We start from the raw sequence: 113,425 nt of genomic DNA, 5'->3' as shown, positions 1-113,425 counted from the left end.
CAACGCCGTCTAGGATATTCTTTGCCTCAATAGCGTTTACAGAATACGAAGAAGAAAATGCCGCTGCGACGTCTAAAGACATCGGAACCCGGCAGTTATAAAGATAACAAGCCGCTATAAGCAGATCGTGCTTCAGCAAGTCGGTCGATTTCAGTTCCTTTAGGGCCGCAAGGAATCGCTCGATTAACGAATTGTCTATAATGGTTTTTATGAAAAACTCAAAAATCGTCGGCTGCTCTTGAGAGTCCAAGTCACCAAGATCGCGGCGAAAGTCTCTGCGCGAAACATCTGTTGGGATCAAATTCTGAATCTCTTGTATATCACTATCCGCCAGTCCCGACACGTCAAGAATAGTGAATTCACTTTTGTTAAACTTGTGCGAGACGATATCAAAATAGTAGTCGCGTTCGGCGGCTATGATCTTCACCTTCCTGCAACGCGACAGGATGTTAATCGCATCTGTAGCGTCGGCAGCGTTATCGATGAAAATCAAAATATCGGCCGACTGATGATCGGCTTCGCGCGCGAGCAAGGTTGCTTTCTCCGGCGTGACTTCATCGATATATAACACTGGGCCGTCTTGCGTAACTGCCGTGGCAAGTTGCTTGAGAAGCGTTGACTTGCCAGTGACCGGCGACCCCAAAGCAAAACGTGCTTGTCCTCGTACACCGCATTTTTCGCAGCGGCGAAGTGCTGAGTTTTGTGAATACCTCCGCCGTAGACGTCATACCACGTTGGTTCGGCGCCCAGATAAAACTCGGACACGGATCTAACAACCACGGCCGAGAGATCCGGGACCGCGTATTCAGGGAATTTCGATAATATCTTAGATTTTACAAAACCCGGACGCTTTTTTTGCGGCACATTTGCGATATAAGTGAGAAGCTCGTCGGTATCGCAAACGATGACGTGGAAACCTAACGACTCGAAATATTCGATGGCCTCATCATCCTGTTTTCGAACGGTTATCCACGAATCGGCTTTGGACCTTCCGTTTGTGGCTTCAGTCGCCAATGATTGAAGAACGCCCGCGTCTTCGAGTCGGTATCCCCAATACAGAGTAGGCCACATCTGAATGCGACTCATATATCCGAACCATTTATCTTTATCGCGCTCAAAACTCGAAGCGATTTCGATGGGAGAAAAATCAAATTTTTTGTTTGGATGGATTACGCAACCGTGCAAGGCGATGTAGTCGATCGCACTCTTGCTAGGGGTGGCGGGGCCTCGCAAAAGAATATCGTTGACATAAAACTCATCACTTTGCGCGTATATTTGGAATATCAAATTATCAATGTTTGTCGTGAAAATAGATTTCATCGCGATTCGCTCTATGGCATTGTATTTTTTGTCGAAATCAAGGACCGTGAATCTGTCAATCAAATAATCTTGAAGCTCTTTCTTTTTCCCCTTCGCGATCATTTGGCAAATTTGAGAAAGAGTGAGAGAAGACTTATCGCGATTCAAAAACTCTTTCAGAAGCTCCAATTTCAGAGTATCGCCCACCGGGAGATTTCCTCGCACACCCTCGGCTAGAAGCGAAAATCCCGCACCCAGAAACAGGTTGATGCCGCTTTGAAGGGCATTTTTAAATAGAGCTTCGTTCGTAATTTGCATTTAACCCTCGTTGCCATCGGTGTGATTGTATGAGGTTCGCAGAGCTTAAAGTCTCCGTCTCATCAACATACTAACGCAAGTCTGAATCGTCATGAGATCAACGCAGAAGCGGGGTTGACAACCATAGCGCCGCGCTGCCGTGGTTCGGTCATTTAAACTCCAGCACGAATGTCCCTTCTTGGCCGAACAAAGCCTATCGCGAGCGGTTCCCCGGACATCCACGAAGGACCAAAAAAAACGCGCCCCGAAGGACGCGCTTTTCACCGAGAACGAACCGCTTCGCCCGCTCAGTCTTCGCGACGAAGATGCGGGAACAGAATCACATCGCGGATGCTCGGGCTGTCGGTCAGCAGCATGACCAGCCGGTCGATGCCGATGCCGCAGCCGCCCGTCGGCGGCATGCCGTATTCGAGCGCGCGGATATAGTCCGCGTCGAAGTACATGGCTTCCTCGTCGCCCGCGTCTTTCTGGTCAACCTGCTTCTGGAAGCGCGCGGCCTGATCTTCCGGATCGTTCAGCTCCGAGAAGCCGTTCGCGATCTCGCGGCCCGTGATGAACAACTCGAAGCGCTCCGTGATGCCCGGCACCGAATCCGACGCCCGCGCGAGCGGCGAGACCTCGATCGGATAGTCGACGATATACGTCGGCTCCCACAACTGCGATTCCGCGGTCTCTTCGAAGAGCGCCAACTGCAACGCGCCGATGCCTGCGTTCAGGAAGGCGGGCTGCGTCGTATCGACGCCGAACTTCTTCAGTTCCGCGCGCAGGAACACGGCGTCGGCAAGCTGCGCGTCGGTGTACTGCGGCGCGTACTTCTGAATCGCCTGATTGATGGTCAGGCGATGAAACGGCTTCGACAAATCCAGCTCGCGCCCCTGATATGTGATGGTCGCGGTGCCGAGCGCATCGACGGCGGCCTGACGGATCAGTTGTTCGGTGAAGTCCATCAGCCAGCGGTAATCCGTGTAGGCCGCGTAAAACTCCATCATCGTGAATTCTGGATTGTGGCGCGGCGAGACGCCTTCGTTCCGGAAATTACGATTGATCTCGAACACGCGCTCGAAGCCGCCGACGATTAGCCGCTTCAGATAAAGCTCCGGCGCGATGCGCAGGAACATCTGCATGTCGAGCGCGTTGTGGTGCGTGACGAAGGGCTTCGCCGCCGCGCCGCCCGGAATGGGATGCAGCATCGGCGTTTCGACTTCCATGAAGTTCGCTTGCGCCATGAAGTTGCGGATCGACGTGACGGCCTTCGTGCGCGCCATGAACGTCTTGCGCGACTCCGGCGTGACGATCAGATCGACGTAACGCTGGCGATAGCGCATTTCCTGATCGGCGAGGCCGTGGAACTTGTCCGGCAGCGGACGCAGCGCCTTCGACAAGAGCCGCAGTTCCGTGCAGCGCACCGACAGCTCGCCCTTGTTCGTGCGAAACAGCACGCCTTTCGCGGCGATGATGTCGCCCAGGTCCCACTTCTTGAATGCCTCGTAAACGTCCGCGCCGACATCGGCGGGCGTCACGAAGAACTGAATCTGACCGCTACCGTCCTGAACCGTCGCGAAGCTCGCTTTCCCCATCACGCGTTTGAGCATCATGCGGCCCGCGAGCGCGACGGGCAGGGGATTCGCTTCCAGCGTCTCCTTGTCGGTCTCGGCGTAGTCGCTTTGCAGCGCGGCCGCCTGGTGCGTCGGGCGGAAATCGTTCGGATAGGCGACGCCTTGCTCACGCAGCGAGCGCAGCTTGTCGCGGCGCTCGGCGATGATCTGGTTGTCTTCCAGTTCGGGAGCGGCGCTCGTCTGAGTCGGTTCGGTCATGATGATTCTTGGCTTGTGATGCTGCGGATGTGCGGCAAATGCGCGGCGGATGAAACGAAGGCGGCGCGACCGGTAGCCGCGCCGCTCGAAGACTTAAACGCCTTGTTTCAGGCTCGCGCTGATGAAGTCGTCGAGGTCGCCGTCGAGCACGGCGCGCGTGTTGCTCATTTCGACGTTGGTGCGCAGGTCCTTCACGCGGCTCTGGTCGAGCACGTAGGAGCGGATCTGATGGCCCCAGCCCACGTCCGTCTTGCTGGATTCGAGCTTGTCCTGCTCCGCCTGACGCTTGCGCATTTCGAATTCGTACAGACGCGCCTTCAGCATCTGCATGGCTTCGGCGCGGTTGCGGTGCTGCGAGCGGTCGTTCTGGCACTGCACGACGATGCCGGTCGGCGCGTGCGTGAGACGCACGGCGGAGTCCGTCTTGTTGATGTGCTGGCCGCCAGCGCCCGATGCGCGATACGTGTCCGTGCGGATATCGGCCGGATTGATCTCGATCTCGATCGAATCGTCGATTTCCGGATACACGAACACCGACGAGAACGACGTGTGCCGCCCGCCCGACGAATCGAACGGCGACTTGCGCACGAGCCGGTGAATGCCCGTTTCGGTGCGCAGATAGCCGTACGCGTACTCGCCTTCGACCTTGATCGTCGCGCTCTTGATGCCCGCGACGTCGCCTTCGGATTCTTCGAGCACTTCGGTCTTGAAGCCCTTGCGCTCGCAGTAGCGCAGGTACTGGCGCAGCAGCATGGACGCCCAGTCGCACGCCTCGGTGCCGCCCGCGCCCGCCTGAATGTCGATGAAGCAGTTGTTCGGATCGGCCGGGTTCGAGAACATCCGGCGGAATTCCATGTCTTCGACGCGGCTCTTCAGCGCCTGAGCGTCGGATTCGCAGGCGACGAGCGTGTCCTCGTCGCCTTCCTCGCGCGCCATCTCGAAGAGCTCTTCGGCGTCGCGCAGGTCGTTGTCGAGGGCGGAGAGCGTCGACACCACGCCGTCGAGCAGCTTCTTTTCACGACCGAGCGCCTGCGCGTTCTTCGAGTCGTTCCAGACGTTCGGGTCTTCGAGTTCCTTGTTGACTTCGGCTAGACGCGCTGACTTGGCGTCGTAGTCAAAGATACCCCCGTAGCTCGCCCGCGCGGCGGCGCAGGTCGGCCAGAAGGCTTTCGATCGCGTTGAGACGTTCTGCTTCCATTGTCGATCTTCGGCTTCGTAAAAAGGTCAAATTATAGCCGATCGACACGCTTTTCCCGCGCTGGCGGCGCACGCGGACGCACGCCGCTACACGCGAAGCGGGGCGCTTTGTCGTCCGCGCGCAGGCGCTTCGCGCAGGGCTCCGGTGTTCGTTGCCAGCGGGAACGCGGCCGTGGTCGCGCCGTATTGGCGCAGCCGGCGATCAGCGGATGTTGTGCCGGCGGATGCCGACCCCGCTTAAGCCGCGTGCTCGACGATCAGCTGCACGCGCGCCACGCCGTTCCACGAATCGCTGACGAGCCGGTACGCGACGGTCGCGCGCGGCGGCAGCGGATCGACGTGGTTGAACCAGATCGCGTTGAAACGCTGACGCCCGCGCATCAGTTGCAGCTTCAGGTGCTTGTCTTTCACGAGCGATTGCGACGCGACGTCGAACTCGCCCGAAAACGTCGGCGCCGGAAAGCCCTGTCCCCAGACGGCGGCGTCCAGCAGTTCGATGAATTGCGGCGTGAAGTACGCGTCCTCCAGCTCGCCATCCGTCTCGATGGTCCGCGAGAGCGCGTCGGCCGTCAGCCACTCGCGGCCGACCGCTTCGAACGCGTCGGTGAAGCGCGGGATGTCGGCGGTGGCGAGGGTCAGGCCGGCCGCCATCGCGTGGCCGCCGAACTTGTGGATGAGACCGGGCTCGCGCTTGCTGATGAGGTCGACCGCATCGCGCAGATGGAAGCCCGGAATCGAGCGGCCGGAGCCTTTCGAGAGCGTGCCGGCGTCATCGGCGTGCGCGAACGTGAACGACGGCCGGTGAAAGCGCTCCTTCAGCCGTCCCGCGACGATGCCGATCACGCCCTGATGCCAGCTCGCGTCATAGAGCGTGAGCGTCGCGCGCTCGCCGGCATCGAACGATTGCAGTTCGGCGAGCGCCTGCTGCTGCATGCCGGCTTCGATCTCGCGCCGCTCGCGGTTCATCGCGTCGAGTTGCTGCGCGAGTTCCCATGCGCGGCCGATGTCGTCGGTCGTCAAGCATTCGATGCCGAGCGACATGTCCGACAGCCGTCCCGCCGCGTTCAGGCGCGGCCCGAGCGCGAAGCCGAGATCGAAGCCGGACGCGGCGCGCGCGTCGCGGCCCGCCGCACGAAATAGCGCGGCGATGCCCGGCTGCATGCGGCCCGCGCGGATGCGCTTCAAACCCTGCGCGACGAGAATCCGGTTGTTGCAGTCGAGCTTCACGACGTCGGCCACGGTGCCGAGCGCGACGAGATCGAGCAAGCCGTCCAGACGCGGCTCCGGCGTGCGCTCGTACGCGCCGCGCCGGCGCAGTTCGGCACGCAGCGCGAGCAGCACGTAGAACATCACGCCGACGCCCGCGATGCATTTGCTCGGAAAGCCGCAGCCCGGCTGGTTCGGATTGACGATCGCGCGGGCGGCCGGCAGTTCGTCGCCGGGCAGGTGATGATCGGTCACGACGACGTCGATGCCGAGCGCGTTGGCCGCCGCGACGCCTTCGACGCTCGCGATGCCGTTATCGACCGTAATCAGCAAGTCGGGCGCGCCGAGCGGCGAGCGCGCGGCCAGTTCGACGATTTCCGGCGTCAGCCCGTAGCCGTATTCGAAGCGGTTCGGCACGAGATAGTCGATGGTCGCGCCGAACATGCGCAGGCCGCGCACGGCAACCGCGCAGGCGGTCGCGCCGTCGCAGTCGTAGTCCGCGACGACGAGCATGCGCTTGCCCGCCGCGAGCGCATCGGCGAGCACGGCGGCGGCGGCGTCGCAGCCCTTCAGGCCGACGGGCGCGTGCAGGCGCTTCAACTCGGTTTCGACTTCGTCCGGCGACGTGACGCCGCGCGCCGCGTAGAGCCGCGCGATCACGGGGTGCAGGCCGTGGCGCATCAGGGCTTCGGCATCGGCGGGGGACGAGGCGCGGGTAACGATTCGCGTCATGCGGGAAGAGCCTTTATTCGATGAGAAGCGCCGCGATCGGCCGGCGGCGCCAGAACTTGCGCAAGTCGCCGCGCGTGACCGATAGCGTGACCGAGCCGGTATCGCCGCATAGCGTGAGACGCAGGCGCTTGAGGGAACCGCTCGATAGCGCATCGAGCGCCGGCGCGAACCACGCGTCTTCGAGCGTCGTGAGCGCGGCGTTCCAGCGCGCCCAGTCCTGCTCGATGAACGGCGCCGAGAACGGGTCCAGTTCGACGAGCGTCGCGCCTTCGCCGCCGTCTTTCGCGAGCGCTGCGAACGACTCCGGCGGCATGGAAGGCTTCACGCCCGAAGCGAGCGCGAGGCCGCGCGTGGCGGCGGCATCGGACATCACGGCGGCGAACGGGCGCGTGACCGGGCGCATCGCGCCTTGTCCGTGCAGCCAGATCGAATTGATCGGCGGCAGTCCGCGCGACTCGCGCTCGACGTTCAGCGGATGTTCGAACCATGCCATCTGCACTTCGTTTTGCAGCTTCATCCACGGGCGCGAGCGTTCGCCGGTGCGGGCTTCGTGCGGCAGCCAGATTTCGATGTTGCGTCCCGCCGCGCGCAACGGCGACGCGCCCGCGAGCGCGCCGAGCGCATCGCCTGATACGTACCAGCGCAGCGGCGTGGGCGCCTGCACCGCAATGCCGAGGTCTTCGATGACCGGCCGGGCGGTGTCCAGCAGCGCGCGCGCTTCTTCGGTGCGCACGCCGAGCGTGGCCGGATCGATCAACACCAGATGATCGTGCGCGATGCGCACATGAACCGGCTCGATGCAGGCCCAAAGGGCGGCGTCGCCAGCCTCGGAGGCGCCGGGATCGCCGCCATCGGCTAAAAGCATGAAGGGCGCGAGCGGAGCGTCGTCGGCGTAGCGTTGACTGGCGTTCGGCGAAACGATGCCATAGCGTTGCGCGATCCAGCGCTCGTGCGGCAGCGTGCGCTGAAAGTCTTCGCCGATCACGCGTTCTTCGAGCGTGGCGCGGGCGAGCAGCGTGTCGAGCGCCGCGCTTTCCAGTCCGTGCAGCGCGGTTGCGGCGTCCGCCGCCGAGGGCAGGGCGAACGGCAGCAGAAGGTGAAGGTCGGGAACGGGCATGATGGTCGGCATTGTAGGCGAAAGCGGCAGGCGCCATCGGCGCAGGCGCGATGCGCCAAGCGCTGCGAGACCCGCGCTTGTTACGACGCCGACCTGAGGTGTGGCAAACTTTCGCAAATTTCGCGGCGCGCGGAGAATGGACCTGTCATGCGCCGCCATTACGGGGCGATTTACCGCGGCATTCGTCATGCCCCGTCGTACAGCAACGCAGCAACACCAGACACAAGGATTCGCTTGAAACTTCCGTACGAATGGCAGATCGGCTGGCGCTACACGCGCGCCAGCAAACGCACCACAGGCAACGGCTTCATCTCATTCATCGCGCTGGTGTCGATGGCGGGCATCGCGCTCGGCGTCGCCGCGCTGATCGTCGTGCTCTCGGTCATGAACGGCTTTCAGAAAGAAGTGCGCGACCGCATGCTCTCGGTGCTCGCGCACGTCGAAATCTTCTCGCCGACCGGCTCCATGCCCAACTGGCAACTGACCGCGCAGGAGGCCAAGCGCAATCCCGAAGTGATCGGCGCGGCGCCCTACGTCGAAGCGCAGGCGCTGCTCACGCGGCAAGGCGCGGTGAGCGGCGTCGCGCTGCGCGGCGTCGAGCCCACGCTGGAGCCGGAAGTGTCGGATATCGGCAAGGAAATGCGCGCGGGCAAGCTCGCGGACCTGGTTCCCGGCGAATTCGGCATCGTGCTCGGCGCCGATCTCGCGACCAACCTCGGCGTCATGACCGGCGACAAGATCACGCTCGTCGCGCCCGAAGGCACCATCACGCCTGCGGGCATGATGCCGCGCCTGAAGCAGTTCACGGTGGTCGGCGTCTTCGAATCCGGTCACTACGAATACGATTCGACGCTTGCGCTCATTTCGATCCGCGACGCGCAGGCGCTCTTTCGCCTGCCCGCGCCGACCGGCGTGCGCCTGCGTCTGAAAGACATGCAGCGCGCGCCCGAAGTCGCGCGGCAACTGTCGCACACGCTTTCCGGCGAACTCTATATCCGCGACTGGACGCAGCAGAACAAGACGTGGTTCTCCGCCGTGCAGATCGAGAAGCGCATGATGTTCATCATTCTCACGCTGATCATCGCGGTGGCGGCGTTCAATCTCGTGTCGTCGCTCGTCATGACCGTCACCGACAAGCAGGCCGACATCGCCATCCTGCGCACGCTCGGCGCGCAGCCCGGCTCGATCATGAAGATATTCGTGGTGCAGGGTGTGACCATCGGCTTTATCGGCACGGCGCTCGGCGTGTCGCTGGGCTGCCTGATCGCGTGGAGCATTCCGTGGCTCGTGCCGATGATCGAGCATGTGCTCGGCGTGCAGTTCCTGCCGCCTTCGGTGTATTTCATCAGCGAGCTGCCGTCCGAGCTCGTGCCGGGCGATGTCATGAAGATCGGCGTCATCGCGTTCTTGTTGTCGTCGCTCGCGACGCTCTATCCGAGCTGGCGCGGCGCGAAGGTTCGTCCGGCGGAGGCGCTGCGCTATGAGTGACCTGATTCCGGCAAACAATCTCGTGCTGCAGGCGTCGGCGATTTCGAAGACCTTCGTGCAGGGCGGCTCGAACGTGCAGGTGCTCGACAACGCGCAACTCGATGTCTATCGCGGCGAGAAGCTCGCGATCGTCGGCGCGTCGGGTTCCGGCAAGAGCACGCTCTTGCATGTGCTCGGCGGCCTCGACGAGCCGAGCGCGGGCAAGGTGTCGCTGCTCGGCAAGCCGTTCACCGAACTGAAGGAAAAAGAGCGCAACGAACTGCGCAACCGCGCGCTCGGCTTCGTGTACCAGTTTCATCATCTGCTGCCCGAATTCACCGCGCTCGATAACGTCGCGATGCCGCTGCGCATTCGCCGCATGAGCGAGGACGCCGCGCGCAAGGAAGCGATGGGCATGCTGGAGCGCGTCGGCATCGGGCATCGCGCGAAGCATCGGCCGGGCGCATTGTCGGGCGGCGAGCGGCAACGCGTCGCGATTGCGCGGGCACTGGTCACGCGCCCGGCGTGCGTGCTCGCCGACGAGCCGACCGGCAATCTCGACGGCAGCACCGCCGACACGGTTTTCAATCTGATGCTTGAGCTTTCGCAGACGCTGGAGACGAGCTTCGTGATCGTCACGCACGATCCCGATCTCGCCGCGCGCTGCGATCGCATCATGCGTCTGCGCGACGGCGTGCTGCACGAAGAGCCGCCGGTGCCGGTCTGAGCGCCGCGCCTCGGAGGACGCCATGTGGATCGACACGCACTGTCACCTCGATGCCTCCGAGTTCGATGCGGACCGCGACGCCGTGGCCCGCGCGGCGGTCGATGCGGCGGTGACGCGCATCGTCATTCCGGGCGTCGAGCGGTCGAACTTCGATACGGTGCGCGCGTTGGCGCATCGCATCGAAGGCGGCGCGTATGCGCTCGGCATCCATCCGCTTTTCACGCCGCGCGCCACCGACGACGATCTGCGCGTGCTGCGCGAACAAATCGCGGCGAGCATGGATGATCCGCGCTTCGTCGGCATCGGCGAGATCGGGCTGGATTACTTCGTGCCGACGCTCGACGACGCGCGCCAGCAGTTCTTCTACTACGAGCAACTGAAGCTCGCCCGCGAGTTCCGACTGCCGGTGATTTGCCACGTGCGCAAGTCGCAGGACAAGGTGCTGAAGGGCCTGCGCGTGCACGACATCCATTGCGGCATCGCGCATGCGTTCAACGGCAGCTTCCAGCAGGCGGAGGCGTTCATCGCGCAGGGCATGCGGCTCGGTTTCGGCGGCAATCTGACGTTCGAGCGGGCGCGCCAGATCAGACGGCTTGCGGCCGATCTTCCGCTCGATGCCATCGTGCTCGAAACCGATGCGCCCGACATTGCGCCCGCCTGGCGCTACAAGGGCCGCAATACGCCCGATCAGGTCGCGGGCATCGCGAAGGTGCTCGCGCAACTGCGCGGCATCGGCGAAGACGCGCTTTCACTAGGCACAACGGCTAACGCGCACGCCGGGCTGCCCCGGCTCGCGCTCGCGGCTTCATAATCGTTCACGGTTGCATTTGTTTCGGATCACTGATTTGTGATCCGGGCGGATGCGTTTTGCGTGACGATAGAAGAGAGCAGAGGCGTGCGGGCGGTGTTGCTGTGTTTTGCATTGGGCGTCGCGTGGTTGCAGCAACAGGCCGCGTTGCCGGGTGTCGGCGGCTGGGCGGCATGTATCGCGATTCTTGGCGTCGCGGCGTGCATCGGGTTGATCCGGCGCGGGCGAGGTCGCATCGTGGCTTTCGCGATTGCAGCCGCTGCGATCGGCTTCGCCTATGCCGCCGTGCGCGCGGAAATGCGCTTGCAGCAGCACTTGCCGGTCGAGTTCGAGCAGCGCGATATCGAGTTGACCGGCTTCGTGCGCGGTCTGCCGGAGCCGCAAGCGGAAGGCACGCGTTTTCTCTTCGAAGTGGAGTCGAACGGCGCGGGCTTGCGCGATTTTCCGCGCATCGTGAGGCTGCTTTGGGCGCCTGCTGTGCCGCCCGGGCTCGTCGCGGGTCAACGCTGGACGCTCACGGCGCGGCTCAAGCGCGCGAATGTCAACGCGAACTTCTCGTTGCGCGATGGAGAAGTGAGCTTGCTCGAACGCGGCATTCGCGCGACCGGCTCGGTGTCCGCCAGCCGCCCTGCGCGACGCCTTCGCGGCGATGCGATCGGACCGTGGCTCGCCATCGACCGATGGCGCGCGCGCATCCGGCAGCGCATCGAAACCGTGCTCGCGGATGCGCCGCATCGCGGGATCGTCGTCGCGCTGGCAGTGGGCGCGCAGGATGCCGTGAGCGATGCCGACTGGGCGATTCTGCGCGCGACCGGAACGAGCCATCTCGTTGCGATCTCCGGTTTGCATATCGGGTTCGTCGCGGGGCTTGCGGCGTTCATCTGTGGCTTCGTATGGAAGCGCATCCGCTTGCGCGGCGTGCCCGCGCCGCTCGTCGTGGCGGCGCCGAAAGTGGCGGCGCTCGGCGCGGCGTCGTTCGCGGCGTTGTATGCCGCGCTCGCCGGATTCAACGTGCCCGCGCAGCGCACCTTGTGGACGCTTTGCGTGTTCGCCGTCGCGTTCGTCGGCGGGCGGCGGCCGGCGGCGTCGCTCGTGCTCGCGTGGGCGCTCGCGTTGGTGCTGATCGTCGACCCGTGGGCGGTGACATCGCCGGGGTTCTGGCTCTCGTTCGTCGCGGTGGCGGCGATTTTGCATGCGATGGCGGCGTACGGCAGGCGCGCCAAGAAACCGCCGCCCGATGACACCGACGACTGGCTCGCGGGCATGGAGGCGCGTGATCCGGTGTTGCCGGATGAGTTCGCGTCGGGCCAAGCCGTCGCTGATGCGCCGCGGCGTAGGCGCTCATGGTCGCTGACAGGCGCATGCCGCCGCGCCGCCATGAAGCTGCGGCAGCACATGGCATCGAGCGCACGCGTCCAGTACGCCGTCACGCTCTCGCTCGCGCCGTTGACCGCCTACTGGTTCTCGCAGATCCCGCTCGTCGGCCCGCTCGCCAATGCGTTCGCCATTCCGTGGATCAGCTTCGTCGTGACGCCCGCGACACTCGTCGCGCTTATCCTTCCGGCACCGCTCGACGTACCGATGCTTCATCTAGCGCACGGCGCACTGTGCATCCTCTTCGACGCGCTCGAACGGTTAGCCGACGCAGGCCCCGCATGGTCGCTCTGGCGCTTGCCGCAGCCCGGCATGTTCGCGCTCGCCGCGTCGCTCGCGGGCGCGGCGTGGGCGCTCGCGCCGCGCGGCTGGCCGCTGCGCTTCGCCATGCCGCTCACGTGGCTGCCGCTTCTCGTACCCGCGTCGAGCGGCGTAGCAGAGGGCGCGTTTCGCGTGACCGCGCTCGACATCGGACAAGGCTCGGCGCTCGTCGTCGAGACAGCGCGCCACACGTTGCTCTTCGACGCCGGCCCGGGCCCCGAGTCGACGCACGCGGGCGAGCGCATCGTCGCGCCGTATCTCATCGCGACGGGCGTGCGTTCGCTGGATGCGCTCGTCATCAGCCATTCCGATTCGGATCACGCGGGCGGCGCGCCCGCGGTGCTGCAAGCGGTCGCGGTGCGGCAACTGCTCGCGTCGCTGCCCGCGAGCCATCCGCTCTGGTCCGATGCCGGAAAGCGCGGCGGCGACAGGCTGCGTTGCGTTGCCGGCCAGCACTGGACATGGGACCGCGTGGACTTTCGCGTGCTGTGGCCCGACCCCGGGCCTCTCACCGGCACGCCGAATCATCAGGCTTGCGTGCTGAAGGTGACGAATGCGGCAGGGCGGGCCGCGCTTTTCACGGCGGATATCGAAGCGGACGTCGAACGCACCCTGCTCGCGCGCGATCGCGCCGCGCTGCGCGCCGACGTCCTGATCGTGCCGCATCACGGCAGCCGCACGTCGTCGACCGAGCCTTTCCTCGATTCGGTCGGGCCGCTCGCCGCGGTATTTCAGGTAGGCTATCGCAACCGCTTTCACCATCCGAATCCCACGGTGTACGCGCGCTACCGGTTGCGCGACATCGCGCTCACGCGCAGCGACGAGGACGGCGCGGCGCGCATCGACATGGGTGAGGAGATCGTGCTCGATCGCTACCGGCAAACGCACGCGCGTTACTGGATGGGGCGCTGAAAACAATACGACAAGAACGAGGAGCCGCTTGAAGGACATCATCCATTTCTCGCATGCGAACGGCTTTCCGGCACCCACTTACCGCACCATGTTCGCCGAACTCGCGGACGACCACGAGATCCGCAGCATCGAACGATACGGCCACGATCCGCGCTTTCCGGTCACGCAGGGCTGGCCGCGTCTCGCGGATCAACTGATCGAGGACATGAGCCGCTACCGGCAAGACAAGCATCCGAAGGTGTGGCTCGTCGGACATTCGCTCGGCGGCTATCTTTCGCTGACGGCAGCGCAGAAGCGCCCGCAGTGGGTGAAGGGCGTGGTGATGCTGGATTCGCCGATCATCGCGGGATGGCGCAGCGGCCTGCTGCGCGCGACGCAATGGACCGGACTCGATGAACGCCTCTCGCCCGCGGCCGCGACGAAAAAGCGCCGCACGCACTGGGCGAGCCGCGACGAAGCATGGCGGCATTTCCGCGCGAAGCCCGCGTTCGTGCGCTGGGACGAGCGCATGCTGGCCGATTACATCGACTTCGGCATTCCGCAGACGCAGGCCGACGGCACGCGCGCGCTCTCGTTCGACCGGCACGTCGAATACCTGATCTATCGCACGCTGCCGCACACGCTCGGCGCGCGCTTCGCGCACGGCGCGCCGGTGCCGGTCGGTTTCGTCGCGGGCACGCATTCCACCGAAGTGCGGCAGGTCGGCCTGCGCATGACGCGACGCATCGCCGGCGAGCACTTCGAATGGATCGAAGGCAGCCATCTCTTTCCGATGGAGCGGCCCATCGAGACGGCACGCGCCATTCGGCGGCTGCTTCACGCGATGAGTTGATCGCCTTCGAAAGGGCGCGAGCGTGCAGGGAAGTGGTGCGCGGGAATAGCACCGGAAAAGCACCGAAAAGCGGATCGGCAAGCGTGATTCGGGCACGTCGGCCGCTGGGTCGCGGACTGCCTTTACGGTATAATCCGTTTTTCCCGCGAGCATCTAGCGATGACCAAATATGTATTCGTCACCGGCGGCGTAGTTTCTTCCCTCGGCAAGGGTATTGCCGCCGCCTCCCTCGCCGCGATCCTCGAATCGCGCGGTCTGAAAGTCACCCTCCTCAAGCTCGATCCCTACATCAACGTCGACCCCGGCACGATGTCCCCGTTTCAGCACGGCGAAGTGTTCGTGACGGAAGACGGCGCGGAGACGGACCTCGACCTCGGCCACTACGAGCGCTTCATCAGCACGAAGATGCGCAAGGCCAACAACTTCACCACGGGCCAGATTTACGAGTCGGTGATCCGCAAGGAACGCCGCGGCGAGTATCTCGGCAAGACGGTGCAGGTCATTCCGCACATCACCAACGAAATTCAGGCGTTCGTCGAGCGCGGCGCGGCCGCGGCCACGTGCGGCCAGCCGGATGTCGCGATCGTCGAGATCGGCGGCACGGTGGGCGACATCGAATCGCTGCCGTTCCTCGAAGCCGCGCGTCAGATGAGCCTGCGCATGGGTCGCCACAGCGCGTGCTTCGTGCACCTGACGCTCGTGCCGTTCATCGCCACCGCGGGTGAACTCAAGACGAAGCCCACGCAGCACAGCGTGCAGAAGCTGCGCGAAATCGGCATCTATCCGAATGTGCTCTTGTGCCGCGCGGATCGCCCGATTCCGGACGACGAGCGCCAGAAGATTTCGCTCTTCTCGAACGTGCATGAGGAAGCGGTCATTTCGGTGTGGGACGTGGACAGCATCTACAAGATTCCGCAGATGCTCAACGACCAGGGCCTCGACGAAATCGTCTGCAACGAACTGAAGCTCTCGCCGAAGCCCGCCGACCTGAAGATGTGGTCGGACCTCGTCGAGAAGCTCGAAAATCCGAAGCACGAAGTGACCATCGGCATGGTCGGCAAGTACGTGGAACTCACCGAGTCGTACAAGTCGCTGATCGAGGCGCTGCGTCACGCGGCCATTCATACGTCGACCAAGGTCAACATCGAATATATCGATTCCGAGCAGATCGAAGCCGAAGGCGCCGATGGCCTGAAGCACCTCGACGCCGTGCTCGTGCCGGGCGGTTTCGGACGTCGCGGCACCGAAGGCAAGATCAAGGCGATCCGCTATGCGCGCGAATCGAAGACGCCGTATCTCGGCATCTGCCTCGGCATGCAGCTCGCGGTCATCGAGTTCGCGCGCGACGTCGCCGGGCGCGCGGACGCGAACAGCACCGAGTTCGATTCCAGCACCACGAACCCGGTGGTCGCGCTCATCACCGAATGGTACGACCGCGCGGGACGCATCGAAAAGCGCAGCGAAGAGTCGGATCTCGGCGGCACCATGCGCCTAGGCTCGCAGAAGTGCCCGATCAAGCCCGGCACGATGGCCGAGCGCATCTACGGCACGGATGTGAACGAGCGTCATCGTCACCGTTATGAGGTCAATAACCGTTTCGTGCCCCAGCTCGAAGCGGGCGGCCTTATCATCAGCGCCCGTACGCCGAGCGAGGACCTGCCCGAGATGATGGAGTTGCCGCAGTCGATGCATCCGTGGTTCGTCGGCGTGCAGTTCCACCCCGAGTTCACCTCGACGCCGCGCGACGGGCATCCGCTCTTCAAGGCGTTCGTCGAAGCGGCGCGCGCGCACAGCATCGCGGCGGGCGGCGAGAAGACTGCGCCGGTCGCGGCAACGGCGGGAGCACAGGCATGAAGCTCTGTCACTTCGAAGCGGGACTCGACCAGCCGTTCTTCCTGATCGCGGGCACGTGCGTCGTCGAATCGGAGCAGATGACGATCGACGTCGCGGGCCAGCTCAAAGAAATCACGCAGAAGCTCGGCATCCCGTTCATCTACAAGTCCTCGTACGACAAGGCGAACCGCAGTTCGGGCAAGTCGTTTCGCGGCCTCGGCATGGACGAAGGATTGCGCATTCTCGGCGAAGTGAAGAAGCAACTCGGCGTGCCCGTTCTCACGGACGTTCACGCCGAGCATGAGATCGAAGCGGTCGCATCGGTCGTGGACGTGTTGCAGACGCCCGCGTTCCTGTGCCGTCAGACCGACTTCATCCACGCGTGCGCGCGTTCGGGCAAGCCCGTCAACATCAAGAAGGGCCAGTTCCTCGCGCCGCACGACATGAAGAACGTGATCGACAAGGCGCGCGACGCCGCGCGGGAGGCGGGGCTCTCGGAAGACCGCTTCATGGCGTGCGAGCGCGGCGTGTCCTTCGGCTATAACAATCTGGTGTCGGACATGCGGTCGCTCGCGATCATGCGTGAAACCAACGCGCCGGTCGTGTTCGACGCCACGCACTCGGTGCAGTTGCCGGGCGGGCAGGGCACGAGTTCGGGCGGCCAGCGCGAGTTCGTGCCGGTGCTGGCGCGCGCGGCGGTCGCCACGGGCGTCGCCGGGCTGTTCATGGAGACGCATCCTGATCCGGCCTGCGCGAAGTCGGACGGTCCGAACGCGGTGCCGCTCGCGCGCATGGAATCGCTGCTGACGACGCTCATCGCGCTGGATCGTGCGGTGAAGAGCGGACCGTTTCTCGAAAACGACTTCAACTAGAGCCCGCGCGCAGGCTTTTCAGGCCGCGTCACAGGGCGAACGAGCGCCGCAGTGAACCGGCCGCGCGCCGGAAGGTCTGAGCCAGGCCAACGAAGCGAGGCCAGCGCAGCAGAGCAGTAAAGCCAGCGCTGGCCGCTTCGATCGTGACTGACAGAATTCATCGTCAATTTGAGGAAACCATGAGTGCTATCGTAGATATCATCGGCCGCGAGATTCTCGATTCGCGAGGCAATCCGACCGTCGAATGCGACGTGTTGCTCGAATCGGGCACGATGGGCCGCGCCGCAGTGCCGTCGGGCGCATCCACGGGTTCGCGCGAGGCCATCGAACTTCGCGACGGCGAAGCCGGCCGCTACGGCGGCAAGGGCGTGCTGAAGGCAGTCGAACACATCAACACCGAGATCTCCGAAGCCATCATGGGCCTCGACGCCTCGGAACAGGCTTTCCTCGACAAGACGCTGCTGGAGCTCGACGGCACCGAGAACAAGTCGCGCCTCGGCGCGAACGCGCTGCTCGCCGTGTCGATGGCCGTCGCCAAGGCTGCCGCCGAGGAAGCCGGCTTGCCGCTGTATCGCTATTTCGGCGGCTCCGGCGCCATGCAACTCCCCGTGCCGATGATGAACATCGTCAACGGCGGCGCGCACGCGAACAACAGCCTGGACATTCAGGAATTCATGATCGTCCCGGTCAGCCAGCCGACGTTCCGCGAAGCGCTGCGTTGCGGCGCGGAAGTGTTCCACGCGCTGAAGAAAATCCTGTCGGATCGCGGCATGAGCACGGCAGTGGGCGACGAAGGCGGCTTCGCGCCGAACTTCGGCAGCAACGACGAGTGCCTGTCGACCATTCTGCAAGCCATCGAGAAAGCCGGCTACCGCGCGGGCGAAGACGTGCTGCTCGCGCTCGACTGCGCGGCGAGCGAGTTCTACCACGACGGCAAGTACCAGCTTGCGGGCGAGGGCCTGCAACTGTCGTCGGGCGAATTCACCGACTATCTCGCGACGCTCGCCGACAAGTTCCCGATCGTCTCCATCGAAGACGGCATGCACGAAAGCGACTGGGACGGCTGGAAGACGCTGACCGAGCGCCTCGGCAAGAAGGTGCAGCTCGTCGGCGACGATCTCTTCGTCACCAACACGCGCATTCTGAAGGATGGCATCGAGCGGGGCATCGCGAACTCGATCCTCATCAAGATCAACCAGATCGGCACGCTGACGGAAACCTTCGCCGCGATCGAAATGGCCAAGCGCGCGGGTTACACGGCGGTCATCTCGCACCGCTCGGGTGAGACGGAAGATTCGACCATCGCGGATATCGCGGTCGGTCTGAACGCCGGCCAGATCAAGACCGGTTCGCTGTCGCGCAGCGACCGCATCTCGAAGTACAACCAGTTGCTGCGTATCGAAGAAGACCTCGGCGATATCGCGAGCTATCCCGGCAAGTCGGCGTTTTATAACTTGCGCTAAAAGTCCTCGCTAAAGCTTTTGCCGCTTTAGTCGATAAGGACGTTGATCTTATCTTCTGCCCGCCGCCCCGGCCTCGTGTCGAACGAGACCGAAGGGCGGCGCTTATTTCGGCTACTTGAATGCGGCTCGTAACTGTCGTTCTGGTCTTGTTGCTGGCGCTGATCCAGTACCCGCTCTGGTGGGGACACGGCGGCTGGCTGCGCGTGCATGAATTGCAGCAGCAACTCGCGCAGCAGGCGGACAAGAACACGAACCTGAAGCTGCGCAACGAACGCGTGCAAGGCGAAGTGCAGGACCTGCAAAGCGGCACCGCCGCCGTGGAAGAGCGGGCGCGCTATGAAATGGGCATGGTGAAGGACAGCGAGGTGTTCGTGCAGTTCGTCGCGCCCAATTCGACTGCGCCTGTGAATTCGGCGAACGTGCCGGGCATGAACGGCTCGACGCGCGGACAGGTATCCGCCGCGCCGTTGCGCGTGGTGCCGAATCCGGTGTCGCGTTCGAAGCAGGAGTTGCGCGATCTGGATCGCAAGGCGCGCAAGGACAAGGCCGCCGAAGCGAAGAAAAAGCAGGGCGCGGGCGGGTGAAATAAAGCACTCAGCGGGCACCCAGCGGGCAAATAAAAATGGCGCAGTCGTGATCGACTGCGCCATTTTTTCGGTTCGCGCGAGCGGGTTACCACCACGTCCCGATGCCGACGCCCGTGCCCCAGTAAGGACCGCCCCAGCCGCCGCTCGAATACCCGCCGTACACGCTGATGGGCGGCGTGTAGTACCCGGACATCATCTTCGCGTTGTTGCCGGCAGTCGCGGCTTGCTGCGATTCGCTCAGCGCCTGCCTGTCGATCTCGTTGTAGCGCTGCATATGCTCTTCAGGCGTGAGCGTCTGCTGCGCCGTCGTCGGCGTACTAGGCAGACGGCTATAGATCGGCGACGGGCCCGGCGGATCCATCATGCAGCCGCTAACGAGCAGCGCGGCGGCGGCACACGACGAAAGTTTCAGCAATAGCGATGCGGTTTTCATTTGCGACCTCCAGCCGGTCGGACAACTCATCAAGCGTCAATCATAGCGCGCGGTGCGTGCTGCGAAACCCGCTCGCCGCGCGGTCGCTCCGGCCGGCCGGCGCGCGTCCGGCGCGCGCTGAGGCCCGCCGGACAAGGCATCGAACCGATCAGTGCCGCTGATCCGATGCCGGACTCACGCCCTGCGACAGCTCTTTTGCGACAAAAAGTTGCGCAACGTCGACCGGGTCGAACTCGTAGCGCTGATTGCAGAACTCGCAGTGCACCTCCACGCTGCCGCGTTCTTCGATCACGCTGTCCACCTCTTCGCGCCCGAGCATCTTCAGCATGCCGCCCACTTTCTCGCGCGAGCAGGTGCACTGGAAGCGCGCCGGCGCGGGCTCGAAGTGCTGCACGTTTTCCTGCCAGAAGAGCCGCCGGAACACGGTTTCTGGATCTTCCTTCAGCAGTTCCTCGTTCGACAGCGTGCTGCCGAGATGACAGACGCGCTGCCACGTATCGGCGTCGTGCTCGCCCGGATGCGGGACGATGCCGCCATCGCCCGGCAGCTTCTGCAACAGCATGCCGACGGCGCGGTCCGTATTCGCTGCGAGCCACAAGCGCGTGTCGAGCTGCTCGGAATGATGCATGTACTGTTCCAGCACCTCGGCCATCGACGCGAGCGGTCCGTGCTCGCCGGACAGCGGGACGATGCCCTGATACGGCTGCTGGCCGGGCTTCTTGTCGGACGGATCGAGCGTGATGACGCAGCGGCCGTGACCGTGGCGGTTGAGCAGTTCCGCGAGCGGCATGTCGTCGCGCAGCGTGCTTTCCGCGCCTTCTGCTAGCTTGGCCGTCGCGCGCAGCGTCAGCGCCGAACTGCATTGCACGACCAGCATCTTCACCGGACCGTCGCCGTAAATTTGCATGATGAGCGTGCCGTCGAACTTGAGGTTCGCCGAAAGCAGGGCGCACGCGGCCATCATCTCGCCGAGCACGTTGCGCACGGCCGTCGGGTACGCGCGGCGCGTGAGCACTTCCTGCCACGTATTGCGCAGCGAAACGATCTCGCCGCGCACCGGCGCCGCGTTGAACATGAATTTCTGCAACTGGTCGTTCACAACTCTTCCTTGGGTGTTGAGGCGGAACGTGCCGCTCTGCGTCTCGCGCAGCGCCGCCGTTCAGCCGATGCGCACGAGCTGCGCCTTATAGTATTCGCGCCGGTCGGCGTAACTTGCCGTAGCCGCGCGCATGCGGGCGATGTCCGCCTCGCCGATTTCGCGCACCGCCTTCGCGGGCGCGCCGAGAATCAGCGTGTTGTCGGGAAAAACCTTGCCTTCGGTGACGATCGCGCCCGCGCCAACCAGACAGTTGCGGCCGATTACCGCGCCATTCAAGACCACCGCCTGAATCCCGATCAGTGACCCTTCGCCGATGGTGCAGCCGTGCAGCATCGCCTGATGGCCGACGGTGACGTTCGCCGCAATCGTCAGCGGAAAGCCGGGGTCGGCGTGCAGCACCGCGCCTTCCTGCACATTGCTGCCGTGGCCGACGACGATCGGCTCGTTGTCGCCGCGCAGCGCCGCGCCGAACCACACGCTCGCGTTTTCTTCGAGCGTGACGCGGCCGATGATGGTCGCGGTATCCGCAAGGAACACGCTTTCGTGAATGGTGGGGGCGTCGTCGCCGAGTTTGTAGATCGCCACGGTGTCTCCTCTGGCTTGCGTCTTCGATGATTGGATGCCGGCCGCGCGACGCTAGAATGCGCGTCTTTGCTCGACGCTGCGCCTGCCGGCGCTATAGTTGCGCGGTGTTTTGCCCTGCCGGATCATCATTTTAGCCGGTTGCGGCATTTCGCCTCCGCGCCACCATTCTCGATTAGCCGCTGTCATGCCGAATCTCTCGCCGCCTACCGCTTTCCAGCCGGATGCCGACGCCTCCTGCGCCCGCCGCACGGCGCTCGCAATCCTGCGCGAGCGCGAGCCGATCGCGAAGGCGGAACGGGCGCGTGCGCTCTTCGAAGGCGCGCGCGCGGGCGCGTTATCGGTCGATCCGGCGCTCGCGCTCGTCGATCCCGGCGATCTGCCGGGACGCCCGGCGCGGCCGGAACTCGTCGAGCCGTCGTCGCTGAAGCGCCGCGGCATGCAATCGGAAGCGGGGCGCGCGGTGCTGCTGCATGCGCTCGCGCATATCGAATTCAACGCGATCAACCTCGCGCTCGACGCCGCGTGGCGCTTTCCGTCGATGCCCGCCGATTTCTACGTCGACTGGCTCAAGGTAGCCGCCGAGGAAGCGCATCACTTCTCGCTGCTGCGGGCGCGTCTCGCCGAATTCGGGCACGCTTACGGCGACTTCCCGGCGCACGACGGACTCTGGGAAATGGCCGAGCGCACGCGGGCCGACGTGCTCGCGCGCATGGCGCTCGTGCCGCGCACGCTGGAGGCGCGCGGGCTCGACGCGTCGCCGCCCATCCGCAAGCGGCTCGCGCAGGCGGGCGATCACGCGTCGGCAGCCATTCTCGACGTAATCCTGCGCGACGAGATCGGGCATGTGCTGATCGGCAATCGCTGGTTCCGCTTTCTCTGCGATCAGGCGGCGCTCGATCCGCACGCCACCTACGAACGGCTCGCCGAGCAGTATCACGCGCCGAAGCTGCGCGGCCCGTTCAACTTCGAAGCGCGCCGCGACGCCGGTTTCGATGAAGCCGAGCTCCGCGCGCTGGCCGGACTCGACGCATCGGCATAGCCGCTATAGTGAACGGTCATCCTTTTTCACGAATTTGCCGAGGCGGACCATGAAAGAATCGCGCTCCGAGTTCGTCGATGCGCGCGGCGTGCGCCTGCACGTGCGCCGCTGGGGCTCGCCCGACGCGCCCATGCTGTTCATGCTGCACGGCTGGATGGACGTCGCGGCGTCGTTCCAGTTCGTGGTCGACGCGCTCGCGGGCGACTGGCAAGTGCTCGCGCCCGATGCGCGCGGCTTCGGCCTGTCGGACTGGCCGGTCGCGCAAAAGGGCGGCGGACACTACTATTTTCCCGACTATCTCGCCGACCTCGACGCGCTTCTCGACCATTACGCGCCCACGGACCGAGTCGATCTGGTCGGCCACAGCATGGGCGCGAACGTCGCGCTGCTCTACGCGGGCGCGCGGCCGGCGCGCGTGCGGCGCGTGGTCGATCTCGAAGGCTTCGGACTGCCCGCGACGCGTCCTTCGCAGGCGGCGGGCGCGCTCACGCGATGGCTCGACGATCTGCGCGCGCCGCCCCCGCTGCGCCCCTATGCGAGCCTCGACGAAGTCGCCGACCGGCTGATTCGCACGAATCCGCGTCTCGCCCGGTCGCGCGCGCGTTTTCTCGCGCAGCACTGGTCGCGGCAGGAGGCAGACGGCGCGTTTCATCTGCTCGCGGACCCGGCACACAAGCTGCGTAGCCCTGTGTTGTATCGCCTCGACGAGGTGATGGCCGTCTGGTCGCGCGTGCAGGCGAAAGTGCTGCACGTAGAGGCGGAAGGGTCGCCGACGCTCGCGAGCTTCGCGGGCTCGATACCGATCGCCGAATTCAAGACGCGCTTCGCCGCGTTCCCCGACTGGCGCGAGGAGATCGTCGGCGATGCGGGGCACATGATTCATCACGACCAGCCCGAGCGCATCGCCGCGCTGATCGAGTCGTTCTGCGCGTGACGGCTGGGCCTTGGCTGGCCGCGGCGCGGTCATCGGGGTAAGCGTTGTTCCATGCCGTTCAAGTAAAATGACATTCCATGAAGCCGACCATTAACGCCGATCTGCATTGCCACTCCACCGTCTCGGACGGCCAGCTTTCGCCCGCCGAAGTCGCGGCGCGCGCGCATGCGGGCGGCGTCGAAATGTGGTCGCTGACCGACCACGATCAGCTGGGCGGACAGCGCGAGGCGCGCGAGGCGGCCGAGGCGCTCGGCATGCGCTATCTGCCGGGCGTCGAGATTTCGGTGACGTGGGCGTCGCGCACGGTGCATGTGGTCGGCATGAACGTCGATCCGGAGAATCAGGCGCTCGTCAACGGCCTCGCTTCGACGCGCAACGGACGCGCCGCGCGGGGCGTGGCCATCGGCGAGGCGCTCGCGGCGGTGGGCATTCCGAACGCGTACGAAGGCGCGCTGCGCTATACCGACGACCCGGACATGATCTCGCGCACGCATTTCGCGCGCTTTCTCGTCGACGAAGGCTACGCCGAGACGACCTCCGACGTGTTCGCGCGCTATCTCGGCGACGGCAAGCCGGGCTTCGTCGGCCATCGCTGGGCGAAGCTCGCGGATGCGATGCAGTGGATTCGCGACGCAGGCGGCGAGCCGATCATCGCGCATCCGGGCCGCTACGACTACACGCCGGTCCAGTTCGCCGCGCTGTTCGACGAGTTCATCGAGTTGGGCGGCAAGGCCATCGAAGTCGTGACCGGCAGTCATACGCCCGACCAGTACCGCGAGTACGCTGATGTCGCGCGCCGTTACGGCTTCGAGGCGTCGCGCGGTTCGGACTTTCACGGGCCGGGGGAAGGGCGCGTCGATCTGGGCCGGCTTCCGCCGCTGCCCGAGGACCTCACGCCCGTCTGGGCGCGCTGGCTGTAACGCTTCGGCGCGTGTGTTGCGCGCACGCGCACGGTCCTTGCCTCACGGCATCTATCGCACGCACGGTTTGGCCGAAGCGTCGCGCTCGCGCACTCACGCGCGAGGCCGACGCCTCCACGGGCAAGAACGACACAACAAGGCGTCCCCATGTCCCAATTCTTTCGCATTCATCCGGATAATCCGCAGCCGCGTCTGATCAATCAGGCGGTGCAAATCATCAAGGACGGCGGCATCGTCGCGCTGCCGACCGATTCGAGCTACGCGCTCGCCTGCCATCTGGACGACAAGACTGCCGTCGAGCGGCTGCGGCGCATTCGCGGCATCGACGACAAGCAGTTGCTGTCGCTGCTCGTGCGCGATCTGTCGGAGCTCGCCAACTTCGCGATGGTCGACAACCGGCAGTATCGGCTGATCAAATCGGTCACGCCGGGGCCGTACGTGTTCGTGCTGCAGGCGACGAAGGAAGTGCCGCGCAGGCTGTCGCATCCGTCGCGCAAGACCATCGGGCTGCGCGTGCCGGATCACGAGATCACGCTCGCGCTGCTCGGCTCGCTCGGCGAACCGCTGCTCGCCTCCACCCTGATCCTGCCGGGCGAGACCGAGCCGCTCAACGACGCCGAGGAAATCCGCGAGCGGCTGGAAAAGCAGATCGAGCTCGTGATCGATGCGGGCGCGTGCCCGGCCGAGCCCTCCACGGTGATCGACCTGACGGGCGGCGAGCCGGCGCTGGTGCGCGCGGGCCGGGGCAGTCTGGAGCCATTCGGCCTGACCGCGTGAGCGCGGCTTTCCGCCTGCGCCTTCGCCACGCAGGAACCGCCGCGCGCAAGCCGCGCCGCGCCTGCCGACGCCTGCCCGCTTGATACAATAGCGCCCTATGGATCCTTCCCTGATACAAACCATCGCGGTCTACGCGCTCCCAGTGATCTTCGCGATCACGCTGCACGAGGCCGCGCATGGCTACGCCGCGCGCCTGCTCGGCGACAACACGGCTTACGTGCTCGGCCGCGTTTCGATGAACCCGATGCGCCACATCGACCCGATCGGGACCATCGTCATTCCCATCGTGCTGTACTTCGTGACGAGCGGCGCGTTCATGTTCGGCTACGCGAAGCCGGTGCCCGTCGCGTTCGGCAATCTGCGCAATCCCCGCTGGGGCGGCCTGTGGGTCGCGGCGGCGGGTCCGGGCAGCAACTTCGTGCAGGCGCTCCTGTGGGGCGTGCTCGCGGTGCTGCTCGCGGCCTTTCATGTCGATGAACCGTTCTTCACGCGCATGGCGGCAGCCGGCGTCGGCGTGAATCTGGTGTTCGGCGTGCTCAATCTTTTTCCGCTGCTGCCGCTCGACGGCGGGCGCATTCTGTCGGCGCTCTTGCCGGTGCGCGCGTCGCTTGCATTTCAGAAGATCGAGCCGTACGGTTTCTGGATCGTGATGGCGCTCATCATGACCAACGCGCTGACCCGCTTCTGGCTCGGCCCGCTGGTGAACGTGGGCTACGCGGCGGTGTCGGCCATTCTGAATCCCTTCGCTTCACTCTTTCCCTAAGATCATGTTCCCTGACCGTATCTTCTCCGGCATGCGGCCCACCGGGTCGCTGCACCTCGGCCACTATCACGGCGTGCTGAAAAACTGGGTGCGGCTGCAGTCCGAATACCCTTGCTTCTTCGCGGTCGTGGACTGGCACGCGCTCACCACGCACTACGAGACGCCCGAGGTCATCGAGAAAAACGTCTGGGAAGTGCTGATCGACTGGCTCGCTTCCGGCATCGATCCGGCGCAGGCCACGCTCTTCATCCAGAGCCGCGTGCCTGAACACGCGGAGTTGTCGCTGCTGCTCGGCATGGGCACGCCGCTCGGCTGGCTCGAACGCGTGCCGACCTACAAGGAGCAGATCGAGAAGCTGAAGGAGAAGGACCTGTCCACTTACGGCTTTCTCGGCTATCCGGTGCTGATGGCGGCGGACATTCTGCTGTATCGCGCGTCGCTGGTGCCGGTCGGCGAAGACCAGGTGCCGCACGTCGAAATGACGCGCGAGATCGCGCGCCGCTTCAACTATCTCTACGGCAAGGAGCCGGACTTCGAAGAGAAGGCGCTCGAAGCGGCGAAGAAGCTCGGCGGCAAGCGCGCGAAGCTGTATCACGAACTGCGCGTCGCGTATCAGCAGGAAGGCGACGACGAGGCGCTCGAACAAGCTCGCGCGATGCTGCAGGAATCGCAGAGCCTGTCGATGAGCGACCGCGAACGCCTGTTCGGCTATCTCGAAGGCGCGCGCAAGCTGATTCTCGTCGAGCCGCAAGTGCTGCTGACCGAAGCGTCGCGCATGCCGGGTCTCGACGGGCAGAAGATGTCGAAGTCCTATGGCAACACAATCGGCCTGCGCGAAGACGCCGAGACCATCACGAAGAAAGTGCGCACCATGCCGACCGATCCGGCGCGCGTGCGCCGCACCGATCCGGGCGATCCGGACAAGTGCCCGGTGTGGCAACTCCATCAGGTCTACACCGACGAAGAGACGCACAAGTGGGTGCAGCAGGGCTGCCGCAGCGCGGGCATCGGTTGCCTGGACTGCAAGCAGCCGGTGATCGAAGGCATTCTGCGCGAGCAGCAGCCGATGCTCGAACGCGCGCAAAAGTACATGGACGATCCGTCGCTGCTGCGCGCGATCGTCGCCGATGGCTGCGACAAGGCGCGCAAGTTCGCGACGGAGACCATGCGCGACGTGCGCGAAGCCATGGGCCTGTCGTACAACTGATGGATGCCGGCACGCCGAGCGGCTGGGTCACGCGCTGGGCGCATCTCGTTGCGCCCGGCGCCGACGTGCTCGATGTCGCGTCGGGCAGCGGACGCCACGCGCGCTGGTTTGCCGGGCGCGGCCACACGGTGATCGCGGTCGATCGTGACGTCGAAGCGATTGCGTCCCTCTCCGCTTGCGAAGGCGTCACGACGCTCGCCGCCGATCTCGAAGGCGCGCCGTGGCCGCTTTCGGCCGATCGCCGGTTCGGCGCGGTCGTCGTCACGAACTATCTGCATCGGCCGCTGTTCGGTCACCTGATCGACTCGCTTGCGCCCGGCGGCGTGCTCATCTACGAGACGTTCGCGGCGGGCAACGAGCGCATCGGCAAGCCATCGAATCCCGCGTTTCTGCTCGCGCCCGGCGAATTGCTCGACGCGGTGCGCGGCCGGCTTCGCGTGATCGCGTACGAAGATGGTTACGTCGAACGTCCGCGTGCTGCCTATGTGCAGCGAATATGCGCGGTCCGCGAGTTACAGGCAACCGATAGCGTGCCATCCGGCGCAGAAAAACCGCTCACGGTTGGTAACACGTCTTCGGGTTCGCCTCGTTACGATTTGGCGGGCTAATCCGCTACAATCGCGTAATATCGCTTTTTGCGATTAAATTCACGATTAAATTCATAGAGTTTCATGACTAACGGAATGAACGGCGGAACTAACGGCGGAATGAACGGCGGAACCGGCGGCGGCCTCCGGATTCGCGGCAGCATCCCTGCCATCGTCACACCGATGCACGAGGACGGTAGTCTCGATCTGCCGGCGTTTCGTAAGCTGATCGACTGGCATGTCGAGCAGGGCTCGAACGGGCTCGTCGTCGTGGGCACGAGCGGCGAGTCGGCCACGTTGTCGGTCGAAGAGCACGTCCTGATGGTGCAGACGGCAGTCGAGCACGCGGCCAAGCGGTTCCCGATCATCGCGGGCGCGGGCGGCAATTCGACGGCGGAAGCCATCGAACTCTCGAAGCAGGCCAAGAAAGTCGGCGCGGATGCCACGCTGCAAGTCGTGCCGTACTACAACAAGCCGACGCAAGAAGGCATGTACCGGCACTTTCGCGCGATCGCGGAAGCCGTCGATCTCCCCGTGATTCTCTATAACGTGCCGGGCCGCACCGTTGCCGACATGAGCAACGAGACGATCCTGCGCCTGGCCGACGTGCCGGGCATCATCGGCGTGAAGGAAGCGACCGGCAACATCGATCGCGCCGCGCATCTCATCAAGCACGCGCCCGCCGATTTTGCCATTTTCAGCGGCGACGATCCCACGGCCATCGCGCTGATGCTGCTCGGCGGCCACGGCAACATTTCGGTGACGGCCAACGTCGCGCCGAAGCAGATGAGCGAACTGTGCCGCGCCGCGCTGGCAGGCGACGCGATCACCGCGCGCCGAATCCACCTGAGCCTTTTGGAACTGCACAAGCAACTGTTCTGCGAATCCAACCCGATTCCGGCGAAATGGGCGCTGCAAGCGCTCGGCCGCATGGAAGGCGGCATCCGCCTGCCGCTCACGCCGCTCGACGCGCGCTTTCACGACATCGTGCGTGGCGCGCTGCAAAGCGCCGGGCTGCTCTCTTGACCGAAGCGCGGCGGCGCACTCGCGATATCGACGACACATCGAAATCGACGGCGCCGCGCAATGTGATCGAAGCGATCGCGACCCGTCATCAACCGCCGCTCATCGGCCTCGCTTGCCCGCGTTCGCACGCGTGACCGACGTGAGGCCATGCGTAACAGCACGTCATCTGCAGCAAAGAAGGACCTCATGAAACATTCCACTCTTCTTACCCAAGCCAAACGCCTGAGCGTGCTGTCGCTTGGCGCCGGCGTCATCTTCGCGCTGGCGGGTTGCGACACGCTGAACGACTGGCTCGCGCCCGATCGCGTGAATTACAAGGCCGCTGAAACCGCGCCGTCGCTCAACGTGCCGTCCGATCTCAGCACGGCCGACATCAGCCAGCGTTACGCAGCGCCGCCGCCGATCAACACGCTCGGCGGCACCGCGCAGCGCAACGCGACGCCCGCGGGCAACCTGACGCTCGGCGTGCCGAATGCACAGGACCCCTACGGCATGCACGTCGAGAGCGACGGCGATCGCCGCTGGCTCGTCGTGGATGGCCGTTCGCCGGATCAGGTCTGGCCGCAGTTGCAGGAGTTCTGGACCGAGAACGGCTTCACGCTGAAGACCGATTCGCCGCAGACCGGCATCATGGCAACCGACTGGGCCGAGAATCGCGCGAACATTCCGAACGACTGGTTCCGCAACAGCGTCGGCAAGCTGCTCGATTTTGCGTACTCGTCAGGTACGCGCGACATGTTCCGCACGCAAGTGGATCGCGCGTCGGACGGCTCGACCGATATTTCCGTCACGCATAGCGCGATGGAAGAAGTGCTGACGGGGCAGGACAAGACGTCGTCGCGCTGGGAAACGCGTCCGCGCAATCCGGCGCTCGAAGCCGCGTTCCTCGCGAAGATGATGCAGAAGTTCGGCCTGACCGAAGATCAATCGAAGCAGTTGATCGCGCAGGCGCGTCCCGCCGGCGCGAAGGTCGCCGTCGAGCAGACGGCGGGCACCTCGACGCTGGACCTCGCCGAGCCGTTCGACCGCGCTTGGTTGCGCGTCGGCCTCGCGCTGGATCGCACGAACTTCACGGTCGACAATCGCGACCGCGAGAAGGGCATCTACTACGTGCACTATTCCGATTCGATGGCGGAACTGAAGAAGGAAGGTCTCCTCGGCAAGCTGTTCTCCAGCAATTCGCCGAAGCCCACGCGCCAGTTCCTCGTGAACGTTCGTCCGAAGGCGGACGCGCTCACGCAGGTCGCCGTCGTCGATGCGAACGGCCAGCCGGACAACTCGTCCGATGCGCAGCGCATCGTGTCGCTGCTTCACGCGCAACTCAACTAAGCCCGGGCGCGAACCGATTGTGAGATTCGCCAGTCTGGGTAGCGGCAGTGAAGGAAACGCGTTGCTCGTCGAGTCGACGAGCGGCACGACCACCACGCGCGTGCTGCTCGATTGCGGTTTTTCCGCGAAGGAAGTGGAGCGCCGGCTCGCGCGGCTCGGGTGCGCTGCGGCGCAACTCGATGCCATCGTCATCACGCACGAGCACACGGACCATATCGGCAGCGCGCTGACCCTGGCGCGCAAGTGGTCCATTCCGCTGTATATGAGTTGGGGCACCGCGCGGGCGGTCGGCGCGGATGAAGCGAAGGTCGATCTGCGCGTGCTGTGGGGCGACGAGAGCGTTGCCATCGGCGATGTCAGCCTGCTGCCGTACACCGTGCCGCACGACGCCCGCGAGCCGCTGCAATATGTCTTTTCGGATGGCGCGAGCCGTCTCGGTGTCCTGACTGATGTCGGCGTGGCGACGCCGCATATTACGAGCGTTCTGAGCGGTTGCGACGCGCTCGTGCTCGAATCCAACCATGATCTCGCGATGCTTGCCGCAAGCCGCTATCCGGCGTCGCTGAAGGCACGCATCGGCGGGACGCATGGACACCTGAATAACGATGCCGCCGCCGCGATTCTCGCATCGCTCGATCGTTCCAAGATGCGGCATCTGGTGGCCGCGCATCTGAGTCAGCAAAACAATCTGCCGCATCTCGCGCAAGCCGCGCTCGCGGCGGTGCTCGGCGCGTCGGCAGAGGATGTCGTGGTGGCATCGCAAGCGGATGGCTTCGACTGGTTGACGCTGTAGACCGCGAACCCGCGAGCACCAACAAAAAAACCGGCGTAAGCCGGTTTTTTTGTATGGGCCGCTTCAAGCGGCCCTGCCGGGCGTCATGCGCTGGCGTAAAGCCTGATGGCCTTACTGGCTTGCGCCCGAAGCCGGAGCAGCCGACGAAGCAGCAGCGTCCGAAGCAGCGCCAGCTGCCGAAGCTGCGTCGCTTGCAGCGGCCGATGCGCTCGATGCAGCAGCGTTTGCGTCCGAAGCGGCAGCAGCCGGAGCCGAAGCAGCCGACGAATCGCTTGCAGCGCTCGGAGCAGCCGTATCGCTAGACTTGTTGCATGCAGCCAGGGCAACAGCAGCCAACAGGGATGCTACGAGGAGGGATTTCTTCATGATCACGTCCTTTTATGGTTAAAGGTAAGCAACAGCGCAAAGTACCGGTAATGTGTGCTCCAACACCGACCTGGGCCGCTGTGGAGCCTCACAATTCTTTTTGTGTGAGACCTACACGGCTTGGCCGGAAATTATAGGCACTTTCGTAACGACCGTCGATAAATGCGGGGACGGTACGTTGTCTTTCTCATACAAACTTTCGTATTGCGGAACAGCAAAACCAGGGCCTTCGGTGAACCGCGCGACGCTTTCGCGCCAAGCGTTTCAGGCCGGCGGGTCCGTCTGAATCCAGCCCGCACGATACCACTCGTGCAGCAGGGATGTCATTGCCGAATCGTCTGTAAGTGTTACAAAGCGTTTCGCTTCCAGACGCCTTGTGTCGGCCAACTCCGGCAGCCACTTTTTAGCCTTTGCGGATAACGCGGCCGCTTCGCCATTAACGAAATACGAGTGCGTGTTGTAGAGCAAATTCGTCTTTCTATCTAGTCTGATCCCTGTCTTTTTCGCCCGCTCAACAAATTTTTGCTCATTAAGCGCGCGGGACGGCGGATCGAATACAACATTGGCTTTCGGCTCGCTCAGATAACTTCCGAGAAACTCCGCAACGTCCTTTTCATTCCAGGTGAGCTTCGCAAGGATCGCGCCAACGCGCTCGACGAGAAGCGCGGGTAATTCGCCGGGCTTCGCGACCGGCGGCTGCGCGGGATCGCGATAGCGCACATCGGCTTTGACCCCGTTCGCTTCATCTCCGGCGCGCTCTGCAAGGTGATAGAGAAACTGCGCGGTGAGCTCACGAGCGGATGGCGCGCGAAAGCCGATGGAGCACGTCATGCATTCGCCTTCGGCGATACCGTCGTGCGCGATATGCGGCGGCAAATACAGCATGTCGCCCGGCTCCAGCACCCATTCTTCTTCGGGCTCGAAGTGCTGTAAAACTTTCAACGGCAGACCGGGTTTTAGCGAGAGATCGCGCTGCGCGCCGATGCGCCAGCGCCGCTTGCCGTGCACTTGCAGCAGGAACACGTCGTAAGAGTCGAAGTGCGGGCCGACGCCGCCGCCGTCGGTGGCATAAGAGATCATGAGGTCGTCGAGACGCGCGTCGGGAATGAAGCGGAACCGGTTCATCAGCGCATGCGCGCGCTCGTCGTGCAGGTTCACGCCTTGCACGAGCAGTGTCCATTCGCGTTTCCTGACGGAAGGCAGTTCGTCCGGAGCGAACGGGCCGTGCTCGAGATTCCACGTATTGCGAAAATGCGTGATGAGGCGCGATTCCACGTCGTCGAGATCGGCGAGTTCGAACAGGTCGTCGCGCGGAACGGGCGCGGACATGCCGGGGATTGCCTGACGGATCAGCAGCGGCTTTTTCTGCCAGTAGCGCCGCATGAACTGTCGCGGCGTGCGGTTGCCCAACAACGGTGTGATCTCGTCGGGAAGCGGCGCGCCGGAGGGCTCGGAAAGGCTGGGAAGGGGTAAGGTGGGAACGTCTGAGGGCCGCTGGCGCATCGTATAATCGAGGCTTGTATCTTGGAGGATTCAATGAAAATTGCGAAAGACACTGTCGTTTCGGTCGCCTACAAGCTATCGGATGCGCAAGGCAATCTGATCGAGGAGAGCGACGAGCCGATGGTCTATCTGCACGGCGGCTATGATGGCACGTTCCCCAAGATCGAGGAAGCGCTGGACGGTCGCGAGCCCGGTTATGAAACGCTCATCCAGCTCGAGCCGCAGGATGCGTTCGGCGAATACGATCCCGAGCTCGTCAAGATCGAAGAGCGCAGCCGTTTTCCGGAACCGCTGGAAGTGGGCATGCAGTTCGAAGGCACGCCCGAAGACAGCGACGACGATCTCGACTCGCTCATCTATACGGTGACGGATGTTGCGGAAGACAAAGTGGTGCTCGACGGCAATCATCCGCTTGCCGGCATGGCGCTGCGCTTTGCGTTGTCGGTGCAGGAAGTTCGCACCGCGACGGAAGACGAGGTCAAGCATCAGCACGCGCATGGCGTAGACGGCCTCGAAGTGCTGGACGAAGACGAGGACGACGACGAGCCGCGCACGGACTCCGGCCCGACGCTGCACTGAGCGCATCCAGGTTTCCGGGCGTCGTCGCTAAGCGCAGCTTCGGCTGCGCTTTTTTATTGCGCGCTGCCATTGCCGGATACACCCGACGCGGGCACCGGGAGAATAGGCGGCAACGCTTGCGGCGGCGTCAGAATGGGCGGCAAGCCCGACGCCGGCTGCGTGAGCGAAGGCGGCGAGGGCAACTGCGCAGGCAGATCGTTGCGCGGCAGCGCGGGCGGTGTCGAAGCGGGCGCAGCGGGCATGTAATCGGAATATGAGCCGTAAGGCGCGCTCGACGGCGCGGACTGCGCGGGCGTCTCTGGTTTCGGCTCCGTCGCATCGTGCTTGCGGGAGTCCTGCGCGTTCCGCACATCGCGCACATCGCGTATATCGCGCACGCGCAACCGAAACGGCGGATGCCATCGCGGGTCGCTGACCACTTCCAGCCATTGCGACTGCGGTCGCTTCAGCGAAAGCGCGACGCGCGTCAGATTCGTTACGGTCAGCCCCTTGTCGTTACGAAGCGGCTGGTCGATATGAAAACCGTTCGGCTCTGACGCTTCGGTTCGATGAATGACGATCACCGGCCCGCGAAACGTCTCCGCCGCTTTCACGAGCGAGCGTTTCAGTTCGAGAAAGCCATCGCGCGGCTCGTTGGTGCGCGAAAAGCGCAGCCACGCGAAACGGTCGCGCCGTTCGTAACGCGCGAAGTCGGGATCGCCCTGCAATACGATGACGAGCGCCCGCAAGCCCGCGCGCCGCGCCGATTCGGCAGCGTGATCGAGCCAGAACGTCGTCGCGACGGTCCGATCCTCGAACTCGCCGTTGCGCCCGCCTGCCGTCAGATAATGGTTGTTCGGACTCGGCGCATTCAGGCCGATGAAGGCAATGCCTTCGGCCTGCCAGCGCACGTTTTCACGAAACGGCCGAAAGCGCGCAACCTCGCTTTCGCGTGTGAGCGTGAGCGGATTCTGTCCCAGCGAACTGGCATCCGCGAAGAAAAGCTGCCGAACAAAGTCGAGCCGCTCGACGGGATCGTACGCGCCGCCGTGCGTCAGGCCGCAATCGGCCCAGTCGTGCTGGCCGAGCAGGAGCACCACCGGCGTTCGCGATGCATCCAGCAGATCGCGCCGCGACTGATAGATGCTGTCGCGGCACGGTTCGGTCGCGCCTTTCACGTTGCCGTCGTAGACGATGAAGCCGACGCTGCGATCCCGCGCGATGGCATCGAGCATTTGACGCACAGGCGCTTCGTCGGCAGGGCGGGTGAGCGCGTCCGAGATGACCGCGAAGGTCAGCGGATCGCCATTTTGCGCGTGTGCCTGAGCGAATGCGCCCGCCAAGAGCGCCGTGACGAACGCGCCATTGCAAAGCCGAGCGGCCACGCGCAAAAGATGCGACGCGCCCGTGCCGGCGATGCGCTCAGTGCGACGCATCCGGCGCTTGATTCGCCAGTTCATGCAGTTCGTACAGCAAATCAAGCGCATCGCGCGGACGCAGGTCGTTCGGATCGAGCGCGCGCAGTTTGTCAAGCACCGGATGATCGGGCGCGGGTTGCGCGGCGGGTTCGCTATCCGGCTCGTCGTCGAAGGAGTAGGGCGGGCTCGCGAAGAGATCGAACTGCGCGGTCGGCTGCCCGATGGACTGCTGCTCCAGATGCACGAGATGCTTGCGCGCGGCGCGGATCACCGCCGACGGAACGCCCGCGAGTTGCGCGACCTGCAAGCCGTAGCTCTGGTTCGCCGGGCCTTCGTTGACCGCATGCAGGAACACGATGCCGTGATCGTGCTCGACCGCCGACAAGTGCACGTTCGCCGCCTGCGCGAACTCCGTCGGCAGTTGCGTCAATTCGAAATAATGCGTCGCGAATAGCGTATAGCAGTGGTTGTGCGACAGCAGATGCCGCGCGATGGCCCACGCGAGCGCGAGGCCGTCGAACGTCGAGGTGCCGCGGCCAATCTCGTCCATCAAGACGAGGCTGGACGAGGTGGCGTCGTTGAGAATGGCGGCGGCTTCGGTCATCTCGACCATGAACGTGGACCGGCCGCCCGCGAGATCGTCGGCCGCGCCGATGCGCGTGAAGATTCGGTCGAGCGCGCCGAAACGCGCGCGCCTGGCCGGCACGTAGCTGCCGACATACGCCATCAGCGCAATCAGCGCCGTCTGCCGCATGAACGTCGATTTACCGCCCATGTTGGGGCCGGTGATCAGCAACAGCTTGCGGTCGTCGTTCAGGCAGCAATCGTTCGCGATGAACTGCTCGACCTGCGCCTCGACGACCGGGTGCCGTCCTTGTTCGATATCGATGCCGGCGTTCGCCGCGAACTCCGGCGCGACCCAGTCGAGCGCGCGCGCACGCTCGGCGAACGCGCCGAGCAAGTCCAGTTCGGCGAGCGCGCTCGCGACGCGCTGACAATCTTCGAGAAACGGCAACAGGTTTTGCAGCAGCGCCTCATAAAGCGCGCGTTCGCGGGCCAGCGCGCGTTCCTGCGCCGACAGCGCCTTGTCCTCGAACGCCTTGAGCTCGGGCGTGATGTACCGCTCCGCGTTCTTGAGCGTCTGACGGCGGCGGTAATCGTCCGGCACCTTGTCGGTCTGGCCGCGCGTCACTTCGATATAGAAGCCATGCACGCGGTTGTATTCGACGCGCAGGTTGCCGATGCCCGTGCGCGCGCGCTCGCGGGCTTCGAGGTCGATCAGGAATTGATCGCAGTTCTCCGAAATATCGCGCAGTTCGTCGAGATCGGCGTCGTAGCCGCGCGCGATCACGCCGCCGTCGCGAATCAGCGCGGCCGGCTCGGGCGCGATGGCGCTCGAGAGTAGGTCGAGGCATTCGTGCGGCGGTTCGAGCGCCGCGCCGATGCGCGCGAGCGCCGCCGGCTGCGCGGGCAACGCGGCGACGAGCGTCTGAAGCTCGGGCAGCGCGGCGAACGTATCGCGCAGGCTCGACAGATCGCGCGGGCGCGCCGAGAGCAGCGCGAGCCGCCCCGTGATGCGCTCGATGTCCGAGATCTTGCGAAGCGCCGTGCGCAGCGCGTCGAGACCGCTCGCAGCCGGCGCGTCGAGCAGCGCGCCGATCGCATGCTGGCGAGCCTGCGCGACGGACGCATCGCGCGGCGGATGATGCAGCCAGTGACGCAACAGGCGGCTGCCCATGCTCGTGCAGCACGTGTCGAGCAGCGAGCAGAGCGTCGGCGATTCGGTGCCGCGCAGCGTTTCCGTCAGTTCGAGATTGCGGCGCGTCGCTGGGTCGAGTCCGATGTACTCCGATTCATGCTCGACCTTGAGGCTGCGCACATGGCGCAACTGCTGCCCTTGCGTCGCGGAGGCGTAGAGCAGAAGCGCGCCCGCCGCGCCGCACGCGCAGGTGAGCGTTTCGCCGCCGAAGCCGTCGAGGCTCGCGACGTTGAGTTGCTCGCGAAGGCGCTGCGTGCCGGAGCCGACATCGAAGTGCCAGGCGGGCACGCGCGTCGGCGCGGCGAGATTCGCGACGCCGAAGGTCGCCTGCATCTCGGTGACGGTATCGGCGATGAGCGTCTCCGACGGACGGATGCGTTCCAGCGCCGCTGCCACTTGCTCGGGCGCGACTTCCGCGAGCCGCAGCGCGCCGCTCGCCAGATTGAGCCACGCGAGGCCGACGCTCGTCACCACGCCGCGCCGGTTGTGCGCGGGGCAGAGCGCGAGCAGATAGACATCGCTCTTATCGGAAAGCAGGGCGGCGTCGGTGAGCGTGCCGGGTGTGACCACGCGCACGACCTTGCGCTCGACCGGTCCTTTCGACGTCGCCGGATCGCCGATCTGTTCGCAAATCGCAACCGATTCGCCGAGCTTCACGAGCTTCGCGAGATATTGCTCGCACGCGTGGTGCGGCACGCCCGCCATGCGGATCGGATTGCCACCGGACGCGCCGCGTTGCGTGAGCGTGAGATCGAGCAGGCGCGCGGCTTTCTCGGCATCGTCGAAGAAGAGCTCGTAGAAATCGCCCATGCGATAGAAGACGAGCGTGCCGGGATGCTCCGCCTTGATGCGCAGGTACTGCTGCATCATCGGCGTATGTTGCGCGAAGTCCGCCGGAAGCGCGGCGGCGGCCGGTGCGGAAGGAGAGTCGGGAGTTGCCGTGTGATTGCCCATCTTGCGTGCGGTAAGAGCCAACGGGCCGAACGCAACGCGCGCTCAGCCGCGATTCAGCCGATAGTGCAAGAGTTTAACCCGTCGTGATCAGACGACGGAGGCGGCCGAAAGGCGTAGGCCGCGCGACGGGAGACGCAAAAGCACGCGGGGCCACCCTGCGGCGGCCCCGGTGTCACAGGCAAAGCAGGCGCGATGCTTTAGGAGCGTCCCGCCAGAAAGCCGACGAGCAGCGCGAGACCCGCGACCGCGCCGAGCGTGTGCCACGGCTTGTCATGGACGAAGTCGTCGGCGTAGCCCGCTGCATCGCCGAGCTTGTCGGTGATGGCCGAGCTCGCGCCGTCCATCTGCGAGCGCGCGAACTTCAGCTTCGATTGCAGTTGCTTGCGCAGGCGGTCGGCGTCGATATCCTTCGCGCCCTGAAGCGAGCTTTCCAGATCGTCGAGCAGGCTGCGCAGCTGGTCGGTCGCCGAATCGACGACATCGCCCGCACCGCGCACGGCGCGCTGGCCGACATCGGCTGCGCCATTGATCTTGCTGTCGAGCGTCGAACGTGAAAAGAGTCCCATTTCATTGCTCCTTTATTTGACGTGCCGGAGAATGGCTGCGCGCGAGCTACGACATGATCCGGCCCGCGCGGCCTCTTGCGCTGATGCGCGTTCCTGCTGTTACGACTCAAACCGTGCGCCGTCGTTTCCTCCCTGGTCAGACGGCGACGCATGCAGCCGGATTCAACGGACAAGCAAGGTTCATTCCTCGACGAGCGCGCCGAGATCCACTTCCCGTTCGTTGCGCGTATGGCGGCGCATCGCAAGCGCCATCATCCCGCAGACGAAGACGCCGAACACGACGATGATCCATTGCACCGGCACCTTCTCGGTCAGGAGCAGCGCATACGCGCCGAGCATCGCGAGCACGGCGAGATTCTGGTTGAAATTCTGCACGGCGATCGAATGACCCGCCGAAAGCAGCGTCGCGCCGCGATGTTGCAGTATCGCGTTCATCGGCACGATGAAAAAGCCCGACAAGCCGCCGAGCGCGATCATCAGCGGATACGCCATCAGAATGTAGGCCGGCGCGAAGAACGGACCGACCTGCACGCCCGCGCCCGCCGGAAAGAGGTCCTTGTTGTAGAACGCCATCGCGATCGCCACCGCGCCGATCAGCACGCCGACCGGCAGCACTTTCAGCGACTGCCGCAGCGCGATCCACGCGGACGCCGCCGCCGCGCCGAGCGCGATGCCGACACCCGTGATGCCTTGCAGAACCGCCGCCTTCGAAAGCGACAAGCCGAGGTTCGCATCGGCCCACTTCAGCACGAGCAGTTGCAGCGTGACTGCCGCGCCCCACAGGAGCGTCGTGACCCAGAGCGCGATCTGCGCGAGCTTGTCGCTCCACAAGACCTTGAAGCAGCGCGAAAAGTCGTGCACGAGGCGCGTCGGCTGCGTCAGCAGATTCGGGTAACGCGCGCCGGTATCGGGGATGAACGCGTTGATGACGGCCGCCGATGCGTAAATCAGCATGACGGCGAACATCGCGGCGTGCGCGGCGCTCGTGACGAGCGGCACGTGCGCGTGCGACACCCACCGTTCGACGACCTGACTCACGAGCGCGCCGCCGATCACGGTACCGATGATGGTCGAGCCGACCGTCGCCGATTCGAGCCACGCGTTGGCCGCGATCAGCTTTTGCGGCGGCAGCAGCTCGGTGAGGATGCCGTACTTGGCCGGCGAGTACGCGGCCGCGCCAAGGCCGACGACGCCGTACGCGATCATCGGATGCACGCCCGCGATCATCAGCGCGCAGCCGCCTGCCTTCAGCGCGTTCGAGATGAACATGACGTGGCGCTTTTGCAGGGCATCGGCGAATGCGCCGACGAAAGGCGCGAGCACCACGTACGAAACGGTGAAGAAGATCTGCAAGAGCGGCGTGACCCACGGCGCGGAGCGCACGACGGCGAGCATCGCGATGGCGGCGATCAGAAGCGCGTTGTCCGCCAGCGACGAGACGAACTGCGCGGCGATGATCGTATAGAAGCCTTTTTTCATGGGTGCGGGCGACCGGGGCGCGTGGCGCCGTGAACGGAAACTGAAAGGGAAGGGGAGAAAGCGCGCCCCGCTGAACGCGAAGCAAAAGATTGCACTCTAGCGGAGCGCGACGTTCATTGCAGAGCACGCGGCGCGCCCGTCAGGCTAATGGAAACGGAGCGCGGCGGCGCGCGCTCCGGCAAAGCGATTGCTTCGCGCGTGTCGGCTTATTCGCCCGTCAGACGCGTGCGCGAATACATGTCGAGAATCTTGACCATCTGCGCGTACACCTTCGGGTTCGCGGCGACGATCTCGTTCTGGAACAGAAAGTCCGATTCGCCCGTGTAGTTGCCGACGAGCCCGCCCGCTTCGGTCACGATCAGGCTGCCCGCGGCGACGTCCCACGGATGAATGCCCTGCTCGAAGAAGCCGTCGAGGCGTCCGGCCGCGACGTTCGCGAGATCGAGCGCCGCCGCGCCCGGACGGCGCAGCCCCGCGCACGACATCGTCATTTCGCTGAACAGGCGCGTGTAGGCGTTCAGGCCCTGACCGTCGCGGAACGGAAAGCCCGTGCCGATGAGCGCGTCGGAGAGGCGGTCCAGCTTGCCGACGCGAATGCGCCGCTCGTTCAGATACGCGCCGCCGCCGCGCGAGGCGGTGAAGAGATCGTTGCGCGTCGGATCGTAGACGACGGCTTGCGTGACCGTGCCCTTGTGCGCGAGCGCGATCGAGACGCAGTAGTACTGGAAGCCGTGAATGAAGTTGGTGGTGCCGTCGAGCGGATCGATGATCCACTGATAGTCGGATTCGCGATCGTCCTGGCCGGACTCTTCCGCGAGAATCGAATGATCGGGATAGGCGTTGCGCAGCGTCTCGATGATGGCCGCTTCCGACGCCTTGTCGACTTCCGTCACGAAGTCGTTGTGCTGCTTCTTGCTGACGAGGAGGCGGTCCAGGTCCAGCGACGCGCGGTTGATGATCTGTCCGGCGCGGCGCGCGGCCTTGACAGCGATGTTGAGCATCGGATGCATGAGCGAAATCCTTTGACCGCCGCGCGTTGCACTCACGTGCGCGGGCGATGGGTTGCAAGATGGGTTGGCGACAACGACTAAGGTCGACGAAAGACGAATTGAATAAGAGCGGGGCGCCCGCAGACGTTCACGAAGCGCGAAGGGGCCATTTTACCCGAATGCGGCCGGGCGCAGCGAGGGCGGCCGAGCGGGTCAATCGGCGATAACATAGCGGGTTAGTCGCGCACTTATCCGCAAACATCTGCAACCCGTCTGCAACCCGTCTGCAACTCAGAGCACGAACCGCGCCTTGGAATCCAACGATCTCTCTCTCCCCGCCGGTGGCTTCACGTCCACGCGATTCATCCTCGTCGAGCCGAGTCATCCGGGCAATGTGGGCGCGGCGGCCCGCGCGCTCAAGACGATGGGCTTCGCGCGCCTCGTGCTGGTCGCGCCGCGCGTGGCCGACGTGAAGAACGACCCCGAAGCCATCGCGATGGCGAGCGGCGCGGACGACGTGCTCGCGTCCGCGCATGTCGTCGATACGCTCGCGGATGCGCTCGTCGGCGTGCACTGGTCCGTCGCGCTCACCGCCCGCACGCGCGAGTACGGTCCGCCGCACATGCCGCCGCGTGTCGTGGGCGAACGCGCGCGCGAACTCACGCATCACGGCGACATTGCGCTCGTCTTCGGCAACGAGCGCACCGGGCTTTCCAACGCGGATGTCGAGCGATGCAGCGCGCTCGCGCATATTCCGGCAAACCCCGCGTACAGCTCGCTCAATCTCGCGCAGGCGGTTCAGGTGCTGGCTTACGAACTGCGGCTCGCGTTTCATCAGGCCGCGCCCGTCGCGACGCCCGGCGAAACCGTGGTGCAGCTCGCACCGAGCGATGAAATCGAAGGCATGTACGCGCACCTCGAAGAGGCATTGGTCGCGTTATCGTTCCTCGATCCGGCCAATCCCAAGAAGCTGATGTCGCGCGTGCGGCGTCTTTTTGCGCGAGCCGGTCTCGAACGTGAGGAAGTGAACATTCTTCGAGGCATTGCAAAGCATATTCTTCTGCGTGGTAAGCCGTGAGCGCGACCGCGTTGTCATCGGGGGCTTCGGGCGCGTCCTGCAACGGCGGCGCGCTCGTCCTACAATCGGCACAAAACGGCTCGCCGTCATAAGCTTTGCGCGTTTTCAGCAAAGCAGAACGCGACACAGTGCGACCCGGCGCGATCCAGCGCCATCTTTCCCCCGACCGAGACCACCGCCATGTTCGACCGATTTCGCGAAGACATCGCCGCCATTCGTGAGCGCGATCCCGCCGCTCGCAGCGTCTTTGAAGTCGTCACGTGTTATCCGGGCCTGCATGCCATCGTCCTGCATCGTTTCGCGCACGGCTGCTGGAACCGCGGCTGGCGCTGGCTCGGGCGCTTCGTGTCGCAGATCGCGCGTTTCCTGACGGGCATCGAGATTCATCCGGGCGCGACGCTCGGGCGGCGCGTGTTTATCGATCACGGCATGGGCGTGGTGATCGGCGAGACGGCTATCGTCGGTGACGACTGCACGATCTATCAGGGCGTGACGCTCGGCGGCACATCGCTCTCGCGCGGCGCGAAGCGGCATCCGACGCTCGAGCAAGGCGTGATCGTCGGCGCGGGCGCGAAGGTGCTCGGCAGCTTCACCGTCGGTGCGCAGGCGAAGATCGGTTCTAACGCGGTCGTCGTGAAGCCGGTGCCGGCGGGTGGCACGGCGGTGGGCAATCCCGCGCGCGTGGTAATGCCGGCGGTCGCGAAGAAGCCCGATGCGCGCGAAAACGCGAGCGCCGCATTCTGCGCGTACGGCATCACGCCTAACGCGGACGATCCGGTGTCGCTCGCCATTCACGGCCTGATCGATCACGCATCGACGCAGGCGCAGCGTACCGACGAGATCGTCGCGGCGCTGGAGCGGCTCGGCGCGCGCGTCGAGGCGCTGCACGGCGTGGACGGCGCGGCGCTGCTCGACTTGAAGCGCCTCTCAAAAGTGATCGAAGGCGAGGCGCGCAGCGCCGAACGTCACTTATAGCGGCAACGCGCGCACGCCGCCGGCATCCAGACGTAAATAGCCGCCGCGCGGCGCGTCGATATCCAGTTCCCAATCGGGCAGCACCCAGCGCACGCCTTCCACTTCGTGATGCATCGCGGGACAGTGCGTATGGCCGTGAATCAGCGTATGCGTGCGGCTGCGGATAAAGAGCTCCGACACGGCCTTGCGCGTTACGTCGTATTTGGCCGATACGCCGTTCATGCGCGCGCCTTCGCTTTTGCTTCGCATGCGTTCGCCGATGGCGAGCCGCGCGCCGAGCGGCAGCGCGAGAAAAGCGCGTTGCGCGTAGGGGTTGCGCGCGAAGCGGCGAAAGTACTGATACGCGCGATCGGCGGTGCACAGCGCGTCGCCGTGCGCCAGCACGATGCGCGTGCCGAACGCGGTCATCGCGTACGGATCGGGCAGCAGCATGGCCCCGGCTTCGCGCATGAAGCGCTTGCCGAGCAGAAAGTCGCGATTGCCGTGCATCACATACAGCCCGATGCCGCGCTCCGAGAGCGTGTGCATGAGCGTCGTCATGCGCCGCGCGAAGCGTGCGCGCTGGTGGTCCACGGCGGGATCGAGCACGTCGTCGCCGACCCAGAACTCGAACAGGTCGCCAAGAATGAAAACGGAGTCCGCCTCGCTGGCCGTGACTTCGATGAAATGCTCGAACGCGGCGACCGTCTTCGGTATCGCCTCGCTCAAGTGCAGGTCCGAAATGAAAAACAGCGGACGCGCGACGTGCGCGCTGCCCGCTGCTTCGTGTTTCGATTCGCGACCGAAAGACTTCGTATCGATCATGCGATGAACGATCAGACCACCACGGCCTTCTCGATGATCACGTCATCGACCGGCACGTCCTGGTGGAAGCCCTTCGAGCCCGTCTTGACCTTCTTGATCTTCTCGACGACATCCAGACCTTCGACGACGCGGCCGAACACGGTGTAGCCCCAGCCTTGCGGCGTCGGCGACGAGTGGTTCAGGAAGTCGTTGTCCTTCACGTTGATGAAGAACTGCGCGGTGGCCGAGTGCGGATCGTTGGTGCGCGCCATCGCGACCGTGCCGGTGTCGTTCGTGAGGCCGTTGTTGGCTTCGTTCTGGATCGGCGCGTCGGTCGGCTTCTGCTTCATGCCCGGCTCGAAGCCGCCGCCCTGAATCATGAACCCGTCGATCACGCGATGGAACACCGTGTTGTCGTAGTGGCCTTTCTTCACGTAGTTGAGGAAGTTCTCAACGGTCTTCGGCGCCTTTTCGGCGTCGAGTTCGATCTTGATGACGCCGTGGTTCGTATGCAGTTCGACCATGTTCTTTCTCCGGTGTGTTGAATGAGCGCAATGCGCGGCGCGCGACCATCGCGCGCCGCCGCGAGTGTTCGTGTTACTGGGACACCACGGTGGCCGACTCGATGACGGTCGGCTTCTGCGGCACGTCCGCCATCGGCCCGCGCGTGGTGGTCGGGCTGCCTTCGATCTTCTTCACGACATCCATGCCCGAAACCACCTTGCCGAACACGGCGTAGCCGTTGCCGTCCGGGTTCGGATAGTCGAGGCCGGCATTATCGACCGTATTGATGAAGAACTGCGCCGTTGCCGAGTTCGGATCGCTCGTGCGAGCCATCGCGATGGTGCCGGTCGCGTTCTTCAGGCCGTTGCGGCTTTCGAGCGGAATCGGCGCGCGCGTGGGCTTCTCAGCAAAGCTCGTGCTATAGCCGCCGCCCTGAATCATGAAGCCGGGAATCACGCGATGAAAGATCGTGCCGCTGTATTGACCGGACTTCACGTAGGCAAGAAAATTCTCGACCGTCTTGGGCGCCTTCTCGGGATACAGCTCGACGCGGATGTCGCCTTGCGACGTCTTGAAGAGCACGTTCGGATGCGCGGCCTGCGCGCTCTGAGCAAAGGCGGGGGCTGTCGCGATCAGGGCGGCGCCGGACAGCGCCAACATCAGCAATTTCATGAAGGTCCAATCCTCGATTGATGGATGCAAAGCGTCGTGCAATCGCGCGGCGCAGGACGACAGCTTACCGCCTGCGCGCGCGGGTTCCTCTCGTTACGGCTGCCCGTCGGGCGCGACATAAGGCGACGTGGGCAGCGGGCCGCTCGGTCCGCCGAACGGCGAGTAGCTGTCGGGCGAGGGCATCGTGGTGAAGTCGGAGCCCGGCGCGGGCGTCCACAAATCCGATGCCGCGCGCGGCGCTGACGCCGCCTGCGCGCCGGAAGCCGCAGCCGCTCCACGCTTTCTCGGCGGCGGCGTGATGATGTTCTGTATGGCGGTCACGCGCTGGCGCGTCACCGGGCTCGTCGAGCCGAGGGACTGCGCGCGCTTGTACGATTCGCTCGCGAGCCGCAGATACAGATCGCCGAGATTGTCGTAGGCGAGGGCATAGCCGGGATTCGCTTTCACGGCCGTTTCAAGCGCGACGCGCGCATCTTCGTAGCGGCCTTTCTTCGCGTACAGCGCGGCGAGATTGTTGTACGGCTCGGGCAACTCGGGATACGCCTGCGTGAGCTCGGTGAACGCGGTGATGGCTTCGTCGTCGCGATTCAGACGGGCCAGCACCGTCGCGCGCTTGAACTTGGCCTGCACGTCGCGCGGATGCGTGGCCAGGCGTGCGTCTAGTTGCGTGAGCGCGGCGTTCCAGTCCTTGCCGGCGATGGCGGCGTCGATCTGCGGCGTATCGTCCGCGGTGGCCGTCGATACCTGCGCGAGCGCCGCGTTCGACCCGCCGAAGCACGCGGCGACGCCGAAGACGGCGACAGCGGCGGCGCGCGCGAGCGTCACGGCGAAGCGTGAGCAAAAACGGAAACGGAAGCGATCGGCCGCGGGCCGGCGAGAGAATTGCAGAGGCATGCGCGCGTGGGCGTGAGTCACTTGAATATGGGTCAAGGAAGGAGGCGGGAAGAAAGCGAAGATACCTAAGACAGCGGAGCGCGGGCTGCGAACGACCCGTGAAGCGACTGCCGGGCGACGCGCGAAACACCATGAACGGCGGGGCCGAAAGCGAAGCACGAAGCACGCGTTACATTGCCCGCCGCGCGGCCGCCTGGAGGTTTCATGGGCTCAAATCCGGGTGTTATACTCCGACCCATTCTAACAAAAGGTCCGGACGTTCCGCGCACGCGTCTTGCACACGACATACGCTCGTGCTCACGCGCTGCCGACATCGGACTGTCTTCGCCACTCGTGGCCGTCTCCGTCCTGGTCGCATGACCGTCGTGTTCGCGCTCGCGTGTGCGTCTGCTTCGCCCCGCAAGATCGAGCACGCCGTTTGCGACTCCACGCACGGTTGGTTCCGGCTCACGCACTGTCCTCTATGAATTCGCTGCGCATCTACAACACGCTCGCGCGTGACAAGCAACCCTTCACGCCGCTTCGCCCCGGCGAGGTACGCATGTACGTCTGCGGAATGACGGTCTATGACTATTGTCATATCGGTCATGCGCGCGTGATGGTGGTGTTCGATGTCGTGCAACGGTGGCTGCGCACGCTCGGCTACAAGGTCACGCACGTTCAGAACATCACGGACATCGACGACAAGATCATCCGTCGCGCGGTCGAGAACAACGAGCCGATCAAGTCGCTTACGCAGCGCTTCATCACGGCGATGCACGAAGACGCCGCCGCGCTCGGCGTCGCGCGCCCCGACATCGAGCCGCGCGCCACCGACTTCATCCCGCAGATGCTCGGCATGATCGATGCGTTGGAGGCCAACGGCTACGCGTATCACGCGAAGGACGGCGACGTGAACTACGCGGTGCGCAAGTTCGCGGGCTACGGCAAGCTCTCGGGCAAGTCGCTCGAAGACTTGCGCGCGGGCGAGCGCGTCGCGGCCAACGATGCCAAGGAAGATCCGCTCGACTTCGTGCTGTGGAAGCGCGCGAAGGACGGTGAACCCGCGGACTCGGGCTGGGACTCGAAGTGGGGACGCGGCCGTCCGGGCTGGCATATCGAATGTTCGGCCATGGCGTGCAAACTGCTCGGCGAACATTTCGACATTCACGGCGGCGGTCAGGACTTGCAGTTCCCGCACCACGAGAACGAGATCGCGCAAAGCGAAGGCGCGACCGGCCAGACCTTCGTGAACTACTGGATGCATAACGGCTTCGTGCAGATCGACAGCGAGAAGATGTCGAAGTCGCTCGGCAACTTCTTCACGATTCGCGAAGTGCTCGAAAAATTCGATGCCGAAGTGGTGCGCTTCTTTATTGCGCGGGCACACTATCGGTCGCCGCTGAACTACAGCGACGTGCATCTCGACGATGCAAGGAACGCACTGACGCGTCTATATACGGCGCTGAAGGATGTCGAGCCGGACAATCAGCAACTTGACTGGGACGAGGCGAACGCGCAGCGTTTCCAGTCTGCGATGAACGACGACTTCAACACGCCGGTGGCCGTGTCCGTGCTGTTCGATCTCGCAAGCGAAGTCAACCGCACGCGCGATGCCGCGCTCGCGCGCCAGCTGAAGGGCCTGGGCCAGGTGCTCGGTTTCTTCGGCCGCGAGCCGCGCGCCTTCCTGCAGCAAGCAGGCGGCACCGCTGCGGCAGAGGGCCTCTCGCCGCAAGAGATCGAAGCGAAGATCGCCGAGCGCATCGCCGCGAAGCAGGCGAAGAACTATGCCGAAGCAGACCGGATTCGCGCCCAGTTGCTCGAAGCCGGGATTGCGCTTGAAGACAAACCGGGTGGGTCGACCGAATGGCGTCGCGTTTGAGCGCGAACCTTCGAACCCTCTGATCGACTCGCCAGGCAGGAGGCAAGATGGCAACGGCCAGGAAGACGCCGGTCAAACGACCCGCGTCAGGAAGTGCTGCGTCGCCCGCAACGAAGCGGACGCGCGGTGCGCAATTGAACGCAAGCACGCAGACAGAGAGTGCCTCTACCGCAGCGCCGCGCAAGACCGCGCTCAAGCGGGCAACGAAGGACACGGCAGGCGCGCACGTGAACGGCGCGCGCCGCGTCAATGGCGACGATGTCTCCGCGCGCACGTCGAAGGCCGACATCGTGCCCGCGCCTGCGCCGCGCGCGAAGGGCAACGGCCGCGCATCCGCGAGCGATGCGGCGAACGCGCAGTCGCTCGTCGCGGACAAGGAGCCCGGCGAAGTCGTGCGCAAGTCGCGCGTGGTCACGGCCGATGCCGCCGTGCCCGCGCAAGTGGGCGGCCTCACGCGCGAGATCGAGCGTCCCGATTACTGGGACAAGGCCTGCGCCGATCTCATGAAGCGCGACCGCATTCTCAAGAAGCTGATCCCGAAGTTCGGACAGATGCATCTCGTCAATCTCGGCGATCCGTTCTCGACGCTCGCGCGTTCGGTTGCCGGACAGCAGATTTCGGTGAAGGCCGCGCAAGCCATCTGGGAGCGCGTGAAGACCGCGTGTCCGACCATCCTGCCGGCGGATTTCATCGCGCTCGGCGCGGAGAAGCTGCAAGCGTGCGGCCTCTCGAAGCGCAAGACCGAGTACATCCTGGATCTCGCGCAGCACTTCGTCTCGGGCGCGCTGCACGTGGATACGTGGGCGTCGATGGACGACGAAGCCGTGATCGCCGAGCTCACGCAGATTCGCGGCATCGGCCGATGGACGGCGGAGATGTTCCTCATCTTCAACCTGTCGCGCCCGAACGTGCTGCCGCTCGACGACCTTGGGCTCATTCAGGCGATCAGCGTGAATTACTTCAGCGGCGAGCCGGTCACGCGCAGTGAAGCGCGCGAGGTCGCGGCGAACTGGGAGCCGTGGCGAACCGTCGCGACGTGGTACATGTGGCGCAGCCTGAACCCGATTCCCGCAGACCACTGATTCGCAAGCGCATTTGCCGGGCTATCGTTGATTTATAATTGATAGTTCCCGCGCGTTTTTAACAGGGACGGAGGCGGTTAGAATAGACGCCCTTGCGCCCCTGCCCGTTGTTCAAGGACTCGAACACATGAAGACCACGTTTCTGGATTTCGAGCAGCCGATCGCTGAACTCGAAGCGAAGATCGAAGAACTCCGCTTCGTTCAGGACGATTCCGCTGTCGACATCTCGGAAGAAATCGAGCGGCTGTCGAAGAAGAGCCAGCAGCTCACCAAAGATTTGTACGCCAACCTGTCGCCGTGGCAGGTTTCGCAAATCGCGCGCCATCCGCAGCGTCCGTACACGCTCGACTACGTGAGCGAACTGTTCACCGACTTCCACGAACTGCATGGCGACCGCTCTTTCGCGGACGACCTCGCTATCGTCGGCGGCTTCGCGCGTTTCAACGGGCAGCCGTGCATGGTGATCGGCCATCAGAAGGGCCGCGACACGAAGGAGCGCGCGTTGCGCAACTTCGGCATGCCGCGTCCGGAAGGCTATCGCAAGGCCGAGCGGCTCATGCGCCTGGCCGAAAAGTTCAGCATGCCGATCTTCACGTTCGTCGATACGCCGGGAGCGTATCCGGGCATCGGCGCGGAAGAGCGCGGGCAGTCCGAAGCTATCGGCCGCAATCTGTTCGTCATGGCCGAGCTCAAGACGCCGATCATCACGACGATCATCGGCGAAGGCGGCTCGGGCGGCGCGCTAGCCATTGCCGTCGCGGACACGGTGATGATGCTGCAATTCTCCACGTACTCGGTCATCTCGCCGGAAGGCTGCGCGTCGATTTTGTGGAAGAGCGCGGCGAAGGCGCCCGAAGCGGCCGAGGCGCTCGGTTTGACCGCGCATCGGCTGAAGGCGCTCGGACTCATCGACAAGATCGTGAACGAGCCGCTCGGCGGCGCGCATCGCGACCCGAAGGGCATGGCCGCGCTCCTGCGCCGCGCGCTCGCGGATTCGCTGCGTCAGTTCCAGGGCATGAGCATGCAAGACTTGCGCGATCGCCGCTTCGACAAGATCATGGCCTACGGCAAGTTCAAGGAATCGCTGCCCGGCGCATGATCGCGCCGTCCTGACGCTTGCTTCTTCCTCTTCTTCCTTCTCTTCACGATTCTCGTGACATCCGACAGCGAAACCACGGCCGGCCGCCTCGTGCTCGAGGCGGTCCGCGCGGCAGTGGCCGATGCCGGACTGGCCGCTGATTCGCTGCTTGCCGTCGCATTGAGCGGCGGCCTCGATTCCACCGTTTTGCTCGATGCCGCCGTGCGCGTGTTCGGGGCGGCGCGCGTCGTCGCGTTCCATGTGCATCACGGGCTGAGCCCGAACGCCGATGCGTGGGCCGCGCACTGCCAGTCGTTCGCGGCATCGCTTGGCGTGCGTTACGCGGCGCGCCATGTCGACGTCATGCGCGCGGGCGGTGAGAGCCTCGAAGCGGCCGCGCGCGATGCGCGTTATCGCGCGCTCGACGAACTCTGCGACGGGCACGGCGCGGCGGCGCTCTTGATCGCGCATCACGCCGACGATCAGGCGGAGACCGTGCTGCTGCAATTGCTGCGCGGCGCGGGCGTCGCGGGTCTCGCCGCGATGGCGCCGCAGCGGCTCGACGGCGCGAACGTGCCGCGCCTGCGGCCGCTGTTGCGGCTCTTGCGGGCGCAACTGGAGCAGTACGCGCACGAGCGCGACTTAAGCTGGATCGACGACGAATCGAACGCCGATACCCGCTACGCGCGCAACGCGCTGCGCCACGACGTGCTGCCGGTGCTCGCCGTGCATTTCCCCGGCTTTCGCGATGCGCTCGCGCGCACGGCGTCGCATGCGGCATCGGCGCAGCGGCTGCTCGACGATCTGGCGCGTCTCGACATGGACACCGCGCAGAGCGACGAGGAGGGCGCGCTTGCACTCGACGCGCTGCTCGCGCTCGACGACGAACGCGCAGTCAACGTGCTGCGCTACTGGATGCGCACGCGCGACTTGCCGGCTGCATCGACGGCGCGCGTCGCGGATATGCTGCGCCAGCTTCGGCATGCGGCGAACGCGCGCGACGGTCATGCGTTGCGCGTCGATCATGCGGGGCGGTGTCTGCGCGTGTATCGCAATGCGCTCTTCTGGGAAACCGGCGACAGCGCCGATGCGCCCGACCTCGATCAGGGCGCGGCAGTGCCGAAGGCGCCGAGCGAATTGCACTGGCAGGGCGATGAAGTCTGGCGGCTGCCGCAGTGGCGCGGCTCGTTCGTGTTCGAGCCCGCCGCGTTGCCCGCTGTCGATGTCGTCGCCGAGGGCTTGTTGCGCGCGGCGCCCATCGTTGCGCGCTCGCGTGCCGGCGGCGAGCGCATGCGCCTTTTCGCCGATGCGCCGAGCCGCACGCTCAAGAACCTGTTCCAGGAGCGCGGCGTGCCGGCGTGGAAGCGCGACGTGCCGCTGCTTTTCATTCGCGATGCGCTTCTCTTCGTGCCGCTCGTCGGCGTGAATCGCGAAGTGGCGCCGGAGACGGCGAATGCGCCGTTGCGCCGCATCGTCTGGCGGCCGGATTTACTGCTCGCCTGACGCGCGCCATCAAGGCGTGCTGCAGGAAGCCGGTAAAATAGGGCGTGCCGCCGTCCAATCTTGAAATTTCGGCCTCGATCGGGTACCGTAACTCGTTTGCCCGCCACGCGCTTTGCGCGGCATCTCCGTTCAAAAGACGCGAATTTCGCCCGTGATGCGCCGCTTGCGCCCCCTTGCGCGCATAAGTCACTCTACGAGTGCGACTCCCCAGGCGGGCATGCGGCGGCACCCGCGTATCGTTGCCGGCTTTCCTTATCCCCGAAGCCGTCGAGCGCAACGCCATAGCAACACGAGCAGCACGCATCGAGCGCGTCAGCGCGGTTTTCCCTTCAGTTCAAAACGACAATGGCACTCATCGTACACAAATACGGCGGCACTTCGATGGGCTCGGTCGAGCGCATCAAGAACGTCGCCAAGCGCGTCGCCAAATGGCACAAGGCCGGCCACCGAATGGTCGTCGTGCCCTCGGCGATGTCCGGCGAAACCAACCGCCTGCTCGGTCTTGCAAAAGACATCACGGCGAATCCGGACCCGCGCGAACTCGACATGATTGCCTCCACGGGCGAGCAGGTGAGCGTCGGACTCCTCGCCATCGCGCTGCACGCCGAAGGCCTCGACGCCGTGAGCTATGCCGGCTGGCAGGTGCCCATCAAGACGGACAGCGCGTTCACGAAAGCGCGCATCAGCGAAATCGACGGCGAACGCGTGCTGAAAGATCTCGACGCGGGCAAGGTCGTGGTCATCACGGGCTTTCAGGGCGTCGATCCGGAAGGCCATATCGCCACGCTCGGGCGCGGCGGCTCGGACACGTCGGCGGTCGCGATCGCGGCGGCGCTGAAGGCCGACGAGTGCCTGATCTATACCGACGTCGATGGCGTCTACACGACCGACCCGCGCGTCGTCGAAGAGGCGCGCCGGCTGGATCGCGTGACCTTCGAGGAGATGCTGGAAATGGCGAGCCTGGGCTCGAAGGTCCTGCAGATCCGCTCGGTGGAATTCGCCGGCAAGTACCAGGTGAAGACGCGGGTGCTGTCCAGCCTGACCGATCCGCTCATGCCGCTCGAGGCCGAGATGCACTCGGGCACCCTGATTACTTTTGAAGAAGACGAGAACATGGAAAAGGCAGTTATCTCCGGCATCGCGTTCCAGCGCGACGAAGCGCGCATCGCGGTCATGGGCGTGCCCGACAAGCCGGGCGTCGCGTATCAGATTCTCGGTCCGGTGGCCGATGCGAACATCGACATCGACATGATCATTCAGAACCAGAGCGTGAACGGCAAGACCGACTTCACGTTCACGGTGGGCCGCGGCGACTATCAGCGCGCGCTGGAGATCCTGAACGGCCAGGTGAAAGGCCACGTGAACGCGGAAACCGTGCTGGGCGATCCGAAGGTGTCGAAGGTATCGGTCGTGGGCGTGGGCATGCGCTCGCACGTGGGTATTGCGAGCACGATGTTCCGCACGTTGTCGGAAGAGGGCATCAACATCCAGATGATCTCGACATCCGAAATCAAGATTTCCGTGCTGATCGACGAGAAGTACACCGAGCTCGCGGTCCGCGCGCTGCACAAGGCGTTCGAGCTGGATCGCGGCTGACCGGCCGGCCGGGCGGCTTCATACTCTTGGCACTGTTGCGGTTCGGCTGCCGGCGAGATTCGAATTTGATCGATTGGAAAAAATCGTCATGCGAATTTGACCGTTGCGGCTGAACAGGCTATTATCTCGATCTCGTTGCACTGCACTCCCGGTGCAACGAAAAGTTTGGGAGACGTGGCCGAGAGGTCGAAGGCACTCCCCTGCTAAGGGAGCATCTGGCTAAAAACTGGATCGAGGGTTCGAATCCCTCCGTCTCCGCCAGTGGTAGGAGAAAAGCCCCGCAAGTCGAAAGACTTGTGGGGCTTTTTGTTTGGCATGACGGTAGATGGATGCGTTCGCGAGGCAGTCTAGTTGCGCGATCGTCCGCCCCTGTGTCTGTCGGCGTTCTTAAGTGCGGTAATGCGGTGGTTCGCACCGTCTCTTCGCTCGTCCCGCAGTCGCTAAATCCAGGCTCACTCCTCCGATGCTGTCATTCTTTCATTTTAAGGCTATTCCTATAGCGACGGCCTAGCACGTGCGTTGCAATAACCCGCATTTCCATCTTTGCAAGCAATAAGGACAACAAAGGATGAGAGATGCATCTGGCCGCGAGGCGGCGCGCCTTGGCGACAAGACGAATCACGGCGGCGTAGTCATCGAAGCAGCAACCGATTTCAAGCATTCAGGCATTCCCGTTGCCCTCGATCAACACCTGACCGAGTGCCCGAAGTGCGGCGGCACCTTCTCTATCATCGCCACGGGCAAAATGACGCATAAGGGGCGACGTGTCGCGTATATAGGCGAGCCGATGCCTGGACCGGAGCGCAGCAGAACGGGCGCGGTTATCTGGTATCTGGAATTGAGCGATTAAGTCGCTGCGCAGCACCCCGTACTCGCAAAGGCCCGACGCTTCAAGTGCTGAAGCCGTTTTCCGGCTGCACTGCCGTTACGTTCCCAGATGGGCCGAAGGGCGAAATTGCTGGCCGGCTTGACCCCCAAGAATGGCAGCTATCGGTGCGCAGCCCAGACGGCGTCTCATCAGGCGAGATCGCTCCTTCTAAGCTCCTCGGATTGCTGCCGGCTCTTGCCCGCAGCGGACTGGTGTGGAGCCGGTTCGTGGGGTGCCATTGTCAAGCGCTGTTCGTGACTAAGGCACCGCGCGCTCATCACTCAGTAACTCGAGCGAATGTGTTTCCGCTCGAGCGAGTCAAAACAAGCCTGACTTCGCCGCAAGCCTCTCCTCGATATGCTTCGCGCGCGACGGCGACGACGGGTGCGAACTCAGCATGCTCGACTTCCCGCCATCCAGCGCCGCGAGCTTCTGGAACGCGGTGACGAGCCCCGCCGGGCTGTAGCCCTTCTTCTTCTGCATATCGAACGAATAATCGTCGGCGGCGCTTTCCTGCGACTGCGAGAACTGCGCGTTGACGAACTTCTCCGAGAGATCGCCGAGCTGCGATGCCGACAGGCTGCCGACCACGCCGCCCGCCGACGACGCCACCGAGCGCGCCGCCGACGTCGCGTAGGCCACCTGCATCGCCTTCTTCGTGTGGCCGAGCGCCACGTGGCCCATCTCATGGCCGACCACGCCGCGCACTTCGTCGTCGTTCATCATGTCCATCAGGCCGCTATAGACGCGCACGCAGCCGTTGGCCATCGCCCATGCATTGACATCTTTCGTGATGTACACCTTGTAGTTCACCGGCACGCCGTTGATGTTGTCGCCGAGCTGCTTCGCGATGCGGTTCAGGCGCTGCGTGTACGCGCTGGACGCCGGCGCGATCTTGCTTTGCGCATCCATCTCCGCGCACGACTTGTCGGAGAGCTGGCGCACGTCGGCGTCGCTGAGCGTGAAGGCTTGCGTGGCCATCTGGCCGGATTGCAGCAGCGTGTCCGGGCTCAGGTTGGCGACGTTGCCACAGGAAGCGAGCGCGAAGGCTGCGGATGCCGCGGAGGCTGCGAGTGCAATGCGAACGTGTTTCATGGTCTGCCTTATGAGTTGTTGTGGTCGATCCGCGATGATTCACGGATGGAGCGCAATGCTCACGGGCGAGCGCGTCGTAAGCTATCCGAAAATTCCTATTTTGCTGACGGTTCGATGACGAAACCCTGACGCATCGCGCTGAGTCATTCATCCGCGCGGCGGCATGCCGCGCGCACGCGCGCCGCAATCGATGCTACCGGCGACGCGTCCATCGCGATTCCCGGCGCGTCGGGCAGGGCTTCCGCGAGCAGCTGGGTGAGCATGCGGCCGGGCGGCATTTCGACGAACACGTTCGCGCCGCGCTCGGCGAGTGCGATCGTCGAATCGTGCCAGCGCACCGGATAACGCAGGTTGGTCGCGAGGTCTTCGCGGATCGCATCGGCACGCACGAGGGCGCGCGCGCCGCGATTGCCGACATACGCGATCCGCGGCGCGACGAAGCGCACCTTGTCGGCTGCTTCGGCGAGGCGGACGGCCGCGTCGTCGAGCAGCACGCAATGCGACGGCACGCTCACCGCAAGCCGCTCCGCCTTCCGCGCGCCGCGTGCGAGGGCGGCTTCGCGCACGGCGTCGAGCGCTTGATCGCTGCCCGATACGACGATTTGCCGCGGCGCATTGAGATTGCCGATGTAGGCATCGGCGCGCGCCTCCTCGCGAACCTTCTCGATGACGCTCGCGACCTCGCGTTCGTTCAGGCCGAGTATCGCGAGCATGCCGTAGCCGCGCGGATACGCGTCCTGCATCAGCGTGGCGCGCAGGCGCACGAGCCGCAGCGCGTCGTCGAACGCGATCGCGCCGCAGGCGACGGCCGCGCCATAAGCGCCCACGGACAAGCCCGCGACGGCGTGCGGTTCGATGCCTTCTTCGGCGAGCGCCCGCGTGGCCGCCACGCCCGCCACCGTCAGCGCGATCTGCACCGCGACGGTCGATGCGAGCGCATTCGCGTCATCGAGCGAGAGCACGTCTTCGGCGAGAATGGCCGACGCCTCCGCGAGCGTTCGCGCGATAGCCGGATGCGGCTTCTCGCCACCGAGGCGATGCAGGAAGCCCGCCGTCTGCGCGCCTTGTCCCGGGAAGAGATAGGCGATCACGGCACGGCCCACGGATCGGCGGCGAGGCGCGGGCCGTCCGCTTGACGGAGCAGCACACGGACGTTTTGCCGGGCGTATTCGGCGAGCGAGAACGCGGCGTCCGTCGTTTCGATTTGCACGTCGACGCGCGTACCGACGCAGCGCGCTTCGTGCGAGAGCGCATCCAAGAGATGCGACGCATCGGCGCGCGAGAGCGGCTCGGGCGCTCGCACGATCACGTCTAGATCGCTGGTGGGCGTGACCGTCGGCTGGGCGCTCGCCAGTTCGAAGCCCGTGCTTCCCGCCGGACCCCAGGCGAGGCCGGCAGCGTCGAAGATCGGCGCGACGGCGCGCAGCAGCGCGAAGGCCGGCATGTCCCTTCGCGATGCGGCGGGCTCGCGCAGCCGCAATGCTTCGGGCGTCAGCACGCACTCGATGTCACGCGCCTCGACCCACGTGCCGAATCGCTCGCTGCGCGCCGTCCCGCGTACGCCGACGGCGATGGCGCTACCGATGCGCGGCGCGCGTCGCACGACGACGAATGGCGCGCGCGCGAGCGATGCTTCGACCCACGCGGGAGCGTCGGCAAACGGCGGGGCTGCCGGGGACAATGCGAGCAAGTCGTGCGGGCGCGGTTCGGGCGGCAGGAGGGTCATCACGCGGTCAACGTCCTATTCGATTGTTGGGCGGCGTGGCAGGCCTAAGCGAGAGACGGGCTTGCGAGAGGTGCGGCTGTTGACCTGGGGGGAGCCGTTGGCGGCGCATCGTTGATCGCGTTCGAGGAGTTGGGCTGACCAGTCTGCGCACAATCGCGACATCGCGCGGTGCGGGCAAGGTGCTTCCATTGACGCGCAGAAAAGCATAGGTCCGAGCGATTGCTCCATCCGCACACGCGATGCAAACCCAGCGGCGCAGCGCGCGCGGGAAGTCCCGCGCCGTGCGTGAGCCGCGTATCGCACTCGATGCGCCGAAGGCGTCCCGTGCGTAGAGAAGCTGTCGCTCGGACGGCGCGAGCGTGCGGAACGCGCCGCGATTGCCGCACTGGAACGCATGGACGTGCCGAACGCGTGCAATGCACCACAAGCACCGACCGCGCCGAGAACGCCCAAAGAGCGGAACACGCCGAATGCGCCCAACGGTCAGAACGCATCAAACGCCCCAACTCCTGCGGCATCACCCCTCCCACTGCTCACGCATCCGCCGCCGCACTTCCACCGACGCCGCCCGCGTGCGCTTCGCGTCCGCCGACGTCAGCCGGTTCGACAAATCGCGCGGACCGCCACGCGCATCTACAACCGCCGCAGCCAGCGATGCCTTCACGCGCTCAATATCCGCCTGCGAAGGCGCATCGGCATTCACGCCTTCGATCAATTCGTGCAGCAACCCGAGCTTCGCATACGCGCTCATCTTGTACGACATCGGCAAGACGGTATCGCCGAGCGTATCGAGGCTCTCGACGCTGCGCCGCGTGACGCGCGCCGCCGCTTCCTTGCCCATGGCGTGCACCGCCGTGCCCGACGCATCGAGAGCGACGATCCGGTTCGCCTGATAGCCATGCGCGAGATACGCGCCCGACATCGCCGGCCCGACGATCAGCGCGATCACCGGATGCCCGGCGAGCCGCGCGCTTGCGTAGGCATCCACCGCGGCGGCGCACGCGAGATGGATGCCGAGCAACTCCTCGCGCCGTCCGTATGCCTGGCTCTTCACATCGACGATGGCGACGATGGGCCGCTTCGACTGGGCGTCGCGGTCGGCGTCGATCACCTCGCGCACCGCGCGGGCGAGCAGCCAGCCCTGTTCGAGCCCGACCACGTTGTCGGTCGCGCGCGGGAAGCGGTTGTGCGGGTCGGGCACCACGGCGATGAAGCGCGCCGCCGCGCCATCCAGTTCGCCGTCGCGCGCGCGGACCGGGCCACTCTCGGCTTCTGCAGGCGTCGACGTCAGCGCATCCAGCCAGCACGCGCCGCGCGAAGTCATGGCGTTGATCGTGCTCATCGTTGCGATCCTCCAGTGTGGTTCCACAGCGCGCGCAGCGTGTCGGGATCGATCGCGTCGGGATTCACGCGCCCAAGGCGTTCGATGAACCCGTCCACGTCCTCGCTGCGATGCCGCGCCGGCACCCCGCGCGCGAACGCAGCAAGCACCGCGTCGCGAACCTGCGCCGTATCGTCTTCGACGAGCGTATCCGCCAGGCCGACCGCCACGCGTTCCTCGCCGCCGATCATCGACCAGATGAGCCGGCGATCACCCGCGTCGAGTTCCTCGATGCCCGCTTCCTGCTCGATCACTTCCGGCCCGTTCATGCCGAGGCGCGCCTGCCGCGTCATCACGAGTTCCGTGCACAAGGCCGCAGCGAGCGACATGCCGCCGAAGCAGCCGACCATCCCGCCGATCACGCCGACCACCGGCGCATGCCGCCGCAGCGCGACGATAGCCGCCTGAATCTCCGCGATCGCCGCGAGGCCGAGGTTCGCCTCCTGCAAGCGCACGCCGCCCGTCTCGAAGAGGATGACCGGACGAATCGCGCGGCCCACTTCGAATTCGCCAAGCGCGAGTTCCAGCGCCGCCGCGATCTTCGCGCCCGACACTTCGCCGATGCTGCCGCCCTGAAACGCCGGCTCGATCGCCGCGATGACGGCAGGCTCGCCGCCGAGCGTGCCGCGCGCGATCACCGCGCCGTCGTCGGACTGGCAGACGATGTTCTGCATCGCGAGCCACGGCGATTCGAGCCGGTCGAACGGGCCGAGCAGTTCGCGGTACGTGCCCGCATCGAGCAAGGCCCGGGCGCGCTCGCGCGCCGTCATTTCGATGAAGCTGTGCCGTGCGAGAAACGTGTCGTGTGCGTTCATCGCGCCTCTCCGCTTTCCTGCGCGTCGCTGGCTTCGGCCGCTTCCGAAAGGCGCAGCATCACGACGCCGGGCGTCGCGCCGAAGTCGTTGAGCTCGAATTTCGCGGCGCCGTCGTAGCGTTGGAAAAAGCGGTCGAGCACGCTTTTCCAGACGTGCTCGTAGCCGTCGACGCTCGTGCGGATCACGACTTCCGCGTTGGCCGTCTGCGACGGCGTGAGCAGCACTTCGAGATCGCCCGATCCGACCACGCCCACGTGCGCGCGGCGCGTGACGGGCCGTTTGGCGGGATATTCGTATCGCATGTTTTCCATCTTCGTTCCTCTGGTTGCGTCTCAGGACGATTGCCCGAGGCTGTCGAGAAAGAGCGTGGCGGCGAGCAGGTCGGCCGCGCCGCCCGGCGATGCATTGAGCGCCAGCAAGTCACCGTCGAGCCGCGCGAGCGCCGCGCGTCCCGCTGCATGCGCCATTCCGCCGTGCTCGATCACGCGCCACGCGCCGTCTTTCGCGACGGCGAGCGCCTTCATGCCGCCGCGATGCAAGAGGCACGTATCGTCGAGCGAAGCCATGATGGCGACGAGCGCGTCGAGCCGCGCGTACGTGTCGGTGAGGCCGCGGCGGCGCGCATCGGCGAGCGCCGGCAAGCCGATTCGCAACGCATGCGGAAAGCCCTCGCGTGCTTCGCCGCGCGCGCCCGCGACGCGAAAGCGCGCCGTGACTCGCGCACCGTGGCTCGCCTGCGCCCACGCGGGCGCGAAGCGGTCGTCGTATCGCGCGATGCTCGCGGCGGATGCGCAGATCGCTTCGCTGTCGGCGGGCGCGTGCATCGCGGCGCCGGCGCATAGCAAGCCGACGATCCAGATCGCGCCGCGATGCGCGTTGCTGCCGCCGGTCGCGCGCAGCATCGCGGCTTCGCCTTCGCGGCCGATGCGCGCGAGCCGTTCGCGCAATGCCTGCGACGGCGGCACACCCGACGCGGCCCGCGCGATCGCCAGAAACGTCGGATGCAGCGCGCGCGCCGAGCGCAGCATCGTGTCGAGGTCGAGATCGCGATGCGCGCCGCTGCCGCGTTCGTCGACGAGCGCAGGCTTCGGCGTGAGACGCGCCTCGGCGATCAACGCATCGACGGCGAGCGCGGCGATCGCAGGCGCGGACGCGGCGCGCGCGCTCCGGCAAGCGTCATCGCGAAGAAGGGGAAGCGCGGCGTTCATCGCGCTCACCAGCTTCTGAAGCGCGCGGGCGGCGCATACAGACCGCCCGACCACGCGACGAGATCGTCGATGCTGCGCGCGGCGAGCAGCGAGCGTTTCGCGTCGCCGCGCCGCACGCCGAGGTCTTCCGGGAACGCGACGATGCCGCGTCGCCGGAGTTCGGCCGTCTTGTTCGCATCGGCGCGCATGCCGATCGGCGTCACGCCCGCGACGGCGGCGAGCGCCGCGCGCCGTTCGTCGATGCCTTCGGCCGCGTGCAGATACGCGATGCCTTCTTCGGTCACCACGTGCGTGACGTCGTCGCCGTAGATCATCACGGGCGCGATCGGCATGCGGCTTTTTTCTCCGACGGCAATCGCGTCCAGCGCATCCACGATGGTCGGTTCGCCGCCTTTCTTGTACGTCTCGGCGGTCTGCACGACGAGCTTGTGTCCCCGCGCGATGGCCGGATTCGGGCCGTCGTTCTTCAGCAGCTTGAGCCACGCTTCGCTCGAATGGCGGCGGCCGCGCGGATCGTGGCCCATGTTCGGCGCGCCGCCGAAGCCCGCGAGCCGCCCGAGCGTGACGGTCGACGAATTCGCGTCCGCGTCCATCTGCAAGGTCGAGCCGATGAACAGATCGACGCCGTACTGTCCGGCAAGCTGACAGAACACGCGATTCGAGCGCAGGCTGCCGTCGCGTCCGGTAAAGAACACGTCCGGGCGCGCCGCGATGTACTTCTCCATGCCCACTTCGCTGCCGAAGCAGTGCACGCTTTCGACCCAGCCGCTTTCGATGGCGGGAACGAGCGTCGGATGCGGATTGAGCGCCCAGTGCGTGCAGACCTTGCCCTTGAGCCCGAGCGATTCGCCGTACGTCGGCAGAAGCAGTTCGATCGCCGCCGTGTCGAAGCCGATGCCGTGGTTCAGCGACGCGACGCCGTAGCGTGCGTAGATGCCGCGAATCGTCATCATCGCCATGAGAATCTGCAGTTCGCCGATGTGCCGCGGATCGCGCGTGAAAAGCGGCTCGACGGCGAACGGCCGGTCCGCCTTCACGATCACATCGACCCACGAGCCGGGAATATCGACGCGCGGCAGTTCATCGACGATCTCGTTGACCTGCGCGATCACGATGCCATGCCGGAACGCCGCCGCTTCCACGATGGTCGGCGTGTCCTCGGTGTTCGCGCCGGTGTACAGATTGCCGTGGCGGTCCGCCTTTTCCGCGCAGACAAGCGCGACGTTCGGCGTCAGATCGATAAACATGCGCGCGTACAGTTCGATGTACGTATAAATCGCGCCGATTTCGAGCAGCCCGTCTTCCAGCAGTTGCGCGACGCGCAGGCTCTGCGGACCGGCATAGGCGAAATCGACCTTGCGCGCGATGCCCTGTTCGAAGAGCGTCAGATGCTCCGGCCGGCTGATGCTCGAAATCAGCAGATGCACGTCGTGCACGCGCTCGGGATCGAGCCGAGCAAAGGCGCGCGACAGAAAATCCGCCTGCTTCTGGTTGTTCCCTTCGAGCGCGACGCGGTCGCCCGTGACGATTAGCGCATGCAGCGCGTCCACGATGCGTTCGGTGTCGAGCACGGGACCGTCGAGCCACGGCTCGATCAGCTTGAGGCGGCGCGCTTTTTCCTGGGCGCGCGTGTTCCAGCTTCGGGATGGCGTGAGGGCATCGGCGGAAGGGGACGAATTCATCGGTCGGCCTGTCGGGAAGACGTTCGTGAGGATTGAGCGGCGGAAGAGCGCGCGCGGCGCTTGTTTTTCACCTCTTTCGATGCAGCGAGCGCCTGCGCATCGGCGAGAAAGCGGTGGATCAGCTCGCCCGTCGCGAGCAAGTGGCGTGCGACGAGCGTCTGCGCCGCTTCGATGTCGCGTGCGGCGAGCGCATCGAAGATCGCGCGGTGCTCGGCATCGGACGAATCCTTGTGGATCGGCAAGCCGAGTTTCAGGCGCAGATACCGCTCGCCGCGCCGGTGCATCTGGCCGATCAGTTCCATGAGATGCGGGCGATTCGCCGGCGCGTACAGGCTCGTATGGAACTGCTCGTTGCGCATGACATAGAGCGCGGGGTCCGGCTCGTTCTCGGCGGCTTCGAGCAGGCGTTTGCATTCCTCGAGCGTTTCCGGCGTGTGGTGCGCGATGGCGATGCCGATGGCGAGACTTTCGAGCGATGCGCGGATCTCGTAGATCTCGCGCGCTTCGTCCGCCGATTGCGGGCTGACGGCGGCGCCGCGATTCGGCTCGATCTTTACCCAGCCTTCGCTTTCCAGTTGCCGGAAGGCTTCGCGCACGGGTATCGCGCTCACCGAGAACTGCCGGGCGATCGCATCCTGACGCAGCGGCTCGCCGGGCGTGAGCGAGCCTTCGACGATGGCGGCGCGCAACGCATCCGCGATGAAGCGCGACGTGCTCTGGCGCGGCTCGAACTGCGCGTCGCGAAACGAAGCCGCTTGTGAAGAGAGATTTGTCGACATGGCTGCTAGGTGAAAGTGCGGAGTTGTCGCGTCCTGTTGTTCAAATATTATATATAAAACCGCACACGGAACCCCCGGTGCTTTCCCTAGACGCCGACACTCGAACCAATAACACGCGCGTCGAATTTCCCGTCAGTTGCCGACCCGCAGAGAAAGGAGAGACACGCCATGCCTAGCACGCTAGATCGACCGATCAGCGCCACGCGCGCCACGAGGACACCGCTCAACCGTTCGCAAATCACCGGCTTCTGGGGCGCATGGGCGGGCTGGACGCTCGACGGGATGGACTCGTTCATCTACGCGCTCGTGCTCGCGCCGGCGCTGACCGAACTGCTGCCGCGCTCCGGCTACGCCGCGACGCCCGCGAACGTCGGTCTCGCCGGATCGATTCTTTTCGCGCTGTTTCTGGTCGGGTGGGGACTGTCGTTCATCTGGGGGCCGCTCGCGGACCGCTTCGGGCGCACGAAGGTGCTCGCGGCGACCATCTTCACATTCGCCATCTTCACCGGGCTGGCTGCCACCGCGCACACGGTCTGGGCGCTCGGCATCTATCGCTTCTTCGCGGGCGTGGGCATAGGCGGGGAGTGGGCGCTGGCCGGGACGTACGTCGCGGAGGCGTGGCCGGAAGACCGCCGCAAAATGGGCGCGGGCTATCTGCAAACCGGCTACTACGCGGGCTTCTTCCTCGCGGCGGCGCTGAATTACACCATCGGCGCCGCGTTCGGCTGGCGCGCGATGTTTCTCGTCGGGTTGTTTCCGGTCGTCGTGTCGATTCTCGTGCTGACGCGCGTCAAGGAAACCGACAAGTGGGAGCGCGCCGAAGCCACGGCGGCGCCCGCGGTCAAGCATCAGAGTCCGCTGCGCGCCATTTTCTCGGCGCAGTATCGCAAGCGCACCATCGTCGCGGCCGTGCTGCTCACGGTGGCGATCATCGGGCTGTGGGCCGGCGCGGTGTATGAACCGTCGGCGGTCATCCAGCTCGCGACGCGCGCTGGCATGAGCAAGCCCGAAGCCGCGCGCATGGCGTCGATCGCGACGGGGCTCTTGTCCATCGGCACGATCATCGGCTGTCTCGCGCTGCCGCCGATGGCCGAGCGCATCGGCCGCCGCAAGACGCTCGCGGTGTACTTCGTCGGCATGGCGGCGTCCATCGCGCTGTCGTTCGGCTGGGCGTTCTATCTGAACAACGGGCTCGTGCCGTTCATCGCGCTTCTGTTCGTGCTCGGCTTCTTCGGCGGAAACTTCGCGCTCTTCAGCCTCTGGCTCCCCGAGCAGTTCGAAACCCGTGTGCGCGCGACGGCGTTCGCGTTCTGCACGTCGATCGGGCGTTTCTTCGGCGCGATCGTGAACTTCGGCATCGGCGCGATGGTGCTGAACATGAAGACGCTCGGCGTGCCGATCGCGCTCACGGGCATTGCGTTCCTGATCGGCCTCGCGGTCATTCCGTTCGCGCCGGAAACGAAGGGCCAGGAACTGCCCAACTGATTGGTATGACATGCGGTACTATCGCGGCGGCCCTGCTTGGGCCGCCGTTTGTTTTTAGCGAGGACGCCGGAAGCGGCAGGGCTTGGCTGCTCGTCAGGATCTCGCCCGGCAGAAGCGGCGACCGGCTGGTAACGAGAGGTTACGAACTCGAACAACTGTCTGGCAAATCGTTCGATATAGTCGATTCAACACAACAAACATCCCATCGAGGTGGGCTTCACATGAACAAGGTTTCGAAGGCTTCCGTGGCGTACGCGCTCGTGCTCGGCGGCTTGACGGTGTCGGGCGCGGCAATGGCGGGAGTGTCGGTGGGCGTGAACATCGGGGTGCCCGCGCCGGTCTACGTCGCGCCGGCGCCGGTGTATGCGCCGCCTCCGCCGCCCGTCGTGTACGCGCCGCCGCCGCCGGTCTATGCGCAGCCAGCCGTCGTGATCGGCTGGCACGGCGACCGGTACTGGGACGGCCGTCGCTACTGGGATCGCGACGACTGGTATCGGTATCACGGACACGGCCACGGCTATGGCCACGAGGAGCACGGTCACGGTGACCACGGGCGTCACGGCTGGCATTGAGCCGCGTATTCGCTCGATAGCTTCCTTCTCAGAAAGCCACCCGCACGAACGCGGGTGGCTTTTTGTTTTGCGGCTCCGGTGTAACTAAACGTAAGCTTTCCTCTTACTTAACGTCGAAAAGGCGCACGAACTTACAAACCGGAAATATACGGCTGAAAGCATTCCGTTATATTTCGTGGCAAGCCAACAACGAGAAAACGAGGATCAGAGCCATGAAACGTACGAGGCATTTGCTCGCCGCCGCGCTGAGCATCGCGGCATGGGCAGCGGGCAGTTCCGCGCAAGCGGCGGATGTGCACGTCGGCGTGAATATCGGCGTCCCTGCGCCGGTGTATGTCGCGCCGACGCCTGTCTACGCGCCGCCACCGCCGCCGGTCATCTACCAGCCCGCGCCGATGTACGCGCCGCCGGTAGTGATCGGCTGGCACGGCAACCGGTACTGGGACGGACGACGCTACTGGAGCCGCGGCGACTGGAATCGCTATCACGGCTACGGCCATGGTGGATACGAGCACAGACACGGCAACGGCCACGATCACGGCCATGGGAACGGCCACGGTCACGGCCACCGTTGATCTCGCTCGACCGCCGCCGAACGACAAAGGGGCCGTTCCGCGAAGGAACAGCCCCCTATTCGAAGCGATGCCGCGAAAGCGCTTACTCGCCGATGCCCGCCATGCCGCCGACGACCGCGTGGAAACCGGCATCGACATGCACGATTTCCGCGCTCACGCCGCCCGCCAGATCCGACAGCAGGAACGCGGCCACATTGCCGACCTGTTCGATCGTCACGTTGCGCTTGAGCGGCGCGTTGTCTTCCACGAAATCGAGAATCTTGCCGAAGCCCTTGATGCCGCTCGCCGCGAGCGTCTTGATGGGGCCGGCCGAGATGCCGTTCACGCGCACGCCCTTCTGGCCGAGCGATGCCGCGAGATAACGCACGCTCGCTTCCAGCGACGCCTTCGCGAGACCCATCGTGTTGTAGTTCGGAATCGCACGTTCCGCGCCGAGGTAGCTGAGCGTGAGCAGCGATGCGCTGTCCGAGAGCATGGAATGCGCGGCCTTGGCGAGCGCCGGGAAGCTGTACGCGGAGATGTCGTGCGCGATGCGGAAGTTCTCGCGCGTCATGCCTTCGAGGAAGTCGCCGGCAATCGCCTCGCGCGGCGCGAAGCCGATGGAATGCACGAGGCCGTCGAGCGTATCCCAGCGTTCCTTGAGCGAGGAGAAGAGCGCTTCGATGTCGGCGTCGCTGCTCACATCGCACGGGTAGATCATGTCACTGCCGAATTCGGTCGCAAATTCGGTGATGCGGTCCTTGAAGCGCTCGCCGACATACGTGAACGCCAGTTCCGCGCCCTCGCGCTTGCAGGCCTCCGCAATGCCGTAAGCGATCGAGCGGTTCGACAGCAAGCCGGTCAGCAGAATTCGTTTTCCAGCGAGAAAGCCCATGAATGCTCCTTGAATGTCAATGTCACGCGAGGCTCGCAAGGCGTCTCGATTGCGGGCCTTCGCGTCGGGTGCGGCGCGCATCGGTTCGGCGGGACGAAAGGGCATCGGGAGAGACGCCTTCCGTGCGCCAAACCGCATGGCGTTTTGATTGGGTAGAATTCTCTCACATCGCCAGAGCCGTCCGGCCGCTCGCTCGGGCCTTGCGTCTCGCGTTTCGTGAGCGCCGGGCCATTCACTCATCTCGCAAGGAGCCTATGACCGGGCTGTCGACGTCCCGCCTGCCGTTCGCATCACCGCCCGCGCGGGGCAAGCGCTTCGCGCTCATGCTTGCCGCGTGCATTGCCTTCATGGCAGGCAGTCCGGCGTTCGCCGCGCACGCCTACGCGCAGTACGGCGAGCCGAAGTATCCGCCGGACTTCAAGCACTTCGACTACGTGAATCCCGACGCGCCGCGCGACGGCACGCTGGTGCTCGCCAATCCGAGCCGCCTGACGAGCTTCGACAAGTTCAATCCGTTCACGCTGCGGGGCAATCCCGCGCCGGGCCTCGGGCTCATGTTCGAAAGCCTGACGACAGGAAGCTCGGACGAAGTGGCGAGCGCCTATTGCCTGCTCGCGGACAATATCGACGTGGCGCCGGACGGTCTTTCGACCACCTTCCACATCAACCCGAAAGCGCGCTTCAATAACGGCGATCCGGTCACGGCCGAGGACGTCAAGTTCTCCTTCGAGACGCTGAAGAGTCCGAAGGCCGCGCCGCAATTTTCGGTGTACTTCGGGCAGATTGCGCGCGCGGTCGTCGTCGATCGGCTGACGATCCGCTTCGAATACAAGGTGGCGACGCGCGAAATGCCGCTGCTCGCGGGCGGCATTCCAGTGTTCTCGCGCAAATGGGGCATGCGGCCCGACGGCACGCGCATTCCATTCGATCAGCTCGCGTTCGAAAAGCCGATTGCGAGCGGCGATTACCGGATCGATTCGTTCGACAACGGCCGCACGATCACCTACAAGCGCGATCCGCACTACTGGGGCGCGTCGCTGCCGGTACGCGTCGGCACGCACAACTTCGCGCGCATCGACTACAAGCTGTATTCGGACGCCACTGCGCGGCTCGAAGCGTTCAAGGCCGGCGAGTACGACGTGCTCGTCGAGAACGTCGCGCGAAGCTGGGTACGGCGCGATATCGGCAAGCGCTTCGACAGCGGCGAGCTCATCAAGCGCGAGTTTCCGCATCACAACGGCACCGGCATGCAGGGCTTCTTCATGAACCTGCGCCGGCCGCTTTTCAAGGACGTGCGCGTGCGGCAGGCGCTCGATCTCGCGCTCGACTTCGAGTGGCTCAACCGGCAACTGTTCTTCAACCAGTACAAGCGCACGGACAGCTTCTTCGTCAACACGGACTTGCAGGCGAAAGGCATGCCGAGCGAAGGCGAGCTCGCGATTCTCAATCCGCTGCGCAACGAGCTTGATCCCGCGGTCTTCGGCGAGATGCCGAAGCAGCCCGACACCGATCCGCCCGGCTCGCTGCGCGCGAATCTCATCAAGGCGCGCGAGTTGCTGGCGCAAGCCGGCTGGACGTATCGCGACGGCGCGCTGCGCAATGCGAAGGGCCAGCCGTTCGTGTTCGAGATACTCGACGACACGGGCGGCGGCGCGTCGATGGAGCCGGTCGCGGCCGCGTTCGGGCGCAACCTGCAGAAGCTCGGCATCACGATGAACTTTCGCACCGTCGATTACGCGCTGATCCAGAAGCGCCTCGATGCGTTCGACTTCGACATGACGAGCGTGCGCCTGCCCGACGTGCAGGTGCCCGGCACCGAGCAGGTGTCGCGCTTCGGTAGCAAGTACGCGGACGAGCAGGGCTCGGACAACCTCGCGGGCGTGAAGTCGCCGGCCATCGACGCGATTTTGCGCAAGGTCGTGTCCGCGCAGACGCGCGACCAGCTCGTGGACGCCACGCACGCGCTCGACCGCGTGCTGATGAACGGCTACTACGTGATCCCGCACTGGTACTCGGCGACGCATCGGGTCGCGTACCGCAACACGCTCGGCTATCCGTCGACGTTGCCGCTCTATTACGTCGCAGACGAATGGGTGCTTTCGACGTGGTGGCAGAAGCCCGCGGCGGTATCTAAATAAGGACGACGCGATGTGGAGCTACATCCTCAAACGCATTCTGTTGATGATCCCGACGCTCGTCGGCGTGCTCACGCTGACCTTCGTCGTGATCCAGTTCGTGCCGGGCGGTCCGGTGGAGCAGGCCGTTCACGACCTGCGGCGTGGCAACGCGGAAGGCGGCGCGGCGTTCGGCATGCGTTCCCACACCGGCGTCGATGCGCAGCAGATCGCGCAACTCAAGGCGCTCTATGGCTTCGACAAGCCGCCGCTCCAGCGTTATCTCCTGATGCTCGGCAAGTTCGCGCGCTTCGATCTCGGCGAGAGCTACTTCCGGCATCAGAGCGTCTGGTCGCTCATCGTGTCGAAGCTGCCAGTGTCGATCAGCATCGGCTTATGGACGTTCTTCATCACGTATCTGATATCGGTGCCGCTCGGCATCGCGAAGGCCGTGAAGAACGGCTCGAAGTTCGATGTCGCGACGAGTCTCATCGTCCTGATCGGCTTTGCTATTCCCGGCTTCGTGCTCGGCGTGCTGCTGCTCGTGCTGTTCGGCGGGGGAACGTTCTGGCAACTCTTCCCGTTGCGCAACCTGACTTCGGATAACTGGGCGACGCTCTCGCTCGGCGGCAAGATTCTGGATTATCTCTGGCACATTACGTTGCCCGTGGTGGCGTCGGTGGTCGGGAGCTTCGCCATCATCACGATGCTGACGAAGAACGCGTTTCTCGACGAGATCCGCAAGCAATACGTGCTCACCGCGCGCGCGAAGGGCCTGAGCGAGCGGCGCGTGCTGTGGAAGCACGTGTTCCGCAATGCGCTTTTGCCGCTGATCGTCGGCTTTCCGGCGGCGTTCATCGGCGCGTTCTTCACGGGCAGCTTGCTGATCGAGACGCTCTTTTCGCTCGACGGCCTCGGGCTGCTTTCGTACGAATCGGTCGTGCGGCGCGATTATCCCGTCGTGCTCGGCACGCTGTATCTCTTCACGCTGATCGGCCTCGCGACGAAGCTCATCTCCGACCTTTGCTACGTATGGGTCGATCCGCGCATTCAATTCGAGCAACTGGAGCGTTGACTTGAACCGAGCCGCATCGTCGCGCCGCGCCGCGACCGCAACAGACGGCCAGCCGCTGCGCCCGGAAGTCTCGATGACGCCCGGGCGGCGCGTGTGGCAGCGTTTCAAACGCAACCGGCTGGGGTACTGGAGCCTCGTCGTATTCGTCGCGGCGTTCGTCATCAGCCTCGCGGGGCCGCTGTGGTCGAACGACAAGCCGCTCGTCGTGCGCTATCAGGGGCAGTTCTACTTTCCGCTCGTGAAGAATTACGCGGAGACGACCTTCGGCGGCGACTTCCCGACGCCCGCGGATTATCTCGATCCGTTCGTGCGCGACCGCTTCAACGCGCCGGGCAACTTCGCGATCTATCCGCCGAATCACTATTACTACGACACGCTCAATTACTTTTCGAAGGGCTCGAACCCGGCGCCGCCGTCGCGCGAAAACTGGCTCGGCACGGACGACCGCGGCCGCGACGTGTTCGCGCGGCTTCTCTACGGCTTTCGCGTGTCGGTGCTGTTCGCGCTCGTGCTGACGGCCATCGGCACCGCGCTCGGCGTGGTCGCGGGCGCGGTGCAAGGCTATTTCGGCGGACGCATCGACATGACCGGGCAGCGGCTCATCGAAATCTGGAGCGCGTTGCCGGAGCTTTATCTGCTCATCATCTTCGCGTCGATCTTCGAGCCGAGCCTGATCCTGCTGATCGTGCTGCTGTCGCTATTCGGCTGGATCGGCCTGTCGGATTACGTGCGCGCGGAGTTTCTGCGCAACCGCACGCAGGACTACGTGCGCGCCGCCCGCGCGATGGGCTTGTCCAACTGGCAGATCATCTGGCGGCATGTGCTGCCCAATAGCCTGACGCCCGTCATCACGTTCCTGCCGTTTCGCATGAGCGGGGCGATTCTCGCGCTCACGAGTCTCGACTTTCTCGGGCTCGGCGTGCCGCCGCCGACGCCGTCGCTCGGCGAACTGCTCGCGCAGGGCAAGGCCAATCTCGACGCGTGGTGGATTTCGGTCTCGACCTTCGGCGTGCTCGTCGCGACGCTGCTTCTGCTCACCTTCATGGGCGACGCGCTGCGCAATGCGCTCGACACGCGCATCGCGGATGCGGTGAAGGCCGGAGGCGGTCAATGAGCGCGCCGCTCTTGTCGATCGACAATCTGCGCGTGCGTTTCGGCGACACGCTCGCCGTCGACGGCGTGAGTCTCGACGTCCGCGCGGGCGAACGCGTCGCGCTCGTCGGCGAGTCCGGCTCGGGCAAGAGCGTGACCGCGTTGTCGGTGCTGCGTCTCGTGCGCGACGCCGAGATGACGGGCGCCATCCGCTTCGCCGGTGAGGATCTGCTCGCGAAAAGCGAACGCGAGATGCGTGGCCTGCGCGGCTCGGACATCGCGATGATCTTTCAGGAGCCGATGACCGCGCTCAATCCGCTGTATACGGTCGGCGATCAGATCGGCGAGACGATTCAGCTTCACGACGGCGCGACCGCGCGACAGGCCCGCGAGCGCGCCATCGCGCTGCTGGCGCGCACGGGCATCACGGAACCGGAGCGGCGCGTCGACAGTTATCCGCATCAGCTTTCGGGCGGCCAGCGCCAGCGCGTGATGATCGCGATGGCGCTCGCGTGCCGCCCGCGTCTTCTGCTCGCCGACGAGCCGACGACCGCGCTCGACGTGACCATTCGCGCGCAGATCGTCGAACTGCTGCTGGAACTGCAACGCGACGAGGCCGAGAAGCGTGGCATGGCCGTGCTGCTCATCACGCATGATCTGAATCTTGTGCGGCGTTTCGCAGAGCGCGTGGCGGTGATGGAAAAGGGCGTTCTAGTCGAAAGCGGCGCGGTCGATACGATTTTCGAGTCGCCGCAGCACCCGTACACAGAGCGCCTGCTGAACAGCCGTCCGGAGCGGCGCGTGCTGCCGGTGCTGCCGATCGCGCCCGTGCTGCTCGATGCCAAAGACGTGCGCGTCGACTATCCGACGCGGCTCCCGGGCTTTCAGGGATGGTTCCGGCGCGGTCGCTTCCGGGCCGTCGACGACGTGACGCTCTCCGTGCGGCAGGGCGAAACGCTCGGCATCGTCGGGGAATCCGGCTCCGGGAAATCGACGCTCGCGATGGCGCTGCTCGGCTTGCAGCGCATCTCGCACGGAAGCGTGCAGTTTCAGGGCAGGGCGCTCGGCGATTTTCGCGGACGCGAAAAGACCGTGCTGCGCTCGAATCTGCAAGTCGTGTTTCAGGACCCGTTCAGCTCCCTTTCGCCACGCCAGACGGTGGAGCGCATCGTCGGCGAAGGGCTGGCGCTGCATCGCCCTGAATTGGATGCCGCCGCGCGCCGCGCCAAAGTGATTGCCGTGCTGCGCGAAGTCGGGCTGGACCGCACGGCGCTCACGCGTTATCCGCACGAGTTCTCGGGCGGGCAGCGGCAGCGCATCGCGATTGCGCGCGCGCTCGTGCTGGAACCGAGCATTCTCATTCTCGACGAACCGACGAGCGCGCTCGATGTCTCAATCCAGACTCAAGTTCTGGCGCTGCTTGCCGACATTCAGAAGAAGCACAACTTGGGATATGTGTTTATCAGCCACGACTTACAGGTGATCGGCGCGATGGCGCATCGCGTCGCGGTCATGCGAGATGGAAATGTCGTCGAGGCAGGTGAAGTAGAGAAGATTTTTGCGAATCCTTCCGACGAATACACACGAAAGCTACTGGCGGCAGCCCTGAATTCCTAAAATTTTTTCTTTTTCGTCAATTGCGTGTCCGTCTCAATTGTATTTTCCTATTTCTTTTGACAGTTAAATACTTTGTGGCTAGTATGCGTTCAAACTTTCACATATCTCACTGATTTTTCAGTCTTTAATTGTAAAACCTACCGACCGATGCAACCACTTACGTTGACTCAGACATGTGCGCGCGCTGCCGCGGGCATGTTGCTCGGCCTCCTGATGACCACCACTTCCGGCGCTTTCGCCGACGAAGTCAGCAGTAACAGCCAAAATGCCGGAAACGGCATCTCCACCGCTTCCAAAGCGACCGACACGGCCGCTATCGCCGCCACGGCGGACACAGCCAGCGCACCGCGCGGCGCGAAAGCGTTCTTCTCCGGCGTAGCGAGCAAGGCAGGCGACGTCGTCGTCGGCGCGCTCAACATGATCGGCGTGCGCTATCGCTGGGGCGGCGACACGCCGGATTCCGGCCTCGATTGCAGCGGCTTCGTGCGCTACGTGTTTCAGGACACGCTCGGCATGACGCTGCCGCGCCGCGCCGAAGAAATGAGCCGCGTGGGCGAGAAGGTCCGCGTGTCGGATCTGAAGCCGGGCGATCTCGTGTTCTTCAACACCATGCGCCGCTCGTTCTCGCACGTCGGCATTTATATCGGCGACAACAAGTTCGTGCATTCGCCGTCCACCGGCAGCACGATCCGCGTCGACGACATGGAAAACGGCTATTGGGAAAAGCGGTTCACGGGCGCGCGCCGCATCGAGAACGCGCAGTTCAACGACGGCACGGAATTGCGTCAGCGCGTGAGCGCGACCCTCGGCGGTTACTGATCGACTTATCGCAACATCGTTTCTCGCGCTCATCACAAAAAGCCTGCGTTCTCGCGAATGCAGGCTTTTTGCTTTGTGGCGTCGTCGGCAAGCAGGCTATTGATTCGATCGTAAAGCCTCATTGCACGCGTCTTCGAAAGCCGTTATAGTTTTCGAATGAACATTTCTCTGTTCCTCCTCTCGTCTTCTTCGGCTGGTGCGTTTCTACGCGCACTATCGCTACTAGCGCGCCTACCGCGCTGATCTGTCTCGCCTCCCGTCTGCTCGTTCAAGGTTTTCGACGCCAGCGGTGGCGCGAACACCCGGATTCCGTTTTGTCGTTCTATCTCGATATTCCCAACAATCGATAAATCTCCCCACAGGAGCCCAACATGGCAGCAGACAAGTTGATCATCTTCGATACGACCTTGCGTGACGGCGAGCAGTCCCCCGGCGCTTCGATGACGAAAGAGGAGAAGATCCGCATCGCGAAGCAGCTGGAGCGCATGAAGGTCGACGTGATCGAGGCCGGTTTTGCCGCCAGTTCCAACGGCGATTTCGACGCGATCCAGACGATCGCCTCGCTCGTGAAGGACAGCACGGTCTGCTCGCTTGCCCGCGCCAACGACAAGGACATCCAGCGCGCCGCCGACGCGTTGAAGCCGGCGAACCGCTTCCGCATTCACACGTTCATCGCCACGTCCGCGCTGCATATGGAAAAGAAGCTGCGCATGTCGCCGGAGCAGGTGTACGAACAGGCGCGGCTCGCGGTGCGCTTCGCGCGCAAGTTCACCGACGACGTCGAGTTCTCGCCGGAAGACGGCAGCCGCTCGGACATCGACTTTCTGTGCCGTGTGCTGGAAGCGGTGATCGACGAAGGCGCGCGCACGATCAACATCGCCGATACGGTCGGTTATGGCGTGCCCGAACTTTACGGCAACCTCGTGAAGACGCTGCGCGAGCGCATCCCGAACTCGGACAAGGCCATCTTCTCGGTTCACTGCCACGATGACCTTGGCATGGCGGTCGCGAACTCGCTCGCGGGCGTGCAGATCGGCGGCGCGCGTCAGGTGGAATGCACGATCAACGGCCTGGGTGAGCGCGCGGGCAATACGTCGCTCGAAGAAATCGTGATGGCGGTCAAGACGCGCAAGGATTACTTCGGGCTCGACCTGGGTATCGACACGACGCAGATCGTGCCGACCTCGAAGCTCGTCTCGCAGATCACCGGCTTCGTCGTGCAGCCGAACAAGGCGGTGGTCGGCGCGAACGCGTTCGCGCACGCGTCGGGCATCCACCAGGACGGCGTGCTGAAGGCGCGCGATACCTACGAAATCATGCGCGCCGAAGACGTGGGCTGGAGCGCGAACAAGATCGTGCTCGGCAAGCTGTCCGGCCGCAACGCGTTCAAGCAGCGCCTCGAAGAACTGGGCGTGCAGCTCGAATCGGAAGCGGAAGTGAACGCCGCGTTCGCGCGCTTCAAGGATCTCGCGGACCGCAAAGCCGAAATCTTCGACGAAGACATCATGCAGATCGTCTCGGAAGAATCGCCGGAAGCGCAGGCGAAGGAGCATTTCCGCTTCGTCTCGATGAAGCAGCACTCGGAGACCGGCGAGCAGCCGCAGGCACGCGTGGTCTTCGCCGTGGACGGCACCGAAATGACGGGCGAAGCACGCGGCAACGGCCCGGTCGACGCGACGCTGCACGCGATCGAGTCGAAGGTGGAAAGCGGCGCTGAGCTCGTGCTGTACTCGGTCAACGCGATCACGACCGGCACGCAGGCGCAGGGCGAAGTGACGGTGCGTCTGTCGAAGAGCGGGCGTATCGTGAACGGCGTCGGCACGGATCCGGATATCGTCGCGGCTTCGGCGAAGGCGTATATCGCCGCGCTCAACAAGCTGCATTCGAAGGTCGAAAAGCTCAATCCGCAGCTTTGATCGGCAAAGAGTCGCAAGAACGCGAAAGCCCTCCTCGGAGGGCTTTTTTGCGTGCGCCGCGTGTCAGAACAGGCTGCGCCGATCGGGATCGTGCAGCGGATCGGGCGATTTCTGCATCAGGCGCAGGACGCCCTCATCGTCGAAATAGAAGCTGTACATCAAGTACCAGAAGTTCGCCTCCATGTAGCGATACGTCCAGACTTCGCGCTTCATCAGCGGGTAATACGACGTTTCCACCGGCCGGCCGAAGTTCACGAGCACGTCTTTTTTGGTCCAGGTCCCGATTTGCGCCTTGTAGAACTCGTTCTCGTCGAGCACCTGCCGCACGTTGACGATCTTGCCGGAGGCGTCGATGTCCGCGGCGGTCGTGAATTCGCCGAGCGGCTGCGTCGGCCACATCAGCCGCTTGCCGCCGTTCGGCAGGTCGTAGACTTCGCGCGGCGGGCCGAGGCGGGCGATGATCGTCGAGGCATCCGCGCCTGCCTGATAGTTCTGCCACGGCTGCGCGCAACCGGCGAGCAGCAACGCCGTCCCGGCGCAGACGAGCGCGCCGCGCAGACGGTTGAGTGAGTGCAGCATTGAAGCCTCCACGTGCAGGTTCCTCGCGATGGCGAGGGTTTTTCTTCGCTTTGCTGGATTTTGACATGCGGCGCAAGAACCATGCGTCGCGCCGGCTTGCATCGCGCCCGCGCCGCAGCCTATGATCCGCGCTTTCATCTTCGGAAAGAGCGATGGCAAGCCTCAGTCTCATGAAGTCGCGCGCGCGGTGGCTGCGGATCGCGTTCACGTGCGTAGCCTTGACGTGCATAGCGAAGGCGAACGCCGCCGATCTTGCGCCCATCAAGCTCGCGATGATCGAAGGCATGTCCGGTCCGTTCGCCAACGCGGGCGCGGCGGTCGAGCGCAATCTGCGCTTCGGCGTCGAGCGGGTGAATGCGCGAGGCGGCGTGAAGCTGGCGGACGGCATGCATCCGCTCGAGCTCGTCGTGCTCGACGGCAAGGGCAGCAGCGAGGCGAGCCTCGTGCAGTTGCGCGCGGCCATCGACGAGAAGATCGGCTTCGTCATGCAAGGCAACAGTTCGGCGGTGGCGGCGGCGCTCGTCGCGGCCATCGACAAGCAGAACGAGCGCGAGCCGGACCACCGCGTGCTGTTCCTGAACTATTCCGCCGACGATCCCGCGCTCACCAACGACGCGTGCAGCTTCTGGCACTTCCGTTTCGATGCGCACGCCGGCATGCGCATGGACGCGCTCGCAGACGCGCTGCAACGCGACCGCGCCGTGAAGAAGGTCTATCTGCTGAATCAGGACTACAGCTTCGGCCACGACGTGAGCCGCGAGGCGCGGCGCGCGTTGCAGGAAAAGCGGCCCGACATTGCGATCACGGGCGACGAGTTTCATCCGATCGGGCGCGTGAAGGACTTCGCGCCGTATATCGCGAAGATTCGCGCGAGCGGCGCGGATGCCGTCATCACCGGGAACTGGGGCAACGACCTGACGCTGCTCGTGAAGGCGGCGCGGGAGCAGGGGCTCGGCGCGAAGTTCTACACTTTCTACGGCAACAGTCTCGGCGCGCCCGCCGCGCTCGGCGATGCCGGCGTGAAGCGCGTGATCGCGGTCGCCGACTGGCATCCGAACGCGGGCGGCGCGGCCTCCGACGCGTATTACCGCGCGTTCCGCGCCCGCTTTCCCGCCGCCTCCGACGATTACCTCGTGCTGCGCATGCCGCTCATGATCGACATGCTCGCCACCGCCATGACGCGCGCCGGCAGCGCGGACCCGCTCGCCGTGGCGCGCGCGCTCGAAGGCATGCAGTTCGACGGCGCCGGTTTTCATCCATCGACCATGCGCGCGTCGGATCATCAACTGATCCAGCCGCTCTACGTGATGGAGATGGACAAGGCCGGCACGCCAGGCGTGCGGTTCGACAACGAAGGTTCCGGCTACGGCTTTCGCACGCTGCTGTCGGTGCCCGCCGCCGACACCGCGCCTCCGACTACATGCAAAATGACGCGCCCGTCGCGTTGAGCGCATGGAGCCGTCCGCTCGGCGAAGCGCGGTGTGCTATACTCTGCGCTTCGTTTTTGGCTGGAAGCGGCGTTCTCAAGACGCGCAAACCTCGAAAACGAAGTGAATTGGGCGCGACTCGTCGAGTTGTCGAGTTGGGTCTGTCGACGCAAACCACGGCACGGCCTTTCTTCCGTGACCGCCTGTCTGTATCAAAGGAAAAGCAAATGTCCGTAGCAGAAATCAAGAAGTCCGACGTCGTCGCTGAATACGCGCGCGGCGCCAACGATACCGGCTCCCCCGAAGTGCAAGTCGCACTGCTCACGAGCCGCATCAACGAACTGACCATCCACTTCAAGGCCCACACGAAGGATCACCACAGCCGCCGCGGTCTGCTGCGCATGGTCAGCCGTCGTCGCAAGCTGCTCGACTACCTGAAGGGCAAGGATGCGGATCGTTACCGCTCGCTGATCGAAAAGCTGGGTCTGCGCAAGTAATTGGCCCCTGGCGTGGCTTCGCGGCCAGTGTTCTAACGAAGTGCCTGTGTCAGTTCGCTGATGCAGGCATTTTGTTTTTGCGCGATCCGCTCGCGAAGTGGTGCCGGATCGGTTTCATCGGCCGGCACTTCGTAGTTAGTCGTTCTCGGCAGTCATACGCTTTACCCGACACTCGGTCCAGCCTCGCGGCAGAGCTTTGTGTCATTCCAGCGCGGCCCCGCGGCCCGTTCGCGCGCCGCACTGGAATGGCATAACACACCTCTCACGCGCGGCCCGGGACCGTCCCGCCCAGCGCCGCAGAGACAGCTCACGCGCTCGACCGAAGGCGCGGCGCAATATAGAAGGAGTCGCAATGTTTAATAAGATCGTCAAAGAGTTCAAGTGGGGACAACACAACGTCCGCCTGGAAACGGGTGAAATCGCGCGTCAGGCAAGCGGCGCGGTGATCGTCGATGTCGAAGACACCGTGGTGCTCGCCACCGTCGTCGGCGCGAAGACGGCGAAGCCGGGCCAGGATTTCTTCCCGCTCACCGTCGACTATCTGGAAAAGACCTACGCCGCCGGCAAGATTCCGGGCGGCTTCTTCCGTCGCGAAGGCCGTCCGTCGGAAGGCGAGACGCTCATCTCGCGCCTGATCGACCGTCCGCTGCGTCCGCTCTTCCCGGAAGGCTTCTACAACGAAGTGCAGGTCGTGATTCACGTCCTGTCGCTGAATCCGGAAATCCCGGCGGATATCCCCGCGCTGATCGGCGCTTCCGCTGCGCTCGCCGTGTCCGGTCTGCCGTTCAACGGCCCGGTCGGCGCGGCCCGCGTCGCCTACATCAACAACGAGTACGTGCTGAACCCGACGCGCGCGCAGATGAAGGAATCGGCGCTCGATCTGGTCGTCGCGGGCACGGAGCGCGCGGTGCTGATGGTCGAATCCGAAGCGCAGCAGCTTTCGGAAGAAGTGATGCTCGGCGCGGTCGTGTTCGGCCACGAGCAGATGCAAGCCGCGATCGACGCGATCCACGAACTGGTCCGCGACGGCGGCAAGCCCGAGTGGGACTGGCAGCCGGCGCCGAAGAACGAGGCGCTGATCGCGCGCGTCACCGAAATCGCGAAGCCGGAACTCGAAGCCGCGTATCAGTTGCGCAACAAGCAGGCGCGCTCGACGAAGCTGAAGGAAGTCTATGCGGCGACGTCGGCGAAGCTCGCCGAGGAAGCGGCGGCATCGGGCACGGCGGCAGCGGATGCGGCCACCGTCGGCAACATTCTGTTCGATATCGAAGCGAAGATCGTCCGCTCGCAGATCCTGAACGGCGAGCCACGTATCGACGGCCGCGACACGCGCACGGTGCGCCCGATCGAAATCCGCACGGGCGTGTTGCCGCGTACCCACGGCTCGGCGCTCTTCACGCGCGGCGAGACGCAGGCGCTCGTGATCGCGACGCTCGGCACGAAGGGTGACGAGCAGAACATCGACGCGCTCGAAGGCGAATACCGCGAGCGCTTCATGCTCCACTACAACATGCCGCCGTTCGCCACGGGCGAAACCGGTCGCGTCGGTTCGCCGAAGCGCCGTGAAATCGGCCATGGGCGTCTCGCCAAGCGCGCGCTCGTCGCGTGCCTGCCGAGCGCCGACGAATTCGGCTACTCGATCCGCGTCGTGTCCGAAATCACGGAATCGAACGGTTCGTCGTCGATGGCTTCCGTCTGCGGCGGCTGTCTCGCGCTGATGGACGCCGGCGTGCCGATGAAGGCGCACGTCGCCGGCATCGCGATGGGCCTGATCCTCGAAGGCAACAAGTTCGCGGTTCTGACCGACATTCTCGGTGACGAGGACCACCTGGGCGACATGGACTTCAAGGTGGCCGGTACCGCGCAAGGCGTGACCGCGCTGCAGATGGACATCAAGATCCAGGGCATCACGAAGGAAATCATGCAGGTCGCGCTTGCGCAGGCGAAGGAAGGCCGCATGCACATCCTCGGCAAGATGACCTCCGCGGTGCCGGGCACGAACACGGAGCTGTCGGAATTCGCGCCGCGCATGATCACGCTGAAGATCAATCCGGAAAAGATCCGCGACGTGATCGGCAAGGGCGGTTCGGTGATCCGCGCGCTGACCGAAGAGACGAACACGACCATCGACATTTCGGACGACGGCGTGGTGACCATCGCGAGCACGAGCGCCGAAGGCATGGCCGAGGCGAAGAAGCGCATCGAGAACATCACGGCCGAAGTGGAAGTGGGCCAGGTGTACGAAGGTCCGGTGCTGAAGCTGCTCGATTTCGGCGCGATCGTGAATATCCTGCCGGGCAAGGACGGTCTGCTGCACATCTCGGAGATCGTCAACGAGCGCGTGAAGGACATCAACGATTACCTGAAGGAAGGCCAGGTCGTGAAGGTCAAGGTCATCCAGACGGACGAAAAGGGCCGCGTGCGTTTGTCGGCCAAGGCGCTCTTGAACGAAGCCGCGCAACAAACCGAACCGACGCAGCCGCAGCAGTAATGCGGTAATGTGTAGACGGCCGGCCGCATCTGCGAGCCGGCCGTTTTCTTGTAGGGCGTCAATTGGACGATGCGGGACTATGCATTGTCCGATGCGTCGCCGGACTCGATGGCACTGTGGAGCGTGGATTGCTCATCGCGTGCGCAGCGCCATCCGGTTCGAGCCGTTCGATCGATCCATCCCGCCATGCCCATTCAGGGGAATGTTATGAAGGCCGTCGAAATCACCGAGTTTGGCGCACCCGAAGTTCTCAAGCTGGGCGAGCGCCCGATGCCCGAAGCCGGCAAGTGCGAGGTGCTCATCAAGGTGGCGGCTTCCGGCGTGAACCGGCCGGACGTCTTTCAGCGCAAGGGCGCCTATGCGCCGCCGCCGGGCGCGTCCGATCTGCCGGGGCTGGAAGTGGCGGGCGAAATCGTCGACGGCGACCTCGATTCGAAGCACAACCCGTTCGGTCTCAAGAAAGGCGATCGCGTGTGCGCGCTGCTCGCGGGCGGCGGGTACGCGGAGTACGCCGTTGCGCCGCTGGAGCAATGCCTGCCAGTGCCAGCAGGCCTGTCCGATATCGAAGCGGCCTCGCTGCCGGAAACGTTCTTCACGGTGTGGAGCAACGTCTTCGAGCGCGCGCATCTCGGCTCGGGCGAAAACGGCGAGGAAGAGACGCTGCTCGTGCAAGGCGGATCGAGCGGCATCGGCGTCACGGCCATCCAGATTGCGCGCGCGCTCGGCTTTCGCGTCTTCGCGACCGCGGGCAGCGACGAAAAGTGCCGCGCGTGCGAGACGCTCGGCGCCGAGCGGGCGATCAACTACAAGACAGAGGATTTCGTCGAAGTGGTGAGGTCGCTCACGAACGATCGCGGCGTCGACGTGATTCTGGACATGGTCGCGGGCGACTATCTGCCGCGCGAGCTGAAGGCGCTCGCCGATGGCGGGCGCATCTGCGTGATCGCGCTCCTGGGCGGCGCGAAGGCGGAAATCAATCTCAACGACATTCTGCGTCGCCGGCTCGTCATCACCGGCTCGACGTTGCGTCCGCGGCCCGTCGCGTTCAAGGCGAAAATCGCCGCGAAGCTGAAGGAACGCGTGTGGCCGGAAATCGAGGCAGGGCGCATCAAACCGGTCATTCACCAGGTGTTCCCGGCAAGCGAGGCGGCGGCCGCGCATGCGCTGATGGAAAGCAGCACGCATGTCGGCAAGATCGTCCTTGACTGGACGGGAAACGGGCAACAAAGCGCGTCATAGACGCGAATCGGTTATCGGCGGTTTGACCGCGTTATCCGTAACACAGTAAAATCGCCCGTTTTGCAAGCAGTTCGCAGTTTGTAGCGGTTCATTCCCATAACGCGGCGGCTGATTGAAAAGCACGGCCGCTATAACTAAAGCGGCTGCGCAAGCCGCCGAGTGACGAGACAATGTCGAGACAACGAGCGAAACTGGTGGTCGGCAACTGGAAGATGCACGGCCGCATGCAGGAGAACGCGGTTTTGCTGACCGAAGTGGCGTCGGGGGCATCAGCTCTGCGAAACGGCGTGGACGTAGGCGTGTGCGTGCCGTATCCCTATCTCGCGCAGGCGCAGGCGCTGCTGGAAGGGTCGGTGGTGCGCTGGGGCGTGCAGGACGTGTCGGCCCATGCGCAAGGCGCGTTCACAGGCGAGGTCGCGGCCGAAATGACGCTCGACTTCGGCGCGACTTACGCGATCGTCGGGCATTCGGAGCGCCGCGCGTATCATCACGAAACGCCGGAACTGGTCGGCGCCAAGGCGCGGCGCGCGCTCGAGGCCGGGCTGACGCCTATCGTCTGTGTCGGCGAAACGCTCGACGAACGCGAGCGCGAGGCGACGGAGCAGGTCATCGGCGCTCAGCTGGATGCGGTGCTTCTCATGCTGAACGAGGAGCAGGCAGCGCGCATTGTCGTCGCGTACGAGCCGGTCTGGGCGATCGGCACCGGCAAGAGCGCGACGGCCGACCAGGCGCAGCGCGTTCACGCGTTCCTGCGCAAGAAGCTGGCGGAGAAGTGTGCCGCCGCAGCCGAAGTGCCGCTGCTCTATGGCGGCAGCGTCAAACCCGAGAACGCGCAGGAATTGTTCGGGCAACAAGACATCGACGGCGGGCTGATTGGCGGCGCGTCGCTGAAGTCGAAAGATTTTCTTGCGATCTGCCAGGCGGCGCGAACCGTGTTGCAATAAGCGGTTCGTGGCGAGAGCAGTCGAAAGAGCATGTCGCGACACGTGAGTGTTACGGAAACATCAAGATCCAGGTGAGTTGAAATGCTGTATTTGAAGACATTGATTATCGTCGTCCAGTTGCTGTCGGCGCTTGGCGTGATCGGGCTCGTGCTGCTTCAGCACGGAAAGGGCGCCGACATGGGCGCGGCGTTCGGCAGCGGGGCGTCGGGCAGTTTATTTGGCGCGACCGGCTCGGCGAACTTTCTTTCGCGTACCACGGCTGTGCTCGCCGCGATCTTCTTCATCACGACGCTCGCGCTCACGTACCTCGGAAGCTACAAGCCCCAGACTTCGGCCGGCGTGCTCGGCGCAGGTCCGACGTCTGCTTCGGCGCCTGCTGCGGCAGGAAAGAGCGCTTCGGCTCCGGTCAACGCGCCTGCGTCGGCTTCGGCTGGCCCCGCAGCTTCGTCCGCGCCGGGCGCCGACGTGCCGAAATAAACGCCAAAACAAATTTTCGCGAAATTCGTGTTTTGTGCGTTGAACAATTCGTGGGACCTAGTTATAATTCAAGTCTTGAAGCGATTCGCGGCAATTAAGAAGTTTGTTTTCCCGGATTGCAGTACAGTGCCGACGTGGTGAAATTGGTAGACACGCTATCTTGAGGGGGTAGTGGCGAAAGCTGTGCGAGTTCGAGTCTCGCCGTCGGCACCAAAAGTTATCCAATGCCAGCCGCATGCATCGCTTCGGCTGGCATTGTCACTTCTGGAGTACCCTTACGATATCGTTGATATCGTGAGCGGTCCCAAGTGAATCCCGTCGCCGGGTGGTCTGTCCCGGCAAGCATCTCAATCATCACTGACCGAAACTACCGATCAGAGGAAAGCCTTGAACCTCGCACCCTATTACCCCGTCTTCTTGTTTCTTCTGGTGGGCCTTGGTTTAGGTATAGCGCTGGTCAGCATCGGCAAGATTCTCGGTCCCAACAAGCCCGACACCGAAAAGAATGCCCCGTACGAATGCGGCTTCGAAGCATTCGAAGACGCGCGTATGAAGTTCGATGTGCGCTACTATCTCGTCGCAATTCTTTTCATCATCTTCGACCTTGAGACGGCGTTCCTGTTTCCGTGGGGCGTGGCCCTGCGCGACATCGGCTGGCCCGGCTTCATGGCCATGATGATCTTTCTGCTCGAATTCCTGCTCGGCTTCGCCTACATCTGGAGAAAGGGCGGTCTCGACTGGGAATGACGGGTAGATCACCGGATTCATGGGCGGCTTTGGCTGGCTGCTCATCTGGAGTGGAAATCAAATGAGTATCGAAGGGGTCTTGAAGGAAGGCTTTGTCACCACCACGGCTGACAAGCTGATCAACTGGACGCGCACCGGCTCCCTGTGGCCGATGACGTTCGGTCTCGCGTGTTGCGCGGTCGAGATGATGCATGCGGGCGCCGCCCGTTACGACCTGGACCGCTTCGGCGTGGTGTTCCGTCCGAGCCCGCGCCAGTCCGACGTGATGATCGTCGCCGGCACGCTGTGCAACAAGATGGCGCCCGCGCTTCGTAAGGTGTACGACCAGATGGCCGAGCCGCGCTGGGTCATTTCCATGGGTTCGTGCGCGAATGGTGGCGGCTACTACCACTATTCGTACTCCGTCGTGCGCGGCTGCGACCGTATCGTTCCGGTCGACGTCTATGTCCCGGGCTGCCCTCCGACGGCCGAGGCGCTGGTCTACGGCGTGATCCAGTTGCAGGCGAAGATTCGCCGCACGAACACCATCGCCCGTCAATAAAGGCCTGAGCCTCCCCAACTATGGCAAGCAAACTCGAGACCCTCAAAGCGAACCTCGAGGCGGCGTTTGGCGACCGTCTCCAGAACATCACCGAGTCGCTGGGTCAGGTGACGGTCGTCGTGAAGGCGGCCCATTATCTCGAAGTCGCGACGCGGCTGCGTGACGACCGCTCGCTCGGCTTCGAGCAGCTCATGGACCTCGCCGGCATCGACTATTCGACGTTCGGCGACGGCGTATACGAAGGCCCGCGCTTCGCGGCGGTCGTGCATCTGCTCTCCATCTCGAACAACTGGCGCCTGCGCGTGCGCGTGTTCGCTCCGGACGACGAAGTGCCGATCATTCCGTCGCTCGTCGATATCTGGTCGTCGGCCAACTGGTACGAGCGCGAAGCATTCGACCTGTACGGCATCGTGTTCGAAGGCCACCCCGATCTGCGCCGCATTCTCACGGACTACGGCTTCATCGGCCACCCGTTCCGCAAGGACTTCCCGGTCACGGGCTTCGTCGAAATGCGCTACGACCCGGAAGAGAAGCGCGTCGTGTATCAGCCTGTGACGATCGAGCCGCGCGAAATCACGCCGCGCGTGATCCGCGAAGATCGCTATGGTGGTCTGAAACATTAAGAGAGCGTCATGGCAGACATCAAGAACTACACGCTGAATTTCGGCCCGCAGCACCCTGCCGCGCACGGCGTGCTGCGCCTCGTGCTCGAACTCGACGGCGAAGTGATCCAGCGCGCCGATCCGCACATCGGCCTCTTGCATCGCGCGACCGAGAAGCTCGCCGAAACCAAGACCTTCATTCAGTCCGTGCCGTACATGGACCGTCTCGACTACGTGTCGATGATGGCGAACGAGCACGCCTACGTGATGGCCATCGAGAAGCTGCTCGGCATCGACGTGCCGATCCGCGCGAAGTACATCCGCGTCCTGTTCGACGAAATCACGCGCGTGCTGAACCACCTGATGTGGATCGGCTCGCACGCGCTCGACGTCGGCGCGATGGCGGTCTTCCTCTACGCGTTCCGCGAGCGCGAAGACCTGATGGACGTGTACGAAGCCGTCTCGGGCGCGCGCATGCACGCGGCGTATTACCGTCCGGGCGGCGTCTATCGCGATCTGCCTGACGCAATGCCGCAATACAAGGTCTCCAAGATTCGCAATGCGAAGGCGCTGGAGAAGATGAACGAGAACCGTCAAGGTTCGCTGCTCGATTTCATCGAAGACTTCTTCAATCGCTTCCCGGGCTATGTCGACGAGTACGAAACGCTGCTCACCGACAACCGTATCTGGAAGCAGCGTCTCGTCGGCATCGGTGTGGTGAGCCCGGAGCGCGCGTTGCAGCTCGGCATGAGCGGCGCCATGCTGCGCGGCTCGGGCATCGAATGGGATCTGCGCAAGAAGCAGCCGTACGAAGTCTACGATCAACTGGACTTCGACATTCCGGTGGGCGTGAACGGCGACTGCTACGACCGCTATCTCGTGCGCGTCGAGGAAATGCGTCAGTCCACGCGTATTGCCAAACAGTGCATTGCCTGGCTGCGCAAGAATCCCGGCCCTGTGATGGTCGATAATCACAAGGTTGCGCCGCCGTCGCGCGTCGGCATGAAGAGCAACATGGAAGAGCTGATTCACCACTTCAAGCTCTTCACGGAAGGCTTCCACGTGCCGGAAGGCGAGACCTACGCCGCGATCGAGCATCCGAAGGGCGAGTTCGGCATCTATCTCGTGTCGGACGGCGCGAACAAGCCGTATCGCCTGAAGATCCGCGCGCCTGGTTTCGCGCATCTGGCCTCGCTGGACGAGATGGCGCGCGGCCACATGATCGCCGACGCCGTCACGATCATCGGAACGCAAGACATCGTGTTCGGCGAGATTGATCGCTGATTCCGTCGTCCGCTCGCGCGGCGCGCTCGTCGGCCGGGCCGCCGTTGCGCTGAATCGAGCGCAAAGCGTTGAAGCAATTACAGGAAACCGCAGGACGCCAGGTCTGCCGCAATAAGATGCCCGCGGCAGGTTTTCGTTCGGTAGGAATTGAAAGAGTCGTGTCTGAAAATGATCTCAGCTGAAGGCCTGAAAGAAATCGATCGTGCGATCGCGAAGTATCCCGCCGAGCAGAAGCAGTCGGCGGTGATGGCCGCGCTTGCTGTCGCTCAGGAAGAGCACGGATGGCTCTCGCCCGAACTCATGAAGTTCGTCGCCGACTATCTGAGCATGCCGCCTGTCGCGGTGCAGGAAGTCGCCACGTTCTACACGATGTACGAGCTCGCGCCGGTCGGTAAGCACAAGATCACGCTCTGCACGAACTTGCCCTGCCAGCTCGGTCCGGACGGCGGCTCGGATAGTGCTGCTCAGTATCTCAAGCAGAAGCTCGGCATCGACTTCGGCGAAACCACGCCCGACGGCAAGTTCACGCTGAAAGAAGGCGAGTGCTTCGGCGCGTGCGGCGATGCGCCGGTCATGCTGGTGAACAACCACCGCATGTGCAGCTTCATGAGCCGCGAGAAGATCGACCAGTTGATCGAGGAACTTTCGAAATGACGTCTCTCCACGATCGTCACATCAAGCCGCTGATCCTCGCTGGCCTCAATGGCGAGAACTGGCATCTCGAAGATTACGTTGCGCGCGGCGGCTACAAGCAGCTGCGCCGCATTCTGGAAGAGAAGATTCCGCCCGAGCAGGTGATTGCCGACGTCAAGGCGTCGGGTCTGCGCGGTCGCGGCGGCGCGGGCTTCCCGACCGGCCTGAAGTGGAGCTTCATGCCGCGTCAGTTTCCGGGGCAGAAGTATCTCGTCTGCAATTCGGACGAAGGCGAGCCGGGCACGTTCAAGGACCGCGACATTCTTCGTTGGAACCCGCACGCGCTGATCGAAGGCATGGCCATCGGCGCGTATGCGATGGGCATCACCGTCGGCTACAACTACATTCACGGCGAGATCTGGGAAGTCTATAAGGTGTTCGAAGCGGCGCTGGAAGAAGCGCGCGCAGCCGGCTATCTCGGCGCGAACATCCTCGGCTCCGGGTTCTCGTTCGAGTTGTACGCTCACCACGGTTACGGCGCGTACATCTGCGGCGAAGAAACCGCGCTGCTCGAATCGCTGGAAGGCAAGAAAGGCCAGCCGCGCTTCAAGCCGCCTTTCCCGGCGAGCTTCGGCGTGTACGGGAAGCCGACCACCATCAACAACACCGAGACGTTCGCTGCCGTGCCGTTCCTGCTGGAAATCGGGCCGCAGAATTACCTCGAAATCGGCAAGCCGAACAACGGCGGCACGAAGATTTTCTCGGTGTCGGGCGACGTGAATCGTCCGGGCAACTATGAAATTCCGCTCGGCACGCCGTTCTCGACGCTGATGGAACTGGCCGGCGGCGTGCGCGGCGAGTCGATCAAGGCGGTGATTCCGGGCGGATCGTCGGCGCCGGTGGTGCCGGGTGAGATGATGCTCGCGACCGATATGGACTACGATTCGATCGCCAAGGCGGGTTCGATGCTCGGCTCGGGCGCGGTCATCGTCATGAACGAAACGCGGTGCATGGTGCGTTCGTTGCTGCGCCTGTCGTACTTCTATTACGAGGAGTCGTGCGGTCAGTGCACGCCTTGCCGCGAAGGCACGGGCTGGCTGTATCGCGTGGTGCATCGCATCGAGCACGGCCTCGGCCGCAAGGAAGACCTGGATCTGCTGAATTCCGTCGCCGAAAACATCATGGGCCGCACGATCTGCGCGCTCGGCGATGCGGCGGCCATGCCGGTGCGCGGCATGCTGAAGCACTTCTGGAACGAATTCGAATATCACGTCGAGCACAAGCACTGTCTCGTCGGCGGGCACGCGCATCATGCGGCGTCCGAGGCGCTTACCGCGTAATCAGGCGCACAGTCAGTTGCGCGAAAGAGGTTGAGGACCATTCCCCATCATGGTTGAACTAGAAATTGACGGCAAGACGGTCGAGGTGCCCGAAGGCAGCATGGTGATCCAGGCTGCGCATAAGGTCGATACGTACATTCCTCACTTCTGCTATCACAAGAAGCTGTCGATCGCGGCGAACTGCCGGATGTGCCTCGTCGAAGTCGAAAAGATGCCGAAGGCCGTCCCCGCGTGCGCCACGCCCGTTTCGGCCGGCATGGTCGTGCGGACCGCCTCCGACAAGGCCGTGAAGGCGCAACAGTCGGTGATGGAGTTCCTGCTGATCAATCACCCGCTGGATTGCCCGATCTGCGATCAGGGCGGCGAGTGCCAGTTGCAGGATCTGGCCGTGGGTTACGGCAAATCCCAGTCGCGCTACAACGAAGAAAAGCGCGTGGTGTTCCACAAGAACGTGGGTCCGCTCATCTCGATGGAAGAGATGACGCGCTGCATCCACTGCACGCGCTGCGTGCGCTTCGGCCAGGAAATCGCCGGCGTCATGGAACTCGGCATGCTGGGCCGCGGCGAGCATTCGGAAATCACGTCGTTCGTCGGCAAGACGGTGGATTCGGAACTGTCGGGCAACATGATCGACCTTTGCCCGGTCGGCGCGCTGACCAGCAAGCCGTTCCGCTACAGCGCGCGGACGTGGGAACTGTCGCGCCGCAAGTCGGTGAGCCCGCACGATTCCGTCGGTTCGAACCTGGTCGTCCAGGTGAAGAACAACCGCGTGATGCGCGTTCTGCCGATGGAAAACGAAGCCATCAACGAATGCTGGATCTCGGACAAGGACCGCTTCTCGTACGAAGCGCTCAATAGCGACGAACGTCTCACCACGCCGATGCTCAAGCAGGGCGGCAAGTGGATCGAAACGGACTGGCAGACGGCGCTCGAGTACGTGGCGAAGGGCATCAAGGGCATCAAGGCGGATCATGGCGCGAACGCCATCGCCGCGCTCGCGACGCCGCATAGCACGGTCGAAGAACTGTATCTGCTGAAGCAGTTCGCGGAAGGCGTCGGCTCGCCGAACGTCGATTTCCGTCTGCGTCAGAACGACTTCTCCGCGCCGGTGGGCGCGGGCGCGCCGTGGCTCGGCGTGAAGATCGCGGACCTGTCGAACGTCGATACGGCGTTCGTCATCGGGTCGTTCCTGCGCCGCGATCATCCGCTCTTCGCCGCGCGTCTGCGTCAGGCTGCGAAGAACGGCGCAATGCTCACGTTCTTGAACGCGAGCAACGACGACTCGCTGATCCCGACCGCGCATCGTCTGGTCGCTGCGCCCTCGGCATGGCTCGACCAGCTCGCGGGCATCGCGGGTGCGATCTCCGAAGCGCGCGGCGTCGCGCTGCCGGACGCATTCGCCGGTCGCGAAGTGTCGGCTGCCGCGAAGGACGTGGCGGCTTCGTTGTCGGCGGGCGAGAAGCGTGTCGTGCTGCTCGGAAATGTCGCGGTCCAGCATCCGGACTTCGCGCAGATTCAGGCAGCGGCGCAGTGGATCGCCGACAACACCGGCGCGACGCTCGGCTTCCTGACCGAAGGCGCGAACTCGGTCGGCGGCTATCTCGTCGATGCGCTGCCGGGCGAGGGCGGTCTCGACGCCCGCGCGGCGTTCGAACAGCCGCGCAAGGGCTACGTGCTCTTCAACGCGGAGCCGGAACTCGATGCGGCCAACCCGGCGCAGGCCGTCGCGGCGCTGAAGGCAGCCGAGATGGTGGTCGTGCTGTCGCCGTTCAAGCACGGCATGGAGTACGCCGACGTGCTGCTGCCCATCGCGCCGTTCACGGAAACGTCGGGCACGTTCGTCAACGCGGAAGGCACGGCGCAGTCGTTCAACGGCGTCGTCCGCGCATTGGGCGAGACGCGTCCGGGCTGGAAGGTACTGCGCGTGCTGGGCACGATGCTCGGCCTGCCGGGCTTCGAATTCGACACGGCGGAAGAAGTGCGCGTCGCGGCGCTCGGCACGGGCGATCTCGCCGCGCGTCTGTCGAACAAGACGACGGTCGCACCGAAGCGCGCTGCATCGAACATTTCGGTGAAGGGCGGCTTCGAGCGTCTCGCCGATGTGCCGATTTATCACGCCGACCCGCTCGTGCGCCGCGCGCCGTCGCTGCATCTGACGGCAGCGGCGCGCGACGCGAATGTCGCCGGCCTGCCGACGACGCTCTTCGACAAGCTCGGCCTGAAGGACGGCGACGCCGTGCGCATCAAGCAAGGCGACCTGTCGGTTGTGATGCCCGCAGTTCGCGACGCGAACCTGGCGGAAACGGTGGTGCGCGTGTCGGCGGCTACCGCGGCTGGCGCCGCACTCGGCGGCCTGTTCGGTGAACTGGTAGTGGAGAAGGCGTAAATGGGCTTGTTCGATACGATCAACGCAGGCGGCACGCAGCTTCTGGGCGTTGCCTGGCCGACCGTGTGGGCGCTGGTGCGCATCCTCGTGGTTGCGGTGGTGATCCTGCTGTGCGTCGCGTACCTGATTCTCTGGGAACGCAAGCTCATCGGCTGGATGCACGTGCGTCTCGGTCCCAACCGCGTCGGCCCGGCAGGCTTGCTGCAGCCAATCGCGGACGTGCTGAAGCTGCTGCTGAAGGAAGTCATTCAGCCGACGCAGGCGAGCAAATGGATCTACGTCATCGCGCCGATCATGACCGTGGTGCCGGCCTTCGCGGTCTGGGCGGTGATTCCGTTCCAGGCGAAAGCCGTGCTCGGCAACATCAACGCGGGTCTCCTGTACATCATGGCGATCTCGTCGATCGGCGTGTACGGCGTGATTCTCGCGGGCTGGGCGTCGAACTCGAAGTACGCGTTCCTCGGCGCCATGCGCGCAGCGGCGCAGATGGTGTCCTACGAAATCTCGATGGGCTTCGCGCTCGTCGTGGTGCTGATGGTCGCGGGCACGCTGAACATGTCGGATATCGTCGCTTCGCAGCAGCGCGGCATCTTCGCGGGCTTCGGCGTCAACATCCTGTCGTGGAACTGGCTGCCGCTTCTGCCGATGTTCGTCGTGTACTTCATCTCGGGCATCGCTGAAACGAACCGTCACCCGTTCGACGTCGTGGAAGGCGAATCGGAAATCGTCGCGGGTCACATGATCGACTACTCGGGCATGGCGTTCGCGCTGTTCTTCCTCGCCGAGTACATCAACATGATCGTGATCTCGGCGATCGCGACGACCCTGTTCCTGGGCGGCTGGGACGCGCCGTTCGGCTTCCTGTCGTTCATCCCGGGCGTGTTCTGGTTCGTGCTCAAGGTTTTCTTCCTGCTGTCGGTCTTCATCTGGGCCCGCGCGACGTTCCCGCGCTACCGCTATGACCAGATCATGCGTCTCGGCTGGAAGGTGTTCCTGCCGGTCTCGGTAGTGTGGGTGGTCGTGATCGGCTTCTGGATCATGTCGCCGCTCAACATCTGGAAGTAGTCGGACGAACCCAGGACAAGAGCGGACCAAACATCATGAACGCAATTCAGAACTTCTTTAAGACCTTCTTCCTGACCGAACTGCTGAAGGGTCTGGCGCTGACGGGCCGTTACACGTTCCAGCGCAAGATCACGGTGCAGTTCCCGGAAGAAAAGACGCCGGTGTCGCCGCGCTTTCGCGGACTGCACGCGCTGCGCCGCTATGAAAACGGCGAAGAGCGCTGCATCGCGTGCAAGCTGTGCGAAGCGGTGTGCCCGGCGCTCGCGATCACCATCGAATCGGAAACGCGCGCGGACAATACCCGTCGCACGACGCGCTACGACATCGACCTGACCAAGTGCATCTTCTGCGGCTTCTGCGAAGAGAGCTGCCCGGTCGATTCGATCGTCGAGACGCATATCCTCGAATATCACGGCGAAAAGCGCGGCGATCTGTATTTCACGAAGGACATGCTGCTTGCAGTGGGCGATCGCTACGAGACGGAAATCGCCGCATCGAAGGCGGCCGACGCGCCTTACCGTTGATGCGAAGCGGAAGCCGGCGTCGCGCCGGCGTCCGAGTCGAAGTCAAAGCGATTTTGCTGTTGATGTTGGCGCGTTGCGCCGCGCGCTGACACACCCTGCCTGATGATGGCCTAACGATGAACCGGTAATCATGGAATTCACAACCGTACTGTTCTATATCTTCGCGCTGCTGTTGACCGTGTCCGCGCTGAAGGTGATCACCTCGCGCAATCCGGTGTCATCCGCGCTCTTTCTCGTGCTCGCGTTCTTCAACGCGGCCGCGATCTGGATGCTGTTGCAAGCCGAATTCCTCGCGATCCTGCTGGTTCTCGTGTATGTCGGCGCGGTGATGGTGCTCTTCCTCTTCGTCGTGATGATGCTCGACATCAACATCGACGTGCTGCGGCGCGACTTCAGGCGTTTCGTGCCGCTCGCGACCATCGTCGGCGCGATCATCGTCATCGAAACGGCGCTGATTCTGTGGCACGGCTACGGCGCGACGGTCACGCCGCTGCGCGATGCGGGCACGGCTGCCGCGGGCGCCGGCGTGAGCGGCGCGGCGCTGATGCCGAATACGCAGCTCATCGGCAAGGTCATTTACACGGACTACATCTTCGCGTTCGAAATCGCGGGTCTGGTGCTGCTGGTGGCGATCATCGCGGCCATCTCGCTGACCGTGCGCGACAAGAAGGACAAGAAGACGCAAACCGTCAGCAAACAAGTGAAGGTTCGCCGTCAGGACCGTGTGCGCCTCGTCAAGATGCCGGCCGAAACGCAGGCGCCGGATGCAACGGTGGAACCTGCCGTGACCGGCAACATCGGCGCGGGCGTGGTGGATAACAAGGGCTGAGCGCGAAGGAGAGAACAAACATGTTGAGTCTTGCCCATTACCTCGTGCTCGGCGCGATCCTTTTCGCGATCAGCATCGTTGGCATCTTCCTGAACCGCCGCAACGTCATCATCATCCTGATGGCCATCGAACTGATGCTGCTTGCGGTGAACACCAATTTCGTCGCGTTCTCGCACTATCTGGGCGACGTGCACGGCCAGATTTTCGTGTTCTTCGTCTTGACCGTGGCCGCTGCGGAAGCCGCGATCGGTCTCGCGATTCTCGTGACCCTGTTCCGTAGCCTCGACACGATCAACGTCGAGGACCTCGATCAGCTCAAAGGTTAATTTCAGGCTAGGCTGTTATGTCCACGACACTCAATGAAAACCTCCTGCTCGCGGTCCCGCTGGCTCCGCTCGCGGGCTCGCTGATCGCGGGGCTGCTCGGGAAGACGGTGGGGCGCAAGGGCTCGCACCGCGTCACCATTCTCGGCGTCTTCATCTCGTTCATCCTGTCGGCCTTCGTCTTCTACGACGTCATGATGGGCGCGAGCTTCAACGGCACCATCTACGAATGGATGACGATGGGGTCGCTGAAGATGGAAGTCGGCTTCCTCGTCGATTCGCTGACGGCGATGATGATGGTCATCGTGACCTTCGTCTCGCTGATGGTGCACATCTACACCATCGGCTACATGGCGGAAGAAGACGGCTATCAGCGCTTCTTCTCGTACATTTCGCTGTTCACGTTCTCGATGCTGATGCTCGTGATGAGCAACAACTTCCTGCAGCTTTTCTTCGGCTGGGAAGCGGTGGGTCTCGTCTCGTATCTGCTGATCGGCTTCTACTTCACCCGTGAAAGCGCGATCTACGCGAACATGAAGGCGTTCATCGTCAACCGCGTCGGTGACTTCGGCTTCCTGCTCGGCATCGGCCTGCTGCTGGCGTTCGCGGGTTCGCTGAACTATGGCGACGTCTTCGCGCAGGGCGAAAAGCTCGCGGCCATGACGTTCCCGGGCACGAGCTGGGGCCTGCTGACCGTTGCGTGCATCTGCCTCTTCATCGGCGCGATGGGTAAGTCCGCGCAGTTCCCGCTGCACGTGTGGCTGCCGGACTCGATGGAAGGCCCGACGCCGATCTCCGCGCTGATTCACGCGGCAACGATGGTGACGGCCGGTATCTTCATGGTCACGCGCATGTCGCCGCTCTTCGAGCATTCGGATGCCGCGCTGTCGTTCGTGACGGTCATCGGCGCGATCACGGCGTTGTTCATGGGCTTCCTCGGCGTCGTGCAGAACGACATCAAGCGCGTGGTCGCGTATTCGACGCTCTCGCAGCTCGGCTACATGACGGTCGCGCTCGGCGTGTCGGCGTACCCGGTTGCGGTGTTCCACTTGGGCACGCACGCGTTCTTCAAGGCGCTGCTGTTCCTCGGCGCGGGTTCGGTCATCATCGGCATGCACCACGACCAGGACATGCGCAACATGGGCGGGCTGGCCAAGTACATGCCGATCACCTGGATCACGTCGCTGATCGGTTCGCTGGCGCTGATCGGCACGCCGTTCTTCTCGGGCTTCTATTCGAAGGATTCGATCATCGATGCGGTCAAGCTCTCGCATCTGCCGGGTTCGGGTTTCGCGTATTTCGCGGTGGTAGCGAGCGTCTTCGTCACGGCGCTGTATTCGTTCCGCATGTACTTCCTCGTGTTCCACGGCAAGGAGCGCTTCCGCGGTCCGAAGCATCCCGATTCGCCGATGGGCGCCGAAGAGGCGACGCACGGCCAGGGCCACGGTAGCGAAGGTCACGCTCACGGTCACGGTCACGATGACCACGGCCACGGCCACGGCCACGGCCACGCACACGAGCCGCACGAAAGCCCGTGGGTCGTTACGCTGCCGCTGATCCTGCTGGCGATTCCGTCGGTCATCATCGGCGCGATCATGATCGGCCCGATGCTCTTCGGCGACTTCTTCTCGCACGGCGTGGTGTTCGACAAGGTGATCTACATCGCCGAGAACCACGAAGGCATGCGTGAAATGGCCGAAGAGTTCCACGGCTGGTTCCCGATGGGTCTGCATTCGGTCGCAGGACTGCCGGTGTGGCTCGCGCTCGCGGGCGTGATCGTCGCGTGGTTCCTGTACATGAAGCGCCCGGATCTGCCGCCGGTCATCCGCCGCCGCTTCGGCCCGATCTACACGCTGCTCGACAACAAGTACTACTTCGACAAGATCAACGAAGTGGTCTTCGCCCGGGGCGCGGTCGCCATCGGCCGCGGGCTGTGGAAAGAGGGCGATGTGGTCGTCATCGACGGCGTCGTCAACGGCAGTGCGCGGTTCGTCGCCTGGTTCGCCGGTGTGATCCGCTTCCTTCAATCCGGTTACATCTATCACTACGCGTTCGCCATGATTATCGGCATGTTGGGGCTCTTGACCCTGTTTGTAACGCTCGGCGGCAAATAAGGCGAGGGACCCTATGCACTCTTTTCCGATTCTCAGTGTCGCGATCTGGCTGCCGATCATCTTCGGCGTCCTGGTCCTGGCTGTAGGTTCTGACCGTAACCCGGCGCCCGCGCGCTGGGTCGCGCTGATCGGCTCGGTTCTCGGTTTGATCGTGACCCTTCCACTGATCACCGGCTTCGATACGTCGAGCGCCGCGCTGCAATTCGTCGAACAGGCGAACTGGATCGAGCGGTTCAACATCACGTATCACCTGGGTGTCGACGGCATCTCGATGTGGTTCGTCGTGCTGACCGCGCTCATCACCGTGATCGTCGTGATCGCCGGGTGGGAAGTCATCACGGAGCGCGTCTCGCAGTACATGGCCGCGTTCCTGATTCTCTCCGGCATCGTGATCGGCGTGTTCTCCACGGCCGATGGCCTGCTGTTCTACGTGTTCTTCGAAGCCACGCTCATTCCGATGTACATCATCATCGGCGTGTGGGGCGGCCCGAATCGCGTGTATGCGGCGTTCAAGTTCTTCCTGTACACGCTCGCCGGCTCGCTTCTGATGCTGGTCGCGTTGCTGTACCTGTACACGCAGACGCACACGTTCGACCTCGCCACGTGGCAAGCCGCGAAGATCGGCATGACACCGCAGGTGCTGCTCTTCATCGCGTTCTTCCTGGCGTTCGCCGTGAAGGTGCCGATGTGGCCGGTTCACACCTGGCTGCCGGATGCGCACGTCGAAGCGCCGACGGGCGGTTCCGTCGTGCTGGCGGCGATCATGCTGAAGCTCGGCGCATACGGTTTCCTGCGCTTCTCGCTGCCGATCGCGCCGGACGCGAGCCACTTCCTGGCGCCGGTCGTCATCACGCTGTCGCTGATCGCGGTGATCTACATCGGCCTCGTCGCAATGGTGCAGGCCGACATGAAGAAGCTCGTCGCGTACTCGTCTATCGCGCACATGGGCTTCGTCACGCTCGGCTTCTTCATCTTCAGCCAGCTCGGCGTGGAAGGCGCGATCATCCAGATGATCTCGCACGGCTTCGTCTCGGGTGCGATGTTCCTGTCCATCGGCGTGCTGTACGACCGCGTGCATTCGCGTCAGATCGCGGATTACGGCGGCGTCGTGAACACCATGCCGAAGTTCGCCGCATTCTCCATGCTTTTCGCGATGGCCAACTGCGGTCTGCCGGGCACCTCGGGTTTCGTCGGCGAGTTCATGGTGATTCTCGCTGCCGTGAAGTTCAACTTCTGGATCGGCTTCCTCGCCACGTTCACGCTGATTCTCGGCGCGGCCTACACGCTGTGGATGTACAAGCGCGTGTATTTCGGCGCGGTTGCGAACGACCACGTCGCGAAGCTCGCGGACATCAACAAGCGTGAGATGTTCATGCTGCTCGTGCTCGCGCTGTTCACGCTCTATATGGGCCTGCATCCGAAGCCCTTCACCGACGTGATGCACGAGTCGGTGGCAAACCTGCTCTCCCACGTCGCGCAGTCCAAGCTGCCGCTGGCTCAGTAACGCCGTGCGGAGGAACTAAAAGATCATGCAAAACGCCCCTATGAGTGTCCTGTTGCCCGACGGCATCCTGATGGCCGCCGTCGTCGTGGCCTGGTTGAACGACACGATGTTCGGTCCGTCGAGCCGCCGTACCACTTACGCGATCGCGCTGGTCTCGACCATCGTCGTCGGCTTGTGGTTCGCGTTCTCGGCGCTCGATCCGACGCCGCATTACTTCTTCGCGCGCATGTATATCGTCGATCCGTTCGCGAGCGCGATGAAAGCGGTCGTGACGCTCGGCTATGCGGTGTCGATCATCTACTCGCGCAAGTATCTGGAAGACCGCGATCTGTTCCGCGGCGACTTCTTCCTGCTCGGCCTGTTTTCGCTGCTCGGCCAGTGCGTGATGATTTCGGGCAACAATTTCCTCACGCTGTACCTCGGCCTCGAACTGATGTCGCTGTCGCTGTACGCGGTCATCGCGCTGCGCAAGGACGCACCGCAGTCGAACGAATCGGCGATGAAGTACTACGTGCTCGGCGCGCTCGCGTCCGGCTTCCTGCTGTACGGCATCTCGATGCTCTACGGCGCGACCGGCTCGCTCGAACTGAACGAGGTGCTGAAGGCCGTGGCGTCGGGTCGCATCAATGACGCGGTGCTGCTCTTCGGCGTGATCTTCATCGTGGCGGGCGTGGCGTTCAAGATGGGCGCGGTGCCGTTCCACATGTGGGTGCCGGACGTCTATCAAGGCGCGCCGACGGCCATGACGCTGCTGACCGGCGGCGGCCCGAAGGTCGCGGCATTCGCGTGGGGCCTGCGCTTCCTGGTGATGGGCCTGCTGCCGTTCGCGGTCGACTGGCAAGAGATGCTGGTCATCCTCGCGGCGCTGTCGCTGATCGTCGGCAACATCACGGGTATCGTGCAGAAGAACATCAAGCGGATGCTGGCGTACTCGGCCATCTCGAACATGGGCTTCGTGCTGCTCGGCCTTCTGGCCGGCGTGGTCGACGGCAAGGTGACGGGCGCGGCGGGCGCATACAGCTCGGCGATGTTCTACAGCATCATCTATCTGGTGACGACGCTCGGCACGTTCGGCATCGTGATGCTGCTCGCGCGCCGCGACTTCGAAGCCGAACAGATCGACGACTTCAAGGGCCTCAACCAGCGCAGCCCGGTCTTCGCGTTCGTCATGATGATCATGATGTTCTCGCTCGCCGGCATTCCGCCGACGGTCGGCTTCTACGCGAAGCTCGCCGTGCTCGAAGCGACGATGAACGCCGGTCTGACGTGGCTCGCCGTGCTGGCCGTGCTGACGTCGCTCGTGGGCGCGTTCTACTACCTGCGCATCGTCAAGCTGATGTACTTCGACGCGCCGCAAGACGCATCGCCGATCGTCGCGGATGGCCTGAATCGTTCGCTGCTCGCGTTCAACGGTTTGGCCGTGCTCGTGCTGGGTCTGGTTCCGGGTCCGCTGATGACGGCGTGCCTGCAAGCGATCACGCATACGCTGCCGCTGTAATGTCGGCTGCGGGTTGGTTTATCGTGCTGTTGGCGCTCGTCGGCGCCAACGTGCCGTTCCTGAACCAGCGCCTTTTCGCTGTCGTGCCGGTGCCGCTGCCGGCGCCGACTCGCCATCAGGCGGCGAAGAAAAGCGCGTGGATCAGGATCGGCGAGTTGATCGTTCTCTACTTCGTGGTCGGCGCGCTCGGCTTCATGCTCGAAGCGCGCGCCGGCAACCGTTTCGATCAGGGATGGCAGTTCTATGCCATCACCTTCAGTCTGTTCGTGGTGCTCGCGTTTCCGGGCTTCACCTATCAATATCTCGTCAAACGCCGCTGATGGCTTCGCGCCCTCGGCGGCTGTTTGCTTAACCGGCACAGGGTGCAAGATGGCAGACCAGTTCACCGTTTCCGACAATGACGACGGCCTCATCGAGAAGAAGGTCGAAAGCGTCACGCTGCATGAAGGCAAGTTCCTCACGCTCAAGCGCGATACGGTGGCGTTGCCCGACGGCAAGCACGCCACGCGCGAGTTCGTCGAGCATCCGGGCGCGGTGATGATCCTGCCGGTTTTCGATGACGGCCGCGTGCTGCTCGAACGTCAGTTCCGCTATCCGGTCGGGCGCGTGCTGCTCGAATTCCCGGCAGGCAAGCTCGATCCGAACGAGGACGAGTTGACGTGCGCCAAGCGCGAATTGCAGGAGGAAACCGGCTACACCGCGCGCAATTGGATCTTCCTGACGCGCATTCATCCGGTCATTTCGTATTCGACGGAATTCATCGACCTGTACCTGGCGCGCGGTCTCACGGCTGGCGACGCGAAGCTCGACGAAGGCGAGTTCCTCGAAACGTTCATCGCGGACGAAGCGCAGTTGATGGCGTGGGTCAAGGACGGCACGATCAGCGACGTGAAGACCATCATCGGCGCGTTCTGGCTGGAGAAGATCCGCTCAGGCGAATGGCAGGCGGGCAGCGCGGCTGAGTAAGACGCGGGCTGGCCTTGGCATCACGGAAAGCGGCCGCGTCGGCCGCTTTTGTCGTTTTGACGCCCGCGCTCGGCGGCGAAAGTGGCGAACAGCTAGAATCTGAAATCGCTCGGTCACGAATTGAGCGCACGACCGTTCGCAAAACGCGATTCTGAGATAAACTCACCGAAGTCCCATCAGCATGAAGGTCCTCGATTTAAAGTGCTCGCACGAACATCGCTTTGAAGGCTGGTTTGCTTCGACCGAAGAATTCGAGTCGCAGCTGGGCCGCAAGCTGGTCGCGTGTCCGGTTTGCTCGACGACGGATGTCAGTCGCATGCCGTCCGCGCCGCGCCTGAACTTGTCTTCGGCGCGTGGCGAGGCATCGGCGCAGGCGCAAGCGCCCAAGGCATCGCCGGATGCGGCCGCCATGCAGGCGCGTGCGCTCCAGTTCATGCGAGAGCTGATCGAGAAGACCGAGAACGTGGGCGAACGTTTCGCCGAAGAGGCGCGGCGCATCCACTACAACGAAGCGCCGGCGCGCAATATCCGCGGCGTCACGACGCCCGAAGACGCGCACGCTTTGCTGGAAGAAGGCATCGAAGTGATGCCGCTGCCCGTGCCGGCCGCGTTGAAGGAGCCGCTGCAGTAAAGACTGACGCGGCGTCTTCCCGGCTTCGGCCCGACAAGGAGACATCGCGTATGAGTCGTCATTCCTTCGTTGCGTATCACGGCCGCCGTCTTGCGGCCGTCTCGCCTCGCATCGTCCCCAGAATTTCCCGTATCGATCGTACGGATCCCGCTTCCTCGAGCGCGATCCGGCGCTTCCTGCCGCCTTCGATTGTCTGACGCTAAAAAGAGGACCTACGCATGACCTACAGCTTCGAGGATTTTGAAGTCGGCGCGGCGGTGACGCTGAGCGCGCATACCTTCAGCCGCGAGGAGATCGTCGAGTTCGCCAGCCGCTACGATCCGCAGCCGTTTCATCTGTCCGGGGAAGCGGGCAGGGCGTCGCATTTCGGCGGACTCGTCGCGAGCGGATGGAACACGTGCTCTGCGATGATGGGCATTCTCGTGCGCGACATGCTCGCCGATTCGACGTCGATGGGCTCGCCCGGTCTCGACAACATTCGCTGGCTCAAGCCCGTGCGCGTCGGCGATTCGGTGCGGCTCACCGTGCGCGTGCTGGACAAGCGCGTGTCGAAGAGCAAGCCGGACCGCGGCATCGTCTCGACACGCTGGGAAGCGCACAATCAGGACGGCGAACTGGTGCTGACCGTCGATTCGGCTGCGCTGTTCGGGCTGCGCAAGCCTGCCGCGATCTAGCGCTTCGCGTACTGCGTCGCGCCGAACAGGACTTCCTTCTCCTTGTCGGTGAAGGGCTTGCGTTCGCGCGCCAGCACCTGCACGCCGCGCTCCACGGCCGGCCGCGCCGCGATCGCATCGAACCAGCGCCGCACGTTCGGGAATTCATCGAGCGCGATACCCTGGTTCTCCCACGAACGCGTCCACGGGAACGTCGCGATGTCCGCAATCGTGTACTCGTTGCCCGCGAGGTATTGCGTGACGCCGAGTTGCTTGTCCATCACGCCATAGAGCCGGCGCGCTTCGTTGGTGTAGCGGTTGATCGCGTAGTCGATCTTCTCGGGCGCGTAATTGCGAAAGTGATGCGTCTGTCCGAGCATCGGTCCGACGCCGCCCATCTGGAACATGAGCCATTGAATCGTCGTATAGCGGCCGATGGCATCCGCGGGCAGCAGTTTGCCGGTCTTCTCTGCGAGATACACGAGGATCGCGCCGGATTCAAACAGCGCGAACGGCTTGCCTTCCGGGCCGTCGTTGTCGATGATCGCGGGAATCTTGTTGTTCGGGCTGATCGCGAGAAAGTCGGGTTTGAACTGGTCGCCCGCGCCGATATCGACGGGATGAGCCCGGTATTCGAGGCCGGTTTCCTCCAGCATGATGTGAATCTTGTGCCCGTTGGGCGTCGGCCAGCTATACACGTCGATCATGTGCGCTCCTCAGTCGTGCAGGTGACGCATTCACGCGCGGCTCGCGGAATGGCAGCGAAAATTAGAGCATGTTTGCGCTGGCCGTGCAGGGCCCGCCTGTGGCTTGCATCGGTTAATCAGTCGCGCGGTTGCAGGTATTTCGCCAGTTCCAGTTTCGCGATGGCATTTCGATGCACTTCGTCCGGTCCGTCCGCGAGCCTGAGCGTGCGCGCCGATGCATACGCGTACGCGAGCGGGAAGTCGTCGCAGATGCCCGCCGCGCCGTGCGCCTGAATCGCCCAGTCGATCACCTGACACGCCACGTTCGGCGCCACGACTTTGATCATCGCGATCTCGCCACGCGCGCCCTTATTGCCGACGGTATCCATCATGTACGCGGCCTTCAGCGTGAGCAGCCGCGCCTGCTCGATCATGATGCGCGCCTCGGCGATGCGTTCCTGCGTCACGCCATGTTGCGCGACGGGCTTGCCGAACGCGACGCGCGAAAGCGTGCGCTTCGCCATGAGCTCCAATGCGCGCTCCGCGAGCCCGATCAGCCGCATGCAATGATGGATGCGTCCCGGCCCGAGCCGTCCCTGCGCGATTTCGAACCCGCGACCTTCGCCGAGCAAGATGTTGGCGGCCGGCACGCGGACCTTGTCGAGCGTGATGTCCATGTGACCGTGCGGCGCGTCGTCGTAGCCGAACACGTTCAGCGGGCGATGCACGGTGACGCCTTCGGCATCCGCCGGCACGAGAATCATCGACTGCTGCGCGTGCTTCGGCGTGTCGGGGTCGGTCTTGCCCATCACGATGAACACCTTGCAGCGCGGATCGCCCGCGCCGGACGACCACCACTTATGGCCGTCGATGACGTAACCGTCGCCGTCGCGCGTGATGCTGCAGCGGATATTCGTCGCATCCGATGAAGCGACTTCCGGCTCCGTCATCAGAAACGCCGAGCGGATTTCGCCACGCAAGAGCGGTTCTAGCCATTGGGCTTTTTGCGCATCCGTGCCGTAGCGTTCGATCGTTTCCATATTGCCCGTGTCGGGCGCGCTGCAATTGAAGACTTCGGGCGCCCACGGCACGCGGCCCATAATCTCGCAAAGCGGCGCGTATTCGAGATTCGTCAGACCGGCGCCGCGTTCCGACGCCGGCAGGAACAAGTTCCACAGCCCCTCGCCGCGCGCTTTGTCCTTCAACGCTTCGATGAGGCGCGTTGGAACCCACGCGTTGCCGGCCGCGCGATTCGCGGCGATCTCGTCGCGGAATGCGTTCTCGTTCGGATAGATATGCGCGTCGAAGAAAGCGAGCAATCTCGCGCGCAACGCCTCCACTTTCGGCGTGTAGTCGAAGTTCATCGGCTCGTCCCCTGATCCGTTGTCATGCGCCGACTTTCTGCGCGTATTGCCACGCCAGTTCGGCCATCGGCCGGGCGCGGCGGCCCGCGTCGATGGCCTGCGCGCTCGCCGCCGTGCCATCCACGACGCGCTTCATGATGCCTTGCAGGATCGCGGCGATGCGGAACATGTTGTAGGCGAGATAGAAGTTCCAGTCGCCTTCGATGTTCAAGCCCGTCCGCTCGCAATAACGCGCGACGTACGCCGCTTCGTCGGGAATGCCGAGCGCGCTCCAGTCGAGCCCTGCGATGCCGCGGAACTGCGACGGATCGACATGCCACGCCATGCAGTGATACGCGAAATCGGCGAGCGGATCGCCGAGCGTCGAGAGTTCCCAGTCGAGCACGGCGAGCACGCGCGGCTCGTTCGGATGAAAGATGAGGTTATCGAGCCGGAAGTCGCCATGCACGACGCTCACCTTCGCCGCCGCCGCCGCCGCCGACGGGACGTGCTGCGGCAGCCAGTCGATCAGGCGATCCATCGCGTCGATTTTTTCGGTCTGCGACGCGACGTACTGCTTGCTCCAGCGCCCGATCTGCCGCTCGAAATAGTTGCCCGGCTTGCCGTAGCCAGTGAGACCGGCGGCTTCGACATCGACCGTATGCAGCGCCGCGATGACGCGGTTGGTTTCGTCGTAGATCGCGGCGCGTTCGGCGGGCGTCATGCCGGGCAGCGACGGGTCCCACAACACGCGGCCTGCGACGAACTCCATCACGTAGAACGCGCGGCCGATCACACTTTCGTCCTCGCACAAGGCGAGCATGCGCGCGACCGGCACGTCGGTGGCGGCGAGCGCATCCATCACGCGATACTCCCGCTCGATTGCATGCGCCGACGGCAGCAGCTTCGCGGCGGGGCCAGGTTTCGCGCGCATCACGTACGCGCGCGACGGCGTCACAAGCTTGAACGTAGGGTTGGACTGGCCGCCCGCGAACTGCTCGACGGCGAGCGGACCGGCGAAGCCATCGACGTGCGCGGCGAGCCATGCCGCGAGCGCATCGGCGTCGAAGCGTTGGGCTTCGTGCACGGGGCGCGTGCCTTCGAATGCTGAAAAGTCGGAGTGCTGATTTGTCTCGTTGTCTGCCATCGTCTCCTCCGTTTTTGTATGCGCGATGCTTAGTTCATTCGCTCGCCTTGAACTTCACGAACTGCGCGTAGAGCAGTTCCATCGTGGTGTTTCGCACGTCCGCGTGCAGCGGCGAGGGCGGCGAATGATTGATGGCGTGCACGACCCAGTCGCCGGCTTTGTCGCCGACATCGAGCGCGTTGATGCAGCCCGTCGCCTGCGACAAATGTCCGAAGAACGCTCGCCCGCCCGCCGTGATCGCATGCGAGAGCAGCGCGCGATTGACGCCGCCGTGCAGCACCAGCAGCACCGTGTCCCACGACGTGTCCGTGCGCAGCCGCGTCATGGCGGGCAGCGCGCGGTCGAGCAACTGGCCGATGGTCTCGCCGCCCAGAAACTGCGTCTCTTCAGGCACGACGCCGTCGAACACGGAAAGAAACGCGCGCTCGATGTCGCTCGCGGAAAGGTTAGCGAGCCGTCCGCCGCGGATCTCTTGCCACTCCGGCCAGATTTCGATCTGCGCCGCCTGGCCCGTTTCGGCGAGCACGCGCTCGGCCGTTTCGATGGTGCGCGGCAGGCCGCTCGCGATCACGCGATCGAAGCGGACGTTCTGCGCGGTGAACTCGCGGCCCGCCGCGCTCGCTTCCTCGCGACCACGCGCGTTGAGCGGCACGCTTTCAGGGTCGATGGCGCGGCCGGTATCGTCGAAATAGGTCACGTCGCCGTGACGCATCAGGAAGACGCGCCGCCGCTTCGGCAGGTCGTAGTGAGCCATGATTTCAGCGATAGTTCGGCTGGCGCTTTTCGAGGAACGCGGTGATGCCTTCTAGCGCGTCGCCATGATGAAGCGCATCCACGAAAGCGTCGCGCTCCATATCGAGATGCGCGGCGAGCGGCTGAACGTCCGCCGCATTCATCAGCGACTTGATGCGCGCGAGCGCCTTGGGCGACACGCTTCCGAGATCGTCGGCCCACGCGATAGCGGCATCCAGCGCGATGCCTTTCTTCGTCAGCCGGTTGACGACGCCGACTTCGTGCAGACGCGACGCGCCGATCGGCTTCGCTTCGAGCAGTACCTCGCTCGCGAGCGTGCGCGGCAACGCGCGCGTCAGGAACCATGAAGCGCCGCCGTCCGGCGTGAGGCCCACGCGCGCATAGGACATGACGAACTTGGCGTCGTCGGCGGCCACGATCAGATCGCACGCGAGCGCAAGCGAAAAGCCCGCGCCGGCCGCCGCGCCTTCGACCGCCGCGATGACCGGCTTCGTCGATGCCCGCAGCGCGCTGATCCATTCGGCGAGCAAGTCGATGCTCTCTGCCTGCACCGACGGATCTTTCGCGCGGTTTTCCAGCAGCCGGTTCAGGTTGCCACCTGCGCAGAAAAAGTTGTCGGCGCCCGTCAGCACGATTGCGCGCACTGAGTTGTCGCGCTCGGCCGTCGATAAGGCCTCGATGCCGGCCGCGTACATGTCGGGATGCAGCGCGTTGCGCGCGCCCGGATTGGACAGCTTGAGCACGAGCGTGGTGTCGCTGCCTGCGGGCCGGTGTGTCAGCAGTTCGGCGCTCATCGAAGCTCCTCGGTATGGGTAAGCGAAAGTCCGAGCTGCGCGCGGCGCGCGAGCCACGGAGAAGGGCGATAGCGCGGATCGCCGAGCGCGCTCTGGATGTTGCGCAGAATCGTGAGAATGGTCGTGGCGCCGAGCGAATCGCCGAGCGCCAGCGGCCCGCGCGGATAGCCCAGGCCGAGCGTCACCGCAAGGTCGATGTCCTCCGGCGTCGCGATGCCTTGCTGCGCGATGTCGCAGCCGATATTCACGATGGTCGCGACCACGCGCTGCGCGACGAAGCCCGTCGAATCGCGGATGACGGTAACGGGCACGCCGTCGGCGGCAAAGAGCGCGTGCGCTGCGTCGCGCATGGCGGGCGTGGTCGCGGGCGTCGTCATGATCGTGCGGCGCGCGACGGTATCGAGCGGAAAGAGCGTATCCACGGCGACGACGCGCGTGGCGTCGAGATGTTCGGCGACGGCGGTCGTCGTCGCGTCGAAGCCGAGCGGCGTCACGACGATGAGCGAATCGGGCGCGGGCGTGTTGCCCGTGTCGATGTGCACCGCGGCGTCGTGCTTCGCGATCACTTTCAGCACTTGTTCACGCGCGGCGGGCGACGCGCGGCTGATCCACACGCGCGCCGGCAGCTGCGTCGGCGCGGGCGGCTCGTCCGGCACTTGCTGCTTGCCTTCCACGTAGCGATAAAAGCCTTCGCCCGCCTTGCGCCCGATGAGCCCGCCCGCGAGGCGCGTGCCGGTGATGGGCGACGGCGTGAAGCGCGGCTCCTCGTAGAACTGGTGATAGATCGACTCCATCACCGGATGCGAGACGTCGAGCGCGGTCAGATCCAGCAGCTCGAACGGCCCGAGCCGGAAACCGGCCTGCTCGCGCATGATGCGGTCGATGTCCGCGAAACTCGCGACGCCTTCGCCCGCCACGCGCAAGCCTTCGGTGTTCATGCCGCGACCGGCGTGATTCACGATGAAGCCCGGCATGTCTTTCGCGCGCACCGGCGTGTGACCCATGCGGCGGGCGAGTTCCATCAGCGCGTCGCCGGCTTTTCGGTCGCCGCGCAAGCCGTCGATGACCTCGACCACGCGCATCAGCGGCACCGGGTTGAAGAAGTGAAAGCCCGCGACGCGTTCCGGTTTCGCGCAGCCTGCCGCGATCGCGGTAATGGACAGCGACGACGTATTCGACGCCAGAATGCACGCGTCGCCGACAACCGCTTCGAGTTCGCGAAAGAGTCCGCGCTTGATCTCGAGATTCTCGACGATCGCCTCGACGACCGCGCCGCAGTCGGAGAGCGCGCCGATATCCTTCGCGTCATGGACGCGGGCAAGCGCGGCGTGCGCGTCCGCTTCCTTCAGCTTGCCCTTGGCGGTCAGCTTGTCGAAGGTGTCGGACAGATACGCGCGCGCGGCCGCGAGTGCTTGCGGATTCGCATCGTAGAGACGCACGGTCAGCCCGGCGAGCGCCGCGATCTGCGCGATGCCGCGCCCCATCGCGCCGCTGCCGACGATGCCCAACGTTTCGATCTTGTATTCCTGCGGACTCATGATGCGGTTCGACTCCTCGATGTTCTCTGTGTTGTCTATTGTGTCCGGCAGCAAGACGACGCTCAGAGCTTGCGCAGTCGGTCCAGCGCGAGCGCGAGCGTCTCCTCCTTCTTCGCGAAGCAGAAGCGCACGACGCCCGACTCGTGAGACTCGTGATAGAACGCCGACACGGGAATGGCGGCGACGCCGATCTCGCTCGTCAGCCATTGCGAGAATTCGGCTTCGGGCATGTCGCTGATCGCCGAATAATCGACGCACTGGAAGTAGGTTCCGTCGCAAGGCAGAAGCGAGAAGCGCGTATCGGCGAGCCCTGCGCGGAAAAAGTCGCGCTTCTTCTGATAGAACGCGGGTAATTCCAGATACGGCTTCGGGTCTTCCAGATAGTGCGCGAGCCCGACCTGCATCGGCGTGTTGACCGTGAACACATTGAACTGATGGACCTTGCGGAACTCGGCCGTCAGCGCGACGGGCGCGGCCACGTAGCCGATCTTCCAGCCGGTCACGTGAAACGTCTTGCCGAAACTGGACACGACGAAACTGCGCTTCGCGAGCTCCGGATAGCGCGACACGCTCTCGTGCGGCGCGCCGTCGTAGACCATGTGTTCATAGACTTCGTCGGAGACGATCAGCAGGTTCGTTCCGCGCACGATGTCTTCGAGCTTGCGCATGTCCGTATCGCGCCACACGCGGCCTGTCGGATTGTGCGGCGTGTTGATCATCAGAAGGCGCGTCTTCGGCGTGATCGCGGCGGCGATCTTGTCGAAAGGCAGCGCGTAATCGGGCGCTTCGAGCGACACGAACACGGGCTTGCCGCCCGCGAGCTCGATGGCCGGCACGTAGCTGTCGTACATCGGCTCGATCACGACGACTTCATCGCCCGGATGCACGCAGCACAGCACGGCCGTGAGCAGCGCCTGCGTCGCGCCTGCCGTGACGGTGATCTCGCGGTCGGCGTCGTAAGCGCGGCCGTAGAGCGCCTCGATCTTGCGGGCGATCGCCTGCCGCAGCGGCGCGGCGCCCGACATCGGCGGATACTGGTTGTGGCCGTCGCGCATGGCGGAGGCGACGGCATCGACGATGCGCGCGTCGCAGTCGAAATCGGGGAAGCCTTGACCCAGATTCACCGCGCCTTTTTGCGCGGCGAGCGCGCTCATCACGGTGAAAATGGTCGTGCCGACGTTCGGCAGACGCGACGGGAAGGACAGATCGGGTGCAGCCGGATTCAGTTCGTGCGTAGCGTTCATAGCGTAGTAGGACGTGGGCTGAGCGGTAGTCACATGCGGTGATCAGGCGAGGGCGGCAAGGGCGACAAAGGCGGCGTGCGCTTCGAGCGCGGCGACGAACGGCTTCGGCTCGGCGATGCGAAACGCGAAGTCGCGCGCGACGCGGCGCGCGAGCTTCAGCACTGCGCGATCTTTCGAGACGAGCCAGTCCGCCTGCGATGCCTGCGCGAGTTCGAGGAACTTCTGGTCGTCGCGGTCGCGGCACTTCGGCAAAGGAGGCGCGTTTGGCGATGCTTCTGGGTCAACCAGCTGCGACAGACTCGCAAGCTTCTCGAGCGCCGCCGACTTGTCGATGCCCATGCGCACGAACTGCGGATAGTCGAACACGTATGTCAATTCGGCAAGGCATCGGGCGTCGATCAGCGCATCGAGCGCGCGGGCTTCGAGCGCGGCGCGGATCGGCCGCGTGGCCGGATCGTCGAACACGAGTATGTCGATCCACACGTTCGAATCGAGCACGACCCGCAGATTGTGAGGCGGCGCGGCGGAATTTTCCATTCGATACAATCGGGGGTTTATGCCTATGTCGCCGGCGGGGTGCCGGCGAGCCTCCATGATAATCGTTCTCTCGCCCGCTAAATCGCTCGACTACGAGACGCCCGCTCACATCAAGAAGCACACGCTGCCCGAATTCGTCGATGACGCCGCCGAGTTGATCGAAGGCTTGCGGCAGCTTTCGCCGCAGCAGATCGGCGGCATGATGGGCATCTCGGATCAGCTCGCGGCGCTGAACTTCCAGCGTTATGCCGAATGGTCGAAGACCTTCGACGCGCACAATTCGAAGCAGGCGGTGCTCGCCTTCAACGGCGATGTGTATGAAGGCTTCGCGGCGAAGACGCTGAGTTCCGCCGATCTCGACTACGCGCAGAATCATGTGCGCGTGCTGTCAGGCTTGTATGGACTGCTGCGGCCGCTCGACCTGCTGCAGCCGTATCGGCTGGAAATGGGCACCAAGTTTCCGAATGCGCGCGGCAAGGATCTGTACGCGTTCTGGGGCGAGCGCATCACGGCGGCGCTCAACGAGCAGTTCAGGCGGCAGCGCGGCGCGCGCGTGCTGGTCAACTGCGCGTCGGAGGAATATTTCAAGTCGGTGAAGCCGAAGCAACTCGACGTGCCCGTCGTCTCGCCGGTCTTCGAGGACTGGAAGGGCGGCCGCTACAAGATCATCAGCTTTCACGCGAAGCGCGCGCGAGGTCTGATGGCGCGCTACGCGGTGCAGAACAGAATCGACGAGCCCGAGGCGCTGAAGGGCTTTGACAGCGAAGGCTACCGGTTCGACGCCAATGCATCGAACGATACGACTTATGTGTTTCGCCGCCGCGTCGCGGAGTGAGACAGGCGCATCGAGGACATCATCATGAGCATTTCGATTACCAGCAATTTCGACGCAGGCGCGATCGACGTCACCGACGCGAGCAATCCCGCGGACATTCGCCTGCGCGTGCGTCCGGACACGAAGGCCGACTTCGCGCAGTGGTTCTACTTTCGCGTCTCGGGCGCGCGCGGCGAGCGCCTCGTGATGACGTTCGAGAACGCGGCGCAGTGTGCCTTCGCCGATGGCTGGCGCGACTATCGGGCGGTCGCGAGCTACGATCGCGTGAACTGGTTTCGCGTGCCGACGCAGTACGACGGCCGCGTGCTGACGATCGATCACACGCCGGACTTTGATCGCGTGTACTACGCGTATTTCGAGCCGTATAGCGAGGAGCGCCACTCGGAGTTTCTCGGCGCGGTTCAGCAGATGCCGCATGCGACGCTGACGGAACTCGGCCGCACGGTCGAGAACCGGCCCGTGTCGCTGCTTACGCTCGGTCTGAACGACGAGGCGGCCGCGCGTCCCAGAAAGAACGTGTGGATCATCGCGCGCCAGCACCCCGGCGAGACGATGGCGGAATGGTTCGTCGAGGGACTCGTGAAACGTCTTGCAGGCTGGGGTGATTGGTCGGGCGATCCGGTCGCGCGGGCGCTCTTCGATCGCGCGGTGTTTCATATCGTGCCGAACATGAATCCGGACGGCAGCGTGCTCGGCAATCTGCGCACGAATGCGGCGGGCGCGAACCTGAATCGCGAATGGATGGAGCCGAGCGCCGAGCGCAGCCCCGAAGTGCTGGTCGTGCGCGACGCGATTCGTGCGACGGGTTGCGACATGTTCTTCGATATCCACGGCGACGAGGCTATTCCGCACGTGTTCGTCGCCGGCTCGGAGATGCTGCCGGCCTTCACCGAGCAACAGGCGAAAGAGCAGAAGGCGTTCGTGCAGTTCTTCAAGCAGGCAAGTCCTGACTTCCAGGATGTGCACGGCTATGAGAGCGGCAAATATCGCGAAGATGCGCTGAAGCTCGCGTCGAAGTACATGAGCAACGAGTACAAGTGCCTGTCGCTCACGCTCGAAATGCCGTTCAAGGACAACGCTGATCTGCCGGACGAGCGCGTCGGCTGGAACGGTGAACGCAGTGCGGCGCTGGGCGCCGCCATGCTGCAGGCGATTCTCTGGCATTTGCAGGCGTTCGCGGCGTGACGGCGGGCGCTACGGACAAACAATGAAAAGGGCGTGGCCGTCTTGCGATGGCCACGCCCTTTGTTCATGCCACGCCGCTTGGGCCGGCTAGTGTTTCTTCGACGCCTTTTTGGCGCTCTTGCCGCTGCTCGTGCTTTTACCTGCCGCCGCTTTCTTCGATGACGACTTCGTCTTCGCGCCGTGCTTGCCTTTCTTGCCGGACGTGCTGCGCGGCTCCGCATGCGGACGCAGCGGCGGAACCGGGTCGTTCCACCCGAAGGCGAGCATCTGACTGCCGACATAGCCACAACGGAATTTCAGCGGCGTCGGATCTTTCTCGCCGCTTTTCGCGACGCCTTGTCCTTCGACGGTCACGACATTATCGACCTTGATGCGCTGCTTCTTCTCGTCGAACGAGTCGTTCCACGGTTCGATGGTGGAATGCGATGAATCGAATGAAGCAGGGGGGAATTCGACATGATCGAAGGCCGCCGACGTGCTCGCGATGAAGTTGCCATGCGCGGCGCAATCCGCAACCAGCGGATTGGCGTTGAAATCGGTCACGAAGTGATGAACCAGTTCATTGCGCTCGTCGAGCGTATCGGCAAAGGCGGACGTCGCGCACAGAAGAGCGGCGCATACCGCGAACCGGCCGACGAGCCTCATCAGCCGGCGCGGTGCAAAGTTACTTTCCATCAATTTGGCGCTAAGAAGACACGGGCAAGTAAGATGCCTCGTGTGGGGAAGGAGTTCAATCTTATCGCACTTTGTGCGCGTTTCGGACCGCGGAGCATGCGAGAGGGCGTGGTCTGCGGCGCGCGCGGATGCGCTTTTAGATCGACGTCAAACCCGCGGACCACGGTCCAGGCGATAGCGGCGAACGTCGTACGTGGTGATCCACGCCGGCTTATACACCGTGATCAAAATGGTGAGAAGTCCGGTGAACAAGGACTCACCGGCACCGAGCAATAGCGCTCCGCGTGTGAATGCAGCGGGCACATTCACCGCACCGCCGGCAAGCGCTGCTTCGAGCAACACGGTCGTGCCGCAAGCAGCCGCCACTGCTGCGGCCGACACGATGAACCCGTGACCTGCGATGAAGGTGAACAGGTTGCGCGGCAACCATGCGTTGGACAGACGCTGCAGGAGTGTCGATACCGCGACCGGCACGGCACCGAAGAGAAGATACGTGATTGCGACCGAGAGCCAAGAGGCATCGAGCACCACGGCAGCGAGCCCTGTGCTCGCGGCCGTGCCGATGAGCGCGAGCCGCCAGTCGAAGAGCGTGACCATCAGCGTGGCGCCGAGCAGGTGGATGACGGGCCCGTCATCGAACCAAGCGTTACAGGCCCATAGCACCGTTACCGAGACGATCACGCCGAGCCAGACGTGCTGGAGCGTGGCGTCCTGCAGGCGATTGAACGGCCGCTGCACCAGGACGAGTGCAAGCAGCCCCGCGGCGACAATCCAACTGCCGACGGTCAGCCAAAGCGGTAGCGGTGTGTAGAAGAACCCCATGCCTGCATATTACTCGTTACGTTTGAAACGTGTGCGCAATCAACGAATTCGGATTCCGCGATTGTTGCTAGAACGACGCCTCGGGCTCTGCGGCCATGGGCAACGAAGCGCCTTCCTGGTTCTCGAGCGGCGGATATTTCGCGCGCCGCCTGCGCAGCGGGACCACGTTTGACTCGCCCGGCGTTGCGCGGACGGCTTGCTCGGCGCCGCTGCGCAGAATCTCCAGATACGAATTCTGCACGCCGTTGTAAATGGCGACTGCCGCCGCTCGGTTCGGTGCCCCTAGTTGCTGGAAGATACTCGCAAGATGAATCTTGACGGTGCCTTCGCTGATGCCGAGCGTCTTCGCGATCATCTTGTTCGTGCTTCCCATATGCACGCAGCGCATGATCTGTTGCTGGCGCGGCGAAAGCGTCGGATGAACGCGCGCGCTGTCCGGCATCGCCGCAAGGGCGTGCTGACGGCGAATCGGCAGATCGCGGATGGGCGCCAGATCGATGACATCCGGCGGAACGTAGTGACCGCCGATTAGCACCATTTCGAGCGCGCGCAGAATGAGGATGGGTTCGAGCGTGCGAGGAATCACGCCCATTGCGCCCGCGCTCATGAGCATGTAGACCTGTGCGGCGCCGGAGCGGTCCACCATGACCGCGGCGGGAACGGCGGGCGCGTTGTCGAGCAGCGTTTCGAGCTCGCTCATGCGCATGCTCTCCGCCCAATCGATCACGATCATGCGGGCCTCGATGCGCTTCAGCGCAGATCCCGCCTGCCGCCAATCTCTGACTTCGGTGAACTGCGCTTGACGTGCGACACGGCGCAGCAGTGTTTTGAGGCCCGCACGGCGCTCCGCGTCCGAACCCATGATGATTATTTTCATGCTCAACCTCTTGTCAATACATCCGACGCTCACTCGCGGCGGAACCGAACGCCAGCGAATGTCGGCGTTGACGTGATATTGACAAACTTCTTGCGATCGCGCCCCCTATCCGAATGGCATAGGCGAAAAGCACAAAGCCCCGCGCGAGGGCGGGGCTTTGTGGGCTACCGAAGCATTGACGCGTGTCAATGGAAGTGCGGCTGCGCGGGTTCGGCGTCCTCGGGCATCTCGGCGTGAACGATCTCGCCGAGCGGATCGGCGTAGAGCGGCACGCCGCAGTCATCGCAGAACTCCGGCTCGAAGCGTCCCGCGTGGCGACGGACGTCGGTGACGCCGGACTTTCTAAGCAGCTCGACGATCTCTTCGACCGGACCGTCAGCGCCTTCCAGTTCCGCTTCGTCTTCGAGGCCTGCCTCGCCGTTCTCGCGTCCGTACAGCGGCCAAACGACGCCGTAGATCACGTCGTTGCTGCCGCGCCGGGTGAATCCGATGCGATATTCGTCGATGCGGCGTTCGCCGAAGCCCGCAATGACCGCGCGCAATTCCTGAGGGGCGGCGCCGAGCGTATCGAAGAGATATCGAACAGCGGTGCGCACGGTGTGAGGGCGTACTTGCTCGTCGGCATCTCGGCACGCCGAATAATAGGCATCCGGCAACAAACATTCGAATTCGCAGCCGGGAAGAATGCTCGCGAAGCTGGCGCCGCCCTGAGCCGCCCATTGTTCGAGACACTGACTGCGCTCGATGCGCGCGCCGTTCTCGTCTTCCTGCCAGCGGAAGAATGCTTCGCCCGCCGGGACAACGGCGACGGCGAGCAGAAAGCGCGGATCGGCGAGAATCGGCGACGTCTCCGGCAAGTCAGCCAGATTCATGCGCGCGCTGGCAGCGCCGAGCGCCGCCTGCGTCAACTGTTGCGCGAGGCGCGCGGTGTCGACATGATGCCGCGGCAACTGGTCGATGCTATACAGATACGGCGCGACGGCGAGGCGTGCGCCGCCAGCCAGCACGTGCGCCTGCAACTGCGTGCGCAGCGCGTCGACAGCGTCGGCCTTGAGCGTGCCAGATGGAATCGCGTAGCGCGTCCACGCGAGCACCGGCGCCGCGATCAGGAGAGACTCGTGCGGCACGCCGTCGATATCCATCTTGAACGACTCGCTATGCGTTTCCGCCATATCGGCCAACGCGCCGTAGGCGTCGGGATGATTCTGCTGCAGGTGATCCAGCGCAGCATCAAGAGTGGTTTGGTTGCCGTTGCGCACCAGTTTGGCGATGAGGGTGTCGAGGCGGGCTTCCCAGAAGCGATCTTCGACGCGGCTGCCCGATGCGAAAAGCGCGAGAGAGAGGCTGACGAGTTTGTCCGCGTCTGGTGGGAGGCGTTTAGCAGTTCGCGTGCGCATATCAATACAGGTTCATTGGGGCGAAGAACCTTTTATTGTAGTCGTTCGGGCGCCTGTTTTACGGGATGCGCGCGCCGGCCGATCGATAGGCGCGCGGGAGCCACGTCAATCGTTCAAGCGATCACAAATTATTCGGCCGAGCCCTTGCGGTTGGCGTTGGCACTCACTACAATTCCGTTCCTTCGCGATTCAACGAACGCGAAGGAAGCGGGAGTAGTGGTGTCGTGGTTGGGCTTGGAAGGTGAGAAGTGTTCCGAGCGCGGTTGACGAGTGAAATGCTTCAAAAACTTGTTGACACTGACCGAAACGACGTACATAATCTCGTTTCTCTGCTGCTGATGCAGCGACGCAAGACGAAGCGGTGCTGAGTGAAGTGCTCGGTGCAGCGAAGTGGAAAAGTCTTGGCGGATTGCTCTTTAAAAACTAACAGCCGATAAGTGTGGGCGCTTGATGGTGAGTGCGGCCGGTTCTTCGGAATTGGTCAAGCAAAAGTATCAAGAGTCTCACACGAAGTATCAGAGGAAGGTTTATCTGTCGAAAGACGGATTAATCATCGTCAGTACGTTGAGTGAGCGACCGGTTGGTAACACAACCGAAAACAGTAACAGGCATTGAA

The 113,425-nt window shown here is 64.1% G+C and carries 106 protein-coding genes and 2 tRNA genes (1 of these 108 cut by a window edge); 65 read left to right on the top strand and 43 right to left on the bottom strand.

The features are described from left to right. The 6 genes from NCR34_RS09195 to NCR34_RS09170 form a co-directional block, all read right to left on the bottom strand. Positions 1–571, bottom strand: partial view of a hypothetical protein gene (locus NCR34_RS09195; protein WP_250499655.1) — the start only. The gene continues 710 nt to the left of window position 1, outside the view; 571 of the gene's 1,281 nt are visible here — the first part of the coding sequence; the start codon lies at positions 569–571; its stop codon lies beyond the left edge, outside the window. Then, on the bottom strand, positions 490–1,617 hold the full coding sequence (locus tag NCR34_RS09190; RefSeq protein ID WP_250499654.1) for an SIR2 family protein: 1,128 nt from the start codon (positions 1,615–1,617) through the stop codon (positions 490–492). Before NCR34_RS09190 ends, NCR34_RS09195 begins: the two co-directional genes overlap by 82 nt. A 287-nt stretch (positions 1,618–1,904) precedes the next feature. Beyond that, positions 1,905–3,431 carry a lysine--tRNA ligase gene (gene lysS / locus NCR34_RS09185; RefSeq protein WP_206466615.1) on the bottom strand — a complete coding sequence of 509 codons (1,527 nt, stop codon included), beginning with the start codon at positions 3,429–3,431 and terminating at the stop codon, positions 1,905–1,907. A 93-nt stretch (positions 3,432–3,524) separates the two neighbouring features. Then, positions 3,525–4,629 (bottom strand): peptide chain release factor 2 gene (prfB, locus tag NCR34_RS09180; protein ID WP_250499653.1). Its coding sequence is split into 2 segments (ribosomal slippage): positions 3,525–4,547 and positions 4,549–4,629, totalling 1,104 coding nucleotides; the frame shifts between segments, so codons are not numbered across the junction. Positions 4,630–4,865: 236 nt separating this feature from the next. Further along, positions 4,866–6,566, bottom strand: coding sequence for a single-stranded-DNA-specific exonuclease RecJ (gene recJ / locus NCR34_RS09175; RefSeq protein WP_250499652.1), 1,701 nt, complete (start codon positions 6,564–6,566; stop codon positions 4,866–4,868). Positions 6,567–6,579: 13 nt separating this feature from the next. After that, positions 6,580–7,695 (bottom strand): regulator, encoded by a 1,116-nt coding sequence (locus tag NCR34_RS09170; protein ID WP_250499651.1) that lies wholly within the window; start codon positions 7,693–7,695, stop codon positions 6,580–6,582. A 222-nt stretch (positions 7,696–7,917) separates the two neighbouring features. On the opposite strand from NCR34_RS09170, the gene NCR34_RS09165 reads away from it, so the two are divergent. The 9 genes from NCR34_RS09165 (at position 7,918) to ftsB (ending at position 18,876) form a co-directional block, all read left to right on the top strand. After that, a complete protein-coding gene (locus NCR34_RS09165; RefSeq protein WP_250499650.1) occupies positions 7,918–9,171 on the top strand; it encodes a lipoprotein-releasing ABC transporter permease subunit in 1,254 nt (417 codons plus the stop codon). Next, positions 9,164–9,877 (top strand): lipoprotein-releasing ABC transporter ATP-binding protein LolD, encoded by a 714-nt coding sequence (lolD, locus tag NCR34_RS09160; protein WP_250499649.1) that lies wholly within the window; start codon positions 9,164–9,166, stop codon positions 9,875–9,877. The genes NCR34_RS09165 and lolD overlap by 8 nt, the downstream gene beginning before the upstream one ends. 22 nt (positions 9,878–9,899) lie before the next feature. Further along, complete coding sequence (locus tag NCR34_RS09155) at positions 9,900–10,688, top strand: TatD family hydrolase (RefSeq protein WP_250499648.1); 789 nt, start codon at positions 9,900–9,902, stop codon at positions 10,686–10,688. Between the two features lie 84 nt (positions 10,689–10,772). Further along, on the top strand, positions 10,773–13,292 hold the full coding sequence (locus tag NCR34_RS09150) for a ComEC/Rec2 family competence protein (RefSeq protein WP_250499683.1): 2,520 nt from the start codon (positions 10,773–10,775) through the stop codon (positions 13,290–13,292). A gap of 28 nt (positions 13,293–13,320) precedes the next feature. Then, on the top strand, positions 13,321–14,124 hold the full coding sequence (locus tag NCR34_RS09145; RefSeq protein WP_250499647.1) for an alpha/beta fold hydrolase: 804 nt from the start codon (positions 13,321–13,323) through the stop codon (positions 14,122–14,124). A gap of 159 nt (positions 14,125–14,283) precedes the next feature. Further along, positions 14,284–15,978: a CTP synthase gene (gene pyrG / locus NCR34_RS09140; protein ID WP_250499646.1), complete on the top strand. Its 1,695-nt coding sequence runs from the start codon at positions 14,284–14,286 to the stop codon at positions 15,976–15,978. Then, the gene (gene kdsA, locus NCR34_RS09135) at positions 15,975–16,829 is read left to right on the top strand and encodes a 3-deoxy-8-phosphooctulonate synthase (RefSeq protein WP_175944213.1); all 855 of its coding nucleotides are present in this window, start codon (positions 15,975–15,977) and stop codon (positions 16,827–16,829) included. The genes pyrG and kdsA overlap by 4 nt, the downstream gene beginning before the upstream one ends. A 179-nt stretch (positions 16,830–17,008) precedes the next feature. Continuing rightward, entirely contained in the window at positions 17,009–18,292 is a 1,284-nt protein-coding gene (gene eno / locus NCR34_RS09130; protein ID WP_206466608.1) for a phosphopyruvate hydratase, read from the top strand. 119 nt (positions 18,293–18,411) lie between these two features. Beyond that, on the top strand, positions 18,412–18,876 hold the full coding sequence (ftsB, locus tag NCR34_RS09125; RefSeq protein ID WP_250499645.1) for a cell division protein FtsB: 465 nt from the start codon (positions 18,412–18,414) through the stop codon (positions 18,874–18,876). Positions 18,877–18,964: 88 nt separating this feature from the next. On the opposite strand, the gene NCR34_RS09120 is transcribed toward ftsB, so the two are convergent. From NCR34_RS09120 to NCR34_RS09110, 3 genes are all read right to left on the bottom strand, one after another. After that, positions 18,965–19,312: a hypothetical protein gene (locus tag NCR34_RS09120; RefSeq protein WP_250499644.1), complete on the bottom strand. Its 348-nt coding sequence runs from the start codon at positions 19,310–19,312 to the stop codon at positions 18,965–18,967. Between the two features lie 148 nt (positions 19,313–19,460). Next, on the bottom strand, positions 19,461–20,411 hold the full coding sequence (hslO, locus tag NCR34_RS09115) for an Hsp33 family molecular chaperone HslO (RefSeq protein WP_250499643.1): 951 nt from the start codon (positions 20,409–20,411) through the stop codon (positions 19,461–19,463). Between the two features lie 60 nt (positions 20,412–20,471). After that, positions 20,472–20,996 (bottom strand): gamma carbonic anhydrase family protein, encoded by a 525-nt coding sequence (locus tag NCR34_RS09110; RefSeq protein WP_250499642.1) that lies wholly within the window; start codon positions 20,994–20,996, stop codon positions 20,472–20,474. Between the two features lie 184 nt (positions 20,997–21,180). On the opposite strand from NCR34_RS09110, the gene NCR34_RS09105 reads away from it, so the two are divergent. The 10 genes from NCR34_RS09105 (at position 21,181) to NCR34_RS09060 (ending at position 30,371) form a co-directional block, all read left to right on the top strand. Beyond that, positions 21,181–22,035, top strand: coding sequence for a ferritin-like domain-containing protein (locus NCR34_RS09105; protein WP_250499641.1), 855 nt, complete (start codon positions 21,181–21,183; stop codon positions 22,033–22,035). Positions 22,036–22,084: 49 nt separating this feature from the next. Continuing rightward, complete coding sequence (locus tag NCR34_RS09100) at positions 22,085–22,969, top strand: alpha/beta fold hydrolase (RefSeq protein WP_250499640.1); 885 nt, start codon at positions 22,085–22,087, stop codon at positions 22,967–22,969. Between the two features lie 89 nt (positions 22,970–23,058). After that, the gene (locus NCR34_RS09095) at positions 23,059–23,889 is read left to right on the top strand and encodes a 3',5'-nucleoside bisphosphate phosphatase (protein ID WP_250499682.1); all 831 of its coding nucleotides are present in this window, start codon (positions 23,059–23,061) and stop codon (positions 23,887–23,889) included. A gap of 147 nt (positions 23,890–24,036) precedes the next feature. Then, complete coding sequence (locus NCR34_RS09090; RefSeq protein WP_250499639.1) at positions 24,037–24,666, top strand: L-threonylcarbamoyladenylate synthase; 630 nt, start codon at positions 24,037–24,039, stop codon at positions 24,664–24,666. A 97-nt stretch (positions 24,667–24,763) separates the two neighbouring features. Further along, a complete protein-coding gene (locus tag NCR34_RS09085; RefSeq protein ID WP_159836517.1) occupies positions 24,764–25,429 on the top strand; it encodes a site-2 protease family protein in 666 nt (221 codons plus the stop codon). 4 nt (positions 25,430–25,433) lie between these two features. Further along, positions 25,434–26,636, top strand: coding sequence for a tryptophan--tRNA ligase (locus tag NCR34_RS09080; RefSeq protein ID WP_175944195.1), 1,203 nt, complete (start codon positions 25,434–25,436; stop codon positions 26,634–26,636). Further along, a complete protein-coding gene (locus NCR34_RS09075; RefSeq protein ID WP_250499638.1) occupies positions 26,636–27,244 on the top strand; it encodes a class I SAM-dependent methyltransferase in 609 nt (202 codons plus the stop codon). Before NCR34_RS09080 ends, NCR34_RS09075 begins: the two co-directional genes overlap by 1 nt. 99 nt (positions 27,245–27,343) lie before the next feature. Further along, positions 27,344–28,249: a 4-hydroxy-tetrahydrodipicolinate synthase gene (gene dapA / locus NCR34_RS09070; RefSeq protein WP_250499681.1), complete on the top strand. Its 906-nt coding sequence runs from the start codon at positions 27,344–27,346 to the stop codon at positions 28,247–28,249. A 186-nt stretch (positions 28,250–28,435) separates the two neighbouring features. Then, positions 28,436–29,578 carry an NlpB/DapX family lipoprotein gene (bamC, locus tag NCR34_RS09065; RefSeq protein ID WP_248320090.1) on the top strand — a complete coding sequence of 381 codons (1,143 nt, stop codon included), beginning with the start codon at positions 28,436–28,438 and terminating at the stop codon, positions 29,576–29,578. Between the two features lie 19 nt (positions 29,579–29,597). Then, positions 29,598–30,371 carry an MBL fold metallo-hydrolase gene (locus NCR34_RS09060; RefSeq protein ID WP_250499637.1) on the top strand — a complete coding sequence of 258 codons (774 nt, stop codon included), beginning with the start codon at positions 29,598–29,600 and terminating at the stop codon, positions 30,369–30,371. A gap of 111 nt (positions 30,372–30,482) precedes the next feature. Here NCR34_RS09060 and NCR34_RS09055 read toward each other — a convergent pair whose 3' ends face one another. Together NCR34_RS09055 and NCR34_RS09050 are read right to left on the bottom strand one after the other, a co-directional pair. After that, positions 30,483–30,737 carry a hypothetical protein gene (locus tag NCR34_RS09055; protein WP_236572749.1) on the bottom strand — a complete coding sequence of 85 codons (255 nt, stop codon included), beginning with the start codon at positions 30,735–30,737 and terminating at the stop codon, positions 30,483–30,485. Between the two features lie 264 nt (positions 30,738–31,001). Beyond that, positions 31,002–32,240, bottom strand: a complete 1,239-nt coding sequence (locus NCR34_RS09050) for a cupin domain-containing protein (RefSeq protein WP_250499636.1) — start codon at positions 32,238–32,240, stop codon at positions 31,002–31,004. 33 nt (positions 32,241–32,273) lie between these two features. On the opposite strand from NCR34_RS09050, the gene NCR34_RS09045 reads away from it, so the two are divergent. After that, on the top strand, positions 32,274–32,819 hold the full coding sequence (locus NCR34_RS09045; RefSeq protein WP_175944186.1) for an FKBP-type peptidyl-prolyl cis-trans isomerase: 546 nt from the start codon (positions 32,274–32,276) through the stop codon (positions 32,817–32,819). 53 nt (positions 32,820–32,872) lie between these two features. Here NCR34_RS09045 and NCR34_RS09040 read toward each other — a convergent pair whose 3' ends face one another. The 5 genes from NCR34_RS09040 to NCR34_RS09020 all read right to left on the bottom strand — a co-directional run bounded on the left by NCR34_RS09040 (position 32,873) and on the right by NCR34_RS09020 (position 39,984). After that, positions 32,873–34,258, bottom strand: a complete 1,386-nt coding sequence (locus tag NCR34_RS09040; RefSeq protein WP_250499635.1) for a hypothetical protein — start codon at positions 34,256–34,258, stop codon at positions 32,873–32,875. After that, positions 34,221–36,845: a DNA mismatch repair protein MutS gene (gene mutS / locus NCR34_RS09035; protein WP_250499680.1), complete on the bottom strand. Its 2,625-nt coding sequence runs from the start codon at positions 36,843–36,845 to the stop codon at positions 34,221–34,223. The genes NCR34_RS09040 and mutS overlap by 38 nt, the downstream gene beginning before the upstream one ends. 281 nt (positions 36,846–37,126) lie before the next feature. Continuing rightward, the gene (locus NCR34_RS09030; RefSeq protein ID WP_250472605.1) at positions 37,127–37,495 is read right to left on the bottom strand and encodes an ElaB/YgaM/YqjD family protein; all 369 of its coding nucleotides are present in this window, start codon (positions 37,493–37,495) and stop codon (positions 37,127–37,129) included. A 180-nt stretch (positions 37,496–37,675) separates the two neighbouring features. Continuing rightward, positions 37,676–38,974: a lysophospholipid transporter LplT gene (gene lplT / locus NCR34_RS09025; protein ID WP_250499634.1), complete on the bottom strand. Its 1,299-nt coding sequence runs from the start codon at positions 38,972–38,974 to the stop codon at positions 37,676–37,678. Positions 38,975–39,180: 206 nt separating this feature from the next. Next, positions 39,181–39,984: an inositol monophosphatase family protein gene (locus NCR34_RS09020; RefSeq protein ID WP_175944180.1), complete on the bottom strand. Its 804-nt coding sequence runs from the start codon at positions 39,982–39,984 to the stop codon at positions 39,181–39,183. Between the two features lie 289 nt (positions 39,985–40,273). Here NCR34_RS09020 and NCR34_RS09015 point away from each other — a divergent pair, with 289 nt between their 5' ends. Both NCR34_RS09015 and cysE read left to right on the top strand, forming a co-directional pair. Beyond that, positions 40,274–41,041, top strand: coding sequence for an RNA methyltransferase (locus NCR34_RS09015; protein WP_250499633.1), 768 nt, complete (start codon positions 40,274–40,276; stop codon positions 41,039–41,041). Between the two features lie 180 nt (positions 41,042–41,221). After that, positions 41,222–42,016, top strand: coding sequence for a serine O-acetyltransferase (cysE, locus tag NCR34_RS09010; RefSeq protein WP_175944178.1), 795 nt, complete (start codon positions 41,222–41,224; stop codon positions 42,014–42,016). On the opposite strand, the gene NCR34_RS09005 is transcribed toward cysE, so the two are convergent. From NCR34_RS09005 to NCR34_RS08990, 4 genes are all read right to left on the bottom strand, one after another. After that, positions 42,011–42,820 carry a UDP-2,3-diacylglucosamine diphosphatase gene (locus NCR34_RS09005; protein WP_250499632.1) on the bottom strand — a complete coding sequence of 270 codons (810 nt, stop codon included), beginning with the start codon at positions 42,818–42,820 and terminating at the stop codon, positions 42,011–42,013. The genes cysE and NCR34_RS09005 overlap by 6 nt on opposite strands. Positions 42,821–42,831: 11 nt before the next feature. Beyond that, the gene (locus NCR34_RS09000; protein ID WP_175944174.1) at positions 42,832–43,323 is read right to left on the bottom strand and encodes a peptidylprolyl isomerase; all 492 of its coding nucleotides are present in this window, start codon (positions 43,321–43,323) and stop codon (positions 42,832–42,834) included. A 73-nt stretch (positions 43,324–43,396) separates the two neighbouring features. Further along, positions 43,397–43,975: a peptidylprolyl isomerase gene (locus tag NCR34_RS08995; protein WP_206466594.1), complete on the bottom strand. Its 579-nt coding sequence runs from the start codon at positions 43,973–43,975 to the stop codon at positions 43,397–43,399. Between the two features lie 93 nt (positions 43,976–44,068). Then, a complete protein-coding gene (locus tag NCR34_RS08990; RefSeq protein ID WP_250499631.1) occupies positions 44,069–44,890 on the bottom strand; it encodes a tetratricopeptide repeat protein in 822 nt (273 codons plus the stop codon). A gap of 442 nt (positions 44,891–45,332) precedes the next feature. Here NCR34_RS08990 and cysS point away from each other — a divergent pair, with 442 nt between their 5' ends. From cysS to NCR34_RS08955, 7 genes are all read left to right on the top strand, one after another. Continuing rightward, positions 45,333–46,730, top strand: a complete 1,398-nt coding sequence (gene cysS / locus NCR34_RS08985; RefSeq protein ID WP_250499630.1) for a cysteine--tRNA ligase — start codon at positions 45,333–45,335, stop codon at positions 46,728–46,730. 47 nt (positions 46,731–46,777) lie between these two features. After that, entirely contained in the window at positions 46,778–47,812 is a 1,035-nt protein-coding gene (locus tag NCR34_RS08980) for a DNA-3-methyladenine glycosylase family protein (protein WP_250499629.1), read from the top strand. A gap of 127 nt (positions 47,813–47,939) precedes the next feature. Continuing rightward, positions 47,940–48,911, top strand: a complete 972-nt coding sequence (locus NCR34_RS08975) for an acetyl-CoA carboxylase carboxyltransferase subunit alpha (protein WP_206466591.1) — start codon at positions 47,940–47,942, stop codon at positions 48,909–48,911. Between the two features lie 54 nt (positions 48,912–48,965). Next, positions 48,966–50,393: a tRNA lysidine(34) synthetase TilS gene (tilS, locus tag NCR34_RS08970; protein WP_250499628.1), complete on the top strand. Its 1,428-nt coding sequence runs from the start codon at positions 48,966–48,968 to the stop codon at positions 50,391–50,393. Positions 50,394–50,738: 345 nt separating this feature from the next. Next, a complete protein-coding gene (locus NCR34_RS08965) occupies positions 50,739–51,989 on the top strand; it encodes an aspartate kinase (protein ID WP_175944160.1) in 1,251 nt (416 codons plus the stop codon). Positions 51,990–52,157: 168 nt separating this feature from the next. Beyond that, positions 52,158–52,250: transfer RNA gene (locus NCR34_RS08960), tRNA-Ser, on the top strand. 307 nt (positions 52,251–52,557) lie between these two features. After that, positions 52,558–52,839: a PAAR domain-containing protein gene (locus tag NCR34_RS08955; RefSeq protein WP_250499627.1), complete on the top strand. Its 282-nt coding sequence runs from the start codon at positions 52,558–52,560 to the stop codon at positions 52,837–52,839. Positions 52,840–53,175: 336 nt separating this feature from the next. Here the strand turns inward: NCR34_RS08955 and loiP are convergent, their stop codons facing one another. The 9 genes from loiP to NCR34_RS08910 form a co-directional block, all read right to left on the bottom strand. Then, entirely contained in the window at positions 53,176–53,952 is a 777-nt protein-coding gene (gene loiP, locus NCR34_RS08950) for a metalloprotease LoiP (RefSeq protein WP_250499626.1), read from the bottom strand. Between the two features lie 143 nt (positions 53,953–54,095). After that, positions 54,096–55,043, bottom strand: a complete 948-nt coding sequence (gene mdcH, locus NCR34_RS08945; RefSeq protein WP_250499625.1) for a malonate decarboxylase subunit epsilon — start codon at positions 55,041–55,043, stop codon at positions 54,096–54,098. Continuing rightward, positions 55,040–55,678 (bottom strand): malonate decarboxylase holo-ACP synthase, encoded by a 639-nt coding sequence (locus NCR34_RS08940; RefSeq protein ID WP_250499679.1) that lies wholly within the window; start codon positions 55,676–55,678, stop codon positions 55,040–55,042. The genes mdcH and NCR34_RS08940 overlap by 4 nt, the downstream gene beginning before the upstream one ends. 517 nt (positions 55,679–56,195) lie before the next feature. Beyond that, positions 56,196–57,020 (bottom strand): biotin-independent malonate decarboxylase subunit gamma, encoded by an 825-nt coding sequence (gene mdcE, locus NCR34_RS08935; protein ID WP_250499624.1) that lies wholly within the window; start codon positions 57,018–57,020, stop codon positions 56,196–56,198. After that, positions 57,017–57,874 carry a biotin-independent malonate decarboxylase subunit beta gene (locus NCR34_RS08930; protein ID WP_250499623.1) on the bottom strand — a complete coding sequence of 286 codons (858 nt, stop codon included), beginning with the start codon at positions 57,872–57,874 and terminating at the stop codon, positions 57,017–57,019. Before NCR34_RS08930 ends, mdcE begins: the two co-directional genes overlap by 4 nt. Beyond that, positions 57,871–58,185, bottom strand: coding sequence for a malonate decarboxylase subunit delta (locus NCR34_RS08925; protein WP_206466587.1), 315 nt, complete (start codon positions 58,183–58,185; stop codon positions 57,871–57,873). The genes NCR34_RS08930 and NCR34_RS08925 overlap by 4 nt, the downstream gene beginning before the upstream one ends. A 21-nt stretch (positions 58,186–58,206) precedes the next feature. Then, positions 58,207–59,082: a triphosphoribosyl-dephospho-CoA synthase gene (locus NCR34_RS08920; RefSeq protein WP_250499622.1), complete on the bottom strand. Its 876-nt coding sequence runs from the start codon at positions 59,080–59,082 to the stop codon at positions 58,207–58,209. A 5-nt stretch (positions 59,083–59,087) separates the two neighbouring features. Beyond that, complete coding sequence (gene mdcA / locus NCR34_RS08915; RefSeq protein ID WP_250499621.1) at positions 59,088–60,764, bottom strand: malonate decarboxylase subunit alpha; 1,677 nt, start codon at positions 60,762–60,764, stop codon at positions 59,088–59,090. Next, positions 60,761–61,543: a GntR family transcriptional regulator gene (locus NCR34_RS08910; RefSeq protein WP_250499620.1), complete on the bottom strand. Its 783-nt coding sequence runs from the start codon at positions 61,541–61,543 to the stop codon at positions 60,761–60,763. The genes mdcA and NCR34_RS08910 overlap by 4 nt, the downstream gene beginning before the upstream one ends. Positions 61,544–61,711: 168 nt before the next feature. Here NCR34_RS08910 and NCR34_RS08905 point away from each other — a divergent pair, with 168 nt between their 5' ends. From NCR34_RS08905 to NCR34_RS08895, 3 genes are all read left to right on the top strand, one after another. Next, a complete protein-coding gene (locus NCR34_RS08905; RefSeq protein ID WP_250499619.1) occupies positions 61,712–63,028 on the top strand; it encodes an MFS transporter in 1,317 nt (438 codons plus the stop codon). Positions 63,029–63,249: 221 nt separating this feature from the next. Beyond that, complete coding sequence (locus NCR34_RS08900; RefSeq protein WP_250499618.1) at positions 63,250–63,600, top strand: hypothetical protein; 351 nt, start codon at positions 63,250–63,252, stop codon at positions 63,598–63,600. A 212-nt stretch (positions 63,601–63,812) separates the two neighbouring features. Beyond that, complete coding sequence (locus NCR34_RS08895) at positions 63,813–64,175, top strand: hypothetical protein (RefSeq protein ID WP_250499617.1); 363 nt, start codon at positions 63,813–63,815, stop codon at positions 64,173–64,175. An 82-nt stretch (positions 64,176–64,257) separates the two neighbouring features. On the opposite strand, the gene fabI is transcribed toward NCR34_RS08895, so the two are convergent. Further along, positions 64,258–65,049 (bottom strand): enoyl-ACP reductase FabI, encoded by a 792-nt coding sequence (gene fabI, locus NCR34_RS08890; protein ID WP_250499616.1) that lies wholly within the window; start codon positions 65,047–65,049, stop codon positions 64,258–64,260. A gap of 254 nt (positions 65,050–65,303) precedes the next feature. On the opposite strand from fabI, the gene NCR34_RS08885 reads away from it, so the two are divergent. The 6 genes from NCR34_RS08885 (at position 65,304) to NCR34_RS08860 (ending at position 73,682) form a co-directional block, all read left to right on the top strand. Then, entirely contained in the window at positions 65,304–67,187 is a 1,884-nt protein-coding gene (locus tag NCR34_RS08885) for an extracellular solute-binding protein (RefSeq protein WP_502800064.1), read from the top strand. Positions 67,188–67,197: 10 nt separating this feature from the next. Beyond that, positions 67,198–68,238, top strand: coding sequence for a microcin C ABC transporter permease YejB (locus NCR34_RS08880; RefSeq protein WP_206466579.1), 1,041 nt, complete (start codon positions 67,198–67,200; stop codon positions 68,236–68,238). Between the two features lies 1 nt (position 68,239). Then, on the top strand, positions 68,240–69,352 hold the full coding sequence (locus tag NCR34_RS08875; RefSeq protein WP_502800063.1) for an ABC transporter permease: 1,113 nt from the start codon (positions 68,240–68,242) through the stop codon (positions 69,350–69,352). After that, on the top strand, positions 69,349–70,947 hold the full coding sequence (locus NCR34_RS08870) for an ABC transporter ATP-binding protein (protein ID WP_250499615.1): 1,599 nt from the start codon (positions 69,349–69,351) through the stop codon (positions 70,945–70,947). The genes NCR34_RS08875 and NCR34_RS08870 overlap by 4 nt, the downstream gene beginning before the upstream one ends. Positions 70,948–71,094: 147 nt before the next feature. Continuing rightward, on the top strand, positions 71,095–71,766 hold the full coding sequence (locus NCR34_RS08865; RefSeq protein WP_248320057.1) for a C40 family peptidase: 672 nt from the start codon (positions 71,095–71,097) through the stop codon (positions 71,764–71,766). Positions 71,767–72,137: 371 nt separating this feature from the next. Further along, positions 72,138–73,682 carry a 2-isopropylmalate synthase gene (locus NCR34_RS08860; RefSeq protein WP_175944125.1) on the top strand — a complete coding sequence of 515 codons (1,545 nt, stop codon included), beginning with the start codon at positions 72,138–72,140 and terminating at the stop codon, positions 73,680–73,682. A gap of 63 nt (positions 73,683–73,745) precedes the next feature. Here the strand turns inward: NCR34_RS08860 and NCR34_RS08855 are convergent, their stop codons facing one another. Further along, on the bottom strand, positions 73,746–74,261 hold the full coding sequence (locus NCR34_RS08855; RefSeq protein WP_250499614.1) for a hypothetical protein: 516 nt from the start codon (positions 74,259–74,261) through the stop codon (positions 73,746–73,748). A gap of 170 nt (positions 74,262–74,431) precedes the next feature. On the opposite strand from NCR34_RS08855, the gene NCR34_RS08850 reads away from it, so the two are divergent. From NCR34_RS08850 to NCR34_RS08730, 25 genes are all read left to right on the top strand, one after another. Continuing rightward, a complete protein-coding gene (locus tag NCR34_RS08850; RefSeq protein WP_502800066.1) occupies positions 74,432–75,709 on the top strand; it encodes a branched-chain amino acid ABC transporter substrate-binding protein in 1,278 nt (425 codons plus the stop codon). 206 nt (positions 75,710–75,915) lie between these two features. Beyond that, positions 75,916–76,185 (top strand): 30S ribosomal protein S15, encoded by a 270-nt coding sequence (gene rpsO / locus NCR34_RS08845; RefSeq protein WP_175944121.1) that lies wholly within the window; start codon positions 75,916–75,918, stop codon positions 76,183–76,185. A gap of 352 nt (positions 76,186–76,537) precedes the next feature. Next, on the top strand, positions 76,538–78,676 hold the full coding sequence (gene pnp / locus NCR34_RS08840; protein WP_175944119.1) for a polyribonucleotide nucleotidyltransferase: 2,139 nt from the start codon (positions 76,538–76,540) through the stop codon (positions 78,674–78,676). A gap of 207 nt (positions 78,677–78,883) precedes the next feature. Next, positions 78,884–79,915 (top strand): NAD(P)H-quinone oxidoreductase, encoded by a 1,032-nt coding sequence (locus NCR34_RS08835; RefSeq protein WP_250499612.1) that lies wholly within the window; start codon positions 78,884–78,886, stop codon positions 79,913–79,915. A 170-nt stretch (positions 79,916–80,085) separates the two neighbouring features. Next, entirely contained in the window at positions 80,086–80,859 is a 774-nt protein-coding gene (gene tpiA, locus NCR34_RS08830; RefSeq protein ID WP_250499611.1) for a triose-phosphate isomerase, read from the top strand. Positions 80,860–80,940: 81 nt separating this feature from the next. Beyond that, positions 80,941–81,336 (top strand): preprotein translocase subunit SecG, encoded by a 396-nt coding sequence (gene secG / locus NCR34_RS08825; RefSeq protein ID WP_250499610.1) that lies wholly within the window; start codon positions 80,941–80,943, stop codon positions 81,334–81,336. Positions 81,337–81,464: 128 nt separating this feature from the next. Next, positions 81,465–81,549 (top strand) — tRNA-Leu (locus tag NCR34_RS08820). A 174-nt stretch (positions 81,550–81,723) separates the two neighbouring features. Further along, on the top strand, positions 81,724–82,083 hold the full coding sequence (locus tag NCR34_RS08815) for an NADH-quinone oxidoreductase subunit A (protein ID WP_040051564.1): 360 nt from the start codon (positions 81,724–81,726) through the stop codon (positions 82,081–82,083). Positions 82,084–82,144: 61 nt separating this feature from the next. Then, the gene (locus NCR34_RS08810) at positions 82,145–82,624 is read left to right on the top strand and encodes a NuoB/complex I 20 kDa subunit family protein (RefSeq protein WP_006052903.1); all 480 of its coding nucleotides are present in this window, start codon (positions 82,145–82,147) and stop codon (positions 82,622–82,624) included. 20 nt (positions 82,625–82,644) lie between these two features. Then, positions 82,645–83,247, top strand: a complete 603-nt coding sequence (locus NCR34_RS08805; RefSeq protein ID WP_244846717.1) for an NADH-quinone oxidoreductase subunit C — start codon at positions 82,645–82,647, stop codon at positions 83,245–83,247. 9 nt (positions 83,248–83,256) lie between these two features. Next, positions 83,257–84,510 carry an NADH-quinone oxidoreductase subunit D gene (locus tag NCR34_RS08800; RefSeq protein WP_175944108.1) on the top strand — a complete coding sequence of 418 codons (1,254 nt, stop codon included), beginning with the start codon at positions 83,257–83,259 and terminating at the stop codon, positions 84,508–84,510. Positions 84,511–84,678: 168 nt separating this feature from the next. Continuing rightward, positions 84,679–85,164 (top strand): NADH-quinone oxidoreductase subunit NuoE, encoded by a 486-nt coding sequence (gene nuoE / locus NCR34_RS08795; RefSeq protein ID WP_206466578.1) that lies wholly within the window; start codon positions 84,679–84,681, stop codon positions 85,162–85,164. Further along, positions 85,161–86,483 carry an NADH-quinone oxidoreductase subunit NuoF gene (nuoF, locus tag NCR34_RS08790; protein WP_175944104.1) on the top strand — a complete coding sequence of 441 codons (1,323 nt, stop codon included), beginning with the start codon at positions 85,161–85,163 and terminating at the stop codon, positions 86,481–86,483. Before nuoE ends, nuoF begins: the two co-directional genes overlap by 4 nt. 49 nt (positions 86,484–86,532) lie before the next feature. After that, positions 86,533–88,869: an NADH-quinone oxidoreductase subunit NuoG gene (nuoG, locus tag NCR34_RS08785; RefSeq protein WP_250499609.1), complete on the top strand. Its 2,337-nt coding sequence runs from the start codon at positions 86,533–86,535 to the stop codon at positions 88,867–88,869. After that, entirely contained in the window at positions 88,870–89,934 is a 1,065-nt protein-coding gene (gene nuoH / locus NCR34_RS08780) for an NADH-quinone oxidoreductase subunit NuoH (RefSeq protein ID WP_175944100.1), read from the top strand. Between the two features lie 35 nt (positions 89,935–89,969). Further along, the gene (nuoI, locus tag NCR34_RS08775) at positions 89,970–90,458 is read left to right on the top strand and encodes an NADH-quinone oxidoreductase subunit NuoI (RefSeq protein WP_159836462.1); all 489 of its coding nucleotides are present in this window, start codon (positions 89,970–89,972) and stop codon (positions 90,456–90,458) included. Between the two features lie 130 nt (positions 90,459–90,588). Next, a complete protein-coding gene (locus NCR34_RS08770; protein ID WP_175944098.1) occupies positions 90,589–91,287 on the top strand; it encodes an NADH-quinone oxidoreductase subunit J in 699 nt (232 codons plus the stop codon). A gap of 20 nt (positions 91,288–91,307) precedes the next feature. Beyond that, the gene (nuoK, locus tag NCR34_RS08765) at positions 91,308–91,613 is read left to right on the top strand and encodes an NADH-quinone oxidoreductase subunit NuoK (protein ID WP_007588140.1); all 306 of its coding nucleotides are present in this window, start codon (positions 91,308–91,310) and stop codon (positions 91,611–91,613) included. 17 nt (positions 91,614–91,630) lie between these two features. Further along, on the top strand, positions 91,631–93,724 hold the full coding sequence (gene nuoL / locus NCR34_RS08760) for an NADH-quinone oxidoreductase subunit L (protein ID WP_250499608.1): 2,094 nt from the start codon (positions 91,631–91,633) through the stop codon (positions 93,722–93,724). Between the two features lie 13 nt (positions 93,725–93,737). Further along, a complete protein-coding gene (locus NCR34_RS08755) occupies positions 93,738–95,228 on the top strand; it encodes an NADH-quinone oxidoreductase subunit M (RefSeq protein WP_250499607.1) in 1,491 nt (496 codons plus the stop codon). A gap of 25 nt (positions 95,229–95,253) precedes the next feature. Then, entirely contained in the window at positions 95,254–96,726 is a 1,473-nt protein-coding gene (nuoN, locus tag NCR34_RS08750) for an NADH-quinone oxidoreductase subunit NuoN (RefSeq protein WP_250499606.1), read from the top strand. Then, complete coding sequence (locus tag NCR34_RS08745; protein WP_175944090.1) at positions 96,726–97,046, top strand: DUF2818 family protein; 321 nt, start codon at positions 96,726–96,728, stop codon at positions 97,044–97,046. The genes nuoN and NCR34_RS08745 overlap by 1 nt, the downstream gene beginning before the upstream one ends. A gap of 49 nt (positions 97,047–97,095) precedes the next feature. Next, positions 97,096–97,692: an NUDIX domain-containing protein gene (locus NCR34_RS08740; RefSeq protein WP_250499605.1), complete on the top strand. Its 597-nt coding sequence runs from the start codon at positions 97,096–97,098 to the stop codon at positions 97,690–97,692. Positions 97,693–97,873: 181 nt separating this feature from the next. Beyond that, complete coding sequence (locus NCR34_RS08735) at positions 97,874–98,323, top strand: DUF1178 family protein (RefSeq protein ID WP_175944086.1); 450 nt, start codon at positions 97,874–97,876, stop codon at positions 98,321–98,323. A gap of 218 nt (positions 98,324–98,541) precedes the next feature. Then, a complete protein-coding gene (locus NCR34_RS08730) occupies positions 98,542–98,997 on the top strand; it encodes a MaoC family dehydratase (protein WP_250499604.1) in 456 nt (151 codons plus the stop codon). Here NCR34_RS08730 and NCR34_RS08725 read toward each other — a convergent pair. The 8 genes from NCR34_RS08725 to NCR34_RS08690 all read right to left on the bottom strand — a co-directional run bounded on the left by NCR34_RS08725 (position 98,994) and on the right by NCR34_RS08690 (position 107,018). Further along, positions 98,994–99,683 carry a glutathione binding-like protein gene (locus tag NCR34_RS08725; RefSeq protein WP_250499603.1) on the bottom strand — a complete coding sequence of 230 codons (690 nt, stop codon included), beginning with the start codon at positions 99,681–99,683 and terminating at the stop codon, positions 98,994–98,996. The two genes, NCR34_RS08730 and NCR34_RS08725, sit on opposite strands and share 4 nt — an antisense overlap. A 116-nt stretch (positions 99,684–99,799) precedes the next feature. Beyond that, positions 99,800–101,026 carry an acyl-CoA dehydrogenase family protein gene (locus NCR34_RS08720; protein ID WP_250499602.1) on the bottom strand — a complete coding sequence of 409 codons (1,227 nt, stop codon included), beginning with the start codon at positions 101,024–101,026 and terminating at the stop codon, positions 99,800–99,802. A 22-nt stretch (positions 101,027–101,048) separates the two neighbouring features. Then, a complete protein-coding gene (locus tag NCR34_RS08715) occupies positions 101,049–102,152 on the bottom strand; it encodes a phosphotransferase (protein ID WP_250499601.1) in 1,104 nt (367 codons plus the stop codon). Between the two features lie 34 nt (positions 102,153–102,186). Beyond that, positions 102,187–102,906 (bottom strand): histidine phosphatase family protein, encoded by a 720-nt coding sequence (locus tag NCR34_RS08710; RefSeq protein ID WP_250499600.1) that lies wholly within the window; start codon positions 102,904–102,906, stop codon positions 102,187–102,189. 4 nt (positions 102,907–102,910) lie between these two features. Continuing rightward, positions 102,911–103,699 (bottom strand): oxepin-CoA hydrolase, alternative type, encoded by a 789-nt coding sequence (locus tag NCR34_RS08705; RefSeq protein ID WP_250499599.1) that lies wholly within the window; start codon positions 103,697–103,699, stop codon positions 102,911–102,913. Then, complete coding sequence (locus tag NCR34_RS08700) at positions 103,696–105,237, bottom strand: 3-hydroxyacyl-CoA dehydrogenase (protein ID WP_250499598.1); 1,542 nt, start codon at positions 105,235–105,237, stop codon at positions 103,696–103,698. The genes NCR34_RS08705 and NCR34_RS08700 overlap by 4 nt, the downstream gene beginning before the upstream one ends. Before the next feature lie 62 nt (positions 105,238–105,299). Beyond that, a complete protein-coding gene (locus NCR34_RS08695; protein ID WP_206466565.1) occupies positions 105,300–106,481 on the bottom strand; it encodes a pyridoxal phosphate-dependent aminotransferase in 1,182 nt (393 codons plus the stop codon). Between the two features lie 42 nt (positions 106,482–106,523). Continuing rightward, positions 106,524–107,018: a putative toxin-antitoxin system toxin component, PIN family gene (locus NCR34_RS08690; protein WP_250499597.1), complete on the bottom strand. Its 495-nt coding sequence runs from the start codon at positions 107,016–107,018 to the stop codon at positions 106,524–106,526. Positions 107,019–107,073: 55 nt separating this feature from the next. On the opposite strand from NCR34_RS08690, the gene yaaA reads away from it, so the two are divergent. Together yaaA and NCR34_RS08680 are read left to right on the top strand one after the other, a co-directional pair. Next, positions 107,074–107,853: a peroxide stress protein YaaA gene (gene yaaA, locus NCR34_RS08685; RefSeq protein ID WP_248320027.1), complete on the top strand. Its 780-nt coding sequence runs from the start codon at positions 107,074–107,076 to the stop codon at positions 107,851–107,853. Between the two features lie 24 nt (positions 107,854–107,877). After that, positions 107,878–109,038: a M14 family metallopeptidase gene (locus tag NCR34_RS08680; protein ID WP_248320026.1), complete on the top strand. Its 1,161-nt coding sequence runs from the start codon at positions 107,878–107,880 to the stop codon at positions 109,036–109,038. 87 nt (positions 109,039–109,125) lie between these two features. Here NCR34_RS08680 and NCR34_RS08675 read toward each other — a convergent pair whose 3' ends face one another. From NCR34_RS08675 to NCR34_RS08660, 4 genes are all read right to left on the bottom strand, one after another. After that, positions 109,126–109,713, bottom strand: a complete 588-nt coding sequence (locus NCR34_RS08675) for a BspC domain-containing protein (RefSeq protein ID WP_248320025.1) — start codon at positions 109,711–109,713, stop codon at positions 109,126–109,128. Positions 109,714–109,860: 147 nt separating this feature from the next. Further along, the gene (locus NCR34_RS08670; RefSeq protein ID WP_248320024.1) at positions 109,861–110,535 is read right to left on the bottom strand and encodes a hypothetical protein; all 675 of its coding nucleotides are present in this window, start codon (positions 110,533–110,535) and stop codon (positions 109,861–109,863) included. Positions 110,536–110,602: 67 nt separating this feature from the next. Further along, positions 110,603–111,412: a helix-turn-helix transcriptional regulator gene (locus NCR34_RS08665; RefSeq protein ID WP_250499596.1), complete on the bottom strand. Its 810-nt coding sequence runs from the start codon at positions 111,410–111,412 to the stop codon at positions 110,603–110,605. A gap of 185 nt (positions 111,413–111,597) precedes the next feature. Then, the gene (locus NCR34_RS08660) at positions 111,598–112,809 is read right to left on the bottom strand and encodes a DUF2863 family protein (RefSeq protein ID WP_250499595.1); all 1,212 of its coding nucleotides are present in this window, start codon (positions 112,807–112,809) and stop codon (positions 111,598–111,600) included. Between the last annotated feature and the right edge of the window lie 616 nt (positions 112,810–113,425).

The organism is Caballeronia sp. GAWG1-5s-s (assembly GCF_023631445.1).
GTDB lineage: Bacteria > Pseudomonadota > Gammaproteobacteria > Burkholderiales > Burkholderiaceae > Caballeronia.
This window is presented reverse-complemented; position numbering and strand designations above follow the sequence as displayed.

Excerpts from the sequence above, each read along its gene's own strand:
- NCR34_RS09190 (WP_250499654.1), bottom strand. The coding sequence starts at position 1,617 with ATGCAAATTACGAACGAAGCTCTATTTAAAAATGCCCTTCAAAGCGGC.
- lysS (WP_206466615.1), bottom strand. The coding sequence starts at position 3,431 with ATGACCGAACCGACTCAGACGAGCGCCGCTCCCGAACTGGAAGACAAC.
- recJ (WP_250499652.1), bottom strand. The coding sequence starts at position 6,566 with ATGACGCGAATCGTTACCCGCGCCTCGTCCCCCGCCGATGCCGAAGCC.
- NCR34_RS09170 (WP_250499651.1), bottom strand. The coding sequence starts at position 7,695 with ATGCCGACCATCATGCCCGTTCCCGACCTTCACCTTCTGCTGCCGTTC.
- lolD (WP_250499649.1), top strand. The coding sequence starts at position 9,164 with ATGAGTGACCTGATTCCGGCAAACAATCTCGTGCTGCAGGCGTCGGCG.
- NCR34_RS09155 (WP_250499648.1), top strand. The coding sequence starts at position 9,900 with ATGTGGATCGACACGCACTGTCACCTCGATGCCTCCGAGTTCGATGCG.
- pyrG (WP_250499646.1), top strand. The coding sequence starts at position 14,284 with ATGACCAAATATGTATTCGTCACCGGCGGCGTAGTTTCTTCCCTCGGC.
- kdsA (WP_175944213.1), top strand. The coding sequence starts at position 15,975 with ATGAAGCTCTGTCACTTCGAAGCGGGACTCGACCAGCCGTTCTTCCTG.
- eno (WP_206466608.1), top strand. The coding sequence starts at position 17,009 with ATGAGTGCTATCGTAGATATCATCGGCCGCGAGATTCTCGATTCGCGA.
- ftsB (WP_250499645.1), top strand. The coding sequence starts at position 18,412 with ATGCGGCTCGTAACTGTCGTTCTGGTCTTGTTGCTGGCGCTGATCCAG.
- NCR34_RS09120 (WP_250499644.1), bottom strand. The coding sequence starts at position 19,312 with ATGAAAACCGCATCGCTATTGCTGAAACTTTCGTCGTGTGCCGCCGCC.
- NCR34_RS09105 (WP_250499641.1), top strand. The coding sequence starts at position 21,181 with ATGCCGAATCTCTCGCCGCCTACCGCTTTCCAGCCGGATGCCGACGCC.
- NCR34_RS09100 (WP_250499640.1), top strand. The coding sequence starts at position 22,085 with ATGAAAGAATCGCGCTCCGAGTTCGTCGATGCGCGCGGCGTGCGCCTG.
- NCR34_RS09090 (WP_250499639.1), top strand. The coding sequence starts at position 24,037 with ATGTCCCAATTCTTTCGCATTCATCCGGATAATCCGCAGCCGCGTCTG.
- NCR34_RS09085 (WP_159836517.1), top strand. The coding sequence starts at position 24,764 with ATGGATCCTTCCCTGATACAAACCATCGCGGTCTACGCGCTCCCAGTG.
- NCR34_RS09080 (WP_175944195.1), top strand. The coding sequence starts at position 25,434 with ATGTTCCCTGACCGTATCTTCTCCGGCATGCGGCCCACCGGGTCGCTG.
- NCR34_RS09075 (WP_250499638.1), top strand. The coding sequence starts at position 26,636 with ATGGATGCCGGCACGCCGAGCGGCTGGGTCACGCGCTGGGCGCATCTC.
- dapA (WP_250499681.1), top strand. The coding sequence starts at position 27,344 with ATGAACGGCGGAACCGGCGGCGGCCTCCGGATTCGCGGCAGCATCCCT.
- bamC (WP_248320090.1), top strand. The coding sequence starts at position 28,436 with ATGAAACATTCCACTCTTCTTACCCAAGCCAAACGCCTGAGCGTGCTG.
- NCR34_RS09055 (WP_236572749.1), bottom strand. The coding sequence starts at position 30,737 with ATGAAGAAATCCCTCCTCGTAGCATCCCTGTTGGCTGCTGTTGCCCTG.
- NCR34_RS09050 (WP_250499636.1), bottom strand. The coding sequence starts at position 32,240 with ATGCGCCAGCGGCCCTCAGACGTTCCCACCTTACCCCTTCCCAGCCTT.
- NCR34_RS09045 (WP_175944186.1), top strand. The coding sequence starts at position 32,274 with ATGAAAATTGCGAAAGACACTGTCGTTTCGGTCGCCTACAAGCTATCG.
- NCR34_RS09040 (WP_250499635.1), bottom strand. The coding sequence starts at position 34,258 with ATGAACTGGCGAATCAAGCGCCGGATGCGTCGCACTGAGCGCATCGCC.
- mutS (WP_250499680.1), bottom strand. The coding sequence starts at position 36,845 with ATGATGCAGCAGTACCTGCGCATCAAGGCGGAGCATCCCGGCACGCTC.
- NCR34_RS09030 (WP_250472605.1), bottom strand. The coding sequence starts at position 37,495 with ATGGGACTCTTTTCACGTTCGACGCTCGACAGCAAGATCAATGGCGCA.
- lplT (WP_250499634.1), bottom strand. The coding sequence starts at position 38,974 with ATGAAAAAAGGCTTCTATACGATCATCGCCGCGCAGTTCGTCTCGTCG.
- NCR34_RS09020 (WP_175944180.1), bottom strand. The coding sequence starts at position 39,984 with ATGCATCCGATGCTCAACATCGCTGTCAAGGCCGCGCGCCGCGCCGGA.
- cysE (WP_175944178.1), top strand. The coding sequence starts at position 41,222 with ATGTTCGACCGATTTCGCGAAGACATCGCCGCCATTCGTGAGCGCGAT.
- NCR34_RS09005 (WP_250499632.1), bottom strand. The coding sequence starts at position 42,820 with ATGATCGATACGAAGTCTTTCGGTCGCGAATCGAAACACGAAGCAGCG.
- NCR34_RS09000 (WP_175944174.1), bottom strand. The coding sequence starts at position 43,323 with ATGGTCGAACTGCATACGAACCACGGCGTCATCAAGATCGAACTCGAC.
- NCR34_RS08995 (WP_206466594.1), bottom strand. The coding sequence starts at position 43,975 with ATGAAATTGCTGATGTTGGCGCTGTCCGGCGCCGCCCTGATCGCGACA.
- cysS (WP_250499630.1), top strand. The coding sequence starts at position 45,333 with ATGAATTCGCTGCGCATCTACAACACGCTCGCGCGTGACAAGCAACCC.
- NCR34_RS08980 (WP_250499629.1), top strand. The coding sequence starts at position 46,778 with ATGGCAACGGCCAGGAAGACGCCGGTCAAACGACCCGCGTCAGGAAGT.
- NCR34_RS08975 (WP_206466591.1), top strand. The coding sequence starts at position 47,940 with ATGAAGACCACGTTTCTGGATTTCGAGCAGCCGATCGCTGAACTCGAA.
- NCR34_RS08965 (WP_175944160.1), top strand. The coding sequence starts at position 50,739 with ATGGCACTCATCGTACACAAATACGGCGGCACTTCGATGGGCTCGGTC.
- NCR34_RS08955 (WP_250499627.1), top strand. The coding sequence starts at position 52,558 with ATGAGAGATGCATCTGGCCGCGAGGCGGCGCGCCTTGGCGACAAGACG.
- loiP (WP_250499626.1), bottom strand. The coding sequence starts at position 53,952 with ATGAAACACGTTCGCATTGCACTCGCAGCCTCCGCGGCATCCGCAGCC.
- NCR34_RS08940 (WP_250499679.1), bottom strand. The coding sequence starts at position 55,678 with ATGACCCTCCTGCCGCCCGAACCGCGCCCGCACGACTTGCTCGCATTG.
- mdcE (WP_250499624.1), bottom strand. The coding sequence starts at position 57,020 with ATGAGCACGATCAACGCCATGACTTCGCGCGGCGCGTGCTGGCTGGAT.
- NCR34_RS08930 (WP_250499623.1), bottom strand. The coding sequence starts at position 57,874 with ATGAACGCACACGACACGTTTCTCGCACGGCACAGCTTCATCGAAATG.
- NCR34_RS08925 (WP_206466587.1), bottom strand. The coding sequence starts at position 58,185 with ATGGAAAACATGCGATACGAATATCCCGCCAAACGGCCCGTCACGCGC.
- NCR34_RS08920 (WP_250499622.1), bottom strand. The coding sequence starts at position 59,082 with ATGAACGCCGCGCTTCCCCTTCTTCGCGATGACGCTTGCCGGAGCGCG.
- mdcA (WP_250499621.1), bottom strand. The coding sequence starts at position 60,764 with ATGAATTCGTCCCCTTCCGCCGATGCCCTCACGCCATCCCGAAGCTGG.
- NCR34_RS08910 (WP_250499620.1), bottom strand. The coding sequence starts at position 61,543 with ATGTCGACAAATCTCTCTTCACAAGCGGCTTCGTTTCGCGACGCGCAG.
- NCR34_RS08905 (WP_250499619.1), top strand. The coding sequence starts at position 61,712 with ATGCCTAGCACGCTAGATCGACCGATCAGCGCCACGCGCGCCACGAGG.
- NCR34_RS08900 (WP_250499618.1), top strand. The coding sequence starts at position 63,250 with ATGAACAAGGTTTCGAAGGCTTCCGTGGCGTACGCGCTCGTGCTCGGC.
- NCR34_RS08895 (WP_250499617.1), top strand. The coding sequence starts at position 63,813 with ATGAAACGTACGAGGCATTTGCTCGCCGCCGCGCTGAGCATCGCGGCA.
- fabI (WP_250499616.1), bottom strand. The coding sequence starts at position 65,049 with ATGGGCTTTCTCGCTGGAAAACGAATTCTGCTGACCGGCTTGCTGTCG.
- NCR34_RS08885 (WP_502800064.1), top strand. The coding sequence starts at position 65,304 with ATGACCGGGCTGTCGACGTCCCGCCTGCCGTTCGCATCACCGCCCGCG.
- NCR34_RS08880 (WP_206466579.1), top strand. The coding sequence starts at position 67,198 with ATGTGGAGCTACATCCTCAAACGCATTCTGTTGATGATCCCGACGCTC.
- NCR34_RS08870 (WP_250499615.1), top strand. The coding sequence starts at position 69,349 with ATGAGCGCGCCGCTCTTGTCGATCGACAATCTGCGCGTGCGTTTCGGC.
- NCR34_RS08865 (WP_248320057.1), top strand. The coding sequence starts at position 71,095 with ATGCAACCACTTACGTTGACTCAGACATGTGCGCGCGCTGCCGCGGGC.
- NCR34_RS08860 (WP_175944125.1), top strand. The coding sequence starts at position 72,138 with ATGGCAGCAGACAAGTTGATCATCTTCGATACGACCTTGCGTGACGGC.
- NCR34_RS08855 (WP_250499614.1), bottom strand. The coding sequence starts at position 74,261 with ATGCTGCACTCACTCAACCGTCTGCGCGGCGCGCTCGTCTGCGCCGGG.
- NCR34_RS08850 (WP_502800066.1), top strand. The coding sequence starts at position 74,432 with ATGAAGTCGCGCGCGCGGTGGCTGCGGATCGCGTTCACGTGCGTAGCC.
- rpsO (WP_175944121.1), top strand. The coding sequence starts at position 75,916 with ATGTCCGTAGCAGAAATCAAGAAGTCCGACGTCGTCGCTGAATACGCG.
- pnp (WP_175944119.1), top strand. The coding sequence starts at position 76,538 with ATGTTTAATAAGATCGTCAAAGAGTTCAAGTGGGGACAACACAACGTC.
- NCR34_RS08835 (WP_250499612.1), top strand. The coding sequence starts at position 78,884 with ATGAAGGCCGTCGAAATCACCGAGTTTGGCGCACCCGAAGTTCTCAAG.
- tpiA (WP_250499611.1), top strand. The coding sequence starts at position 80,086 with ATGTCGAGACAACGAGCGAAACTGGTGGTCGGCAACTGGAAGATGCAC.
- secG (WP_250499610.1), top strand. The coding sequence starts at position 80,941 with ATGCTGTATTTGAAGACATTGATTATCGTCGTCCAGTTGCTGTCGGCG.
- NCR34_RS08810 (WP_006052903.1), top strand. The coding sequence starts at position 82,145 with ATGAGTATCGAAGGGGTCTTGAAGGAAGGCTTTGTCACCACCACGGCT.
- NCR34_RS08805 (WP_244846717.1), top strand. The coding sequence starts at position 82,645 with ATGGCAAGCAAACTCGAGACCCTCAAAGCGAACCTCGAGGCGGCGTTT.
- NCR34_RS08800 (WP_175944108.1), top strand. The coding sequence starts at position 83,257 with ATGGCAGACATCAAGAACTACACGCTGAATTTCGGCCCGCAGCACCCT.
- nuoE (WP_206466578.1), top strand. The coding sequence starts at position 84,679 with ATGATCTCAGCTGAAGGCCTGAAAGAAATCGATCGTGCGATCGCGAAG.
- nuoF (WP_175944104.1), top strand. The coding sequence starts at position 85,161 with ATGACGTCTCTCCACGATCGTCACATCAAGCCGCTGATCCTCGCTGGC.
- nuoG (WP_250499609.1), top strand. The coding sequence starts at position 86,533 with ATGGTTGAACTAGAAATTGACGGCAAGACGGTCGAGGTGCCCGAAGGC.
- nuoH (WP_175944100.1), top strand. The coding sequence starts at position 88,870 with ATGGGCTTGTTCGATACGATCAACGCAGGCGGCACGCAGCTTCTGGGC.
- nuoI (WP_159836462.1), top strand. The coding sequence starts at position 89,970 with ATGAACGCAATTCAGAACTTCTTTAAGACCTTCTTCCTGACCGAACTG.
- NCR34_RS08770 (WP_175944098.1), top strand. The coding sequence starts at position 90,589 with ATGGAATTCACAACCGTACTGTTCTATATCTTCGCGCTGCTGTTGACC.
- nuoK (WP_007588140.1), top strand. The coding sequence starts at position 91,308 with ATGTTGAGTCTTGCCCATTACCTCGTGCTCGGCGCGATCCTTTTCGCG.
- nuoL (WP_250499608.1), top strand. The coding sequence starts at position 91,631 with ATGTCCACGACACTCAATGAAAACCTCCTGCTCGCGGTCCCGCTGGCT.
- NCR34_RS08755 (WP_250499607.1), top strand. The coding sequence starts at position 93,738 with ATGCACTCTTTTCCGATTCTCAGTGTCGCGATCTGGCTGCCGATCATC.
- nuoN (WP_250499606.1), top strand. The coding sequence starts at position 95,254 with ATGCAAAACGCCCCTATGAGTGTCCTGTTGCCCGACGGCATCCTGATG.
- NCR34_RS08745 (WP_175944090.1), top strand. The coding sequence starts at position 96,726 with ATGTCGGCTGCGGGTTGGTTTATCGTGCTGTTGGCGCTCGTCGGCGCC.
- NCR34_RS08740 (WP_250499605.1), top strand. The coding sequence starts at position 97,096 with ATGGCAGACCAGTTCACCGTTTCCGACAATGACGACGGCCTCATCGAG.
- NCR34_RS08735 (WP_175944086.1), top strand. The coding sequence starts at position 97,874 with ATGAAGGTCCTCGATTTAAAGTGCTCGCACGAACATCGCTTTGAAGGC.
- NCR34_RS08730 (WP_250499604.1), top strand. The coding sequence starts at position 98,542 with ATGACCTACAGCTTCGAGGATTTTGAAGTCGGCGCGGCGGTGACGCTG.
- NCR34_RS08725 (WP_250499603.1), bottom strand. The coding sequence starts at position 99,683 with ATGATCGACGTGTATAGCTGGCCGACGCCCAACGGGCACAAGATTCAC.
- NCR34_RS08720 (WP_250499602.1), bottom strand. The coding sequence starts at position 101,026 with ATGAACTTCGACTACACGCCGAAAGTGGAGGCGTTGCGCGCGAGATTG.
- NCR34_RS08715 (WP_250499601.1), bottom strand. The coding sequence starts at position 102,152 with ATGGCAGACAACGAGACAAATCAGCACTCCGACTTTTCAGCATTCGAA.
- NCR34_RS08710 (WP_250499600.1), bottom strand. The coding sequence starts at position 102,906 with ATGGCTCACTACGACCTGCCGAAGCGGCGGCGCGTCTTCCTGATGCGT.
- NCR34_RS08705 (WP_250499599.1), bottom strand. The coding sequence starts at position 103,699 with ATGAGCGCCGAACTGCTGACACACCGGCCCGCAGGCAGCGACACCACG.
- NCR34_RS08700 (WP_250499598.1), bottom strand. The coding sequence starts at position 105,237 with ATGAGTCCGCAGGAATACAAGATCGAAACGTTGGGCATCGTCGGCAGC.
- NCR34_RS08695 (WP_206466565.1), bottom strand. The coding sequence starts at position 106,481 with ATGAACGCTACGCACGAACTGAATCCGGCTGCACCCGATCTGTCCTTC.
- NCR34_RS08690 (WP_250499597.1), bottom strand. The coding sequence starts at position 107,018 with ATGGAAAATTCCGCCGCGCCGCCTCACAATCTGCGGGTCGTGCTCGAT.
- yaaA (WP_248320027.1), top strand. The coding sequence starts at position 107,074 with ATGATAATCGTTCTCTCGCCCGCTAAATCGCTCGACTACGAGACGCCC.
- NCR34_RS08680 (WP_248320026.1), top strand. The coding sequence starts at position 107,878 with ATGAGCATTTCGATTACCAGCAATTTCGACGCAGGCGCGATCGACGTC.
- NCR34_RS08675 (WP_248320025.1), bottom strand. The coding sequence starts at position 109,713 with ATGGAAAGTAACTTTGCACCGCGCCGGCTGATGAGGCTCGTCGGCCGG.
- NCR34_RS08670 (WP_248320024.1), bottom strand. The coding sequence starts at position 110,535 with ATGGGGTTCTTCTACACACCGCTACCGCTTTGGCTGACCGTCGGCAGT.
- NCR34_RS08665 (WP_250499596.1), bottom strand. The coding sequence starts at position 111,412 with ATGAAAATAATCATCATGGGTTCGGACGCGGAGCGCCGTGCGGGCCTC.
- NCR34_RS08660 (WP_250499595.1), bottom strand. The coding sequence starts at position 112,809 with ATGCGCACGCGAACTGCTAAACGCCTCCCACCAGACGCGGACAAACTC.